101 protein-coding genes, 7 tRNA genes and 1 pseudogene are annotated in these 110,768 nt (G+C 51.6%); 34 read left to right on the forward strand and 75 right to left on the reverse strand.

Annotation, left to right across the window (positions count from 1 at the left end; all coding sequences use genetic code 11):
* The coding region (locus ACJHX7_RS18515) for an IS3 family transposase (RefSeq protein WP_088551278.1) at positions 1 to 85 on the forward strand (85 nt) is incomplete at its 5' end.
* Between the two features lie 97 nt (positions 86 to 182).
* Positions 183 to 335: a type I toxin-antitoxin system toxin HokE gene (hokE, locus tag ACJHX7_RS18520; RefSeq protein ID WP_000956465.1), complete on the forward strand. Its 153-nt coding sequence runs from the start codon at positions 183 to 185 to the stop codon at positions 333 to 335.
* A 121-nt stretch (positions 336 to 456) separates the two neighbouring features.
* Here hokE and entD read toward each other — a convergent pair whose 3' ends face one another.
* On the reverse strand, positions 457 to 1,077 hold the full coding sequence (gene entD, locus ACJHX7_RS18525; protein WP_000858745.1) for an enterobactin synthase subunit EntD: 621 nt from the start codon (positions 1,075 to 1,077) through the stop codon (positions 457 to 459).
* A gap of 49 nt (positions 1,078 to 1,126) precedes the next feature.
* Complete coding sequence (fepA, locus tag ACJHX7_RS18530) at positions 1,127 to 3,367, reverse strand: siderophore enterobactin receptor FepA (protein WP_060617969.1); 2,241 nt, start codon at positions 3,365 to 3,367, stop codon at positions 1,127 to 1,129.
* A 242-nt stretch (positions 3,368 to 3,609) separates the two neighbouring features.
* Here fepA and fes point away from each other — a divergent pair, with 242 nt between their 5' ends.
* The 4 genes from fes to wzz(fepE) all read left to right on the forward strand — a co-directional run bounded on the left by fes (position 3,610) and on the right by wzz(fepE) (position 10,259).
* Positions 3,610 to 4,812 carry an enterochelin esterase gene (gene fes, locus ACJHX7_RS18535; RefSeq protein ID WP_094030153.1) on the forward strand — a complete coding sequence of 401 codons (1,203 nt, stop codon included), beginning with the start codon at positions 3,610 to 3,612 and terminating at the stop codon, positions 4,810 to 4,812.
* Positions 4,813 to 4,814: 2 nt separating this feature from the next.
* A complete protein-coding gene (gene ybdZ, locus ACJHX7_RS18540) occupies positions 4,815 to 5,033 on the forward strand; it encodes an enterobactin biosynthesis protein YbdZ (protein ID WP_000885794.1) in 219 nt (72 codons plus the stop codon).
* A complete protein-coding gene (gene entF / locus ACJHX7_RS18545) occupies positions 5,030 to 8,911 on the forward strand; it encodes an enterobactin non-ribosomal peptide synthetase EntF (RefSeq protein ID WP_094030154.1) in 3,882 nt (1,293 codons plus the stop codon). Before ybdZ ends, entF begins: the two co-directional genes overlap by 4 nt.
* Positions 8,912 to 9,125: 214 nt before the next feature.
* Positions 9,126 to 10,259 (forward strand): LPS O-antigen length regulator Wzz(fepE), encoded by a 1,134-nt coding sequence (gene wzz(fepE), locus ACJHX7_RS18550; RefSeq protein ID WP_094030155.1) that lies wholly within the window; start codon positions 9,126 to 9,128, stop codon positions 10,257 to 10,259.
* Here the strand turns inward: wzz(fepE) and fepC are convergent.
* Genes fepC through fepD form a run of 3 tightly spaced genes read right to left on the reverse strand, consistent with a single transcriptional unit; the run spans position 10,256 to position 13,061 of the window.
* Positions 10,256 to 11,071: an iron-enterobactin ABC transporter ATP-binding protein gene (gene fepC / locus ACJHX7_RS18555; protein ID WP_000140634.1), complete on the reverse strand. Its 816-nt coding sequence runs from the start codon at positions 11,069 to 11,071 to the stop codon at positions 10,256 to 10,258. The two genes, wzz(fepE) and fepC, sit on opposite strands and share 4 nt — an antisense overlap.
* On the reverse strand, positions 11,068 to 12,060 hold the full coding sequence (gene fepG, locus ACJHX7_RS18560) for an iron-enterobactin ABC transporter permease (protein WP_094030156.1): 993 nt from the start codon (positions 12,058 to 12,060) through the stop codon (positions 11,068 to 11,070). The genes fepC and fepG overlap by 4 nt, the downstream gene beginning before the upstream one ends.
* The gene (gene fepD, locus ACJHX7_RS18565; protein WP_001346359.1) at positions 12,057 to 13,061 is read right to left on the reverse strand and encodes a Fe(3+)-siderophore ABC transporter permease; all 1,005 of its coding nucleotides are present in this window, start codon (positions 13,059 to 13,061) and stop codon (positions 12,057 to 12,059) included. Before fepD ends, fepG begins: the two co-directional genes overlap by 4 nt.
* Before the next feature lie 110 nt (positions 13,062 to 13,171).
* Between fepD and entS the strand changes: the two genes are divergently transcribed.
* Positions 13,172 to 14,422: an enterobactin transporter EntS gene (entS, locus tag ACJHX7_RS18570; protein WP_001041787.1), complete on the forward strand. Its 1,251-nt coding sequence runs from the start codon at positions 13,172 to 13,174 to the stop codon at positions 14,420 to 14,422.
* A gap of 3 nt (positions 14,423 to 14,425) precedes the next feature.
* On the opposite strand, the gene fepB is transcribed toward entS, so the two are convergent.
* The gene (gene fepB / locus ACJHX7_RS18575; protein ID WP_001234308.1) at positions 14,426 to 15,382 is read right to left on the reverse strand and encodes a Fe2+-enterobactin ABC transporter substrate-binding protein; all 957 of its coding nucleotides are present in this window, start codon (positions 15,380 to 15,382) and stop codon (positions 14,426 to 14,428) included.
* Between the two features lie 188 nt (positions 15,383 to 15,570).
* Here fepB and entC point away from each other — a divergent pair, with 188 nt between their 5' ends.
* The 7 genes from entC (at position 15,571) to ACJHX7_RS18610 (ending at position 22,996) form a co-directional block, all read left to right on the forward strand.
* Positions 15,571 to 16,746, forward strand: coding sequence for an isochorismate synthase EntC (gene entC / locus ACJHX7_RS18580; protein WP_001298341.1), 1,176 nt, complete (start codon positions 15,571 to 15,573; stop codon positions 16,744 to 16,746).
* A gap of 9 nt (positions 16,747 to 16,755) precedes the next feature.
* A complete protein-coding gene (entE, locus tag ACJHX7_RS18585) occupies positions 16,756 to 18,366 on the forward strand; it encodes a (2,3-dihydroxybenzoyl)adenylate synthase EntE (RefSeq protein WP_032170889.1) in 1,611 nt (536 codons plus the stop codon).
* 13 nt (positions 18,367 to 18,379) lie between these two features.
* The gene (gene entB / locus ACJHX7_RS18590) at positions 18,380 to 19,237 is read left to right on the forward strand and encodes an enterobactin biosynthesis bifunctional isochorismatase/aryl carrier protein EntB (RefSeq protein WP_001007121.1); all 858 of its coding nucleotides are present in this window, start codon (positions 18,380 to 18,382) and stop codon (positions 19,235 to 19,237) included.
* Positions 19,237 to 19,983, forward strand: coding sequence for a 2,3-dihydro-2,3-dihydroxybenzoate dehydrogenase EntA (gene entA / locus ACJHX7_RS18595; RefSeq protein WP_000347636.1), 747 nt, complete (start codon positions 19,237 to 19,239; stop codon positions 19,981 to 19,983). Before entB ends, entA begins: the two co-directional genes overlap by 1 nt.
* A 2-nt stretch (positions 19,984 to 19,985) precedes the next feature.
* Positions 19,986 to 20,399, forward strand: coding sequence for a proofreading thioesterase EntH (gene entH, locus ACJHX7_RS18600; RefSeq protein WP_000637953.1), 414 nt, complete (start codon positions 19,986 to 19,988; stop codon positions 20,397 to 20,399).
* Between the two features lie 180 nt (positions 20,400 to 20,579).
* Complete coding sequence (cstA, locus tag ACJHX7_RS18605; protein WP_001043146.1) at positions 20,580 to 22,685, forward strand: pyruvate/proton symporter CstA; 2,106 nt, start codon at positions 20,580 to 20,582, stop codon at positions 22,683 to 22,685.
* A 113-nt stretch (positions 22,686 to 22,798) separates the two neighbouring features.
* On the forward strand, positions 22,799 to 22,996 hold the full coding sequence (locus ACJHX7_RS18610; RefSeq protein WP_000460431.1) for a YbdD/YjiX family protein: 198 nt from the start codon (positions 22,799 to 22,801) through the stop codon (positions 22,994 to 22,996).
* Positions 22,997 to 23,005: 9 nt separating this feature from the next.
* Here the strand turns inward: ACJHX7_RS18610 and hcxA are convergent, their stop codons facing one another.
* Positions 23,006 to 24,094: a hydroxycarboxylate dehydrogenase HcxA gene (hcxA, locus tag ACJHX7_RS18615; protein WP_021521954.1), complete on the reverse strand. Its 1,089-nt coding sequence runs from the start codon at positions 24,092 to 24,094 to the stop codon at positions 23,006 to 23,008.
* Positions 24,095 to 24,202: 108 nt separating this feature from the next.
* Here hcxA and ybdL point away from each other — a divergent pair, with 108 nt between their 5' ends.
* Positions 24,203 to 25,363, forward strand: a complete 1,161-nt coding sequence (ybdL, locus tag ACJHX7_RS18620; protein ID WP_094030158.1) for a methionine-oxo-acid transaminase — start codon at positions 24,203 to 24,205, stop codon at positions 25,361 to 25,363.
* Here ybdL and ACJHX7_RS18625 read toward each other — a convergent pair whose 3' ends face one another.
* From ACJHX7_RS18625 to dsbG, 4 genes are all read right to left on the reverse strand, one after another.
* Entirely contained in the window at positions 25,364 to 25,993 is a 630-nt protein-coding gene (locus tag ACJHX7_RS18625) for an IbrB-like domain-containing protein (RefSeq protein WP_000502940.1), read from the reverse strand.
* Positions 25,966 to 27,186, reverse strand: coding sequence for a phosphoadenosine phosphosulfate reductase (locus tag ACJHX7_RS18630; protein ID WP_094030159.1), 1,221 nt, complete (start codon positions 27,184 to 27,186; stop codon positions 25,966 to 25,968). Before ACJHX7_RS18630 ends, ACJHX7_RS18625 begins: the two co-directional genes overlap by 28 nt.
* 146 nt (positions 27,187 to 27,332) lie before the next feature.
* On the reverse strand, positions 27,333 to 28,235 hold the full coding sequence (citR, locus tag ACJHX7_RS18635) for a DNA-binding transcriptional repressor CitR (protein ID WP_001361272.1): 903 nt from the start codon (positions 28,233 to 28,235) through the stop codon (positions 27,333 to 27,335).
* 204 nt (positions 28,236 to 28,439) lie between these two features.
* Positions 28,440 to 29,186 (reverse strand): thiol:disulfide interchange protein DsbG, encoded by a 747-nt coding sequence (gene dsbG, locus ACJHX7_RS18640; protein WP_001301891.1) that lies wholly within the window; start codon positions 29,184 to 29,186, stop codon positions 28,440 to 28,442.
* A gap of 371 nt (positions 29,187 to 29,557) precedes the next feature.
* Between dsbG and ahpC the strand changes: the two genes are divergently transcribed.
* Together ahpC and ahpF are read left to right on the forward strand one after the other, a co-directional pair.
* The gene (ahpC, locus tag ACJHX7_RS18645; protein ID WP_000052796.1) at positions 29,558 to 30,121 is read left to right on the forward strand and encodes an alkyl hydroperoxide reductase subunit C; all 564 of its coding nucleotides are present in this window, start codon (positions 29,558 to 29,560) and stop codon (positions 30,119 to 30,121) included.
* Positions 30,122 to 30,249: 128 nt separating this feature from the next.
* Positions 30,250 to 31,815: an alkyl hydroperoxide reductase subunit F gene (gene ahpF, locus ACJHX7_RS18650; protein WP_077902343.1), complete on the forward strand. Its 1,566-nt coding sequence runs from the start codon at positions 30,250 to 30,252 to the stop codon at positions 31,813 to 31,815.
* Positions 31,816 to 31,935: 120 nt separating this feature from the next.
* Here the strand turns inward: ahpF and uspG are convergent, their stop codons facing one another.
* From uspG to citC, 11 genes are all read right to left on the reverse strand, one after another.
* The gene (gene uspG, locus ACJHX7_RS18655) at positions 31,936 to 32,364 is read right to left on the reverse strand and encodes a universal stress protein UspG (RefSeq protein WP_001308472.1); all 429 of its coding nucleotides are present in this window, start codon (positions 32,362 to 32,364) and stop codon (positions 31,936 to 31,938) included.
* 123 nt (positions 32,365 to 32,487) lie between these two features.
* Positions 32,488 to 32,577 carry a small membrane protein YldA gene (gene yldA, locus ACJHX7_RS18660; RefSeq protein ID WP_001287361.1) on the reverse strand — a complete coding sequence of 30 codons (90 nt, stop codon included), beginning with the start codon at positions 32,575 to 32,577 and terminating at the stop codon, positions 32,488 to 32,490.
* A gap of 142 nt (positions 32,578 to 32,719) precedes the next feature.
* The gene (gene rnk, locus ACJHX7_RS18665) at positions 32,720 to 33,130 is read right to left on the reverse strand and encodes a nucleoside diphosphate kinase regulator (protein WP_000089731.1); all 411 of its coding nucleotides are present in this window, start codon (positions 33,128 to 33,130) and stop codon (positions 32,720 to 32,722) included.
* Positions 33,131 to 33,359: 229 nt separating this feature from the next.
* Positions 33,360 to 34,166, reverse strand: coding sequence for a ribonuclease I (rna, locus tag ACJHX7_RS18670; RefSeq protein WP_001295857.1), 807 nt, complete (start codon positions 34,164 to 34,166; stop codon positions 33,360 to 33,362).
* Positions 34,167 to 34,279: 113 nt separating this feature from the next.
* Positions 34,280 to 35,743 (reverse strand): citrate/succinate antiporter CitT, encoded by a 1,464-nt coding sequence (citT, locus tag ACJHX7_RS18675; RefSeq protein ID WP_094030160.1) that lies wholly within the window; start codon positions 35,741 to 35,743, stop codon positions 34,280 to 34,282.
* Positions 35,744 to 35,792: 49 nt separating this feature from the next.
* The gene (gene citG, locus ACJHX7_RS18680; protein WP_032170903.1) at positions 35,793 to 36,671 is read right to left on the reverse strand and encodes a triphosphoribosyl-dephospho-CoA synthase CitG; all 879 of its coding nucleotides are present in this window, start codon (positions 36,669 to 36,671) and stop codon (positions 35,793 to 35,795) included.
* Complete coding sequence (gene citX / locus ACJHX7_RS18685; protein WP_000550422.1) at positions 36,646 to 37,197, reverse strand: citrate lyase holo-[acyl-carrier protein] synthase; 552 nt, start codon at positions 37,195 to 37,197, stop codon at positions 36,646 to 36,648. Before citX ends, citG begins: the two co-directional genes overlap by 26 nt.
* Positions 37,198 to 37,200: 3 nt before the next feature.
* Positions 37,201 to 38,733 (reverse strand): citrate lyase subunit alpha, encoded by a 1,533-nt coding sequence (gene citF, locus ACJHX7_RS18690; protein ID WP_000192239.1) that lies wholly within the window; start codon positions 38,731 to 38,733, stop codon positions 37,201 to 37,203.
* Between the two features lie 10 nt (positions 38,734 to 38,743).
* A complete protein-coding gene (gene citE, locus ACJHX7_RS18695; RefSeq protein ID WP_032170904.1) occupies positions 38,744 to 39,652 on the reverse strand; it encodes a citrate (pro-3S)-lyase subunit beta in 909 nt (302 codons plus the stop codon).
* Entirely contained in the window at positions 39,649 to 39,945 is a 297-nt protein-coding gene (gene citD / locus ACJHX7_RS18700; RefSeq protein WP_000700703.1) for a citrate lyase acyl carrier protein, read from the reverse strand. The genes citE and citD overlap by 4 nt, the downstream gene beginning before the upstream one ends.
* A gap of 14 nt (positions 39,946 to 39,959) precedes the next feature.
* On the reverse strand, positions 39,960 to 41,018 hold the full coding sequence (gene citC / locus ACJHX7_RS18705; protein WP_000467705.1) for a [citrate (pro-3S)-lyase] ligase: 1,059 nt from the start codon (positions 41,016 to 41,018) through the stop codon (positions 39,960 to 39,962).
* 378 nt (positions 41,019 to 41,396) lie between these two features.
* On the opposite strand from citC, the gene dpiB reads away from it, so the two are divergent.
* Together dpiB and dpiA are read left to right on the forward strand one after the other, a co-directional pair.
* Positions 41,397 to 43,055: a sensor histidine kinase DpiB gene (gene dpiB / locus ACJHX7_RS18710; RefSeq protein WP_001305557.1), complete on the forward strand. Its 1,659-nt coding sequence runs from the start codon at positions 41,397 to 41,399 to the stop codon at positions 43,053 to 43,055.
* On the forward strand, positions 43,024 to 43,704 hold the full coding sequence (dpiA, locus tag ACJHX7_RS18715; protein WP_000126500.1) for a two-component response regulator DpiA: 681 nt from the start codon (positions 43,024 to 43,026) through the stop codon (positions 43,702 to 43,704). The genes dpiB and dpiA overlap by 32 nt, the downstream gene beginning before the upstream one ends.
* A gap of 40 nt (positions 43,705 to 43,744) precedes the next feature.
* Here dpiA and dcuC read toward each other — a convergent pair whose 3' ends face one another.
* Positions 43,745 to 45,130 (reverse strand): anaerobic C4-dicarboxylate transporter DcuC, encoded by a 1,386-nt coding sequence (gene dcuC / locus ACJHX7_RS18720; protein WP_000955057.1) that lies wholly within the window; start codon positions 45,128 to 45,130, stop codon positions 43,745 to 43,747.
* A 576-nt stretch (positions 45,131 to 45,706) separates the two neighbouring features.
* On the opposite strand from dcuC, the gene pagP reads away from it, so the two are divergent.
* Together pagP and cspE are read left to right on the forward strand one after the other, a co-directional pair.
* A complete protein-coding gene (gene pagP / locus ACJHX7_RS18725; protein WP_094030162.1) occupies positions 45,707 to 46,267 on the forward strand; it encodes a lipid IV(A) palmitoyltransferase PagP in 561 nt (186 codons plus the stop codon).
* Between the two features lie 174 nt (positions 46,268 to 46,441).
* A complete protein-coding gene (gene cspE, locus ACJHX7_RS18730) occupies positions 46,442 to 46,651 on the forward strand; it encodes a transcription antiterminator/RNA stability regulator CspE (protein ID WP_000034825.1) in 210 nt (69 codons plus the stop codon).
* A gap of 53 nt (positions 46,652 to 46,704) precedes the next feature.
* Here cspE and crcB read toward each other — a convergent pair whose 3' ends face one another.
* Positions 46,705 to 47,088, reverse strand: a complete 384-nt coding sequence (gene crcB, locus ACJHX7_RS18735) for a fluoride efflux transporter CrcB (protein WP_000939738.1) — start codon at positions 47,086 to 47,088, stop codon at positions 46,705 to 46,707.
* A 95-nt stretch (positions 47,089 to 47,183) separates the two neighbouring features.
* Between crcB and ACJHX7_RS18740 the strand changes: the two genes are divergently transcribed.
* Positions 47,184 to 47,972, forward strand: a complete 789-nt coding sequence (locus ACJHX7_RS18740; RefSeq protein WP_094030163.1) for a deaminated glutathione amidase — start codon at positions 47,184 to 47,186, stop codon at positions 47,970 to 47,972.
* A 128-nt stretch (positions 47,973 to 48,100) separates the two neighbouring features.
* Positions 48,101 to 48,304 (forward strand): twin-arginine translocase subunit TatE, encoded by a 204-nt coding sequence (gene tatE, locus ACJHX7_RS18745; RefSeq protein ID WP_000503931.1) that lies wholly within the window; start codon positions 48,101 to 48,103, stop codon positions 48,302 to 48,304.
* A gap of 100 nt (positions 48,305 to 48,404) precedes the next feature.
* Here the strand turns inward: tatE and lipA are convergent, their stop codons facing one another.
* The 15 genes from lipA to leuS all read right to left on the reverse strand — a co-directional run bounded on the left by lipA (position 48,405) and on the right by leuS (position 63,938).
* Complete coding sequence (gene lipA / locus ACJHX7_RS18750) at positions 48,405 to 49,370, reverse strand: lipoyl synthase (RefSeq protein ID WP_000042632.1); 966 nt, start codon at positions 49,368 to 49,370, stop codon at positions 48,405 to 48,407.
* Between the two features lie 208 nt (positions 49,371 to 49,578).
* A complete protein-coding gene (locus tag ACJHX7_RS18755) occupies positions 49,579 to 50,514 on the reverse strand; it encodes a YbeF family transcriptional regulator (protein WP_151328146.1) in 936 nt (311 codons plus the stop codon).
* 277 nt (positions 50,515 to 50,791) lie between these two features.
* On the reverse strand, positions 50,792 to 51,433 hold the full coding sequence (gene lipB, locus ACJHX7_RS18760) for a lipoyl(octanoyl) transferase LipB (protein ID WP_000284040.1): 642 nt from the start codon (positions 51,431 to 51,433) through the stop codon (positions 50,792 to 50,794).
* 100 nt (positions 51,434 to 51,533) lie between these two features.
* Entirely contained in the window at positions 51,534 to 51,797 is a 264-nt protein-coding gene (gene ybeD / locus ACJHX7_RS18765; protein WP_000850550.1) for a DUF493 family protein YbeD, read from the reverse strand.
* Positions 51,798 to 51,906: 109 nt separating this feature from the next.
* Entirely contained in the window at positions 51,907 to 53,118 is a 1,212-nt protein-coding gene (dacA, locus tag ACJHX7_RS18770; protein ID WP_001092082.1) for a D-alanyl-D-alanine carboxypeptidase DacA, read from the reverse strand.
* A 138-nt stretch (positions 53,119 to 53,256) separates the two neighbouring features.
* Complete coding sequence (gene rlpA, locus ACJHX7_RS18775; RefSeq protein ID WP_047669720.1) at positions 53,257 to 54,345, reverse strand: endolytic peptidoglycan transglycosylase RlpA; 1,089 nt, start codon at positions 54,343 to 54,345, stop codon at positions 53,257 to 53,259.
* 10 nt (positions 54,346 to 54,355) lie between these two features.
* Positions 54,356 to 55,468: a peptidoglycan glycosyltransferase MrdB gene (mrdB, locus tag ACJHX7_RS18780; RefSeq protein ID WP_000131717.1), complete on the reverse strand. Its 1,113-nt coding sequence runs from the start codon at positions 55,466 to 55,468 to the stop codon at positions 54,356 to 54,358.
* A gap of 2 nt (positions 55,469 to 55,470) precedes the next feature.
* On the reverse strand, positions 55,471 to 57,372 hold the full coding sequence (mrdA, locus tag ACJHX7_RS18785) for a peptidoglycan DD-transpeptidase MrdA (protein ID WP_000776191.1): 1,902 nt from the start codon (positions 57,370 to 57,372) through the stop codon (positions 55,471 to 55,473).
* A 30-nt stretch (positions 57,373 to 57,402) separates the two neighbouring features.
* Positions 57,403 to 57,870, reverse strand: a complete 468-nt coding sequence (gene rlmH, locus ACJHX7_RS18790; RefSeq protein ID WP_000776104.1) for a 23S rRNA (pseudouridine(1915)-N(3))-methyltransferase RlmH — start codon at positions 57,868 to 57,870, stop codon at positions 57,403 to 57,405.
* A gap of 3 nt (positions 57,871 to 57,873) precedes the next feature.
* Positions 57,874 to 58,191 (reverse strand): ribosome silencing factor, encoded by a 318-nt coding sequence (rsfS, locus tag ACJHX7_RS18795; RefSeq protein WP_001161664.1) that lies wholly within the window; start codon positions 58,189 to 58,191, stop codon positions 57,874 to 57,876.
* 259 nt (positions 58,192 to 58,450) lie between these two features.
* On the reverse strand, positions 58,451 to 59,062 hold the full coding sequence (locus ACJHX7_RS18800; protein ID WP_032170908.1) for an adenosylcobalamin/alpha-ribazole phosphatase: 612 nt from the start codon (positions 59,060 to 59,062) through the stop codon (positions 58,451 to 58,453).
* Positions 59,063 to 59,085: 23 nt separating this feature from the next.
* On the reverse strand, positions 59,086 to 59,727 hold the full coding sequence (gene nadD / locus ACJHX7_RS18805; protein WP_000838889.1) for a nicotinate-nucleotide adenylyltransferase: 642 nt from the start codon (positions 59,725 to 59,727) through the stop codon (positions 59,086 to 59,088).
* Position 59,728: 1 nt separating this feature from the next.
* Positions 59,729 to 60,760 (reverse strand): DNA polymerase III subunit delta, encoded by a 1,032-nt coding sequence (gene holA / locus ACJHX7_RS18810; protein WP_000620530.1) that lies wholly within the window; start codon positions 60,758 to 60,760, stop codon positions 59,729 to 59,731.
* Positions 60,760 to 61,341, reverse strand: a complete 582-nt coding sequence (gene lptE, locus ACJHX7_RS18815; protein WP_001269673.1) for an LPS assembly lipoprotein LptE — start codon at positions 61,339 to 61,341, stop codon at positions 60,760 to 60,762. The genes holA and lptE overlap by 1 nt, the downstream gene beginning before the upstream one ends.
* 14 nt (positions 61,342 to 61,355) lie before the next feature.
* Positions 61,356 to 63,938: a leucine--tRNA ligase gene (leuS, locus tag ACJHX7_RS18820; RefSeq protein WP_032170911.1), complete on the reverse strand. Its 2,583-nt coding sequence runs from the start codon at positions 63,936 to 63,938 to the stop codon at positions 61,356 to 61,358.
* Between the two features lie 234 nt (positions 63,939 to 64,172).
* Here leuS and ACJHX7_RS18825 point away from each other — a divergent pair, with 234 nt between their 5' ends.
* Positions 64,173 to 64,655, forward strand: coding sequence for a zinc ribbon-containing protein (locus ACJHX7_RS18825; RefSeq protein ID WP_001044880.1), 483 nt, complete (start codon positions 64,173 to 64,175; stop codon positions 64,653 to 64,655).
* Between the two features lie 44 nt (positions 64,656 to 64,699).
* Here the strand turns inward: ACJHX7_RS18825 and rihA are convergent, their stop codons facing one another.
* From rihA to gltI, 5 genes are all read right to left on the reverse strand, one after another.
* A complete protein-coding gene (rihA, locus tag ACJHX7_RS18830; protein WP_094030164.1) occupies positions 64,700 to 65,635 on the reverse strand; it encodes a pyrimidine-specific ribonucleoside hydrolase RihA in 936 nt (311 codons plus the stop codon).
* Positions 65,636 to 65,752: 117 nt separating this feature from the next.
* Entirely contained in the window at positions 65,753 to 66,478 is a 726-nt protein-coding gene (gene gltL, locus ACJHX7_RS18835; RefSeq protein WP_000631384.1) for a glutamate/aspartate ABC transporter ATP-binding protein GltL, read from the reverse strand.
* The gene (gene gltK / locus ACJHX7_RS18840; protein WP_000272824.1) at positions 66,478 to 67,152 is read right to left on the reverse strand and encodes a glutamate/aspartate ABC transporter permease GltK; all 675 of its coding nucleotides are present in this window, start codon (positions 67,150 to 67,152) and stop codon (positions 66,478 to 66,480) included. Before gltK ends, gltL begins: the two co-directional genes overlap by 1 nt.
* The gene (gltJ, locus tag ACJHX7_RS18845) at positions 67,152 to 67,892 is read right to left on the reverse strand and encodes a glutamate/aspartate ABC transporter permease GltJ (protein ID WP_000020944.1); all 741 of its coding nucleotides are present in this window, start codon (positions 67,890 to 67,892) and stop codon (positions 67,152 to 67,154) included. Before gltJ ends, gltK begins: the two co-directional genes overlap by 1 nt.
* Positions 67,893 to 68,061: 169 nt before the next feature.
* Positions 68,062 to 68,970 carry a glutamate/aspartate ABC transporter substrate-binding protein GltI gene (gltI, locus tag ACJHX7_RS18850; RefSeq protein WP_001298614.1) on the reverse strand — a complete coding sequence of 303 codons (909 nt, stop codon included), beginning with the start codon at positions 68,968 to 68,970 and terminating at the stop codon, positions 68,062 to 68,064.
* 453 nt (positions 68,971 to 69,423) lie between these two features.
* Here gltI and ACJHX7_RS18855 point away from each other — a divergent pair.
* Positions 69,424 to 71,300 (forward strand): annotated as a pseudogene (locus ACJHX7_RS18855) (rhomboid family intramembrane serine protease).
* A gap of 132 nt (positions 71,301 to 71,432) precedes the next feature.
* Here the strand turns inward: ACJHX7_RS18855 and lnt are convergent.
* The 5 genes from lnt to miaB form a co-directional block, all read right to left on the reverse strand.
* Entirely contained in the window at positions 71,433 to 72,974 is a 1,542-nt protein-coding gene (gene lnt, locus ACJHX7_RS18860; RefSeq protein WP_032170917.1) for an apolipoprotein N-acyltransferase, read from the reverse strand.
* A gap of 24 nt (positions 72,975 to 72,998) precedes the next feature.
* Positions 72,999 to 73,877: a CNNM family magnesium/cobalt transport protein CorC gene (gene corC / locus ACJHX7_RS18865; RefSeq protein ID WP_001278605.1), complete on the reverse strand. Its 879-nt coding sequence runs from the start codon at positions 73,875 to 73,877 to the stop codon at positions 72,999 to 73,001.
* Between the two features lie 89 nt (positions 73,878 to 73,966).
* A complete protein-coding gene (gene ybeY / locus ACJHX7_RS18870; protein ID WP_000084469.1) occupies positions 73,967 to 74,434 on the reverse strand; it encodes an rRNA maturation RNase YbeY in 468 nt (155 codons plus the stop codon).
* Positions 74,431 to 75,471 carry a PhoH family protein gene (locus ACJHX7_RS18875; protein ID WP_001018040.1) on the reverse strand — a complete coding sequence of 347 codons (1,041 nt, stop codon included), beginning with the start codon at positions 75,469 to 75,471 and terminating at the stop codon, positions 74,431 to 74,433. The genes ybeY and ACJHX7_RS18875 overlap by 4 nt, the downstream gene beginning before the upstream one ends.
* 152 nt (positions 75,472 to 75,623) lie before the next feature.
* Entirely contained in the window at positions 75,624 to 77,048 is a 1,425-nt protein-coding gene (gene miaB, locus ACJHX7_RS18880) for a tRNA (N6-isopentenyl adenosine(37)-C2)-methylthiotransferase MiaB (protein ID WP_000162740.1), read from the reverse strand.
* Positions 77,049 to 77,193: 145 nt separating this feature from the next.
* On the opposite strand from miaB, the gene ubiF reads away from it, so the two are divergent.
* Positions 77,194 to 78,369 (forward strand): 3-demethoxyubiquinol 3-hydroxylase, encoded by a 1,176-nt coding sequence (ubiF, locus tag ACJHX7_RS18885; RefSeq protein ID WP_000184553.1) that lies wholly within the window; start codon positions 77,194 to 77,196, stop codon positions 78,367 to 78,369.
* Between the two features lie 118 nt (positions 78,370 to 78,487).
* Here the strand turns inward: ubiF and ACJHX7_RS18890 are convergent.
* The 7 genes from ACJHX7_RS18890 to ACJHX7_RS18920 form a co-directional block, all read right to left on the reverse strand.
* Positions 78,488 to 78,562: transfer RNA gene (locus ACJHX7_RS18890), tRNA-Gln, on the reverse strand.
* A gap of 37 nt (positions 78,563 to 78,599) precedes the next feature.
* Positions 78,600 to 78,674, reverse strand: a tRNA-Gln gene (locus ACJHX7_RS18895).
* Between the two features lie 48 nt (positions 78,675 to 78,722).
* Positions 78,723 to 78,799 (reverse strand) — tRNA-Met (locus tag ACJHX7_RS18900).
* 15 nt (positions 78,800 to 78,814) lie between these two features.
* Positions 78,815 to 78,889 (reverse strand) — tRNA-Gln (locus tag ACJHX7_RS18905).
* 34 nt (positions 78,890 to 78,923) lie between these two features.
* Positions 78,924 to 78,998 (reverse strand) — tRNA-Gln (locus tag ACJHX7_RS18910).
* 23 nt (positions 78,999 to 79,021) lie between these two features.
* Positions 79,022 to 79,106, reverse strand: a tRNA-Leu gene (locus ACJHX7_RS18915).
* An 8-nt stretch (positions 79,107 to 79,114) separates the two neighbouring features.
* Positions 79,115 to 79,191, reverse strand: a tRNA-Met gene (locus ACJHX7_RS18920).
* 332 nt (positions 79,192 to 79,523) lie between these two features.
* On the opposite strand from ACJHX7_RS18920, the gene ACJHX7_RS18925 reads away from it, so the two are divergent.
* The gene (locus ACJHX7_RS18925) at positions 79,524 to 79,961 is read left to right on the forward strand and encodes a hypothetical protein (RefSeq protein ID WP_000943488.1); all 438 of its coding nucleotides are present in this window, start codon (positions 79,524 to 79,526) and stop codon (positions 79,959 to 79,961) included.
* A gap of 41 nt (positions 79,962 to 80,002) precedes the next feature.
* Here the strand turns inward: ACJHX7_RS18925 and asnB are convergent, their stop codons facing one another.
* The 5 genes from asnB to nagB form a co-directional block, all read right to left on the reverse strand.
* Positions 80,003 to 81,667 carry an asparagine synthase B gene (gene asnB / locus ACJHX7_RS18930; RefSeq protein WP_410231678.1) on the reverse strand — a complete coding sequence of 555 codons (1,665 nt, stop codon included), beginning with the start codon at positions 81,665 to 81,667 and terminating at the stop codon, positions 80,003 to 80,005.
* A gap of 256 nt (positions 81,668 to 81,923) precedes the next feature.
* On the reverse strand, positions 81,924 to 82,676 hold the full coding sequence (gene nagD, locus ACJHX7_RS18935) for a ribonucleotide monophosphatase NagD (RefSeq protein ID WP_000153129.1): 753 nt from the start codon (positions 82,674 to 82,676) through the stop codon (positions 81,924 to 81,926).
* A 47-nt stretch (positions 82,677 to 82,723) separates the two neighbouring features.
* The gene (gene nagC, locus ACJHX7_RS18940; RefSeq protein ID WP_000187594.1) at positions 82,724 to 83,944 is read right to left on the reverse strand and encodes a DNA-binding transcriptional regulator NagC; all 1,221 of its coding nucleotides are present in this window, start codon (positions 83,942 to 83,944) and stop codon (positions 82,724 to 82,726) included.
* Between the two features lie 8 nt (positions 83,945 to 83,952).
* Complete coding sequence (gene nagA / locus ACJHX7_RS18945; protein WP_000271154.1) at positions 83,953 to 85,101, reverse strand: N-acetylglucosamine-6-phosphate deacetylase; 1,149 nt, start codon at positions 85,099 to 85,101, stop codon at positions 83,953 to 83,955.
* A gap of 59 nt (positions 85,102 to 85,160) precedes the next feature.
* Positions 85,161 to 85,961 (reverse strand): glucosamine-6-phosphate deaminase, encoded by an 801-nt coding sequence (gene nagB / locus ACJHX7_RS18950; RefSeq protein WP_001237072.1) that lies wholly within the window; start codon positions 85,959 to 85,961, stop codon positions 85,161 to 85,163.
* Positions 85,962 to 86,293: 332 nt separating this feature from the next.
* Between nagB and nagE the strand changes: the two genes are divergently transcribed.
* The 4 genes from nagE to chiQ all read left to right on the forward strand — a co-directional run bounded on the left by nagE (position 86,294) and on the right by chiQ (position 92,337).
* On the forward strand, positions 86,294 to 88,240 hold the full coding sequence (gene nagE / locus ACJHX7_RS18955) for a PTS N-acetyl glucosamine transporter subunit IIABC (RefSeq protein WP_075861912.1): 1,947 nt from the start codon (positions 86,294 to 86,296) through the stop codon (positions 88,238 to 88,240).
* A 202-nt stretch (positions 88,241 to 88,442) separates the two neighbouring features.
* On the forward strand, positions 88,443 to 90,107 hold the full coding sequence (glnS, locus tag ACJHX7_RS18960; RefSeq protein ID WP_001287164.1) for a glutamine--tRNA ligase: 1,665 nt from the start codon (positions 88,443 to 88,445) through the stop codon (positions 90,105 to 90,107).
* Positions 90,108 to 90,554: 447 nt separating this feature from the next.
* Positions 90,555 to 91,961 carry a chitoporin ChiP gene (chiP, locus tag ACJHX7_RS18965; protein WP_022645358.1) on the forward strand — a complete coding sequence of 469 codons (1,407 nt, stop codon included), beginning with the start codon at positions 90,555 to 90,557 and terminating at the stop codon, positions 91,959 to 91,961.
* Between the two features lie 49 nt (positions 91,962 to 92,010).
* Complete coding sequence (gene chiQ, locus ACJHX7_RS18970) at positions 92,011 to 92,337, forward strand: ChiQ/YbfN family lipoprotein (RefSeq protein ID WP_075861910.1); 327 nt, start codon at positions 92,011 to 92,013, stop codon at positions 92,335 to 92,337.
* A gap of 83 nt (positions 92,338 to 92,420) precedes the next feature.
* On the opposite strand, the gene fur is transcribed toward chiQ, so the two are convergent.
* The 5 genes from fur to ybfF form a co-directional block, all read right to left on the reverse strand.
* Positions 92,421 to 92,867 (reverse strand): ferric iron uptake transcriptional regulator, encoded by a 447-nt coding sequence (gene fur / locus ACJHX7_RS18975; protein WP_000131706.1) that lies wholly within the window; start codon positions 92,865 to 92,867, stop codon positions 92,421 to 92,423.
* Positions 92,860 to 92,946 carry a fur leader peptide gene (gene uof, locus ACJHX7_RS18980; RefSeq protein WP_010380762.1) on the reverse strand — a complete coding sequence of 29 codons (87 nt, stop codon included), beginning with the start codon at positions 92,944 to 92,946 and terminating at the stop codon, positions 92,860 to 92,862. The genes fur and uof overlap by 8 nt, the downstream gene beginning before the upstream one ends.
* Before the next feature lie 209 nt (positions 92,947 to 93,155).
* Positions 93,156 to 93,686 carry a flavodoxin FldA gene (gene fldA / locus ACJHX7_RS18985; RefSeq protein WP_001018618.1) on the reverse strand — a complete coding sequence of 177 codons (531 nt, stop codon included), beginning with the start codon at positions 93,684 to 93,686 and terminating at the stop codon, positions 93,156 to 93,158.
* A gap of 139 nt (positions 93,687 to 93,825) precedes the next feature.
* Positions 93,826 to 94,119, reverse strand: a complete 294-nt coding sequence (gene ybfE, locus ACJHX7_RS18990) for a LexA regulated protein (protein ID WP_001300829.1) — start codon at positions 94,117 to 94,119, stop codon at positions 93,826 to 93,828.
* Positions 94,120 to 94,258: 139 nt separating this feature from the next.
* The gene (ybfF, locus tag ACJHX7_RS18995; protein WP_000773282.1) at positions 94,259 to 95,023 is read right to left on the reverse strand and encodes an esterase; all 765 of its coding nucleotides are present in this window, start codon (positions 95,021 to 95,023) and stop codon (positions 94,259 to 94,261) included.
* 184 nt (positions 95,024 to 95,207) lie between these two features.
* On the opposite strand from ybfF, the gene seqA reads away from it, so the two are divergent.
* Both seqA and pgm read left to right on the forward strand, forming a co-directional pair.
* A complete protein-coding gene (seqA, locus tag ACJHX7_RS19000) occupies positions 95,208 to 95,753 on the forward strand; it encodes a replication initiation negative regulator SeqA (protein WP_000848387.1) in 546 nt (181 codons plus the stop codon).
* A 25-nt stretch (positions 95,754 to 95,778) separates the two neighbouring features.
* Positions 95,779 to 97,419: a phosphoglucomutase (alpha-D-glucose-1,6-bisphosphate-dependent) gene (gene pgm / locus ACJHX7_RS19005; RefSeq protein WP_001361276.1), complete on the forward strand. Its 1,641-nt coding sequence runs from the start codon at positions 95,779 to 95,781 to the stop codon at positions 97,417 to 97,419.
* 56 nt (positions 97,420 to 97,475) lie between these two features.
* On the opposite strand, the gene potE is transcribed toward pgm, so the two are convergent.
* The 9 genes from potE to kdpF all read right to left on the reverse strand — a co-directional run bounded on the left by potE (position 97,476) and on the right by kdpF (position 109,351).
* Complete coding sequence (gene potE / locus ACJHX7_RS19010) at positions 97,476 to 98,795, reverse strand: putrescine-ornithine antiporter (protein WP_000075831.1); 1,320 nt, start codon at positions 98,793 to 98,795, stop codon at positions 97,476 to 97,478.
* The gene (gene speF, locus ACJHX7_RS19015; protein ID WP_094030165.1) at positions 98,792 to 100,990 is read right to left on the reverse strand and encodes an ornithine decarboxylase SpeF; all 2,199 of its coding nucleotides are present in this window, start codon (positions 100,988 to 100,990) and stop codon (positions 98,792 to 98,794) included. Before speF ends, potE begins: the two co-directional genes overlap by 4 nt.
* A 257-nt stretch (positions 100,991 to 101,247) precedes the next feature.
* Entirely contained in the window at positions 101,248 to 101,352 is a 105-nt protein-coding gene (locus ACJHX7_RS19020; protein ID WP_211180488.1) for a leader peptide SpeFL, read from the reverse strand.
* A 233-nt stretch (positions 101,353 to 101,585) separates the two neighbouring features.
* Positions 101,586 to 102,263, reverse strand: coding sequence for a two-component system response regulator KdpE (kdpE, locus tag ACJHX7_RS19025; protein WP_000186076.1), 678 nt, complete (start codon positions 102,261 to 102,263; stop codon positions 101,586 to 101,588).
* On the reverse strand, positions 102,260 to 104,944 hold the full coding sequence (gene kdpD, locus ACJHX7_RS19030; RefSeq protein WP_094030166.1) for a two-component system sensor histidine kinase KdpD: 2,685 nt from the start codon (positions 104,942 to 104,944) through the stop codon (positions 102,260 to 102,262). The genes kdpE and kdpD overlap by 4 nt, the downstream gene beginning before the upstream one ends.
* Positions 104,937 to 105,509: a K(+)-transporting ATPase subunit C gene (gene kdpC / locus ACJHX7_RS19035; RefSeq protein ID WP_094030167.1), complete on the reverse strand. Its 573-nt coding sequence runs from the start codon at positions 105,507 to 105,509 to the stop codon at positions 104,937 to 104,939. The genes kdpD and kdpC overlap by 8 nt, the downstream gene beginning before the upstream one ends.
* 8 nt (positions 105,510 to 105,517) lie before the next feature.
* Positions 105,518 to 107,566, reverse strand: a complete 2,049-nt coding sequence (gene kdpB, locus ACJHX7_RS19040) for a potassium-transporting ATPase subunit KdpB (protein ID WP_094030168.1) — start codon at positions 107,564 to 107,566, stop codon at positions 105,518 to 105,520.
* Positions 107,567 to 107,588: 22 nt separating this feature from the next.
* A complete protein-coding gene (kdpA, locus tag ACJHX7_RS19045) occupies positions 107,589 to 109,262 on the reverse strand; it encodes a potassium-transporting ATPase subunit KdpA (protein WP_094030169.1) in 1,674 nt (557 codons plus the stop codon).
* Positions 109,262 to 109,351, reverse strand: coding sequence for a K(+)-transporting ATPase subunit F (kdpF, locus tag ACJHX7_RS19050; protein ID WP_001365534.1), 90 nt, complete (start codon positions 109,349 to 109,351; stop codon positions 109,262 to 109,264). The genes kdpA and kdpF overlap by 1 nt, the downstream gene beginning before the upstream one ends.
* A gap of 312 nt (positions 109,352 to 109,663) precedes the next feature.
* On the opposite strand from kdpF, the gene ACJHX7_RS19055 reads away from it, so the two are divergent.
* Positions 109,664 to 109,870, forward strand: coding sequence for a YbfA family protein (locus ACJHX7_RS19055; RefSeq protein WP_000424924.1), 207 nt, complete (start codon positions 109,664 to 109,666; stop codon positions 109,868 to 109,870).
* The last annotated feature ends 898 nt before the right edge of the window (positions 109,871 to 110,768 follow it).

Below are 110,768 nucleotides of genomic sequence, written 5' to 3' on the forward strand. Positions count from 1 at the left end.
CTACAACAGCAGAAGAATTAGCCTGAAATTAAAAGGTCTGACTCCAATTGAATATCGGAATCAGACCTATATGCCTCGTGTTTAACTGTCCAACTTTCTGGGGTCAGTACACCCTGGGGCTGCCACTCCAAACCCGAACAATTTGGATGGTAGTCCCTTCTTCGCATGGAGGCAATATAAACATGCTGACGAAATATGCCCTTGTGGCAGTCATAGTGCTGTGTTTAACGGTGCTGGGATTTACGCTTCTGGTCGGCGACTCGCTGTGTGAGTTTACGGTGAAGGAACGTAATATTGAGTTTAAGGCTGTTCTCGCTTACGAACCGAAGAAGTAGCCGTTGTGCGGGGAGCAATCCCCGCATATCCGGTTGTCAGGTCAGGATGGTAAGGCACCTGCTTTACACTTTCGCCCGTGGTCAGTGATGGCTGCGGGCGAATCGTACCAGATGTTGTCAATTAATCGTGTTGGCACAGCGTTATGACTATTTTTTCTTTTATCTGCCAGTGCACAGCAAACTGCTCATCCTCTAGTCGAATGATGATCTGCTGTTTATTCCAGCTAATTATCTGATAATCCAGAAAACCTTGAGCGGCCTGTATCTTGCTTGCCTTAAATGCGCTCTCTTTGGCGGAAAATGCCAGTGTCAGCGCCAGAGAAAAGGTTAAACCGCATTCTGCGAGTCGCTCGTGTTCTGCTGGTGTAATAATGTTGTCTGTCAATTCTCTAGCGGTTTGTACAGAGAAAATCTCTTCGATATCAATGCCAATCGGTTGACGAGATACCACGGCTAATGCCGTAGTCCCACAGTGACTAATGCTGCCGTATACCCCCGCAGGCCACACAGGTTGGCGTAGCTCGCCGATTGCGGGCACACATTTATAGCCATATTCCCGCAGCGCATAAACTGCAGCGATCCGTCCGGCTAAATGCTCTGTTTTACGTTTACGTCCAGCGTGTTGCAGTTGCGCGTAGTGCGGCAGCCAGAGTAAATCCTGCTCGCGAAAACTCGCAGGATCGAACTCAACAAAATGCAGCGTATGTCCGGTAAAGGGGAGGGCGGTATGCGTAGTTTTCATGTCAACTATATTATTCCTCCCCCAAATATCGGGGGAGGAAGCGTTAGCATCAGAAGTGAGTGTTTACGCTCATATACCACGTACGTCCCGGCTCGTTATAGGTATACGCCCCGGCACCTGCGATATAGTTGGCTCCTGCCAGATCGCCCGTGGTCTGGGCATTACCCGCACGCCACAAACGTTTGTCGAACAGGTTGTCCACGCCGCCGGTCAGACTGACATTCTTCGTCACATCCCAGGTCGCGCTCAGGCCAACAATGCTGTACGGGCTGATTTCTTTGGTTTCCGGTCCAACCGCTGGCTGACCTTTATAGTTGTACTTCTTCGGCTGCTGCTTGCCGTACCAGGTGAAGGTTGTTTGCATCGACAAATCTTCCCGTGCCTGCCAGCTCAGCGTTGAGTTCAACGTATACTCCGGGATGATCGACAAACGGTCGCCCGTGGTTTTGTTTTCACTCTTCAGCATATAAGTGATGTTATTGGTCCACATCACCGTTTCGCTAACCGGTACGTTTAACGATCCTTCCAGACCTTCAACCACCGCTTTCGGCACGTTATCCCACTGATAGAGATCGGTGCCGACTGCGTTTTGCCCTACAGCCACATAGCCCGCTTCAATCTTATTGCGATAATCGTTACGGAACCAGGTGACGCCCGCCAGCCAGCCGTCGCGTTTGAACTCCAGACCAATCTCTTTGTTGATGCTGGTTTCCGCTTTCAGGTCATCATTACCTTGCAGATAGCAGCCGCCCGCGCTGGCATAGCAGCCCTGACCTTTACTGTAGAGAATGTAGTTTGGGTTAGTCTGGTACAGACTCGGCGCTTTATAAGCACGGGCAATGCCCATTTTCAGCGTGAAGTCATCGCCTAAACCTTGCGATATGTTTAGAGCCGGACTCCAGTTATTGCCAACAATGCTGTGATGATCGAAACGCAGCCCCGGCGTTACGATGGTGCTGTCAGTCAGCTCCATATTGTTTTCGGCAAATAGCGAGAAAATTTCTGCTTTTGAATACGGGCTACGGTCGGTGGCACTCACACCATCAATAGCACCGCCGGTATTCGTCCCGGTCAGCGCCTGGGTGTTGGAACTCAAGTCCTTCATCCGTTGCTGATTCCACTCCGTACCCAGCGTCAGCGTCTGGTTAACGAGGAAATCAATCGGCAGGTTAACTTCGCTGTGCAACATTACATCATCAAGATCGATATCGACGAAATCTTGTGTCGCTTTTTCGTTAAATTTCCCTTCTGTGCCGCCCGCCAAACCTTCCGGTATACGCGAGTTACGGGTGTGTTCGTACTGCCCCCAGTTGCTGGTGGTCACACCGTTATCCCAGCCGCCGTTCCAGGTCAGCGAGTAGTTCTGGCGATACAAGCGGTTGGTTTCATCGCCATATTTCGAGCGAGTGTAAGCGTCAGAGTTGGTGTTCTGAGTATCACCCGCATACAGGTTACCCTGGCGGCTGTAGCCCGCTTCCAGTTCGAGTGATTGCAGAGGCGCGAAGTCCCAGCGCACTACGCCATTAATATCTTTGTTAATTACCCCTTCGCGCCCGGCTGGTAACGTCGTGGCATACGTTCCGGCACGCGCGGACTGATGGCCCTGGTTGATATCCCACGCGTCAGCCTGGGTTTTGTCGAGGTTGCCATACAAGCGGAAGCTGAATTCGTCGCCCAGCGGACCGGTCAGGCTGAAGTTGGTGCGTTTGGTGGCACCTTCCTCTTTATGTTCTGGCGCATTGAAATAAGCATCCCAGGAGCCGTGCCACTCACCGCTGCCTTTTTTGGTAATGATGTTAACCACGCCGCCCGCCGCGCCGTTGCCATAACGCGCAGCTGCCGGACCACGCAGAACTTCAATACGTTCAATCATTTCAGGTGGCACCCAGGAGGTATCACCACGGGTATCGCGCTCACCACGCCAGCCCTGACGCACTGAGTTACGGCTGCTTACCGGCTTGCCGTCAATCAAAATCAGCGTGTTTTCCGGACCCATGCCGCGAATATCAATCTGGCGGTTATTCCCACGCTGACCACTGGTGGAGTTACCGGTCAGGTTAACGCCTGGCATGGTACGGATGATCTCCGACACATCGCGGGCAACGGGGTTTTTGCGGATTTCATCTGCGGTGATGGTCGAAACGCCAGGCGCCTGTAAGTTCTGCTCAGCGGCGGTAACGACAATGGTATCGTCATGTGAAACAGGAGTATCGGTTGGCTCTTGTGCCTGTGCTACCCCATAAATCCCCAGATTGACCAACAAGGCCAGGGAATGAATCTTCTTGTTCATTGTTTTATTCCTGCATTTTTGCCACGAATTGCAACTGTCGGGCATGGTCGTCATCAATACGACGCACCCCGCTACCGCGAAAACCTTTGATCCTGAAAGACACGCAGTGCAGTTGGTTAATTAATGTCCGCGCTTCCCACGGCGCGCCATTACGCTATTGCAAATGCAAATAGTTATCAATAATATTATCAATATATTTCTGCAATCAATAAAAAATTGCACAGTAAACATGGGGTTATGGTGTGACGGCGTTAAAAGTAGGAAGTGAGAGCTGGTGGCAGTCGAAACATGGCCCGGAATGGCAGCGTCTGAATGACGAAATGTTTGAGGTCACTTTCTGGTGGCGTGATCCCCAAGGTTCTGAAGAATACTCGACGATAAAGCGCGTATGGGTCTACATCACTGGTGTGACCGATCACCATCAGAACACCCAGCCCCGGTCGATGCAGCGAATTGCAGGCACCAACGTCTGGCAGTGGACGACACAGCTCAATGCCAACTGGCGCGGCAGCTACTGCTTTATTCCCACCGAACGCGATGACATTTTTTCTGCACCATCCCCCGATCGCCTCGAATTACGTGAAGGCTGGCGAAAACTATTACCCCAGGCGATAGCCGATCCGCTGAATCCACAAAGCTGGAAAGGCGGGCGAGGGCACGCTGTTTCTGCACTCGAAATGCCGCAAGCGCCTCTGCAACCGGGATGGGATTGTCCGCAAGCGCCAGAAACGCCTGCCAAAGAAATTATCTGGAAAAGTGAACGGTTGAAAAATTCACGCCGTGTATGGATTTTTACCACCGGCGATGCAACAGCAGAAGAACGCCCGCTGGCAGTTTTGCTTGATGGTGAATTTTGGGCGCAGAGTATGCCCGTCTGGCCTGCGCTAACTTCGCTGACCCATCGTCGGCAACTTCCTCCCGCCGTGTATGTGTTGATCGATGCTATCGACACCACGCACCGCGCCCACGAACTGCCGTGTAATGCGGATTTCTGGCTGGCAGTACAGCAAGAGTTATTACCCCTGGTGAAAGCTATTGCCTCTTTTAGCGATCGCGCCGATCGCACCGTGGTCGCCGGGCAGAGTTTTGGTGGGCTTTCCGCGCTGTATGCCGGACTGCACTGGCCTGAACGCTTTGGCTGTGTATTAAGCCAGTCAGGATCGTACTGGTGGCCGCATCGGGGCGGGCAGCAAGAAGGTGCTTTACTTGAGCAACTTAAAGCTGGTCAAGTTAGCGCCGAAGGTCTGCGCATTGTGCTGGAAGCGGGTATTCGCGAGCCGATGATCATGCAGGCCAATCAGGCGCTGTATGCGCAATTACACCCCATAAAAGAATCCATTTTCTGGCGTCAGGTTGACGGCGGACATGATGCGCTTTGTTGGCGCGGTGGCTTGATGCAGGGGCTAATCGACCTCTGGCAACCACTTTTCCATGACAGGAGTTGAATATGGCATTCAGTAATCCCTTCGATGATCCACAGGGAGCGTTTTACATTTTGCGCAATGCGCAGGGGCAATTCAGTCTGTGGCCGCAACAATGCCTCTTACCGGCAGGCTGGGACATTGTGTGTCAGCCGCAGTCACAAGAGTCCTGCCAGCAGTGGCTGGAAGTCCACTGGCGTACTCTGACACCGGCGAATTTCACCCAGTTGCAGGAGGCACAATGAGCCAGCATTTACCTTTGGTCGCCGCACAGCCCGGCATCTGGATGGCAGAAAAACTGTCGGATTTACCCTCCGCCTGGAGCGTGGCGCATTACGTTGAGTTAACCGGAGAGGTTGATGCGCCATTACTGGCCCGCGCGGTGGTTGCCGGATTAGCGCAAGCAGATACGCTGCGGATGCGTTTTACGGAAGATAACGGCGAAGTCTGGCAATGGGTCGATGATGCGCTGACGTTCGAACTGCCAGAAATTATCGACCTGCGAACCAACATTGATCCGCACGGTACTGCGCAGGCATTAATGCAGGCGGATTTGCAACAAGATCTGCGCGTCGATAGCGGTAAACCACTGGTCTTTCATCAGTTGATACAGGTGGCGGATAACCGCTGGTACTGGTATCAGCGTTATCACCATTTGCTGGTCGATGGGTTTAGTTTCCCGGCCATTACCCGCCAGATCGCCAACATTTACTGCGCATGGCTGCGTGGCGAACCTACGCCTGCTTCGCCGTTTACGCCTTTCGCTGATGTAGTGGAAGAGTACCAGCAATACCGCGAAAGCGAAGCCTGGCAGCGTGATGCGGCATTCTGGGCGGAACAGCGTCGTCAATTGCCGCCGCCCGCGTCACTTTCTCCGGCACCTTTACCGGGGCGCAGCGCCTCGGCAGATATTCTGCGCCTGAAACTGGAATTTACCGACGGGGAATTCCGCCAGTTGGCTACGCAACTTTCAGGTGTGCAGCGTACCGATTTAGCCCTTGCGTTGGCAGCCTTGTGGCTGGGGCGATTGTGCAACCGCATGGACTACGCTGCCGGATTTATCTTTATGCGTCGACTGGGCTCGGCGGCGCTGACGGCTACCGGACCCGTGCTCAACGTTTTGCCGTTGGGTATTCATATTGCGGCGCAAGAAACGCTGCCGGAACTGGCAACCCGACTGGCGGCTCAACTGAAAAAAATGCGTCGCCATCAACGTTACGATGCCGAACAAATTGTCCGTGACAGCGGGCGAGCGGCAGGTGATGAACCGCTGTTTGGTCCGGTACTCAATATCAAGGTATTTGATTACCAACTGGATATTCCTGATGTTCAGGCGCAAACCCATACCCTGGCTACCGGTCCGGTTAATGACCTTGAGCTGGCCCTGTTCCCGGATGAACACGGTGATTTGAGTATTGAGATCCTCGCCAATAAACAGCGTTACGATGAGCCAACGTTAATTCAACACGCTGAACGCCTGAAAATGCTGATTGCCCAGTTCGCCGCGGATCCGGCGCTGTTGTGCGGCGATGTCGATATTATGCTGCCAGGTGAGTATGCGCAGCTGGCGCAGATCAACGCCACTCAGGTTGAGATTCCAGAAACCACGCTGAGCGCGCTGGTGGCAGAACAAGCGGCAAAAACACCGGATGCTCCGGCGCTGGTTGATGCGCGTTACCAGTTTAGCTATCGGGAAATGCGCGAACAGGTGGTGGCGCTGGCGAATCTGCTGCGTGAGCGCGGCGTTAAACCGGGCGACAGCGTGGCGGTGGCATTACCGCGCTCGGTCTTTTTGACCCTGGCGCTACATGCGATAGTTGAAGCTGGTGCGGCCTGGTTACCGTTGGATACCGGCTATCCGGACGATCGCCTGAAAATGATGCTGGAAGATGCGCGTCCGTCGCTGTTAATCACCACTGACGATCAACTGCCGCGCTTTAGCGATATCCCCAATTTAACCCGCCTTTGCTATAACGCCCCGCTTATACCACAGGGCAGTGCGCCGCTGCAGCTTTCACAACCGCACCACACGGCTTATATCATCTTCACCTCCGGTTCCACCGGCAGACCAAAAGGGGTAATGGTCGGGCAGACGGCTATCGTTAATCGCCTGCTTTGGATGCAAAACCATTACCCGCTTACAGGCGAAGATGTCGTTGCCCAAAAAACGCCGTGCAGTTTTGATGTCTCGGTGTGGGAGTTTTTCTGGCCGTTTATTGCCGGGGCTAAACTGGTGATGGCTGAACCGGAAGCGCACCGCGACCCGCTCGCTATGCAGCAATTCTTTGCCGAATATGGTGTAACGACCACGCACTTTGTGCCGTCGATGCTGGCAGCATTTGTTGCATCGCTGACTCCGCAAACCGCTCGTCAGAATTGCGCGACGTTGAAACAGGTTTTCTGTAGTGGTGAAGCCTTACCGGCTGATTTATGCCGCGAATGGCAACAGTTAACCGGCGCGCCGTTGCATAATCTATATGGCCCGACGGAAGCGGCGGTAGATGTCAGTTGGTATCCGGCTTTTGGCGAGGAACTGGCAGAGGTGCGCGGCAGCAGTGTGCCGATTGGTTATCCGGTGTGGAATACGGGCCTGCGCATTCTCGATGCGATGATGCATCCGGTGCCGCCGGGTGTGGCGGGAGATCTCTATCTCACCGGTATTCAACTGGCGCAGGGGTATCTTGGACGACCCGATCTGACCGCCAGCCGCTTTATTGCCGATCCTTTTGCCCCTGGCGAACGGATGTACCGTACCGGCGATGTGGCCCGCTGGCTGGATAACGGCGCAGTGGAGTACCTCGGGCGCAGTGACGATCAGCTAAAAATTCGCGGGCAGCGTATCGAACTGGGCGAAATTGATCGCGTGATGCAGGCGCTGCCGGATGTCGAACAAGCCGTTACCCACGCCTGTGTGATTAACCAGGCGGCAGCCACTGGTGGTGATGCGCGTCAGTTGGTGGGCTATCTGGTGTCGCAATCAGGCCTGCCGTTGGATACCAGCGCATTACAGGCGCAGTTGCGCGAAACATTGCCACCGCATATGGTGCCCGTGGTTCTGCTGCAACTTCCGCAGTTGCCGCTTAGCGCCAACGGCAAGCTGGATCGCAAAGCCTTACCGTTGCCTGAACTGAAGGCACAAGCGCCGGGGCGTGCGCCGAAAGCGGGCAGTGAAACGATTATCGCCGCGGCATTCGCGTCGTTGCTGGGTTGTGACGTGCAGGATGCCGATGCTGATTTCTTTGCGCTTGGCGGTCATTCGCTACTGGCAATGAAACTGGCAGCGCAGTTAAGTCGGCAGTTTGCCCGTCAGGTGACGCCGGGTCAGGTGATGGTTGCGTCAACTGTCGCCAAACTGTCAACGATTATTGATGGTGAAGAAGACAGCACCCAGCGCATGGGATTCGAAACCATTCTGCCGTTGCGTGAAGGTAATGGCCCGACGCTGTTTTGTTTCCATCCGGCCTCCGGTTTTGCCTGGCAGTTTAGCGTGCTCTCGCGTTATCTCGATCCACAATGGTCGATTATCGGCATTCAGTCGCCGCGCCCTCATGGCCCCATGCAGACCGCGGCAAATCTGGATGAAGTCTGCGAAGCGCATCTGGCTACGTTACTTGAGCAACAACCGCACGGCCCTTATTACCTGCTGGGGTATTCGCTGGGCGGTACGCTGGCGCAGGGTATTGCGGCGCGACTGCGTGCCCGTGGCGAACAGGTGGCATTTCTTGGCTTGCTGGATACCTGGCCGCCAGAAACGCAAAACTGGCAGGAAAAAGAGGCTAATGGCCTGGACCCGGAAGTGCTGGCGGAGATTAACCGCGAGCGCGAGGCCTTCCTGGCGGCACAGCAGGGAAGTACTTCAACGGAGCTGTTTACCACCATTGAAGGCAACTACGCTGATGCAGTGCGCTTGTTGACCACTGCCCATAGTGTACCGTTTGAAGGTAAAGCGACGCTGTTTGTTGCTGAACGCACGCTTCAGGAGGGGATGACTCCCGAACGGGCCTGGGCACCATGGATTGCGGAGCTGGATATCTATCGTCAGGATTGTGCGCATGTGGATATTATCTCTCCAGGGGCGTTTGAAAAAATTGGGCCGATTATTCGCGCTACGCTAAACAGGTAAATTAATATTATCTATAAACCCATAATTACAGGAAATAATTATGGGTTTATCATTTATTTAATTTATAAGTTTGGTGGATATTTCTCTTAAATAGAGTGAATGTTGCATTCAGTGGAAGGAATTTACAAACTTCAGCTTCGGATAATTCTCACCAACTGGTAAAGTGAGCGCCGTGGAGATTTCCCCCTATTGGACTCATTTCAGGTTATACCCCATGTCATCACTGAATATTAAACAGGGAAGTGACGCTCATTTTCCCGAGTATCCTCTGGCGTCGCCCAGTAATAATGAAATTGATTTACTTAATCTAATCGAAGTTTTATGGCGGGCAAAAAAAACGGTCATGGCGGTCATTTTTGCGTTTGCCTGCGCAGGATTGCTGATCTCTTTCATCCTGCCGCAAAAATGGACCAGCGCGGCGGTTGTCACGCCTCCAGAACCTGTTCAGTGGCAGGCGCTTGAGAAAACATTCACTAAGCTTCGTGTGCTGGATCTGGATATCAAAATTGATCGTACAGAAGCATTTAACCTGTTTATCAAGAAGTTTCAGTCGGTTAGCTTGCTGGAAGAGTACCTGCGTTCATCACCTTATGTGATGGACCAATTAAAAGAGGCGAAAATCGATGAACTGGATTTGCATCGCGCAATTGTCGCATTGAGCGAAAAAATGAAAGCGGTTGATGACAATGCCAGTAAGAAAAAAGATGAACCGTCACTGTATACCTCCTGGACGCTAAGTTTTACCGCGCTAACCAGTGAAGAGGCGCAGACCGTTTTGAGCGGGTATATCGATTATATCTCTGCGTTGGTGGTGAAAGAGTCGATAGAAAACGTCCGTAATAAACTGGAGATCAAAACCCAGTTTGAAAAAGAAAAACTGGCTCAGGATCGCATTAAAACGAAAAATCAACTTGATGCAAACATTCAGCGCCTCAATTATTCACTCGACATTGCCAACGCGGCAGGAATTAAAAAGCCCGTATACAGTAATGGTCAGGCCGTTAAAGATGACCCCGATTTCTCTATTTCTCTCGGTGCAGACGGTATTGAACGCAAACTGGAAATTGAAAAAGCGGTTACTGACGTTGCGGAATTGAACGGTGAATTACGTAATCGTCAGTATCTTGTTGAGCAGCTAACAAAAGCAAATATCAACGATGTGAATTTTACGCCGTTTAAATATCAGTTAAGCCCGTCATTGCCAGTGAAAAAAGACGGTCCGGGTAAGGCGATTATTGTGATCCTTTCTGCGATGATCGGCGGGATGGTGGCTTGTGGTGGCGTGCTGTTGCGCTATGCGATGGCATCCAGAAAACAGGATGCCGTGATGGAAGAGCACTTAGTTTAAATCTTGGCAGTTGAAGGTGCCGTTCGTCCGAGCGGCACCACGAGCGGAGTTCCGGCTACCGGATCGTCAATAATCATGCAGCGCAGACCATAAATGCGCTCGATCAATTCAGCAGTGACAATCTCCTTCGGCGCTCCCTGAGCAACAATTTTCCCTTCCCGCAATGCAATCAAATGGCTGGCGTAACGACAGGCCTGATTAAGATCGTGCAGCACCGCCGCCAGGGTATAGCCTTTCTCGCGGTTCAGTTCGCTTAACAGTTCCAGCAAATCAATCTGATGACTGATATCCAGCCAGGTCGTGGGTTCATCGAGCAGCATAATTGCCGTTTCCTGGGCCAGCACCATTGCTATCCACGCTCGCTGGCGTTGTCCGCCAGAAAGGGTATCCACGCTTTGATCTGCCAGATGAGTGATTCCCGTGGCCTGCATCGCTTTCGTTACCGCGTCTTCATCCTCTTTGCGCCAGCGGGTAAACAGCGGTTGATGCGGGTAACGTCCACGCGCCACCAGCTCCTGCACGGTGATATCGCCCGGCGTGGTAGCATTTTGCGCCAACAGACCAATCCGCCGGGCAACTTCTTTACTGGCGTAATGTTGAATGTGCTCGCCATCCAGCCAGACATGCCCGTGAGCAGGCGTCATCAGGCGGCTTAAAGTACGCAGTAAAGTGGATTTACCGCAGCCATTTGGCCCGATAATTGCCGTGAAGTGACCATCAGGTATTTCTACAGTCAGATTCTCCGCAACGGTATATTTGCCATATCCGAGGGTTAACTGTTCGCCGCGCAAACGGGCTACTGATTCGGTCATTTTTTGCGAGACTCCTGAATTAACAAGACGATAAGGTAAATACCGCCGAGGCTGACGGTAACGACGCCAACCGGAAGTTGATACGGCATAAACAGTTGTTGGGCGCAGAGATCGGCCGCCAGTAATAACAACGCCCCGCACAGCGCCGCCTGGGTCAGCCCCCAGCGAGCGGTGCCGCTAATGCGGCGGGCAATGTGTGGCGCGACTAAAGCAATAAAGGAAATCGGCCCCGCCAGGGCAGTGGCAGCTGCGGTAAGCACTACGGCGACCAGCATCATTAACAGCCGCGAACGTTCGACGCTGACGCCTAACGCATACGCGGTGTCATCGCCCATCTCCAGCAAGCGCATCCGCCTTACCAGCAAGGCGGCGGCAATGAGCATCAATATGATGATGGGCGCGGAAGGCGAGGTTTTTGCCCACGTCAGGCCATTGAGCGATCCGGCATTCCACAAACCCGCTGTTAGCGCCGTTTCTAAAGACGCTTTCAGCAACAGCCAGGTATTAAAGGCCACCAGCATGGCGCGAACACCGATACCGATAATAATCAACCGAAAGGTGTCGATACCGTTACGCCAGGCGAGCAGCCAGACCAGCAGCGAGGTGACAATACCCCCCGCCATTGCTGCCAGCGCGATAGCCGTCAGATCCTGACCAAACAGCACCATCGCCACCAGTACGCCGCTCCACGCCCCGGTGTTAAAGCCCATTACGTCAGGGCTGCCGAGCGGGTTACGCATCAGCGACTGAAAAATCGCGCCGCTGACGCCCAGCGCCGCGCCAATCAACAGCGCCATCAGCACGCGTGGTAAACGCCATTCGGTGACTACCATCGTCATACTGCGCGGCGTGTCGCCCATCAACGCGGCGAGTACCTGCGAAGTTTCCAGCGTGACGGCACCGCTGCGTAATCCCCACACGCCTGCCATCACACAAGCTATTAGCAACAGTAGACAGGTGATGATTAATCGGCGAGAGACGTAAATCATGCGCCACCTCGCGTTTTACGTCGCACGAGGAAGATCAGCACCGGTGCGCCAATAAACGCACTGACGACAGAAACGCGTAACTCGCCGGGCACAATCACCCGCCCGATGATATCGGCAAACAGCAGCAGGGCAGGGGTGGCAAGTAGCGTGACGGGCAGCGACCAGCGATGATCGGCACCTACCAGCCAGCGCGCCATGTGCGGCATCATCAGGCCAATAAAGGCAATCGGGCCAACTACCGCCGTCGCACTACCACAAAGCACGGTAATCGCCAGCAGACCAATCAACTGTGTGCGCGCCACGCGGCTGCCCAGCGCCGTCGCGGTGTCACTGCCGAGGCTTAAACTGTTCAGCGCGCGGCTCAGTAATAGCGCGGTTGCTCCAGCGGTAAGCACCGGGATCAGCACCACTTTTAAGGTATGTAGATTGCGAATATCCAGCGAACCGGCTTGCCAGAAACGCAACTGATCGTAGACGTCAGGATTAAGCAGGGCGATGCCGCTGGTCAGCCCTTCCAGCACCGCCGCCAGCGCCACGCCCGCCAGGGTTAAACGCACCGGACTTAACTGCCCGCCGCCCTGGCTGCCGGTAAAGGCAACAATCAACGAGGCTACCAGCGCCCCGGCGAAGGCCATCGCCAGTTGTTCCTGCGCGGATGAGTAACCAAACAGCGCCGCACCCAGCACAATGGCAAAGCTGGCTCCGGCGTTCACACCAAGCAAGCCGGGGTCGGCAAGTGGGTTTCGGGTGAGGGTTTGCATTAACGCCCCGGCAAGCCCAAGTGCACCGCCTGCCAGTAAACCGGCAAGGGTACGCGGCAGCCGCGCGTCGAGCACGATGGTGCAGTCGGCGCTCTGGCAGGTGCCGGAGAGGGCCTCCAGCACTACGGAAGCGGGGAGTGATTTTGCCCCAATGAGCAGGCTTAATGCCGTCGCGATAATCAGTAATAACAGCAATCCGGGCACGGCAATGGCGCGTGTCACGGCAACAGAACCAGACATACGAACTTCCATGATAATGAAATTAATTATCGTTATCGATCTTATTTGGATATGTTAGCATGTGCAGCCTAAGAATAGGTATTTAAAATATTTGATGGCAAGGCATTGTAATGAATAAACAATCCTGGCTGCTTAACCTCAGCCTGTTGAAAACGCACCCGGCGTTTCGCGCAGTATTCCTCGCTCGTTTTATCTCAATTGTTTCTCTGGGTTTGCTCGGCGTCGCGGTGCCGGTGCAGATCCAGATGATGACGCATTCCACCTGGCAGGTGGGGCTTTCGGTGACGCTGACCGGCGGCGCGATGTTTGTTGGCCTGATGGTCGGCGGTGTGCTGGCGGATCGCTATGAGCGTAAAAAAGTGATTTTGCTGGCGCGTGGCACCTGTGGCATTGGCTTTATTGGACTGTGCCTGAATGCGCTGCTGCCGGAGCCGTCTTTGCTGGCAATCTATTTACTTGGTTTATGGGATGGTTTTTTCGCATCGCTTGGCGTTACGGCGCTACTGGCGGCGACACCTGCACTGGTAGGGCGTGAAAACTTAATGCAGGCCGGGGCGATCACCATGTTGACCGTGCGTCTGGGATCGGTGATTTCGCCCATGATTGGCGGTTTATTGCTGGCGACCGGAGGCGTAGCCTGGAACTACGGACTGGCGGCGGCGGGCACGTTTATTACCTTGCTACCGTTGTTAAGCCTTCCGGCGTTGCCACCACCGCCGCAGCCGCGTGAGCATCCGTTGAAATCATTACTGGCAGGATTTCGTTTTCTACTCGCCAGCCCGCTGGTGGGAGGGATTGCGTTGCTGGGTGGTTTATTGACGATGGCGAGCGCGGTGCGGGTCCTGTATCCGGCGCTGGCTGACAACTGGCAGATGTCGGCGGCACAGATTGGTTTTCTCTATGCGGCGATCCCGCTCGGCGCGGCTATTGGCGCGTTAACCAGCGGTAAGCTGGCACATAGCGCGCGACCAGGGTTATTGATGCTGCTTTCCACGCTGGGATCGTTCCTCGCCATTGGTTTGTTTGGCCTGATGCCGATGTGGATTTTAGGCGTGGTTTGTCTGGCGCTGTTCGGCTGGCTGAGCGCGGTTAGTTCGTTGCTGCAATATACAATGCTGCAAACGCAAACCCCGGAAGCGATGTTAGGGCGGATTAACGGTTTGTGGACGGCACAAAACGTGACGGGCGATGCCATAGGCGCGGCGCTGCTGGGCGGTTTGGGCGCGATGATGACACCGGTTGCTTCCGCAAGCGCGAGCGGTTTTGGTTTGTTGATTATCGGCGTGTTGTTATTGCTGGTGCTGGTGGAGTTGCGACGTTTTCGCCAGACGCCGCCGCAGATGACAGCGTCCGACAGTTAATGCTTAAAACAGCGCCTTAAGTCGTTCCAGCACTTGCATGGCGCTGTAGTAATCCAGGCGGAACGTCTCGGTTCCCAGCGCATAAACCTGCTTGTTTTGTACTGCGGGCAGGTGCGCGAGCAGTGGATTGGCATAAATCGCATCGGCATCTTTCTGATCACCAGCGAACAGGAATAGTGACTCGCCATTTAACCCTGCAGCCAGATTTTCCCCACCAAGCTGAATGATGTCATGGCGTTTGCCCTGGCTTTGGCTGGCGTTTAACCCTGCGGGCAATTTCGCCAACGTAAAGCCGAGTTGTTCCAGCATCTGCCCTTGTGCTGATTCCGGCGTCCAGAGATTGGCACTGTGTGCAGCGGCGGTATAGACAATGGCAGTGACCGGCTGCGGCGGTAATTTGATTTGCTCTTTCGCCGCCGCCAGTTGCTTATCAAACTGTGCAATCCGCTCTGCCGCTTGTTTCTCATGCCCGGTAATTTCGCCAAGTTGCGTTAACAGCGCCTGCCAGCTTTTGTCGTCGTAATTGATGATTAATGTTGGGGCGATGGTAGAAAGCTGATCGTACAGCGCCAGCGCCGAATCCCCGCCGGTTGCGCTAATTAAAATCAGATCCGGCATTTGCGCGGCAACGGCTTCGGCGCTCGGTTCGCCGATATAGAGCCGTTGCAGTTTGCGTTCTTTCGCCACCTTGCTCCACTGGCGTAAAAAGCCCTGGTCATCCGCGACGCGGTTATTCGGCGTGGTCGCGCCGCTGGCGATCACCGGAGCATCAATCGCCAGCAGTGAGCCAGTCAGGGTGACGCTGGTGGAAACAATACGCTGAGGCTGGCTTTCCAGGGTATGAGTGCCCCGGCTGTCAGTAATCTGACGCGGCCAGTCGGCGGCCTGAACTGCGGCTATTCCTGATAGCAAAAGTCCTGTTAATAGAAGGGCGTTGCGGTAGAGCGGGGCGAGTCTCACAAGTCAGCTTCCTGTTATTAATGAAGTTAATGCTTCTCATTTTCATTGTAACCACAACCAGATGCAACCCCGAGTTGCAGATTGCGTTACCTCAAGAGTTGACATAGTGCGCGTTTGCTTTTAGGTTAGCGACCGAAAATATAAATGATAATCATTATTAAAGCCTTTATCATTTTGTGGAGGATGATATGGATACGTCACTGGCTGAGGAAGTACAGCAGACCATGGCAACACTTGCGCCCAATCGCTTTTTCTTTATGTCGCCGTACCGCAGTTTTACGACGTCAGGATGTTTCGCCCGCTTCGATGAACCGGCTGTGAACGGGGATTCGCCCGACAGTCCCTTCCAGCAAAAACTCGCCGCGTTGTTTGCCGATGCCAAAGCGCAGGGCATCAAAAATCCGGTGATGGTCGGGGCGATTCCCTTCGATCCACGTCAGCCTTCGTCGCTGTATATTCCCGAATCCTGGCAGTCGTTCTCCCGTCAGGAAAAACAAGCTTCCGCACGCCGTTTCACTCGCAGCCAGTCGCTGAACGTGGTGGAACGTCAGGCCATTCCGGAACAAACCACGTTTGAACAGATGGTTGCCCGTGCTGCCGCACTTACCGCCACGCCGCAGGTCGACAAAGTGGTGTTGTCACGGTTGATTGATATCACCACTGACGCCGCCATTGATAGTGGCGTATTGCTGGAACGGTTGATTGCGCAAAACCCGGTTAGTTACAACTTCCATGTTCCGTTGGCTGATGGTGGCGTTCTGCTGGGGGCCAGCCCGGAACTGCTGCTACGTAAAGACGGCGAGCGTTTTAGCTCCATTCCGTTAGCCGGTTCCGCGCGTCGTCAGCCGGATGAAGTGCTCGATCGCGAAGCGGGTAATCGTCTGCTGGCGTCAGAAAAAGATCGCCATGAACATGAACTGGTGACTCAGGCGATGAAAGAGGTACTGCGCAAACGCAGTAGTGAGTTACACGTTCCCTCCTCTCCACAATTGATTACCACGCCGACGCTGTGGCATCTCGCAACTCCCTTTGAAGGTAAAGCGAATTCGCAAGAAAACGCACTGACTTTGGCCTGTCTACTGCATCCGACCCCCGCGCTGAGCGGTTTCCCGCATCAGGCCGCGACCCAGGTTATTGCTGAACTGGAGCCGTTCGACCGCGAACTGTTTGGCGGCATTGTGGGTTGGTGTGACAGCGAAGGTAACGGCGAGTGGGTGGTGACCATCCGCTGCGCGAAGCTGCGGGAAAACCAGGTGCGTCTGTTTGCCGGAGCGGGGATTGTGCCTGCGTCCTCACCGTTGGGTGAGTGGCGCGAAACAGGCGTCAAACTTTCTACCATGTTGAACGTTTTTGGATTGCATTAAGGAGCGAGGATGAGCATTCCATTCACCCGCTGGCCGGAAGAGTTTGCCCGTCGCTATCGGGAAAAAGGCTACTGGCAGGATTTGCCACTGACCGACATTCTGACTCGCCACGCTGCGAGTGACAGCATCGCGGTTATCGACGGCGAGCGGCAGTTGAGTTACCGGGAGCTGAATCAGGCGGCGGATAACCTCGCCTGTAGTTTGCGCCGTCAGGGCATTAAACCTGGTGAAACCGCGCTGGTACAACTGGGTAACGTTGCTGAACTTTACATTACCTTTTTCGCGCTGCTGAAACTGGGCGTTGCGCCGGTGCTGGCACTGTTCAGCCATCAGCGTAGTGAACTGAACGCCTACGCCAGCCAGATTGAACCGGCGTTACTGATTGCCGATCGCCAGCATGCGCTGTTTAGCGGAGATGATTTCCTCAACACATTTGTTGCAGAGCATTCTTCCATTCGCGTGGTGCAGCTGCTCAACGACAGCGGTGAGCATAACTTGCAGGATGCGATTAACCATCCGGCAGAGGGTTTTACTGCCACGCCATCACCTGCTGATGAAGTGGCCTATTTCCAGCTTTCCGGCGGCACCACCGGCACACCGAAACTGATCCCGCGCACTCATAACGACTACTACTACAGCGTGCGTCGTAGCGTCGAGATTTGTCAGTTCACACAACAGACACGCTACCTGTGCGCGATCCCGGCGGCTCATAACTACGCCATGAGTTCACCGGGATCGTTGGGGGTATTTCTCGCTGGCGGCACTGTCGTTCTGGCGGCCGACCCCAGCGCCACGCTTTGCTTCCCATTGATTGAAAAACATCAGGTGAACGTCACCGCGCTGGTGCCGCCAGCAGTCAGCCTGTGGTTGCAGGCACTGGCTGAAGGCGAAAGCCGGGCGCAGCTTGCCTCGCTGAAACTGTTACAGGTTGGCGGCGCCCGTCTTTCTGCCACCCTTGCGGCGCGTATTCCCGCTGAGATTGGCTGTCAGTTGCAGCAGGTGTTTGGCATGGCGGAAGGGCTGGTGAACTACACCCGTCTTGATGATAGTGCGGAGAAAATTATCCATACCCAGGGTTACCCAATGTGCCCGGACGATGAAGTATGGGTTGCCGATGCCGAAGGAAATCCACTGCCGCAAGGGGAAGTTGGACGCCTGATGACGCGCGGGCCGTACACCTTCCGTGGCTATTACAAAAGCCCGCAGCACAATGCCAGCGCCTTTGATGCCAACGGTTTTTACTGTTCCGGCGATCTGATCTCTATTGATCCAGAGGGTTACATCACCGTGCAGGGGCGCGAGAAAGATCAGATCAACCGTGGCGGCGAGAAGATCGCTGCCGAAGAGATCGAAAACCTGCTGCTGCGCCATCCGGCGGTGATCTACGCCGCACTGGTGAGCATGGAAGATGAGCTGATGGGCGAAAAAAGCTGTGCTTATCTGGTGGTAAAAGAGCCGCTGCGCGCGGTGCAGGTGCGTCGTTTCCTGCGTGAACAGGGTATTGCCGAATTTAAATTACCGGATCGCGTGGAGTGTGTGGATTCACTTCCGCTGACGGCGGTCGGGAAAGTCGATAAAAAACAATTACGTCAGTGGCTGGCGTCACGCGCATCAGCCTGAAGGAGAGAACACGATGGCTATTCCAAAATTACAGGCTTACGCACTGCCGGAGTCTCACGATATTCCTAAGAATAAAGTCGACTGGGCCTTTGAACCGCAACGTGCCGCGTTGTTAATCCATGATATGCAGGACTATTTTGTCAGCTTCTGGGGCGAGAACTGCCCGATGATGGAGCAGGTGATCGCGAATATTGCGGCACTACGCGACTACTGCAAACAGCACAATATCCCGGTTTATTACACCGCCCAGCCGAAAGAGCAGAGCGATGAAGATCGGGCGCTGTTGAATGATATGTGGGGGCCAGGCCTGACCCGTTCGCCGGAACAGCAAAAGGTGGTGGATCGCCTGACGCCAGATGCCGACGACACGGTGCTGGTGAAGTGGCGCTACAGCGCGTTTCATCGTTCCCCGCTGGAGCAAATGCTGAAAGAGAGTGGACGTAACCAGCTGATTATTACCGGGGTATATGCCCACATTGGCTGTATGACCACCGCAACGGACGCATTTATGCGCGATATTAAACCGTTTATGGTGGCGGATGCGCTGGCCGATTTCAGCCGTGACGAGCATTTGATGTCGCTGAAATATGTGGCCGGACGTTCTGGCAGGGTGGTGATGACCGAAGAATTGCTGCCAGCACCTATCCCCGCCAGCAAAGCGGCGCTGCGTGAGGTGATCCTGCCGTTGCTGGACGAGTCCGATGAACCGTTCGATGACGACAACCTGATCGACTACGGTCTGGATTCGGTGCGGATGATGGCGCTGGCGGCGCGCTGGCGCAAAGTGCATGGCGATATCGACTTTGTCATGCTGGCGAAAAACCCGACCATCGACGCCTGGTGGAAGCTACTTTCCCGCGAGGTGAAATAATGGATTTCAGCGGTAAAAATGTCTGGGTAACTGGCGCAGGGAAAGGTATCGGCTACGCCACGGCGCTGGCGTTTGTTGAGGCGGGAGCGAAAGTCACCGGTTTTGATCAAGCGTTCGCTCAGGAGCAATATCCCTTTGCGACCGAAGTGATGGATGTTGCCGATGCTGCGCAGGTGGCGCAGGTATGTCAGCGACTGTTAGCGCAAACGGAGCGACTGGACGTGCTGGTCAATGCGGCGGGAATTTTGCGCATGGGCGCGACCGATCAGCTCAGTAAAGAGGACTGGCAGCAGACTTTTGCGGTCAATGTCGGCGGTGCGTTTAACCTGTTTCAGCAGACCATGAACCAGTTTCGCCGTCAGCGGGGCGGGGCGATTGTTACTGTTGCGTCCGACGCCGCACACACGCCGCGCATTGGTATGAGTGCTTATGGCGCGTCGAAAGCGGCGCTGAAAAGCCTGGCGTTGAGCGTTGGGCTGGAACTGGCGGGTAGCGGCGTGCGCTGTAATGTGGTTTCGCCAGGCTCCACCGACACCGATATGCAACGCACGCTGTGGGTGAGCGATGACGCCGAAGAGCAGCGTATTCGCGGCTTTGGCGAGCAGTTTAAACTCGGCATTCCGCTGGGGAAAATCGCCCGTCCACAAGAGATCGCCAACACGATTTTGTTCCTCGCCTCTGACCTCGCCAGCCATATCACCCTACAGGATATTGTGGTCGATGGCGGCTCTACGCTGGGGGCATAAGCATGATCTGGAAACGCCATTTAACGCTCGACGAGCTGAACGCCACCAGCGATAACACAATGGTGGCGCATCTGGGAATTGTGTATACCCGTCTGGGCGATGATGTACTCGAAGCCGAAATGCCGGTTGATACCCGTACTCATCAGCCGTTTGGCCTGCTGCATGGCGGCGCGTCGGCGGCGCTGGCGGAAACCCTGGGATCGATGGCCGGATTTATGATGACCCGCGATGGACAGTGTGTGGTGGGCACGGAACTTAACGCCACACATCATCGCCCGGTGTCTGAGGGAAAGGTGCGCGGTGTCTGCCAGCCGCTGCATCTTGGACGACAAAATCAGAGCTGGGAAATCGTCGTTTTCGATGAACAGGGGCGGCGTTGCTGCACCTGTCGGCTGGGCACAGCGGTTTTGGGATGAACCCGACAGAATAAAATGAGATTGCAGGAAAATTCGGTTAACGGAGTGATCGAGTTAACGTTGTTAAGTTAAATATTGGTTTTAACTCTGATTTACATGGTTGCTGTGTTGTTAAATTGCACAAAGATGTTATAGAAACAAAATGTAACATCTCTATGGACACGCACACGGATAACAACTATGAACAAATCAGGGAAATACCTCGTCTGGACAGTGCTCTCTGTAATGGGAGCATTTGCTCTGGGATATATTGCTTTAAATCGTGGGGAACAGATCAACGCGCTGTGGATTGTGGTGGCGTCGGTCTGTATCTATCTGATCGCTTACCGTTTTTATGGGCTGTATATCGCCAAAAATGTGCTGGCGGTTGACCCGACGCGTATGACGCCCGCGGTGCGCCATAACGACGGGCTGGACTATGTGCCGACGGACAAAAAAGTGCTGTTCGGTCACCATTTTGCGGCCATTGCCGGAGCAGGTCCGTTGGTTGGGCCGGTACTGGCGGCGCAAATGGGTTACCTGCCAGGGATGATCTGGCTGCTCGCCGGGGTGGTTCTCGCCGGTGCGGTGCAGGATTTCATGGTGCTGTTTGTTTCTACGCGCCGTGACGGTCGTTCGCTGGGTGAGTTGGTCAAAGAAGAGATGGGGCCAACCGCCGGGGTGATAGCGCTGGTGGCCTGCTTTATGATCATGGTCATTATCCTTGCCGTGCTGGCGATGATCGTGGTGAAAGCCCTGACTCATAGCCCGTGGGGAACGTATACCGTTGCGTTCACCATTCCGCTGGCGCTGTTTATGGGGATCTACCTGCGCTATTTGCGTCCGGGGCGTATTGGCGAAGTGTCGGTGATTGGCCTGGTATTCCTGATTTTCGCCATTATCTCTGGCGGCTGGGTGGCAGAAAGCCCGACCTGGGCACCGTACTTTGATTTTACGGGTGTGCAGCTGACCTGGATGCTGGTGGGTTACGGTTTTGTGGCGGCGGTGCTGCCGGTGTGGTTGCTGCTGGCCCCGCGTGACTACCTCTCAACCTTCCTGAAAATCGGGACTATCGTCGGTCTGGCGGTAGGCATTCTGATTATGCGCCCGACGCTGACCATGCCCGCGCTAACTAAATTTGTCGATGGCACTGGCCCGGTATGGACCGGTAACCTGTTCCCGTTCCTGTTTATCACCATCGCCTGTGGCGCGGTGTCTGGCTTCCATGCGCTGATCTCTTCCGGCACTACACCGAAGATGCTGGCGAACGAAGGGCAGGCGTGTTTTATCGGCTACGGCGGGATGTTAATGGAATCCTTCGTGGCGATTATGGCGCTGGTTTCCGCCTGTATCATCGATCCAGGTGTGTACTTCGCTATGAACAGCCCGATGGCAGTGCTGGCTCCGGCAGGGACGGCGGATGTAGTCGCTTCTGCGGCGCAGGTGGTGAGTAGCTGGGGCTTTGCGATTACCCCGGATACGCTAAATCAGATTGCCAGCGAAGTGGGGGAACAGTCGATCATTTCCCGTGCGGGCGGTGCGCCGACCCTGGCGGTGGGGATGGCCTACATTCTGCACGGTGCTCTGGGCGGCATGATGGATGTGGCGTTCTGGTATCACTTCGCCATTCTGTTTGAAGCACTGTTTATTCTGACGGCGGTGGATGCAGGTACGCGTGCTGCGCGCTTTATGTTGCAGGATCTGCTGGGCGTGGTGTCTCCGGGCCTGAAACGGACCGATTCACTGCCTGCTAACCTGCTGGCAACGGCGCTGTGCGTGCTGGCTTGGGGTTACTTTCTGCATCAGGGCGTGGTCGATCCGCTGGGCGGTATTAACACTCTGTGGCCACTGTTTGGTATTGCCAACCAGATGCTGGCAGGGATGGCGCTGATGCTTTGTGCTGTGGTGCTGTTCAAAATGAAACGTCAACGTTACGCCTGGGTGGCGCTGGTACCAACGGCCTGGCTGCTGATTTGTACCCTGACCGCAGGCTGGCAGAAAGCGTTTAGCCCGGATGCAAAAGTCGGCTTCCTGGCCATTGCTAATAAGTTCCAGGCAATGATCGACAGTGGCAATATTCCGTCGCAGTATACTGAGTCACAGCTGGCGCAACTGGTGTTCAACAACCGTCTGGATGCCGGGTTAACCATCTTCTTTATGGTGGTCGTGGTGGTTCTGGCACTGTTCTCGATTAAGACGGCACTTGCGGCATTGAAAGAGCCGAAGCCAACGGCGAAAGAAACGCCGTATGAGCCAATGCCGGAAAATGTCGAGGAGATCGTGGCGCAGGCAAAAGGCGCGCACTAAAGTCAGAGTGAGGGGGGAATGTGCTGAGCGTTCCCCTTACTCTCAGCCCGAGCATGTTGATAGCAATTAAGCCCTCTTAATTCAGGAGGGCATTTGTATTACCGGAGGTTTAGATGTTTGATTCACTGGCAAAAGCCGGAAAATATTTAGGTCAGGCGGCGAAACTGATGATTGGTATGCCTGATTACGACAACTATGTCGAACATATGCGGGTTAACCATCCCGATCAAACGCCGATGACCTACGAGGAGTTTTTCCGTGAGCGGCAGGACGCGCGCTACGGTGGAAAAGGCGGCGCGCGCTGCTGCTAAATTTGTACGTCAGGCTTTAAACGATTCCACTTTTTCGAACGCTGCACGCAACGTATCCGGTGTCAGCGTGACCGGCAGGTAATGAATGGATTCCACCGGACGCAAGGTGTGGGCAATCACTTTGTCGATCTCCGCCTGATTATTGATATCCACTTCCAGCTCCGCCAGCGTAGTCGGCAGATGAAAACGCTGATACGCTCCAGTTAATTGCGCCAGCACATCATCCTGACCCAGCAAGGCGCTTTGCACCAGAATTCCGTAGGCGACTTTGGTGCCGTGGAGAAACTTCTCGGTTTGCGGCAGCACGGTCAGACCGTTATGCACGGCATGAGCTGCCGCCACACGCGTAAAACGATCGCCCAGACCACCAACCATCCCACCACCAGCAATAATGGCATCCACCACATCGCAAAATGATTGCGTTAACTGGTGATTTTGCTGATCGCTCAGCGCCTGTTCGCTACTGTTTAACAAGACGTCGCGAATAGCCTGCGCATTATTGATCCCTAGCCGCACGGTTAGCGGCAACGTTTCTGGTTGCGGGGCCAGCACCACCGCTTCATACCATTTCGCCAGCGTGTCACCGATCCCCGCCAGCAGATATTGTTGCGGCGCGTTGAGGATAATCTCCGGTTCCACCAGCACCATAAAATTGGCGTCGTCGAAAATCTCATAATGCAGCGCCTGTCCGGCATCGTTATACCAGACAGAGAGCGGTGTCCAGGCGGCGCAGGTAGCGGCGATCGTCGGAACGGCAACAAACGGCAGACCGAGACGGCGGGCGAGGGCTTTCGCGGTGTCGAGCAGTGCGCCGCCGCCGACGCCAATCACCACGCTGCGATCGTCACCGGACTCAGCCGCCAGTTGTTGTACATCGCTTTCGCTGCAATGACCACGAAACAAAATATGCTTTGCCCCTGGCAGTTCAAACGCTGGCGGAAGTTTTGTTTGCGCCGCAGCAATGGCGCGTTCGCCGTAGATCCACACCGCGCGAGAAAGTTGTTCATCAGTGAAAAAATCGTGCAGGTGATTGAAACTTCCGGGATGTGAAAAGTAGTTAGCCGGGCCGACGACCACGCGGATAGGATTGTGAGGCATGTTGTGTTGTCCTTATTGTTTTATTTAGACATCTAAACGTCTTGATTGCCAAATACTAGCATCGTGTTATAGTGCCTTCAACACGCAACTTCATCAGGCACAATAAAAATGACAAATAACCCTCTGATTCCACAAAGCAAACTTCCACAACTTGGCACCACTATTTTCACCCAGATGAGTGCACTGGCGCAGCAACACCAGGCGATTAACCTGTCGCAAGGCTTTCCTGATTTTGATGGTCCGCGCTATTTGCAGGAACGGCTGGCGTACCACGTTGCCCAGGGGGCAAACCAATACGCACCCATGACCGGCGTGCAGGCATTACGCGAGGCGATTGCTCAGAAAACGGAACGGCTGTATGGCTATCAACCAGATGCCGACAGCGATATCACCGTAACAGCAGGGGCGACGGAAGCGCTATACGCAGCGATTACCGCATTGGTGCGCAATGGCGATGAAGTGATTTGCTTTGATCCCAGCTATGACAGTTACGCGCCCGCCATCGCGCTTTCGGGGGGAATAGTGAAACGTATTGCACTGCAACCACCGCATTTTCGCGTGGACTGGCAGGAATTTGCCGCATTGTTAAGCGAGCGCACCCGACTGGTGATCCTCAACACCCCGCATAACCCCAGTGCAACTGTCTGGCAGCAGGCTGATTTCGCCGCTTTGTGGCAGGCGATCGGCGGGCACGAGATTTTTGTCATTAGCGATGAAGTCTACGAGCACATCAATTTTTCACAACAGGGCCATGCCAGCGTGCTGGCGCATCTGCAATTGCGTGAGCGAGCGGTAGCGGTGTCATCGTTTGGCAAGACCTATCATATGACCGGCTGGAAAGTGGGTTATTGCGTTGCGCCTGCGCCCATCAGCGCCGAGATCCGCAAAGTGCATCAGTATCTGACCTTTTCGGTGAATACCCCGGCACAGTTGGCGCTTGCCGATATGCTACGTGCAGAACCTGAGCATTATCTTGCGTTACCGGACTTTTATCGCCAGAAGCGCGATATTCTGGTGAATGCCTTAAATGAAAGTCGGCTGGAGATTTTACCGTGCGAAGGCACTTACTTTTTGCTGGTGGATTACAGCGCGGTTTCTTCGCTGGATGACGTTGAGTTTTGCCAGTGGCTGACGCGGGAGCACGGCGTAGCGGCGATTCCGCTGTCGGTGTTTTGCGCCGATCCCTTCCCACATAAACTGATTCGTCTCTGTTTTGCCAAGAAGGAATCGACGTTGCTGGCAGCAGCAGAACGCCTGCGCCAGCTGTAGTTATTTAACCGTCCAGGCGCGGGAAAATTGACGGTCGGCAAACAACTCTTGCAGGCCGTTAATTTGCTTCAGGCGCAACACTTCGTCGCTGTCCATTCCCAGCTCTTTGCCAATTTTATTATCGTCCCATCCCAACTGGCTGAGTTCTCGGACGATTTCTGACATGGCAGTGATTTGGTGACGTCCACGAGCGCGATTATGACGAATAGTCGCGGCGATGCGTTGATTACGCGTACCTTCCAGACAGGTCACCGGCAAATAACCTTTTAAGCGTAATTTTAACGATGATGAGCCTTTACCAATTTCATGACGGTGAAAACCATCCACGATTTCCAGGGCATTTTTATCCGTATGCGTGACCACAATGGGTTGGGTAAAACCATCTATTTCAATGGATTTTTTCAGCAGTTTTTTTTCGGGTGGTGCCACGTTGTTTGGGTTGTAATCATTAGGCATAAGTTGGCTGTTTTTAACCCACAGAACGCAATCCACTGGCTCTTCACGAAAGGGGCTAACCTGATGGATCGCCATGCGGATTTCATTAATCGCTTTGATGCGATCATCTTCCGGCAAGCTGGCGAGAAATTGGGTTAAATCCTGCGTTAATCGTTGTTGCATAGTATCCCCCATTCCTGACGTTTTCCTTTTATTCGTTCGTTATAACGCTGATAGTTCTTCGCTTTGGTCGGGCTAAATGATAATGCCCGACACCAGTAATCGTTATTGAGTAAAACTTTGCATATTCGCCGCCAGGAGGGGATATCTTTCGCGCCAATGTCCCCTTGCTGGGTTTGTGGAACCTCGATGCATTTTTTCTGATACCAGTGCAAATAAATGGCGATTTTATTGCGGTAATGCTCAGCTGTTTTCTCCGGCATGCTGTTGAGTAGCAATAATGCATACTCCTGCCAGTCTAAATGTTCGGGCTTGAGGATTTTCCGATGACCATAAAAATGGTTGTCATGTCCGGCGTAAATGCCGCCACTTTTTACCCCGCTGACTCGTGCGCACATAGCAGCCCAGCGATCCGGTTCGATAACGTGATAGAGCCATAATCCTTGCCGTTGCTCCGGGCCAAAAGGTTCGCAAATTCGCATATGACGCAGAGGAACGCCTGCCTGATACATTATATTATACAGTGGGTTACAGAGCTGTTGATGGTTAGCATACCAGGTCCAGATATCAGCCACTTTCCAGTCGTAGATGGGGTAAATGTACCAACTATGACCGCCTGGTGCGGCGGTGGTCCAGGGCTTATCATCGGCAAAACGTTGTTTATTTAAACTGGCAATGGCGACAAAACGGTTGTAGGACTCATCTGCACGGATGCCGATCATCATCGCCGCCGGACGTTTTTGTGAAAACCATTCAGCAAACTCACGCACAAATTGTTCGAAGGTCATGCCAGGCTGGTAAAAGGAGAAAAAGTCAGGATCGGTTATCGCATCTTGCGGGGGCTGACGCACCCATTCGACATCAGGTTCCCAGCACTGCCATTCGGGTTGGTATTGAGAAAGGGAATTTTGCGTCGTAAGCGGGAGCGCAACCCAGTAAAACTCTTCGATGACATCGGCGTAAAACTCACGTAATGACTGAACATAGTTAATAGTGCATGAGAACTGCGCTTCCCAGTCGATAAACAAAACGCAGATTTTTTTGCCCATTTGTCGGGCAATTTCGGCGGTCAGATGCAGCATTAATCCGGAATCTTTACCACCCGAAAAAGAAACGCAGACACGGGGTAGGGTATTAAGTGTCCAGGTAATACGTTCTTTTGCAGCTTCCAGAATATTCAGTGGAAGCGGGATTTTATAAATAGACATCTAAAAACGCTCTCTGAACGTTACGGGGTGACTCGTGAGATGAATCCGCTAATTATAGGATAAACGAAGCAAGATAGAGCACATTATTTTATATTCACATAATGAATTAATTGATGCGTAATATATTATTTGTCAGTGGTAATGAATCAGAAGCTATCATTTAAACGATCTATGAATCGGGAGAAGACAAGGTTGTTCAACGAAGCCTTGTTATAGGAAATATAAAGTTTAACCGCAGGAAGAGGTTGTTCCAGTTTTATTTCTTTTAACTTCAAAAAGTCACGATGTAAATTGTACAGTTCGGTGGGCACAATGCCTAATAAGTCAGTAACAGAAATACTATTAATTATAGTCATCAAAGAAGAACTGCGAAATGAAACTTTACGGTTCATAAAACGTTCATCTATGTCCATTTGAATTTCGTCAATCCCTGCTGATTTAGATATCAACAGGGTGAATTCTTCGGCGATAATTTGTTCATAGTTACTGGTATCGGTAATACGAGGATGTTTGTTGCTACATATAAGAGAATTGCGAATAGTGTGTAACGGCATGCAGATGACAGAGCGACTAATTACTGGTTGCAGCGTAATTGCCAGGTCAGTTTTGCGTTGAACCAACAGTTCTTCGGCATTTTCAGCTGAAAGCAGTATGTCATGGCATTCTATATCGATTGAAGTATCTTGTCTAAGACAGCGGATTAGCATGTTGTTATTAGTACAAGAAATAAGCTGAGGACCGTAGATAATAAAATTTTTCTTTAGCTCAGACTTATTAACAATATTGATCGTTTGTTCAAGGCCTCTGAGATTTTTCTCAAGATGGTGATGCAGGTTTAACCCTGTTGTAGTCGGCGCGATACCTTTCCCTGAGCGAATGAATAACGGGTCATTAAATTGCGCACGTAAACGTTGTAACGACTGACTAACAGCAGAGGGCGTTATATATAATGATTCTGCCGCTTTACTAATGCTGAGATGTTGATAAATACATTCAAATATAACCAGTAAATTGAGGTCAAATTTTTTTAGATCATAAAGATTAGCCATAACATACTCCGTTGTATTGTCTCTTCCATAAATCATTCACTTGATCAATAATGTTGTTGTATTTATATGTGTTATGTTTTTCTGCTTAACTTTGGATTAAGATTTTCTAAAATAGCATAGCTGTCAGGTGGGTTACGAGCAATTCATGCTTTTTTAGGATGGTTGAAAAGCAGGAATATATTTCAACCATCCATGAATTATCTTTTATTTATTCCCCATAATGATATTAAGCGTTTTCTGATCGGGCAACCCCACGGCCTGTTGCAGTGTATTTTCCTTACTCATGTAATAGATAGCTGGCGTGACATTTGCCCCCAGATCGTCCATCAGTTTCTCGTTATCGCTTAACACTTTCATTTGCTCTGTACTTACGTTTGCAGGCACGTTTAGCTTAAGCTTGCCACCAGAGGCTTCATATTCTTGCCAGGTTTTTGCGGGATCTTTGGAGGCAAGAATTGCCGCTGCTGTCGCCGGGCTTTCTGGCTTGATAACGCCAACCAACAATGTTCTTAATTGCACTTTGCCAGAATCTACCCACGGGCGAGCCTGCTGCCAGAACTGTTTACAATATGGGCAGAACGGATCGGCGAAGACGTAGACAATGACCGGCGCGTCTTTTTTACCGTCGAGGAGCCAGTGGGATTGTTCCATCCGTTGCCACATTTCGCGTCCGGCGGGTGCGTAAATTTCTTTTTCGATAAGTGTGTTACTCAGGTTTTCACCTTTCTCGTTGTACATGTAACCGGAGATAGCGTGCTTACCATCTGGAGTCAGGTAGATGGTGACGCCCATATCCTGATACTTGCCGAGATAACCTTTCATTCCTCCGGGAGCATCGAACGTTTTGATGATTGTAATGCCCTGTTTTTCAATCGCTTTTACTGGGGCAGGAAGTTCCTCTGCGAAGGCGATTGCAGGAAGCAGAGCCAGTAAAAGTATCTTTTTTAACATTAATTTGTCCTTTTCAGTCAGTGCAAAAGTCGGGTAAAAGGCATAACCTATCACTGTCATAGGTAAGAGCTTAGATCAGGTGATTGCCCTTTGTTTATGAGGGTGTTGTAATCCACGTCGTTGTTGCATTTGTAAGGGCAACACCTCAGCCTGCAGGCAGGCGCTGAAGATACCAAAGGGTAGTTCAGATTACACGGTCACCTGGAAAGGGGGCCATTTTACTTTTTATCGCCGCTGGCGGTGCAAAGTTCACAAAGTTGTCTTACGAAGGTTGTAAGGTAAAACTTATCGATTTGATAATGGAAACGCATTAGCCGAATCGGCAAAAATTGGTTACCTTACATCTCATCGAAAACACGGAGGAAGTATAGATGTCCTTGATTAACACCAAAATTAAACCTTTTAAAAACCAGGCATTCAAAAACGGCGAATTCATCGAAATCACCGAAAAAGATACCGAAGGCCGCTGGAGCGTCTTCTTCTTCTACCCGGCTGACTTTACTTTCGTATGCCCGACCGAACTGGGTGACGTTGCTGACCACTACGAAGAACTGCAGAAACTGGGCGTAGACGTATATGCAGTATCTACCGATACTCATTTCACCCACAAAGCATGGCACAGCAGCTCTGAAACCATCGCTAAAATCAAATATGCGATGATCGGCGACCCGACTGGCGCCCTGACCCGTAACTTCGACAACATGCGTGAAGATGAAGGTCTGGCTGACCGTGCGACCTTCGTTGTTGACCCGCAGGGTATCATCCAGGCAATCGAAGTTACCGCTGAAGGCATTGGCCGTGACGCGTCTGACCTGCTGCGTAAAATCAAAGCAGCACAGTACGTAGCTTCTCACCCAGGTGAAGTTTGCCCGGCTAAATGGAAAGAAGGTGAAGCAACTCTGGCTCCGTCTCTGGACCTGGTTGGTAAAATCTAAGTTCCGCAATCGCGTAATTAATCGGGTGCTGCGGCACCCGATTTTCTTCCCCGCACCATGATGCAAGCTGCATCCAGGTAGCCGCAGAGGCCGCTTGCATGATGATGTTTAAAGCCCAGGAGATAAACATGCTCGACACAAATATGAAAACTCAACTCAAGGCTTACCTTGAGAAATTGACCAAGCCTGTTGAGTTAATTGCCACGCTGGATGACAGCGCTAAATCGGCAGAAATCAAGGAACTGTTGGCTGAAATCGCAGAACTGTCAGACAAAGTCACCTTTAAAGAAGATAACAGCTTGCCGGTGCGTAAGCCGTCTTTCCTGATCACTAACCCAGGTTCCAACCAGGGGCCACGTTTTGCAGGATCCCCGCTGGGCCACGAGTTCACCTCGCTGGTACTGGCGTTGCTGTGGACCGGTGGTCATCCGTCGAAAGAAGCGCAGTCTCTGCTGGAGCAGATTCGCCATATTGACGGTGATTTTGAATTCGAAACCTATTACTCGCTCTCTTGCCACAACTGCCCGGACGTGGTGCAGGCGCTGAACCTGATGAGCGTACTGAACCCGCGCATCAAGCACACTGCAATTGACGGCGGCACCTTCCAGAACGAAATCACCGATCGCAACGTGATGGGCGTTCCGGCAGTGTTCGTAAACGGGAAAGAGTTTGGTCAGGGCCGCATGACGTTGACTGAAATCGTTGCCAAAATTGATACGGGTGCGGAAAAACGTGCGGCAGAAGAGCTGAACAAGCGTGATGCTTATGACGTATTAATCGTTGGTTCCGGCCCGGCGGGTGCAGCGGCAGCAATTTACTCCGCACGTAAAGGCATCCGTACCGGTCTGATGGGCGAACGTTTTGGTGGTCAGATCCTCGATACCGTTGATATCGAAAACTACATTTCTGTACCGAAGACCGAAGGCCAGAAACTGGCAGGTGCGCTGAAAGTTCATGTTGATGAATACGACGTTGATGTGATCGACAGCCAGAGCGCGAGCAAACTGATCCCGGCAGCGGTTGAAGGCGGCCTGCATCAGATTGAAACAGCTTCTGGCGCGGTACTGAAAGCACGCAGCATTATCGTGGCGACTGGTGCAAAATGGCGCAACATGAACGTTCCTGGCGAAGATCAGTATCGCACCAAAGGCGTGACCTACTGCCCGCACTGCGACGGCCCGCTGTTTAAAGGCAAACGCGTAGCGGTTATCGGCGGCGGTAACTCCGGCGTGGAAGCGGCAATTGACCTGGCGGGTATCGTTGAGCACGTAACGCTGCTGGAATTTGCGCCAGAAATGAAAGCCGACCACGTTCTGCAGGACAAACTGCGCAGCCTGAAAAACGTCGACATTATTCTGAATGCGCAAACCACGGAAGTGAAAGGCGACGGTAGCAAAGTCGTAGGTCTGGAATATCGCGATCGTGTCAGCGGCGATATTCACAACATCGAACTGGCCGGTATTTTCGTCCAGATTGGTCTGCTGCCGAACACCAACTGGCTCGAAGGCGCAGTCGAACGTAACCGCATGGGCGAGATTATCATTGATGCGAAATGCGAAACCAACGTCAAAGGCGTGTTCGCAGCGGGTGACTGTACGACGGTTCCGTACAAGCAGATCATCATCGCTACTGGCGAAGGTGCCAAAGCCTCTCTGAGTGCTTTTGACTACCTGATTCGCACCAAAACTGCATAAGAAGAAGTAAGATTCACCTGCAATTGCTTAGCCGCCGGGGTCAAACCTGGCGGCTTTTTTATTGCATTAAAAAGCCCTGCAGGGATGGCTCCGGGCAGGGCGGGATACTTATTCTGGCAATTAACGCACAACCAGCACCGGCAAATTGGCGTGGCGGATCACGCTCGAGGCGTTAGAACCCAACAGATGAGTTGAAATCGATGGGTTACGCGAACCAATCACTACTACATCTGCATCAAGTTCTTTCGCTAACTCGTTAACTTCATCCCGCACACTACCAAAACGGACATGTTGCTTAATGCGGGAAGGATCGATGGTGAAGTGGCTGACCATCGTTTGCAAACGTTCTTCTGCTTCATGTTGCAGATGCTCTTCAAAACGACGTACATCAGCGGCAAAACGGTGCAGGCTCAGGCTGGCTGACCCCGGTAGTACGTGAAGTAGATGAATAACTCCGTCATCCTGGGCGAGGAATTCAGCGTGACGAACCGCTTTGTCGCTCAATTCCATTTCGAAAACATCCACTGGCATGATGATTGTTTTGTACATAAGCATTCTCTCCTTGTTTTTGCATGTATACATAACAGCACATTATTGGTTATGAATCTATGATTTGCGAGGCTGATTTGATCTGAATTTGCTATTGAGCTGGAAAATAAATAAAACCAGGCGCTACCAGCGTTGTTCAAGGTATAGCACTGCAGCAACAATAATTGCGGCTATGAATATATAAAATGCAGTGATACCGAGAGCTTCGCTCATATGAGGTTCCGCAGATGAATAACCAGTTCAGATTAGAATGCTGCGCTTAAGAGCAAAATGATAAATCTGGTTGATATTTGAGCGGAAAGAGGATGCGAGTGCATCCTCTGGGCAAAGCGAGTTATCGCTTGTGCAGATGGGATTAAAGCAGGTAATCGCCAGCAGCTTCTGGCTGGTATTCGAGTTCCAGCACTTCAAGGTGGGTTGCAACGCCGCCCGGCAGTTCCCAGTGAATGGAATCGCCAACGCGCAGCCCCAGCAGTGCGGCACCTACCGGAGCCATAACGGAAAGCTGAGTATTGCTGTCGGTCATTTTTGCCGGATACACCAGCGTGCGCACACGCACTTCGCCATCGCTAAGATTGCGGAATTTAACCCGGCTGTTCATTGTCACCACGTCGTGTGGCATCTCTTCTGGCGAACACATTTGGGCGCGATCCAACTCTGCGTTTAACGCGTCGGCGATTGGCAAACCAGCATAGGCGGGTTGCTCCAGCAGAATATCGATGCGTTCGGCATCCAGGTCGTTAATGATGATAGTTGGTCTGGACATTTTTACTCCATGTCGTCGGTACTGCGAGTGTCGCAGATAAACATACCCAAAAGAAAACCCTCACCGTCAGGCGGCGAGGGTTTAACTCACATGATGATACTGACTGTTGCTCACTCTTTGAAGTGATTTGCGTCACATTCAGGGAATTCCTCAATGTAGCGCATTATGTATAAATCTTAATCGTCATGGTTTATGGAAGACGAATTAGCGTGTTTTGTAAATCAGAGGATTAATAACCTGCTTTATCAATCACAAAGGTTTTGCCACAGTTGCCTGGGTGTGGTTGTGGCAAGAATGAGTTGGCAGAAAGCGGAGCGTTGATGGCGTCAGCTTTGATCGAGATCTGAATTTCAGTCAAATACGCAGGGTTACCCTGGCACGTTAGCTTAACTGCTTTCACGTTCTCTTTTCCCCAGCTTTTGGCAAAGGCGGCATCAAAGTCACGGCGGCTCACTGTTTTACCGTAGTTATCCGCAAGGAATTTTCCGGCTTCGCTCTCTTTAATTTCTTGATTCAGGCGTACCATCGTGCCGAAGTATGCGTCTGGATCAAAACCAAAGCAGGCACCGTGTTTGGCATATTCGTAGCGTTCCAGGCAGGAACGTCCGCCAGCTCCTGGCATGACTTCACTTAGTTTAGCGGCCGTTTCCAGCGATAACCCGGTTTCCGGAGATGAACACATTCGGCTGGCGCGCGCTTCTGGTAGATTCGGGATTGGGCGAGTAGCGCAACCGAAGCGCATCCAGCGGCGTTCATCAACACCACGGGCAGCAACCGATTTAGGCAATCCTGGCCACAGACCATGTACGGTCAGAAAATCAGCTTTGTTGGTCGTTTCGGTTTGCAGGCGACATTCATCTCGTTCGTTACGATTTCGATCGTGTTGACTCTGGCAAAATCCGGTTTGCCAGGAGAGGGCCAGGACATAGCGATCAAAATCGCCATACTGTTTTGCCTGCAACGCCACGGCGTTGGCAGAAGAGAAGGGAAGCAGAGAAACCGCGAGCAACGCGGCGTTACGCCAGAATGCTTTCATAATGGGTGTGGAACTCATACATATACTGAATACTATCTATTAAATCATAAAAAAGCCCGCCAGGTGGGCTTACCTGGCGGGCGTGATGATTTATTCAGCGTTTGGCGAACGTATTAGTTCCACATGGCGAGAATCGGCCAGCCAACCAACAGCAGCATAGAGATGTAAATCACCCCGAAGATTGCACCAAGTCGCCAGTAATCTTTTGATTTCACATAGCCACAGCCGTAAATAATCACCCCAGGACCGGTTGCATACGGCGTCAGACAGCCCATGATACCGATAGACAGCACCAGCAGAATACACAGTTGTTCCATTGGTACGCCCGGAATACCTTTACCGACGGCCAGAATAACCGGCAGCATGGTTGCGGTGTGCGCAGACAGGCTGGCAAACAGGTAGTGTGCAAAGTAGAACACCAGAACCAGTACAATCACCGTTGCGTTTGGTGAGAAGCCTTCCAGGTGTGTACTCATCGTGTTGGCGAACCAGTCGATAAAGCCAGAACGGGTCAGGCCATTCGCCATAACAACCAGCGTTGCCAGGTTGACCAGTGTGTTCCAGGCGCTGTTGTAGCGGGTAATGTCTTTCCACGGTACAACGTGCAGGGCCAGCATCAGCGAAACCGCCAGCAGACCTACCGCCGTGGCGTCGATCATTTCGCCGCCGAATACCCATAAGCCTAAGCTCAGCAGCACCAGACCTATCAGGGTCCACTCTTTACGGCTCAATGCACCCATCGTTTTCAGTTCATCACCGGCCCATGCTGCCACTTCGGCACTGTGAGTCACTTCCGGCTTGTACAGCACATAGGAGAGCCACGGAGCAACGATCAGCAAAATAATACCGACCGGCAGGAAGCTCAGGAACCATTGCAGCCAGCTAATCTGGATCCCTGCGATTTTGCTGACGAACTCCAGACCCAGCACGTTTGGCGCAGCGCCAGTCACAAACATGGAGGAGCTAAGGCTGGTACTGATGACCATCATCCACATTAAATAACCGCCAATACGACGAGAGGACGGATCGTTGGGGAATGATTTAAACAGCGGCGGCAGGTTTTTAATAACCGGGAACACGGTGCCCCCGGTACGCGCGGTGTTGGACGGTGTAAACGGTGCCAGCAGAATGTCGATAATGACAATCGCATAACCCAACGTCAGCGTGCGTTTGCCCATGAATTTCACCAGGAAAAGGGCAATGCGACGACCTAACCCGGAAACTTCATACCCTAATGCAAAAATAAATGCGCCAAATACCAGCCATACCGTGGTGCTGGAAAAACCAGCCAGACCCCATTTCAGCGCCTGTTTTTGCGCATTAAACGCTGGGTCAGCTAATTCTTTGGCATCAAAGAGCAGGTAATTACTGCCAATAACGCAAATAGTAACCGCAATAAAACTGATCGCCGTTGCCGGAATTGGCTCGAGGATCATGCCGACAATCATTGCCACAAACACTGCAAAGTAATGCCACGCCTGCGGCGGCATACCGTCAGGTACAGGGATAAGAAACATGACACCCATCACCACCAGGGGCGCCAATAATTTCCATATATTATCTTTTGCTAAAGACATACGGGTTCTCCGACAATTAATATTCCAATTTTATCAAGTGCTTAAATTATTAAATCTGTGCTAAAAACCAGGTAAGAATCAGCAGGTCGGCACTGCCGCCTGGACTGAGATTTCGTTCGATACACTCCCTGTCGAACTGCCGGAGATAATCGAGATCGGCGGGGGTTCGGATGCCCCCATTGTTTAATAGTGTTTGCGCCTCGCGCTGTAGCCAGCGCAGGCCCCCCTCGCCACCGCGCGATGCAACGTTGGTATCGCCGTTAGTAGCCATCAGTAGGAGCAAGGTATCGAGCAATGCCAGTTCAGGATCTAACCCCTGATCCAGCAGAGTGAGGTAATGCGGCAAGGCGTGGTTGATCACCAGTGGATAACCCGCCTCGGCTTCACCGCGTGCGCCGGTAAGGCCAAGCTGCTGGTACAACCGTTGACCTGCCGTCAGTTGTGAATTATTGGTACGCAGTTCGCGATCGGTCAGGCCACGACAGAAACTTGCCGCCGTCGAACAAACGGTTGTTGGCGTTACCGGCTGGTTGAGCTGAAGCAAACGGCCAATTGCCGCACACAGTAGCCCTAAAGAAAAAATGCTGCCTTTATGCGTGTTTACGCCCGCAGTGGCGCGGAACATATCACCTTCGCAAGCCATACCAATTGGGCGTAATCCGTTGAGTACCTCTTTTGGTGCCATTTCTGCACTACAGGCACCAAATTCAATGAAACGGGGTAACCAGCCCTGAATCGCCAGCGCGCTGCGGTGGAAATCTTCCAGCGCCATATCTTTGTGCGCACCGCAGTTAATGCGATCTACGAGGCCTGGTTTCGGTGACAGATTGACTTCAGTCAGCATGGCGCGCCAGCCCAGCAGGGCGTACTCATCGATTAATGACGTCGCAAGCTTTGTGGTTTTAGTTGACGTTGCAGGCATCGACATCGTTCAGCAGCGCCTCCATGCGGTTGAGTAAATCGGTCAGTTGATGGGTTTTTCCACGCGCGCAAACAGCTGCGCTTTGCTCGCACAACAGGCAGCGGCGAGGCGGCAGTGAATAGTCGCGGCGGGAGAGAATTTCGCCTTCGGGTGTCAGGACATCGATATCCCATAACCGCCCGAGAGGATGACTATGTTCAAGCTCAATGGTGGCGAGCTTGAGGTCGCGAGCCGGGGCGGCAATGCTCAACATGCCCTCCGGCCCGCTGGCGGAAACCAGTGCAGCCTGCTCCTGAATTTGCCAGCCCTGTTTTGCGGCTAAGGCACGCAAGGCTGTCACGCCATGATTAAAAATTCGGCGTGTGACCTCGCTGTCTTTAATCGGCCCAGGCGCAACCACGGTAAAGGAGACCAGTGGAACAGGATGGCGCTTGAGCCAGACGTGTTGCCGTGCTTGCCTTTCATCCCGGCTGACGAGCAGCTCGGGAATTGACACCGCATGGTGGCTGGCGAGTTCAGGAAGCAGGTGCATGGCTTATTCCTTCACCTGATGCACAACATCGATCACCGAGCCATCGCGGTAACGCACAACGGCAACGACGCGGTCGGTGAATTCAATCGGCTGTGGTTCACCGGTCAGCAGACGCGCACGTTCACGCAGCCACTCAATAGAAACCACTTTGATCCCCGCTTCCTGCAGACGTTCTGCCAGTTCCGGACGTGCCGGGTTAACAGCGATGCCGTGGTCTGTGACCAGAATATCGACACTGGAGCCCGGGGTGATGCAGGTCAGCACGTTATCCACCAGCGTCGGAATACGACCGCGTACCAGCGGCGCGACGATGATGGAAAGCGCAGAGGCAATCGCGGTATCGCAGTGACCACCGGAAGCACCACGCAGTACGCCGTCAGAGCCGGTCAGCACGTTAACGTTGAACTGGGTGTCAATTTCCAGCGCACTCAGTACCACCACGTCGAGACGATCAACCGATGCGCCTTTCGACCCCCAGTTAGCGTACTGGTTGGCGCTGATTTCGATGTGATTGGGGTTACGGGCCAGCGATTGCGCAGCATGGCTGTCAAAGCTCTGCACATCCAGCAGTTTGCGGATCAAACCTTTTTCGTGCAGATCAACCATCGTTGCGGTAATACCGCCGAGGGCGAAGTCGGCGCGAATATCGCGGCTACGCATTTTGTCTTCCAGGAAACGGGTTACCGCCAGCGAAGCGCCGCCGGTGCCGGTCTGCATGGAGAAACCTTCTTTGAAGTAGCCAGAGTTAACAATCACATCCGCAGCGCTACGGGCAATAAGCAGTTCGCGCGGGTTAGTGGTCATACGGGTAGCACCAGCGCCGATTTTTGCAGCATCGCCAACGCGATCAACTTTGACGATCAGATCAACCTGATCTTGCTCAATGCTTGCCGGATTATGCGGATAAGGCAGCAGTTCTTCGGTAAGCATCACGACCTGTTTTGCGTTGTCGGCATCAACCATTGCATAGCCGAGGGAGCCGCAGCAGGCTTTACCGGAGTAGCCGTTGGCATTACCGAATTCATCACAGGACGGGACGCCGAGGAAAGCCACATCGATATTCAGTTCGCCGCTCTGTACCAGATGCACACGTCCGCCGTGAGAGTGGATTTGCACCGGTTCCGCCAGCAGACCACGGGAGATTTCTTCCGCCAGTGGACCGCGCAGGCCAGAGGTATAAATGCGGGTAACCACGCCCTGGCGAATGTGTTCTACCAGCGGCGCATGGCAATCACTCAGGGAGCTGGAGGCCAGAGTCAGGTTTTTAAAGCCCATCTTCGCGATGACGTCCATCACCATATTGACGGTCAGGTCACCGCCACGGAAAGCGTGATGGAAGGAAACCGTCATGCCGTCCTGTAAACCAGAGCGACGAATCGCTTCTTCCAGATTGGCGCACAGTTTGCGATCGCGCGCTTTTTCAGCCTGGTAGGTTTGCTTTGGCGAGTTCTGGAAAGCGGCAAGATCGCATTCAGCGCGACGATTCCAGGCCGCTACCCGTTCTTGTCGTTGAGATTGTTCAATTTTCTGCGTCATTTTGATTGCCTTATTCTTCGCGGATGCCGGAAAGTTCTGCGCGGGAGAGCACCAGACGGGCGCGATCGATAACCGGACCGTCTACCATCTTGCCGTTCAGGGAAACCACGCCGAGGCCTTCGCGAGCGGCGGCTTCAGCGGCTTCTACGACGCGGCGGGCGTGATCCACTTCTTTCTGGGTCGGTGCGTAGAGGTTGTGCAGCAGATCAATCTGACGCGGGTTGATCAGCGATTTGCCGTCAAAGCCCAGCTGTTTGATGTGGGTGGCTTCTTGCAGGAATCCGGCTTCGTTATTAGCGTCGGAATAGACGGTATCGAACGCCTGAATACCCGCAGAGCGCGCGGCCTGCAAAATGGAACAGCGTGCGAACAGCAGTTCAGTTCCTTCCGGGGAGCGTTCTGTACGCAGGTTGCGCACATAGTCTTCTGCACCGAGGGCGATACCGATCAAACGCTCGGAAGCGTGAGCGATTTCCACTGCGCGGGTAATGCCCAGCGGAGATTCAATCGCTGCCAGCAGGCCGGTGCTGCCGGGTTCACGACCACAGGCTTTTTCGATGCGCAGGATCTCTTTTTCGATATCCAGAACATCCTGAGCGGTATCGGTTTTCGGCAGACGCACAACGTCCGCACCACCGCGAACGACGGCTTCCAGGTCGTTAACACCCCATTCGGAATCCAGCGCGTTTACACGCACAATGGTTTCAATATCGCGATACAGCGGATGTTGCAGCGCGTGGTAAACCATGCGGCGGGCTGTGTCTTTTTCACGCAATGCCACGGAGTCTTCGAGGTCAAACATCAGGGCATCAGCCGGGTAGATGAATGAGTTGCTGACCATCGCGGCATTGGCACCTGGCACAAACAGCATGCTGCGGCGGGTGCGAGTTTTACGTTGTTGCAGCGAAGCGGAAATCATTGGCAATCCTCCCATGGCAGAGCCGGGATACCGCTGGCGCGTGCCAGCAGGGCTTCCAGTCGTGCACGTAAAATGCAGTCCAGTGCGCCTTTGTCATCGACATTCAGCTGTACGCCGCGCACGTTGTAGCGGGCGAGAACGTCCAGAATGGTGGTGCGAATTGCATCGCCAAACTGTTTCTCAACGCTGCTGTTGATTTGCAGGTCGATATCCTGCGTATCGAGTGGGGCGATGCGTATCATCACATCCCCAGACTCAAGGGTGCCTGCAACGGCGGGCTGGTTTATTTTCATTTTTCACCTGTTTCTCATGCGGGGGTCTTTTGACGAGCTGCCGCGTCCTGGCGGGAGTGCTCAAGCAGGTTCTGCAAATAATGCAGCGTGACTGCAGGGACCAGCGGCGCGATAGCCGTGAGATCGTTTTTCGCCAGCAGTTGACGTACCCGGGAAGCGGATATCGGCATCTCCTGGTAACGCAGCCGCTCAATTTCAACCAGTTCGATGGGCGGTGCGGAGATAGTCGGCGTTTCCAGCCAGTAGCGCATATCCTGGTTGTACTGGGCGGTAACACGACAAAAGGGTTCAGTACCGACAAAGCGGTGAGTTACACCCAGCGCGGGAGCGAGGTACTGACGGAAAATCTTCAGATCAATTTCGGTGTAACAATGGTTAATGACGCTCTGTTCTTTAATGAAGTAGCAAGGGAACGTAGCGCGGGAGATGATGTATTCGGAGCCGCGATGCACAGTCAGGCGTGGAATATCGGCGGTGCCTTTTAACACCAGATCCAGTCGGTCTTCATAGGGGAAGCGTGAAGAATCTTCTTTGACTAAAAACAGATGCAACCAGTCGCACTGTGCCGCAGCCTGTTGAATCAGATAACGGTGACCATTCGTAAAGGGATTGGCGTTCATCACAATGCAGCCAATCTTGTTCCCTGGATGACGAAATTTTTTCAGCGATTCGGCATAGCGTTTCAGTCGCGTGGCGCTGTTTTCCATCAGCACCATCACGCCGGGTACGCTGGTCAGCGTGGAAAAACCGCACTGGCGGAACAGCGCCTCGTATTCGGTTTTGGTATAAATAAACAGATGCGTGCTGTGCCGCTCATAGGCGAGGTTTATCAATTCAGTGGCTAATGTAAGCGCCAGTCCTTCACCGCGAACGGATTCACTGATAGCAACGCATTTAATAATATTTCCGGCAATTCCACCGCACGCGATAAGCTTTTCATCGCGGGTTACGGTAATAAATACTTCGACTGTGGTGTCAACGCTCAAATCATTTTCATGCAGGAATTGGGCGATTTCCGCCATTTTTTTATTTTCTGAACGTTTTACACGGGTGAAAATATCATTGCCGAACATAATAAATAGTATCCTGAAGGTGCATGTTGTTATCGATTTGCAACGAATGTTGTTCGATGTTGCAAACTGATAACCTTTTATTTTCACTTGGGAGAAAGGGGGTGATCGAGGTATATCTTTTTCTCCTTTCGCTATACATCCTAAGGAGTATTTCGGCGTGAAATTTTGATTTATTTCACATAGAGTTAGTGGTTTTTTATTTATTTAATGGTTTTAAGTTTTTTAACTAATGTAATTACGAAATGACCCGCAGGTTTAAGTGATTTAATTGATTTAATGAATAAAATTTGCCACGATCATATTTAATATCTATGTATTTTGATTCAACATTTTAATTACATCCGTCAAAGAGGCTCGGGACAACCCGCAAGGAAAACAATGTTGCAGCTTAACGAGAATAAACAGTTTGCATTTTTCCAAAGACTGGCATTTCCGCTGCGTATCTTTTTGCTGATTCTGGTGTTCTCAATATTTGTCATTGCAGCCCTGGCGCAATATTTTACAGCCAGTTTTGAGGACTATTTAACGCTTCATGTGCGCGACATGGCAATGAATCAGGCAAAAATTATTGCTTCTAATGACAGTATCATCAGCGCAGTGAAAACGCGTGACTACAAGAGGCTGGCGACCATCGCTGACAAATTACAAAGAGATACTGATTTCGATTATGTGGTGATTGGCGATCGGCACTCGATTCGTCTTTACCATCCTAATCCGGAGAAAATTGGTTATCCTATGCAGTTCACCAAACCGGGCGCGCTGGAGAAAGGGGAGAGCTACTTCATCACCGGGAAAGGGTCAATTGGCATGGCGATGCGTGCCAAAACGCCAATCTTTGATGACGATGGAAAAGTCATCGGCGTGGTGTCGATTGGCTACCTGGTGAGTAAAATCGATAGCTGGCGGGCTGAGTTTTTATTACCGATGGCAGGCGTGTTTGTCGTGCTGTTAGGGATTTTGATGTTGCTGTCGTGGTTCCTGGCCGCGCATATCCGTCGGCAGATGATGGGCATGGAGCCAAAGCAAATCGCTCGCGTGGTCCGTCAGCAAGAGGCGCTGTTTAGTTCGGTTTATGAAGGGCTGATTGCGGTGGATCCGCACGGGTACATTACCGCCATCAATCGTAACGCAAGAAAGATGCTGGGTCTGAGTTCCCCCGGACGGCAATGGTTGGGTAAACCCATTGCTGAAGTGGTCAGGCCCGCCGATTTCTTTACCGAACAGATTGATGAAAAACGTCAGGATGTGGTGGCGAACTTTAACGGTCTGAGCGTTATTGCCAACCGGGAAGCTATTCGTTCTGGTGATGATTTGCTGGGGGCCATTATCAGCTTTCGTAGTAAAGACGAAATATCCACCCTCAATGCGCAACTGACGCAAATTAAACAATACGTCGAGAGCCTGCGCACATTGCGACACGAGCATCTCAATTGGATGTCGACGCTCAATGGTCTGTTGCAGATGAAAGAGTATGATCGCGTGTTGGCGATGGTGCAGGGGGAGTCTCAGGCCCAGCAACAGCTTATTGATAGCCTGCGCGAGGCGTTTGCCGATCGCCAGGTGGCGGGGCTGCTTTTTGGTAAAGTGCAGCGCGCCCGCGAACTGGGGCTAAAAATGGTCATCGTCCCCGGAAGTCAGCTTTCGCAACTGCCGCCAGGACTGGACAGCACCGAGTTTGCAGCCATTGTTGGCAATTTACTTGATAACGCCTTCGAAGCCAGCCTGCGTAGCGATGAAGGAAACAAGATCGTTGAATTATTCCTCAGCGATGAAGGCGATGATGTGGTGATTGAAGTCGCCGATCAGGGCTGCGGCGTTCCAGAGTCTCTACGAGACAAAATATTTGAGCAGGGTGTCAGTACGCGTGCTGACGAGCCCGGCGAACATGGCATTGGGTTGTACTTGATTGCCAGTTACGTAACGCGCTGCGGTGGTGTTATCACTCTCGAAGATAATGATCCCTGCGGTACCTTATTTTCAATCTATATTCCGAAAGTGAAACCTAATGACAGCTCCATTAACCCTATTGATCGTTGAGGACGAAACGCCGCTGGCAGAGATGCATGCGGAATATATTCGTCACATTCCCGGATTCAGTCAGATATTACTGGCGGGAAACCTGGCGCAGGCCCGAATGATGATCGAGCGTTTTAAGCCGGGGCTAATCTTGCTCGATAACTATCTTCCTGACGGTAGAGGGATTAATTTACTGCATGAACTGGTGCAGGCGCATTATCCCGGCGACGTGGTGTTTACCACTGCAGCCAGCGATATGGAAACGGTGTCTGAAGCCGTACGTTGTGGTGTATTTGATTATCTCATTAAGCCCATTGCCTATGAACGGCTGGGGCAAACGCTAACCCGTTTCCGCCAGCGTAAACATATGCTGGAAAGTATTGATAGCGCCAGCCAGAAGCAAATCGATGAGATGTTTAATGCCTATGCTCGCGGTGAACCCAAAGACGAACTGCCGACCGGCATTGACCCCTTGACGCTAAACGCGGTGCGAAAACTGTTTAAAGAGCCTGGTGTCCAACATACGGCAGAAACGGTGGCGCAGGCACTGACTATCAGCCGCACCACTGCCAGACGTTATCTTGAATATTGCGCCAGCCGCCATCTGATTATTGCCGAAATTGTTCACGGCAAAGTTGGCAGACCGCAACGCATATACCACAGTGGGTGACATGATAAAGCCGGAGGAAACTTGCCTCCGGCATGACTATTTACTTGCCTGTGACCGCTGCTGCCGTTCCTGGCACCATCAGCTCTGTAGCAACGATAACAATCACCAGCCCAACAAGCACCGGCACCGAGGTGCGTTTTACGACTTCAAATGGTGAGATTTTCGCCATCCCGGCAACCGCAACGACTACGCCAGAAACGGGTGACAGGGTACGGCCGAGGTTTGACGCCTGCAGCATTGGGATAGTCAAATACGCCGGGTTAATGCCGGAAGAGTGCGCCAGTTTCGGGATCATCTCAACAAACGCATAAAACGGCGCATTGCCTGAACCGGTCGTGACTGCCGCCAGCATTGTCAGGATCACTAATACCAGCATCAGGATGATACTCGCCGAACCAAACGAGGTGGCGATAGAAATCAGACTTTGAATAAAGCCGATGGTGCTAAGCCCCTGAGCGAATACCCCAGCGGCAACCAGCAGCATCACCACGTTAGCAAACGCATCGGCCATCCCGCGATAAGCCACTTCCAGACCAGAGAAAACTTTCTGGGTATTAAAGCTGCGGATGAACTCCAGAATGGAGGCAATCAGCATACAAATCACCAGAATAGTGATGATGTGTAATTGCGGACCCCATTTGCCGTCAAAAATCAGCACTCCGATGATCGGCGTGAACGGCAAAATGGCATAAAACGCAGGAGCAGTAGTGGTGATTTCACTGACATCTAACATTTCATGAGAGATGTGCTCTTTTTTATCCAGATAACGTTGCCAGAAGAAGTGGGCGATCGCCATGCCGATAATTGCAGCAATTGAGATAGGCAGCGTCGTTTTGAAGGCGAAGTCAATCAGCGACATTTCGGAAGCCTGCGCCGCCAGCACCACATCCCCTGAAGTCGGTGCGAGAATAATCGCCGCCGGGGAGGCACAAATAGCAGCAGCTGCACCACGGCTGATACCAACGTTTACCATCACCGGAAACAGGGTTGCCATCAGCAAAACACCCAGACCGGTTGCGGAAGAGACGGCCAGTGACATCAGACAGGCAACAAAATAGGCGGCAATCATCAGAAGGTAAGGGGAGTTAATATACTGCAATGGTTTTGACGCCAGCTTGACCACCATATCATTCGCGCCGATATGGGTCATGTAAGCGGCAAAGCCACACAGCATCATAATCATCATGCCGAGGTCGCCGCCGCGGCTCATTAGCAATATTTTAACGTATTCAACGATATCCGTGGCGCTGTAGCCTGTTGAAGCCTGGCTGGACGGTAACACTTTGTGCCCCATAATGGCACTGATAATCAGCAATAACAGGCCACCGACAAATAACACGCCAGTGGCGGAATACCCTTTAATGATGTAGCGAGCTACACCCACAATAACCACAACCCCAATAAGGAGTTCAATGAATGTCAGCATAATTTTTCCTGTCTCCAGGCCCCAAAGTAAATAATAAAAAATCCCTAAAAATTAAAGAAAAAATATGCCGAATAAATCACCAGCGAATGCTGATTGAAATCAATAAGAATAACTATTAACACATTGATATTGCTGTTTTTTATACCTGGATAACAAAATTCATTTTTGTAGTTAATCATTACAAAGCAATGATGTATGCAAAATTGATAAAATATTGAATTGATTTTGTTGGAAAATTGATAAATTTTTTGTTTAAAAAACGGACATTCATTAACATGGCCCGGCAATACTGGGAATGTTTATTGATTGATTTTTTATATTTGTTTAAAAAAATAAGCGCATTTGTGCTTTTATCTATTGTTGTTTGTATTGGAGGAGTGTTCTTTGATTGAGATCGTTTGCGGGCAAAAAAATCGTTTAAGTTTCCAGAAAAATCCGATAATATTCCCTCAAAATTGCACCGCATAAATATATAAAACACTCGGATTATTCCTTATATTGGTGCTGTTAAGGTTATGTTTATTTTAGACTGGTTATGCTAGTCGTGGTTTTTTGATAAATATCTCATGGTTACTAATGAGCACTAATAAATATATTTACGCACTTCTCTTTGTTTTTACTCAATTAGTCGGCATTGAAGACGCTTCTGCTGACACACCTCAATGGCTGTCGACATTTAAAGAGAATGTTGCAGAAACTTGGCAGCAGCCACAACATTATGACTTGTACATACCCGCGATCACCTGGCATGCGCGTTTTGCCTATGACAAAGAAAAAACCGATCGCTATAACGAGCGACCGTGGGGCGGCGGTTTTGGTCAGTCGCGTTGGGATGAAAAAGGAAACTGGCATGGCCTGTATGCCATGGCATTTAAGGACTCGTGGAACAAATGGGAACCGATTGCCGGATACGGATGGGAAAGTACCTGGCGACCGCTGGCGGATGAAAATTTTCATTTAGGCCTGGGATTTACCGCTGGCGTAACGGCGCGCGATAACTGGAATTACATCCCTCTTCCGGTTCTACTGCCATTGGCCTCTGTGGGGTATGGCCCCGCGACGTTTCAGATGACCTACATTCCGGGTACCTACAACAATGGCAATGTGTACTTTGCCTGGATGCGCTTTCAGTTTTGAGACAAATGAAGTTTTAGTAAATTCTTTAAAATCAACCACTAAAATAATTAACATCAAAAATAACGCGACTTTTATCACTTTTTAGTAAAGTTGCACTGGACAAAGCGTACCACAATTGGTGTACTGGTAACCGACACAGCATTTGTGTCTATTTTTCATGTAAAGGTAATTTTGATGTCTAAGATTAAAGGTAACGTTAAGTGGTTTAATGAGTCCAAAGGATTCGGTTTCATTACTCCGGAAGACGGCAGCAAAGACGTGTTCGTACACTTCTCTGCAATCCAGACTAATGGTTTTAAAACTCTTGCTGAAGGTCAGCGCGTAGAGTTCGAAATCACTAACGGTGCCAAAGGCCCTTCTGCTGCAAACGTAATCGCTCTGTAAGATACGTCAGCAAGAATTCAAAACCCGCTTAATCAGCGGGTTTTTTTTGGTCTTTAGTGTGCGGTTGAGGCCGAAAACAGCCAGAAAGCCAGTGCGGTCATGGCAAAAGACCCCAGAAGGTTGACGAAAACGTTCAGTAACGCCCAGCCAAAGCGGCCCTCTTGTAACAAAAACACCACTTCTGCCGAAAATGTTGAGAAGGTTGTTAGACCGCCACAAAATCCGGTGGTGATTAATACTTTCCACACTGGATCAATGTTCGTCATCCTGCTAAACCAGGCGAATCCCATTCCTATGATGAATGCCCCAATCAGGTTTGCAGCCAGCGTCCCCAACGGAATCGCTTGATGTAGCGGGTTAAATCGCATACTTAACAGCCATCTCGCCACGCTTCCCGTACCACCGCCAATAAAAACTGCTAAAAGAAGTTGTAACACTGCAAAATCCTGCTATTTGATTTGTATGAGTGATAAGTGTAACGCCGAATAATCGCCGTTGGCGAATTTTACGACTCTGACAGGAGGAGGTGGCAATGCTGGTTGCCGCAGGACAGTTTGCTGTTACATCTGTGTGGGAAAAGAACGCTGAGATTTGTGCCTCGTTGATGGCGCAGGCGGCGGAAAACGACGTTTCGCTGTTTGTCCTGCCGGAAGCATTGTTGGCGCGTGATGATCATGATGCAGATCTATCGGTTAAATCAGCACAGCTGCTGGAAGGCGAATTCCTCGGACGTTTACGTCGAGAAAGTAAACGTAACATGATGACGACAATTCTGACGATTCATGTTCCTTCAACGCCGGGGCGCGCATGGAATATGCTGGTGGCGCTACAGGCAGGAAACATCGTCGCCCGTTATGCCAAACTGCATCTCTATGATGCATTTGCCATTCAGGAATCACGCCATGTTGATGCTGGTAATGAAATAGCTCCGTTACTGGAGGTGGAAGGGATGAAGGTCGGTCTGATGACCTGTTATGACTTACGCTTTCCAGAGCTGGCGCTGGCACAGGCATTACAGGGAGCTGAAATCCTGGTACTTCCTGCCGCCTGGGTTCGTGGGCTGCTCAAAGAGCATCACTGGTCAACGTTGCTTGCCGCTCGTGCGCTGGATACCACCTGTTATATGGTGGCGGCGGGGGAGTGCGGGAACAAAAATATCGGGCAAAGCCGGATTATAGATCCCTTTGGCGTCACCATTGCGGCAGCGTCAGAAATGCCTGCACTCATTATGGCGGAAGTGACGCCCGAACGTGTGCGTCAGGTGCGCGCGCAACTGCCCGTCTTAAACAACCGTCGCTTTGCGCCGCCGCAATTATTATGATGTTTTTTTACTCGGCGCTTGATTCACCTTGTTACAGATTGCTATTGTGTGCGCGCGTCGAATGACCGTTAATATTCTCTGGTTTTTAAGGCGCGTTCTGTTGCCGGTTATATGTCAAGAAGGTATCTATGGGTGAGATTAGTATTACCAAACTGCTGGTAGTTGCGGCGCTGGTCGTTCTGCTGTTTGGGACTAAGAAGTTACGTACGCTGGGCGGAGACCTTGGAGCGGCCATTAAAGGGTTCAAGAAGGCGATGAATGATGACGATGCTGCGGCGAAAAAAGGCGCAGACGTTGATCTTCAGGCTGAAAAGCTCTCTCATAAAGAGTGACGTGGCGAGCAGGACGCTCCCTCAATATCTTGTTCGATACAAAAAACCCGCTTCAAAAAGCGGGTTTTTTATCAGACAGATGTAAGTAATTATTACAGGATTACTTAACTTCCATCCCTTTCGCCTGCAAATCGGCGTGGTAAGACGAGCGGACAAACGGACCGCATGCAGCATGGGTAAAGCCCATCGCCAGCGCTTCGGCTTTCATTTCGTCGAACTCATCCGGGCTAACGTAACGTTGAACCGGCAGGTGATGGCGGCTTGGCTGCAAATATTGCCCCAGCGTTAGCATCGTCACACCATGACGGCGCAGGTCGCGCATTACCTCAATAATTTCTTCATTGGTTTCACCCAGACCCACCATCAGACCAGACTTGGTCGGGATTTCCGGATGCGCTTCTTTAAAGCGTTCCAGCAGCTTCAGCGACCAGTTGTAATCTGCACCAGGCCGTACCTGACGGTAAATACGCGGTACGTTTTCCAGGTTATGGTTGAACACATCTGGTGGTGTGGCGGTCAGAATATCCAGAGCACGATCCATACGACCGCGGAAATCCGGCACCAGAGTTTCAATTTTGATTTGCGGGCTTTTTTCCCGAATGGCAGTAATGCAATCCGCAAAGTGTTGGGCACCGCCATCGCGCAGGTCATCACGGTCAACGGAGGTGATAACCACATAACGCAGCGCCATATCGGCAATGGTCTGCGCCAGTTTCACTGGTTCATTGGCATCCGGAGCTACCGGGCGACCGTGGGCAACGTCACAGAACGGACAACGGCGGGTACAAATAGCGCCGAGGATCATAAACGTTGCTGTGCCGTGGTTGAAGCATTCCGCCAGGTTAGGGCAGGAGGCTTCCTCGCAGACAGAATGCAGGCCATTTTTGCGCATTGCGGCTTTGATGCCCTGGATACGTGTAGAGTCCGCTGGAAGCTTGATTTTCATCCATTCCGGCTTGCGCAGCAGGGCTTCGCGCTCTGTTGCCACGTTTTTAACCGGGATAAGGGCCATCTTATCGGCATCGCGGTATTTAACACCGCGTTCCATCACAATGGGTTTACTCATAGCGTGCGTGTTCCAGTTGCGAATTACGAAGGAAAGCGTTTCAATTCAATAGATTGTTGTAATTATCAACTATTTTTGAATTAACGACTGGCAGTATATCATTGAAACGGACCTGAAAGCAGCCAAAGCGGTCGCGAAAATGTAAAATTGTTGTTGGATTGTGCCATTTTTTCGTTCTGCGCTGTGATCTGGTTGTAACAATACTTTTTCAAAATGCATTACGGATAACATCTATTACCCCGTGCAGGATGGGATCACGCAGGCTGAATTTGTTGTAGTGGATAGAGAAATCTATTTGCTCCTCATTTAAGGACGGAAAAGGCAGTTTTTCCAGCGGCCAACAACGGCTAAACAGGTTATAAAAACGGCTGGGAATAATCGCTAACATGTCACTGTTGGCAACCAGTGCAGCGATTGTCAAAATGTTGTAGCTGGTGAAACTGATTTGCCGGTCCGGAAACATCTCTTGAACTCTCTGCCGCAGACCGCTGAAATTTTGCCCTTCCGGTAACAGGAGTATATGCGCAGCGTTGTCGATAGTCTCTCTGTCATCTTCTAAAGAGAGTAGTGGATTTCCCTCACGGCAAATTAACACCATATTGTCGGTGAACAGAACATGATGTTGCACCGTACGATTGGTGCAAAACATGTTATCGATGATGAGATCGGTTTGAAACTGACTGAGTTGGTTTTCCGCGTCGCTGATGGGGGGGTTGCGCAGTAAAAGCTGCGGATAGTGAGATTTAATCGCCCGATAGATGACAGGAAGGACCAGGGCTCCGACCGAGGGGGTGGTCGCAATAGTTATCGTTCGTTGCTTATCATAGCTTCCTTCGATATCCAGCGCGCCAAGAATGGACTCAAGGCCCTGACTGATATACTCATGTAGATGCATCGCAAATGCGGTAGGAGTGACACCCTGGCCTTTGCGAATAAACAATGGGTCAGGGAATATAACGCGCAGTTTCTGAATAGACTGACTGATTGCCGAGGGTGTCAGATTAAGCACTTTCGCTGCATTAACGATCCCTTTATGTACATATACAGCTTCAAAAATAGTCAGAAGGTTAAGATCAATATTTCGTAAGGTTGTAAATATTTGTGGTTTACCTTCTGACGACTTTCTGCTTAAACAGGTTTCAATTTGATTATTACTATCTACGCACTTACTCCAATTTTATTCATGGAAAAATAATATTAAAAAAAATTACAATAATCTTATGTCTAATTGGAACGGAACGCTTTTGCTCACCATAATCAACTATTTCAATAAGTTAATCAATGGGGTGAGTTACGGAGCAAGGCGTAGCATCGCATTTCTGCAAGTGATAAAGAAAATATACAAACGCGAAGGAGATGTAAAGCATTAGCAGGTATTATGAGTAATGACCCAGTGTAAATTGGGCCATTGATGTATGCAATTAAGCGGTAATATATTCGAAGTCAGGATTGTTTAGTAGCGCTAAAATATTTTCCAGTAAACGCGGTGCAATATTATTAGTCGTCGCTTCGGGTTTCCATTGTGATATTTTAGCCATTTCCATTCCGGCATACCCACAAGGATTAATACGTAAAAATGGTGAAAGATCCATATTGACGTTTAATGCCAGACCGTGGAATGAACAACCGCGTCGAATACGTAAACCCAGTGAGCAAATTTTCTTTTCCCCGACATAGACACCAGGCGCGTCAGCCCGAGGATGCGCTTCTATACCCAGTTCAGCCAGGGTATTCACCACTGTTTGCTCAAGCAAGGTCACCAGTTCACGCACACCGAGTTTACGGCGTTTCAGGTTAAGCAACACATACATCACCTGTTGCCCCGGCCCGTGATAAGTCACCTGCCCACCGCGATCGCTCTGAATCACCGGAATATCACCCGGCATTAAAATGTGCTCCGCTTTTCCTGCCTGCCCTTGGGTAAATACCGGATAGTGCTCGACCAGCCAGATTTCATCAAGGGTACTTTCATCGCGGGTATCGGTGAATTCATGCATAGCCTGGGAGATTGGCTCGTAAGGCTGAAGACCGAGCTGGCGGACAAGAATTTTATCCTGATACAAAACGGCATCTCCGTGGAGAATGAGTAAAAGTGGGGGAAAAGTATATCACAGCGAGGAGAGGGGAGTTACCCGACCAGGAGCCGGGTAACGGAGAAGCGAGTTACAGAACCATGCGGACAATATCGATTTTGCCCAGTTCTTCATACAGTGTTTCAACCTGCTCGATATGAGTCGCGTTGATAGTGATAGATACCGAGTGGTAGTTGCCTTTGCTGCTTGGTTTTACCGTTGGGGTGTAGTCACCTGGCGCATGGCGCTGTACCACTTCAACCACCTGATCAACCAGCTCAGGTAACGCCTGCCCCATAACTTTGTAAGTAAAAGGAGTAGGGAATTCAAGCAGTTCGTTAAGTTTGGTTTTCATGTCAGCTCCGGCGTAACGTAATTAAATAGCAACTCCCGCCAGAAGGCGGGAGTTTTTTACTGATGCTTAGTATATGGGGACGGAAATTACACTTTCAAGTGTTCGATTTTTAACCAAACCAGTGATGGAACATTAATTTAATGTAATCAATGATTTTGCCGAAGAAGTTGCCTTCCGGGATTTCTTGCAGCACAACCAGCGGGCGTTGTTCGATCGTTTTGCCATCAAGCTGGAAGTTGATAGTACCGACGACCTGATTCTTTTGCAGCGGCGCATGCAATTCACTGCTGTTCAGCACATAGCTGGCTTTCAGATCTTTCATGCGGCCACGCGGAATGGTCAGATACACGTCTTTATCAACACCTAACGAAGCGCGATCAGAATCACCAAACCAAACCGGTTCAGAGGCGAACTCTTTACCTACTTTCAGTGGGTTAACGGTTTCGAAGAAACGGAAGCCCCAGGTCAGCAGTTTTTTACTTTCGGCTTCACGGCCTTTAAAAGTACGTCCGCCCATCACCGCAGAGATCAAGCGCATCTGGCCTTCAGTCGCAGAAGCAACAAGGTTGTAACCTGCTTTGTCAGTGTGTCCGGTTTTGATGCCGTCGACATTCAGGCTGTTATCCCATAACAGACCGTTACGGTTCAGTTGGCGAATACCGTTAAACGTAAATTCTTTTTCTTTATAGATCGAGTATTCATTCGGTACGTCACGGATCAACGCCTGGCCGATCAGCGCCATATCTCGCGCGGAGCTGTACTGACCATCAGCATCCAGACCATGTACCGTCTGGAAGTGGGTATTTTTCAGGCCCAGGGCGTTAACGTAGCTGTTCATCAAGCCAACAAAAGCGTCCTGGCTACCAGCGGCAAAATCGGCCATGGCGACACAAGCATCGTTACCCGATTGCAGGTTAATACCGCGGATCAGCTGAGAAACCGGAACCTGCATGCCCGGTTTGAGGAACATCAGTGAAGAACCTTTAAACACCGGGTTACCGGTGGCCCATGCGTCGTTGCCGATAGTGACTAAATCAGTTTCTTTAAATTTACCGGCTTTCATTGCCTGGCCGATAACGTAACTGGTCATCATTTTGGTCAGGCTGGCAGGATCGCGGCGGACATCTGCGTTCTGTTCGGCGAGCACTTTGCCGGAGTTATAGTCAATCAGGATGTAGGACTCCGCATCGATCTGCGGTACACCCGGGATCATAGTTTTGATATTCAGGTCATCGGCATGTGCAGCAGAGATAAAGGCTGTGCAAAGAGCCGTGGTGAGCGCCAGGCGCTTCATGATACGAGCGGAAAAAATGGTATTCATGGTCTGAACTACGACATCCGTGATGGAATTAAAAAAGTGCCCTACTATAGCAAATGCACTACCGGCAGGCATCTGACTTTCCGCGTGACTTTGTTAACGTCATTTACAGAAATTGACACATCAGATGCCTGCTTTACGCTACTGCGCGGTGGTAATAAATGACTGTAATTGGGCTTCGGTTTGCAAACGTTGCTGCAAGGTACTGGCTTCGGCTTTGCTGGCGAATGGGCCAAGCTGGATCCGCCAGACCGCGCCATTTTGAGTTACGCGACCGGGGACGCCGAACTTCTGTCCCAGTTGCTGTTGGTACTGTTGCGCACGAGCCTGATCGCTAACGGCCCCGACTTGCACCATAAAGTTGCCGCTGGCGCTTTGTGAGGCGGCTTGCGGTGTCACCATTGCAGGCGAGGTTGCAGGCGTTGTCGAGGGGGCTGTAACAACGGGCTGTGGCGCAGGTGTTGGTTCGCTGCTTTCCAGCACACCAGGCGCTAACGTCGTTGGTGCACCGAGGAAACCGCTGCTGGTTACCGGCGCGCCGGTCGGATCTTCGCTTTTTAGCGTCGAATTACTGACCGGAAGAATGTCACCCTGCGGGCCAGACACTGAACTTGTTCCCGCGCCACCGCTTAAATCGGGAGGTGCAGGCAGGGCGTAAGTCTGTTTGGCAACTGTGGTACAAGCCATACCAGGACCAGAAAGCGAACCATCCTGGGCGACAATAATCGGATCGATACGAACTTTGGTGTTGTTTGACGTGTTAAGACGGTCAGCTGCCGCGCGAGAAAGTGAAATAACGCGGTCGTTGCCGTAAGGACCGCGATCATTAATGCGCACCACGATCATTCGCCCGTTAGCCAGGTTAGTGATTCTGGCGTAGCTGGGGATCGGAAGCGTTGGATGGGCCGCCGTCAACTGTGTCGGATCGAAAGCTTCGCCAGAGGCCGTCAGGTTACTGCCGGGTTCGGCATCATAGATTGCCGCCAGTCCCGCCTGGCTAAATCGAGACGGATCCTGCACGATTTTGTAGCTTTTACCGTCGCGCTGGTAATCCTGATTTGCCGTCGCGTTCAGTGGTTCGAAACGCGGGTCCGCCCCGCTAATTTCAACTATGGGGCCGTTACATACCGCAGGCTGCGGTACACTTACCGTCTGTTGCTGACCATCATCGCTTGTACATGCCGCGAGCATTCCTGCCGCGATGCAGATCCCGAGCCACTGCTTACGCATTGCGCACCTCTTACACGCTTTTCGACAACATTTTCCTGTGGGTGTGGATTGACATTACAATCCCGAACCCAGCCATCAGCACAATTAGCGCCGATCCTCCATAACTGACCAGTGGGAGCGGAACCCCTACAACCGGCAGAATACCGCTTACCATACCAATATTTACGAAGACATAAACGAATAATATCAGCATTAAGCCGCCAGCCATGACGCGACCAAAGGTGGTTTGCGCTCTGGCGGCTATCCACAGCCCGCGCATGATCAGCAGTATGTAAAGAGCGAGCAGAATCAAAATGCCCACTAATCCCAGCTCTTCCGCCAGTACCGCGAAGATAAAGTCGGTATGGCGTTCGGGGAGAAATTCAAGCTGTGACTGAGTACCGTGCAGCCAGCCTTTGCCGCGTAATCCGCCGGAGCCAATAGCAATTTTAGATTGAATAATATGATAGCCCGCGCCGAGTGGGTCTGATTCCGGGTCCAGGAGCATCATTACGCGCTGGCGCTGGTAATCATGCATCAGGAAGAACCACAGAATCGGAATGAACGCCGCTACCAGCACTACTGCGACGCCAATCAGACGCCAGCTAAGGCCAGAGAGGAACAGTACAAACAGGCCGGAAAGCGCAACGAGGATTGATGTTCCCAGGTCAGGCTGTGCAGCCACCAGCAGCGTGGGCATAAATATCAGCACCAGCGCGATAGCTGTATTCTTCAATGAAGGTGGGCAAACGTCGCGGTTGATAAAGCGTGCAACCATCAACGGTACGGCTATCTTGGCAATTTCCGACGGTTGAAAACGAACAATACCGAGGTCCAGCCAGCGTTGAGCGCCTTTAGAGATGGCACCGAAAGCATCTACCGCCACCAGCAAAATAATACAGATGATATAGAGATAGGGGGCCCAGCCTTCATAAACGCGTGGAGGAATTTGCGCCATCACCACCATGATGACCAGACCCATCGCAATCTGGCCGATTTTACGCTCCATCATGCCAATATCCTGACCGCTGGCGCTCCAGATAACCAGGGCGCTGTAAACCAGCAATGCCAGTAAGATCAGCAGCATTGTGGGATCGAGATGGACTTTATCCCAGAATGTTTTTTTATTCGGATTATCCGTCATGATTAATGGTCCTCCGCTGCGGCAACCGCTGGATTTTCCGCAGGCAGATCGGTGTTGTTATCACCCAGCATAATGTGGTCGAGGATCTGGCGCATCAGCGTACCAACCGCCGGACCCGCGCCACCGTTCTCCAGAATCATGGCGACAGCCACTTGCGGATTGTTGTATGGCGCAAAGGCGGTCATCAGTTTGTGGTCACGTAAACGCTCGGCAATTTTGTGCGCATTATAGGTTTCGTTCGCTTTCAGACCGAAGACCTGAGCTGTACCAGATTTCGCCGCAATTTTGTACGGTGCGCTGGCAAAGTATTTATGCGCCGTACCGTTAGGGCGGTTAGCAACACCGTACATACCGTCTTTTGCCAGCTCCCAGTAACCGGAATGAATATCGCCGACGGGCGGTTCATGCGGTTGTACCCATGGCACCTGTTTGCCGTCTTCGGCGGTGCTCATCAGCAAATGCGGAACCTTCACGATACCGTCATTAATCAGGATCATCAGTGCCTTACTCATCTGGATTGGGGTCGCTGTCCAGTAACCCTGACCGATACCAACCGGAATGGTGTCACCCTGATACCACGGTTTTTTAAAGCGTTTCTGTTTCCATTCGCGGGTAGGCATGTTGCCGGAACGTTCTTCCGCCAGGTCGATACCGGTGTAATGACCATAACCGAATTTACCCATCCATTCGGAGAGGCGATCGATTCCCATATCGTAGGCCACCTGATAGAAGAAGGTATCCGCAGATTCTTCCAGCGATCTTGTGACATTCAGACGCCCGTGGCCCCATTTTTTCCAGTCACGATAACGTTTTTCCGAACCTGGCAGTTGCCACCAGCCTGGGTCAAACAGCGTCGTATTGCGCGTGATCACTCCGGCGCTCAATGCCGAAACCGCCACATAGGGTTTAACTGTAGACGCGGGAGGATAAACCCCCTGTGTGGCGCGGTTCACCAGCGGTGTATTCGGGTCGTTCAGCAAGGCGGAATAATCTTTGCTGGAGATACCGTCAACAAACAGGTTTGGGTCATAACTAGGCGTGGAAACCAGCGCCAGCACCCCACCTGTACGCGGATCGGTGACTACCACCGCTGCGCGGCTACCCGCCAGCAGCGTTTCAATATATTGCTGGAGTTTGAGATCCAGCGTCAGGTAAATATCGTGTCCGGCTTGCGGTGGTACTTCTTTTAACTGGCGGATAACACGCCCACGGTTGTTAACTTCAACCTCTTCATAACCGGTCTGACCGTGCAGCACGTCTTCATAGTAGCGCTCAATGCCCAGCTTACCGATATCATGCGTTGCCGCATAGTTGGCCAGTTTGCCGTCATTATTCAGGCGTTCGACGTCTTTATCGTTGATTTTCGATACATAGCCGATGACGTGGGTCAACGCTGAACCGTAAGGATAGTAACGACGTTTATAGCCTTTAACTTCGACGCCAGGAAAACGGTACTGATTGACGGCAAAGCGAGCTACTTGTACTTCGGTCAGGTTAGTTTTCACCGGAATAGAGGTGAAACGGTGTGAACGTGCGCGCTCTTTTCGGAATGCAGCAATATCATCATCGGTCAGATCAACCACGCTGCGCAAAGCGTCCAGCGTTTGCTGCACGTTATCGACTTTCTCCGGCATCATTTCTATCTGGTAGATAGTGCGGTTGAGAGCCAGAGGGATACCGTTACGGTCGTAGATAATGCCGCGGCTGGGTGCGATAGGCACCAGCTTAATGCGGTTTTCATTAGAGCGGGTCTGGTAGTCGGTAAAGCGAACAATTTGCAGATTATACAGGTTGGCGATAAGCACGCCGGTCAGCAGCAAAATCCCCAAAAAGGCGACCAGCGCCCGGCGCACAAACAGCGCGGACTCTGCCGTATAGTCGCGAAAAGAGTTCTGTAGTTTCATCCGCTGCGTTTTCTACTCAAAGCTCACTTATCACTCACGGTGATAAGGATGGTTGGTGGTGATGCTCCACGCCCGGTACAGACTCTCTGCGACCAGCACGCGAACCAGCGGATGGGGGAGGGTAAGCGCCGACAGCGACCAGCTCTGCTCCGCCGCCGCTTTACAGGCAGGCGACAACCCTTCAGGCCCGCCAATCAGTAGACTGACGTCGCGACCATCCAGCTTCCAGCGTTCCAGCTCAGCGGCTAACTGCGGCGTATCCCAGGGCTTGCCTGGAATATCGAGGGTGACAATGCGGTTTTTGCCTGCGGCCGCCAACATCTGCTCACCCTCTTTGTCGAGTATGCGCTTGATGTCCGCATTCTTGCCGCGTTTTCCGGCCGGAATTTCAATCAGCTCGAAGGGCATATCTTTCGGAAAACGACGCAGGTACTCGGTAAAACCGGTTTGTACCCAGTCCGGCATTTTCGTTCCCACGGCGACAAGTTGCAGCTTCACGCATTAACTCCAGAGTTTTTCCAGTTCATACAGGCGACGGCTCTCTTCCTGCATGACATGGACAATCACATCGCCCAAATCCACGACAATCCAGTCGGCGCTGTTTTCACCTTCTACGCCGAGCGGTAACAGGCCCGCTGCGCGAGACTCCTGCACAACGTGGTCAGCAATGGACATAACATGACGGCTGGACGTACCCGTACAGATGATCATGCAGTCGGTGATGCTGGATTTGCCCTGAACGTCTAAGGCGATGATGTCCTGACCTTTAAGGTCATCAATTTTGTCGATAACAAAATCCTGGAGTGCTTTACCCTGCAAGTTTTCCCCCTGGGTGAATCAAATAGATAAAAATGGTCTGTCAGTATACCTGAACCAGAGGCGATTTCGGGACAATTGTCGCCGAATCGGCTTTCGAAAGTGGGCTATCATCCCACCCCGCGCCGCAGATTGCATCGCCATTTTTGTAAAACAATTTCTACAAAGTCGTGTCTGGCGGAAAAAGTCTGGCTGCGGAGAATATCAGCCTGCCCGGGGCTGTCAATGGTCGTTGCGGCTTACCCGTAAAAAAACAGAAAAGTCATGTATTCTCGATCCCGATGGCACGGCTATTGAGGACGCGTAGCGTCGCGAATTTTTGGTTGATATCAATGGCGCTCCAACACCCTTGATCAACGCGAAAATGCCACATAGCCTCGGCAGGCATGCCAATTAAACGAGCGATTAACAGACTCAGTACACCCTGATGGCTGACGACTAAAATATTCTGATAGTGCTGAAATTCACTAAGCCTTGCGATAAACCGTTCCACACGTTGTGAAAATGCCTGAAATCCTTCACCGTTCGTGGGGATAGCATGCTGCCAGTCATTGCACCACGCGCTATAGTTTTCGGCATCTTCTTGCATGAGGTCGCGATGATGTCGCATCTCCCAGTCGCCAAAAAACATTTCGTTGAGTTCAGGGATGATTTGCACGGGGAGCTGGCGATCACTGAGAACCCGTCGCGCGGTATGCTGTGCCCGTTCCAGTTCACTGCATAAAACCAGGTCAAAGGAAACATCATGTAGCAGCGTATGCAGATTTTGCGCTTGCTCAATACCGCGTGCGGTCAGGGGGGTGGGCGCATGACCGCTGTACAGACCATCGACATTCGCTTGCGTTTCACCATGACGAATTAACCACAGTCGCATCATGCCCTCCGTAACGACAGGTATCAGCGATACAAGCCTTGTTGGTTAATGTAAGTCAGTACCGGTTCCGGCAATAAATCCTCACACGATTCACCGTTTTGCAAACGTTCGCGGATGATGGTCGCCGAGATGTTAAACCACGGCGTTTCAGCCAGATAAATTTTACCGGCAGGCTGAAGGTGAAGATCTTCCGGGTTATGTGTCAAATGATCTTCCAGCCATTGCTGGTATTGCGGTTGTGCCATTTCAAGTGGGTAACCTGGACGCCGACAGACGATCAAATGTGCATTGTCGAGTATCGTTTCGTATTCGTACCAGGTCGGAAAGGTTAGCAATGAATCCTGACCAATAATAAACGCTAGCGGCACGTCTGGCCCTTGTTCCTGTCGCCACTCTTTCAGTGTTTGCGCAGTGTAAGAGGGGGCATTGCGCTTTAGCTCGCGTTCATCAAGAGTAAATAATGGCTTGTCGGCAATCGCCAGTTCAAGCATGTGTTTACGTTGTACGCTGTTCGCTTCCGGCTGGGGACGATGCGGAGGAACATTATTAGGGATTATTGTGACCCGCGTCAGACCAATCAAATTCGCCAGCGTTTCCACGGGTTTAAGATGACCATAGTGCACCGGATCAAAGGTGCCACCAAACAGAGCCTGTAAAGATTTCATATCAACCGTCGATAAATACGTCCGCCAGGGGTTTATGGCACAACAGAAGAGATAACCCTTCCAGCTCTGCCCACACTGACTGACCGTAATCTTGTTTGAGGGTGAGTTCCGTTCGTGTCAGGAGTTGCACGGCCTGACGTAACTGCGGCTGGCTTAAGCGATTTAACGCCTCGCCCATCATGCCCCGGCGGTTCTGCCATACCCGATGTTTATCAAACAATGCACGCAGTGGCATATGGGCAGACTGGCGTTTCAGGTTAACCAGTAACAACAGTTCACGTTGTAATGTGCGCAACAAAATAACCGGTTCGCTGCCTTCCAGACGAAGTTGCTGAAGAATATGCAACGCGCGCTTACTTTTTCCCATCAACAAAGCATCAACCCAATGAAAAGGGGTGAAATGCGCGGCATCATTCACCGCCTGTTCAACGCGCGGTAATGTCAGTTTGCCGTCTGGCCAGAGCAGCGATAAACGCTCCAGTGCCTGGGCCAGCGCCAGCAGGTTACCTTCATAACAGTAGCAGAGCACTTGGTTTGCAGCGTCATCCAGTTCTAAGTTGAGCTGTTTTGCACGCGCAGCAACCCAGCGGGGAAGCTGAGCCTGCTCCGGTGTCTGACAGGTCACCTGCACGCTGCGATTCGCAAGAGCAGTAAACCAGGCGGCATTTTCTTGCGCTTTGCTTAATTTATTACCGCGGACGATCAACAGCAGGTCGTCATGCAGAAGTCCGGTGAGTGTGAGAAGTTGTTCATTGATCGCCGCATTCGGTCCGTTTTCTGGTAACAACAGCAATAGCGTTTGTCGACTGGCAAACAGACTCATAGCCTGGCATAACGAAAAGATCGCATTCCAGTCAGTGTTGGGATCAATGGAAAAAGTGTGGTGTTCTTCGAATCCTTGTGCCGCAGCTACCTGACGAACAGCGTCCTGGCTTTCCTGCAATAACAGAGGATCGTTACCAAGTAAAAGATACGCCGCGCGCAGCCCTTCATTGAGCTGCGCGCGGAGTTGTTCCGGGTACAACCGAATCATCAGTTACCCAGCGTGGTAGAGACGCGTGCAGGCGTTGCCGGAGTATCCGTTGTGGTCGACGTCTGTTCTTCGTCGGAACGAATATCCGCAGCACGGATGCTTGGCAGCTTACGAATCAGCTGTTCGGCAGCACGGTCGTACATCTCTTTTACGATCATGTCTTGTTCGTTATCTTTCGCTAATGCCATTTGCGGGTTATCGAAGAACGAACGGAAGACTTTAGCGCTAATCGGGTAGATGTCACGGCCGGGGATCAACACGGTCGCATTCACCGTCATGATCATCTGATACTCTGCTGTTTGACCGTTACGGAATACCGATGCGGTATCTTTCGCGATGCTCACTTTACCCAAACGCAGGGATGGAACGTCCTTACGCGTGGTTTCTTTATCAAGCAACTCGACACCATTCAGACGTAACTGATTACGCACCGCACGGCTTAATGGCCCGTTCGGATCGCCTGAGTCCAGGATCATGACCTTCATAGTGGAAGGAACCTGCGTGGTATCACGCAGATGCCAGCCACACCCGGCGGTGATTAACACCGCCAGAGATAACAACAATGTTGCCAGATATCGCACGCTTCCTCCCGCGCTTAGCCAACGACCAGATTGAGGAGTTTACCTGGTACGTAAATCACTTTACGTACAGTAACGCCATCAAGATATTTTGCTACCAGATGTTCCTGGCCAGCACGTTCGCGAACCTGTTCTTCCGTTGCGTCCACCGGAACGGTGATTTTTGCACGGACTTTACCGTTAACCTGCACCACGACCAGCGTGGAGTCTTCCACCATCGCTTTTTCGTCAGCAACCGGCCACGGCGCGTTGTCGATATCGCCTTCGCCTTTCAGTTCCTGCCACAGCGTGAAGCAGATGTGCGGGGTGAACGGGTTAAGCATACGGACAACGGCCAGCAGTGCTTCCTGCATCAGAGCGCGATCCTGCTCGCCATCGGTCGGTGCTTTCGCCAGTTTGTTCATCAGCTCCATAATCGCCGCAATTGCGGTGTTGAAGGTCTGACGACGGCCGATATCATCGGTCACTTTAGCGATTGTTTTATGCACATCGCGACGCAGCGCTTTCTGATCTTCAGTCAGCGCATCAACGTTCAGTGCCGCAACATCACCTTTTGCTGTGTGCTCGTACACCAGTTTCCAGACACGTTTCAGGAAGCGGTTAGCCCCTTCCACGCCGGATTCCTGCCATTCGAGAGTCATATCAGCCGGAGAAGCAAACATCATAAACAGACGAACGGTGTCCGCGCCGTAACGTTCAACCATCACCTGAGGGTCGATACCGTTGTTCTTCGACTTGGACATTTTGCTCATGCCGGTATAAACCAGTTCATGACCTACCGCGTCTTTCGCTTTCACGATACGGCCTTTCTCGTCACGTTCAACGATAGCATCAACCGGGGAAACCCAGTTACGTTCGCCGTTTTCACCAACATAGTAGAAGGCATCTGCCAGCACCATACCCTGACACAGCAACTGTTTCGCTGGTTCGTCAGAGTTCACCATGCCTGCATCACGCATCAGTTTGTGGAAGAAGCGGAAGTAGAGCAGGTGCATAATGGCGTGTTCGATACCACCAATGTAAATATCCACCGGCAGCCAGTAGTTAGCCGCTTTGGAATCCAGCATACCTTCTTTGTACTCCGGGCAAGTGTAGCGCGCATAGTACCAGGAGGACTCCATAAAGGTGTCGAAAGTGTCGGTTTCACGCAGTGCTGGCATACCGTTAACGGTAGTTTTTGCCCACTCCGGATCTGCTTTAATCGGGCTGGTAATGCCGTCCATCACCACATCTTCCGGCAGGATCACCGGCAGTTGGTCGTCCGGGGTCGGCATTACAGTACCGTCTTCCAGCGTCACCATCGGAATCGGCGCGCCCCAGTAACGTTGACGGGAAACACCCCAGTCGCGCAGACGGTAGTTCACTTTACGCTCGCCAACGCCCATCGCAGTCAGTTTATCGGCGATAGCGTTGAAGGCCGCTTCATGGTCAAGACCGTTGAACTCGCCAGAGTTGAACAGCACGCCTTTTTCAGTCAGGGCTTGCTGAGAAAGATCTGGCTCAGAGCCGTCAGCTGCAAGGATAACCGGTTTGATATTCAGGCCGTATTTAGAGGCAAACTCGTAGTCGCGCTGGTCGTGACCCGGAACCGCCATAACTGCGCCTGTGCCGTATTCCATCAATACGAAGTTTGCTGCCCAAACGGGAATTTCTTCGCCCGTTAATGGGTGAACCGCTTTAAAGCCAGTATCGACGCCTTTTTTCTCCATCGTCGCCATTTCAGCTTCGGCAACTTTGGTGTTACGGCATTCGTCAATAAAGGCGGCCAGTTCAGGATTATTTTCCGCCGCTTTCTGTGCCAGCGGATGACCCGCCGCTACCGCCAGGTAGGTACAACCCATAAAGGTGTCCGGGCGGGTAGTGTAAACGGTCAGCGTGTTGTCATAGTCGTTAACGTTGAAGGTGATTTCCACGCCTTCGGAACGACCGATCCAGTTACGCTGCATTGTTTTAACGGTGTCTGGCCAGTGATCCAGTTTATCCAGATCGTTGAGCAGCTCGTCAGCGTAAGCAGTGATTTTGATAAACCACTGCGGGATCTCTTTACGTTCAACTTTGGTATCGCAGCGCCAGCAGCAGCCGTCGATAACTTGTTCGTTCGCCAGTACGGTCTGGTCGTTCGGGCACCAGTTGACCGCAGAAGTCTTTTTATATACCAGGCCTTTTTTATACAGCTCGGTGAAGAATTTCTGTTCCCAACGGTAGTATTCCGGCGTACAGGTTGCCAGCTCGCGGCTCCAGTCATAACCAAAGCCCAGCATTTTGAGCTGGTTTTTCATGTACGCGATGTTGTCGTACGTCCACGGTGCCGGAGCGGTGTTGTTTTTCACCGCCGCGCCTTCCGCAGGCAGACCAAACGCGTCCCAGCCGATCGGCTGCAGGACGTTTTTGCCCAGCATACGCTGGTAGCGGGCGATCACGTCACCGATGGTGTAGTTACGTACGTGGCCCATGTGTAGTCGACCAGAAGGATAGGGAAGCATAGACAGGCAGTAATACTTCTCTTTGCTCTCGTCTTCGGTTACTTCAAATGTGCGCTTCTCATCCCAATGAAGCTGTACTTTGGATTCTATCTCTTCCGGGCGGTATTGCTCTTGCATGGCAGCCAGTGGTCCTGTTTTCAATACGGCTACAAATGTAGCGTTGAGGTGGTTTTTCAGATCCGCATAGCATAGCCCAAACGTCCGCGTCAAAACAGCCTTTCGCGCACTCGACGTTGAAATGATGCCCGGATTATTCATACATTAATTTACAGAGTTTGTGGGCGTATTAGCAAAGCAAGGAACAAAGAACGTCTATTATTATAGTCAGTTAACGACCCGGGAGATGAAACGATGAACAAGGTTGCTCAATATTACCGTGAACTGGTCGCGTCATTGAGCGAACGCCTGCGCAATGGCGAACGTGATATCGACGCACTGGTGGAACAGGCGCGCGAGCGCGTAATAAAAACAGGGGAGTTAACGCGAACCGAGGTCGATGAGCTGACGCGAGCTGTCAGACGTGACCTGGAAGAGTTCGCCATGAGCTATGAAGAGAGCCTGAAAGAAGAGTCTGACAGCGTCTTTATGCGGGTGATTAAAGAAAGCTTGTGGCAGGAGCTGGCAGACATCACCGATAAAACGCAGCTTGAATGGCGCGAAGTTTTCCAGGACCTCAATCATCATGGGGTTTATCACAGCGGAGAAGTGGTAGGGCTGGGAAATCTGGTCTGCGAGAAATGTCACTTCCATCTCCCGATCTATACACCGGAAGTGCTGACGCTATGCCCGAAATGTGGTCATGATCAGTTCCAGAGACGTCCGTTCGAGCCGTAATGAAATGAGTGGTGCCGGATGGCGTGATGTCATCCGGCGAGTGATTAAGCGTAAAATTTCAGCCGCTCTGCCAGTAAATCAACAAAGCCCTGACGATCAACATCGACCATTACAGTGGCATTCGGTTTATTGTCAGTCAGATAATAATAATCAACAACCGTCATCCCCTGGGTATATTTCCCCTGTGTTTCCACGCCAACCCAGCGCTCAACAGTGGTAAACAACTCGGGTTTCAACAGCCAGGCGATGGTGCATGGGTCATGCAGCGGTGCGCCGACAAAGCCCCATTTTTCGTCTTTATGATATTCGAGGAAGAAATCCAGCAGTTCGGCAACAATGGTTGAAACAGGGTTGCCAATCGCGCGGAAACGCTCAGTGTCTTCAACGTGGATTTGTGCTTTGTGAGTAACATCCAGACCGGCCATCACCACCGGAATTCCTGACTGGAAGACAATTTCTGCCGCTTCCGGGTCAACGTAAATATTAAATTCAGCCGCAGGCGTCCAGTTACCAAGCCCCATTGCGCCGCCCATAATCACGATACGGGCAATTTTGCTATGCAGTTCCGGATGGCTATTGAGCAGCAAGGCAACGTTCGTTTGCGGCCCGGTAGAAACAATGGTGACAGGTTCCGCACTTTCACGCAGCGTTTTCGCCATCAGCTCCACCGCCGTACAGTTTTGCGGTGCGAACGTCGGTTCCGGTAATGCCGGGCCGTCGAGACCGCTTTCGCCGTGCACATTGTCCGCGATAATCAAATCACGCATTAATGGTTTTACCGCGCCGCCTGCTACCGGAATATCGGTGCGATTAAGCAAGGTCAGCATACGCAGAACATTGCGTAAGGTTTTTTCTGGAGTCTGGTTTCCGGCGGAAGACGTAATTGCTTTGACATCAAGCTCTGGTGAGGCGAGGGCGAGAACTATTGCGATAGCGTCATCATGACCTGGGTCGCAATCTAACAGAATTGGCAGTGCCATTGTTGCTCCTTGTTGTGTGCTTCTTTGCGACAAGGGTACCGCCAGGATGTAACAGATACGAGGAGCGAAACGATAAAGCGTGAGATGGCGCGCACTTGGGTATGCGCGCCAGAGTGATTAATGCAGGATTTTCGCGAGGAAGTCTTTTGCGCGGTCCGATTTCGGATCATCGAAGAAAGCGTCTTTCGGCGAGTCTTCGACAATTTTACCCTCGTCCATAAAGATCACCCGATTCGCCACTTTACGGGCAAAGCCCATTTCGTGGGTCACCACCATCATGGTCATTCCTTCGTTCGCCAGTTCGACCATCACGTCCAGCACTTCGTTGATCATCTCCGGATCCAGCGCTGATGTCGGTTCGTCGAACAGCATCGCAATAGGGTCCATGCACAATGCGCGAGCGATTGCCACACGCTGCTGTTGACCGCCGGAAAGCTGCGCTGGAAATTTATTGGCATGTGCGGAAAGTCCTACGCGCTCCAGCAATTTCAATGCTTTTTCACGAGCGGGTGCTTTATCGCGTTTAAGCACTTTCACCTGCGCCAGGGTCAGGTTTTCAATAATCGACAAATGGGGGAACAACTCGAAATGCTGGAACACCATCCCGACGCGGGAACGCAGCTTTGCCAGATCGGTTTTCTTGTCGTTAACCACGATACCATCGACGGTGATTTCACCTTGCTGCACCGGTTCGAGGCCGTTGACGGTTTTAATCAGCGTTGATTTGCCGGAACCAGACGGGCCGCAAACCACCACCACTTCGCCTTTTTTCACTTCGGTTGAGCAGTCGGTCAGCACCTGAAAGTGACCATACCATTTTGAAACATTTTTCAGGGTAATCATTATGCTGTCCTTCTTTTCAAGTAGCTGACCAACAACGACGCGCTAAGGCTAATAACGAAATAAACAAACCCGGCAAACAGGATCATCTCAACCTGCGTACCATCACGCTCACCGATGGTTGAGGCGGTACGGAAGAAATCGGCCAGCGATAACACATACACCAGTGAGGTATCCTGGAACAGTACGATGCCCTGAGTGAGCAGCAGCGGCACCATCGCGCGGAACGCCTGCGGCAGAATAATCAGTTTCATCGACTGCCAGTGGGTCATCCCCAACGCCAGCGCGGCGCTCGACTGACCACGGGAAATACTTTGAATACCGGCACGGATAATCTCTGAATAGTAGGCCGCTTCAAACATCGAAAACGCCACCATTGCCGAAATTAAACGGATATCATTTTTTGGCGATAATCCCAGCACGTTTTGCAGAAATCCCGGCACAATCAGGTAAAACCACAGCAAAACCATAACTAAAGGAATCGAGCGGAATACGTTAACGTAGGCTTTGGCAAACCACGCTACGGGCGCAAAGCTGGACAAGCGCATCACCGCCAGCATGGTGCCCCATAAAATACCAATCACCACTGCCGTGACGGTGATTTTCAGGGTGATCACCAGCCCATCCAGCAGATATGGCAGGGAAGGGACAATGGAACTCCAGTCAAACTCGTACATTATTTGCCCCCCATGTTGCCGGGCAGGCGAACTTTACGTTCAACCAGCGTCATTACCAGCATGATAACCGCGTTAATCAACACATACGCAAGCGTAATGGCGGTAAACGACTCCCAGGCGTGAGCGGAGTAATCGAGTAATTTACCCGCCTGCGCCGCCATATCTACCAGACCGATAGTCGAGGCGATGGCGGAGTTTTTCACCAGGTTCATCATCTCGGAGGTCATCGGCGGGACGATAACGCGATACGCGTTAGGCAACAGTACGTAGCGGTAAGCCTGCGGTAGCGTCAGACCCATCGCCAGCGCGGCATTTTTTTGCCCACGCGGCAGCGACTGAATAGCGGCGCGTACCTGTTCGCAAACACGGGCGGCGGTAAACAACCCCAGGCAGAGCATGGATGAAAGGAAAAATTGAATATTAGGGTCCAGTTCCGCCTTAAACCACATGCCGATTTTCTCTGGCAGCAACTCCGGGATCACCAGATACCAGGTAAAGAATTGCACAATCAACGGCACGTTGCGGAACAGTTCGACATACAACGTACCCAGACCGGAGAGAAAACGGTTTGGAACGGTACGTAAAATGCCGAAAAATGAACCGACGAGGAAAGCGATAATCCAGGCGCAGATCGACAAAGCGATCGTCACCTGAAAACCACTCCAGATCCAACCAAGATAGGTGGTGTTGCCGAACGGGGCTTGTTGTAAAAAAATACCCCAGTTCCAGTCTATAGACATAAATCTACTCCAGAAAAAAGAGGGTAGCAGCGTTAACTGCTACCCTCGAAGATTGTTACCCAGCGTATTGCGGTTTTCAGGCCCGATGGGGAACGACCACCAGGCGTATAGTCTGTCCGTGCTACGTAACAATCGAGAGGGCTGGAATTTCCGCCCCTGGTTCTTGTAATTAGTTCAGTGCCTTGTCATTCGGTTCTTTGAACAGTGCTTTCATTTCGTCCGACAGTTCGAAATTCATGTTCAGGTTTTTCGGCGGAATTGGATTTTTGAACCACTTATCAAACCATTTTTCCGCTTCACCGGAGGTCTGCACCTGAGCGATAGTGTCATCCATCAGCTTTTTGAACTGCGGATCGTCTTTACGCAACATGCAACCGTAGGCTTCCTGAGACTGCGGCTTGCCGACGATTTCCCAGTTGTCTGGTTTCTTCGCTTTCGCACGTTCACCAGCCAGCAGAGCATCATCCATCATAAAGGCAACGGCACGACCGCTTTCCAGGGTACGGAAAGAGTCACCGTGATCTTTGGCGCTGATAATTCGCATATTCATTTTTTGCTCTTCATTCAGTTTGTTGAGCAAAACTTCAGAGGTAGTGCCGGAAGTGACGACTACGGCTTTGCCTTTCAGATCGGCGAAATCTTTGATATCGCCACCCTTTTTGGTCAACAGGCGCGTACCGACCACGAAAATAGTGTCAGAGAAAGCCGCCTGTTTTTGGCGTTCGGCATTGTTGGTGGTAGAACCGCATTCAAAATCGAAAGTGCCGTTTTGCAGCAGTGGAATACGGTTTTGTGAGGTGATCGGAATCAATTTCACCTGTAAGTCCGGTTTGTTGAGTTTCTTTTTCACTGCTTCAACAATGGCGTTGGAGTAATCCTGCGAGTAGCCCACCACTTTTTGCTGATTGTCGTAATAAGAGAAAGGTACTGAAGATTCACGGTGACCGACGACAATCACGCCGTTTTTGGCGATTTTGTCCAGCGTGCTGCCTGCTGCCGGGGCGGCGTCATCTGCCTGTGCCAGTCCTGCGGAAAGCGCCAGGGCCAGGATTGCTGTGGCAGGTTTACGTAATTGCATATCCAACTCCTTTATCTTCTGCGTTAAAAACGCATGGATACCCGTTGTGAGTGTTTGTGTTGTTATCATCTGCGACTTTATTGTGCAGTGTTGTGTTTGTTAGGTAACATTTAGTTTGGATAAATGTAAAGGTATTGCTGTTTTATTGTTTATTTTTGCGAGATGCGCCGCACCATTCCGAAGCAAAATTCTTAAACTGCACCTTTTTGGTGCTACCGCTGATTTGTGGTGGTGCAACCCGGTTGCGTCGCGGCTGATTTCATTGCTTACACAGTAAATAAAGCAACTTACATGCCAAAAAATACTTAGGGGTGAATTAATTACGATTGTAATTTTAGGCTGAAAAAGTCATATTTCGGACAGTGTTAACTTTTCGGTGTGGGACGTTTGCCGGGATGATAACTACACACGGGAAAATGCTTTTTACTAGTCTTTTCAAGGAAGAATCACCTTATGTCTGCATCTTCGGTTAAGCCGTTAAATGTTCAATTACCCGCAATAACCCTGATCCTTTTTGCGCTCTGTGTTGGGATATTTTGTTACCTCGCACAATGGATGAGTTACGAAGAAGTCGATCAATCCGCACTCATCCATCTCGGCGCTAACGTTGCTTCTCTCACGTTGTCGGATGAATCCTGGCGCTTATTGAGCAGTGTTTTTCTGCACAGTAGTTTTTCCCATTTGCTGATGAATATGTTTGCACTCCTGGTGGTGGGGACAGTGGCGGAACGGATACTGGGGAAATGGCGGCTCCTGATTATCTGGTTATTCTCCGGCATCTTTGGTGGGCTCACCAGCGCCTGTTATGCGTTACGCGAAAGTGAGCAGATAGTCATCAGCGTTGGGGCATCCGGGGCAATTATGGGAATAGCTGGCGCTGCGATAGCAACACAGCTTGCTTCAGGTGCGGGCACACACCATAAAAACCAGCGGCGAGTATTTCCTCTGTTGGGTATGGTGGCGCTGACACTGTTGTACGGTGCCCGGCAAACAGGAATAGATAACGCTTGCCACATTGGCGGCCTGATTGCGGGTGGCGCGTTGGGTTGGCTGAGCGCGCGTTTAGTTGGGCAAAACCGATTCGTTACGGAAGGCGGGATTATTGTTGCGGTCACTCTTCTTCTGACCGGGGCTATCTGGCTTGTGCAGCAGCAGATTGATGAATCAGTTTTACAGGTCAGGCAAAGCCTGCGTGAAGCGTTTTATCCGCAGGAGATTGAACAAGAGCGACGACAAAAAAAGCAGCAGTTAATGGAGGAGCGCAACGCCCTCACGGAAACATTATCCGCTCCGGTAAGTCGTGAGCAGGCCAGTGGTGATTTACTCGCTGAGATTGCCGATATCCATGATATGGCGATCAGTCGGGATGGTAATACGTTGTATGCCGCAATTGAAAACACCAACAGCATTGTTGTTTTCGACCTCGGACAAAAGAAAATCCTGCATACCTTTACAGCGCCCATAGCGAAAGAAAAGTCACTCAAACATTGTGGTGGCTGTAAAGATCAGGCCGTCAGATCGCTGGCGTTAAGCCCGGATGAAACGTTGCTTTATGCAACTTCATTTGAAGCGAATGCGTTATCGGTCATTAACGTGGCGACGGGGGAGATTATTCAGTCGATTACCACCGGTGCACATCCTGACAGTCTTATCCTCTCGCGTGATGGCACAAAAGCCTGGGTGATGAATCGCACCAGTAATAGTGTGTCAGCCATTGATCTGGTGACTTATCAGCATGTGGCGGATATCCCGCTGGAGAAATACGACGGGACGGGGACGAGCGGTAAACCAGGCGCCTGGGTTATGGCACTTTCCCCGGATGAAAAAACATTGTTGATACCCGGTATGGTCAGAGGCGACATTGTACGCATCAATACCATCACGCATCAGAAAGAAGACTTTCCCACAGGTGATGCGCGTGGTGTCGTTTCTGCGATGGGATTCCGACCAAAAATGGTGAGATTATTTTTGCCGATAGTCAGGGGATTTCACGTATAAGCGTAGGGGATCAACAAGCCAGCATTATGACGCAATGGTGTAGCAGGAGCGTTTATTCCGTTGAGGGTATTAGCCCGGACGGTCAGTATTTAGCGTTGGTGTCATATGGCCTGCAAGGTTATGTCATCCTGCTCAATATTAATGCCGGGCAGATTATTGGCGTTTATCCTGCCAGCTACGTTAATCATCTTCGTTTTTCAGCGGATGGTAGAAAGATATTTGTTATGGCGAAGAACGGGTTAATCCAAATGGACAGGACGCGCTCGCTTGATCCGCAGGCAATTATTCGGCATCCCCAATATGGTGATGTGGCTTGTATCCCTGAACCGTAAGAAAAAAGGGGCATGATAATCACGCCCCACAGCTCAATGAGAAAGTACGTTTTGTTGATACCGGATGCGGTGTTAACGGTTTATCTAGCCTGCAAAAATGATGCAATTTTGCAGGCCAGCGCATCATTCACATCAACGTTTACGTCGCTGACGCAGACTCATCAACACAGCGGCAAAACCAAACAGCGCCGTAAGCACCCACAGCGGCCAGTTGCCGGTACGTGCGTACGGTGTGAGTCCGGTAGTCGGCGTCACGTTAGTGGTCAACACTTCGCGGGTGAACTGCGGGATCATTGCCTGAATCTCACCCTGCGGGCCAATCACCGCCGTAATACCGTTGTTGGTGCTACGCAGCAATGGGCGCGCCAGCTCCAACGCACGCATTCGCGCCATCTGGAAGTGCTGCCATGGACCAATAGACTTACCAAACCACGCATCGTTGGAGATAGTCAGCAGATAGTCGGTATCCGGGCGGAAGTTATCGCGCACTTGCTCGCCGAGAATGATTTCGTAGCAAATAGCCGCAGTAAGCTCAATACCATTTACCGACAGCGGCGGCTGGATATATGGCCCACGGCTGAACGACGACATCGGCAGATCAAAGAACGGTGCTAACGGACGCAGAATCGACTCCAGCGGGACAAACTCGCCAAACGGCACCAGATGGTTTTTGTTATAGCGATCGGCTGATTCGTAGCTGTACGGCGCACCTTTACCCAGCGTGATGATGGTGTTGTAGGTATCGTAGCGGTTCTGCTTATTGAGACGTGCGTCAACAATCCCGGTTACCAGCGAGCTACCTTTATCGCGCAACTCACCGTCCAGTGCTTTGAGGAACGGTTGCTGATTAATTTCCAGATCGGTTATCGCCGACTCCGGCCAGATAATCAACGATGATTTGCCCATCAGCGGTGCCGTTGCGTTGTAGTAAATCTTCAGCGTATTAAGAAGCTGGCCTTCGTCCCATTTCAGCGATTGCGGAATATCGCCCTGAACCATCGAAACCTGAATGGTTTTCTCCGGTTGCGGGGTAAACCACTGGATGTAACGCAGCGGGAAGGGAAGGGCAAACAGCACGACGGCCACCACCAGCGGACGCCAGTTGCGTTTGACTAACGCCAGTGCCAGCAGGCCGCTAACCATCATTAGCAGGAAGTTAATGGCTTCCACGCCCATTATCGGTGCCAGCCCTTTTAACGGGCCGTCAATCTGGCTATAGCCGAACTGTAACCACGGGAATCCGGTCAGTACCCAACCGCGCAGAAACTCGGTCACTTGCCAGAGAGCAGGAGCGGCAATCGCCACGCGTAGCCAGGTGATTTTCGGCCACAGACGCGACAGCACGCCAGCAAACAGCCCGGTATAAAGCGACAGATACGCCGCCAGCAGCACCACCAGGAAGATGTTAACCGGGCCAGGCATCCCACCAAAGGTCGCAATGCTGACATAGACCCAGTTAATACCGCTGCCAAAGAGGCCAAATCCCCAGCAGAAGCCAATAGCGGCAGACTGGAGTGGACGACGGTTAAAGGTCAACGCCTGAAGCCCCATCAGCGAAATAATCGCCGCAGGCCAGACGTCGTAAGGAGAGAAGGCCAGCGTTCCGCAGGCACCGAATAATAACGCCAGCAGCAGGCGAATGCGCTGGCGTTCAATTAATGAGGCAAAAGCCATGTAGTTATCTATCCAGTTTCGGTTTTATTCATCCAGCTTTGGCTGGGGTGAGTCATCCGGAATTTTGACATGAACCTGAATAATACGCCGACTGTCGGCCATCGCCACTTTGAACTGGTAACCGTCGATGTCGATGGTTTCACCACGCGCCGGAAGATGCCCAAATGCCTGCATCACCAGACCACCAATAGTGTCGACTTCTTCATCGCTAAAGTGGGTGCCGAACGCTTCGTTGAAGTCTTCAATGGAAGCCAGTGCGCGCACGGTCCAGGTATGACGACTCAACTGACGGAAGTCGATATCATCTTCTTCGTCATACTCGTCTTCAATCTCACCAACAATCAGTTCCAGGATGTCTTCAATGGTCACCAGACCGGAAACCCCACCGAATTCGTCAATGACGATCGCCATGTGGTAACGCTGAGAGCGAAACTCTTTCAGCATCCGGTCTACGCGCTTACTTTCAGGAACGACAACCGCCTGACGTAACACTTTGTCCATGCTGAAGGCTTCAGCATCGCTGCGCATAAACGGCAGCAAGTCTTTCGCCATCAGAATCCCTTCAATGTGATCTTTGTCTTCGCTAATCACCGGGAAACGTGAGTGGGCGGACTCGATGATGACATCAAGGCATTCGTCCAGTGTCTGGTTGCGTTTCAGGGTAATCATCTGGGAGCGGGGGATCATGATGTCGCGGACGCGTTGGTCTGCGATGTCCATCACCCCTTCGAGCATATCGCGCGTATCTTCGTCGATAAGGTCGTTCTGCCCGGAATCACGGATCAGCGCCAGCAGTTCGTCACGGTTTTTCGGTTCACCGTGGAAAAGTTGGCTGAGTAACAGGGAGAAAAATCCCTTCTTGTTGCTTATCGTGTCACTACTGTGTGAATTGTCGTCGCTCATGGCGTCGTATGGGTTCTCATGTTAGTTAATCAAAACGCCGTCGTTAATCACCAACGGCGGGGACGTCTGCCAGTCAAATGCCTGGCAAATTATTCTTTCTCGGCAATGTACGGATCCTCATAGCCCAGAGCAAGCATAATCTCTGTTTCGAGGGCTTCCATTTCTTCTGCTTCGTCATCTTCGATGTGATCGTAACCTAACAAATGCAGACTGCCGTGCACCACCATATGCGCCCAGTGCGCCTCCAGTGGTTTGCCTTGCTCCTGAGCTTCCTTCTCAACCACCTGACGGCAGATAACCAGATCGCCCAGTAGCGACATTTCCATGCCAGGCGGCACTTCAAACGGGAAGGAGAGCACGTTGGTCGGCTTATCCTTACCGCGATAGGTCAGATTCAGACTGTGGCTTTCGGCGGTATCGACCACGCGAATAGTCACTTCCGACTCTTCCTGAAACTGCGGGATCACCGCATTCAGCCATGTTTGAAACTGGCTCTCTTCCGGTAACCCGGAATTATCTTCACATGCCAGTTGTAAATCGAGGATCACCTGACTCATTTTTGTTCCTGTTCTTCGCGCTTGCGTTCTGCTGCCAGCGCCGCTTTACGTTTTTGTTCGGCTTCTTCCCAGGCTTCATAAGCGTTAACGATACGCGCCACCACCGGGTGACGAACCACGTCTTCGCTGTGGAAGAAGTTAAAGCTGATCTCTTCGACATCGGCTAACACTTCGATAGCGTGACGTAAGCCTGATTTAGTATTACGCGGCAAGTCGATCTGCGTGACGTCGCCGGTGATAACCGCTTTTGAGTTAAAACCGATACGGGTCAGGAACATCTTCATCTGTTCGATGGTAGTGTTCTGGCTCTCATCGAGAATGATAAACGCGTCGTTCAGCGTACGACCACGCATATAGGCCAGCGGCGCGACTTCAATAACGTTGCGCTCAATCAGTTTCTCGACTTTCTCAAAGCCCAGCATTTCAAACAGCGCGTCGTACAGTGGGCGCAGATAGGGGTCTACTTTCTGGCTTAAATCGCCAGGCAGGAAGCCCAGCTTCTCACCGGCTTCTACTGCCGGACGAGTCAGCAAAATACGGCGAATTTCCTGACGCTCCAGGGCATCAACTGCCGCAGCCACTGCCAGGTAGGTTTTACCCGTACCCGCCGGGCCAACGCCGAAGGTGATGTCATGGTCGAGAATATTGGCGATGTACTGCGCCTGGTTTGGCGTGCGCGGCTTAATTACGCCGCGTTTGGTTTTGATATTGACCGCTTTGCCGTACTCCGGCACGCTCTCCGCGCTTTGCTCCAGTACCCGCGCTTCTTTAATTGCAAGGTGGATCTGTTCCGGTTCGATATCCTGAATCTGACCGCGCATCGGGGCGGTATCGACATACAGGCTACGCAGAATGTCTGCCGCAGCGGTGACGCAAATCGGACGGCCGGTCAGTTTAAAGTGGTTATCGCGGCGATTGATTTCGATGCCGAGACGGCGTTCGAGTTGTTTGATGTTGTCATCAAACGGGCCGCACAGGCTCAACAGACGCGCGTTGTCTGCTGGCTCCAGGGTGATTTCGCGAGTGTCTATGTTCAAACCGTTCCTCTTATCTGTATGCCGCCGGAAGCTGAACATTCACCGGCCTATAAGGAAATTATTCACGCCACAGGAAAAAGGCGCAAGCATTGCGATAAAGATGGGGATAAAGAGAGAAAAAACAAGGCCCACCGGAACGGCAGGCCTGAGAATTACGGCTGATAATAACCCACGCCAAGGTCGTTTTCTTTGCGGGTACGGGCAATGACCGATTCCGGTGTTTCTGCCACGCGCAGACCCATTTCATCTTCAGTACGCACCACTTTACCGCGCAGAGAGTTCGGGTAGACGTCGGTAATTTCTACATCGACGAATTTACCGATCATATCTGGCGTGCCTTCAAAGTTGACCACGCGGTTATTTTCAGTGCGACCGGAAAGCTCCATGATGCTCTTACGCGATGTACCTTCTACCAGAATACGCTGGGTGGTGCCGAGCATCCGGCGGCTCCATGCCATCGCTTGCTGATTAATACGTTCTTGCAGAATATACAGACGCTGCTTCTTCTCTTCTTCCGGAACATCATCAACCATATCGGCGGCTGGCGTACCCGGACGTGCAGAGAAGATAAAGCTGTAGCTCATGTCGAAATTGACGTCGGCAATCAGCTTCATCGTTTTCTCGAAGTCTTCGGTGGTTTCGCCAGGGAAGCCAACGATGAAGTCAGAACTGATCTGAATATCCGGACGCGCCGCACGCAGTTTACGGATGATCGCTTTGTACTCCAGCGCTGTATGGGTACGTCCCATCAGGTTCAGAATGCGATCGGAACCGCTCTGTACCGGCAGATGCAGGAAACTCACCAGCTCCGGCGTGTCGCGGTACACTTCGATGATATCGTCGGTGAATTCGATCGGATGGCTGGTGGTAAAGCGAATACGATCGATCCCGTCGATCGCCGCAACCAGACGCAGCAGGTCGGCAAACGATCCGGTGGTGCCGTCGTAGTTCTCACCACGCCAGGCGTTCACGTTCTGACCGAGCAGGTTGACTTCACGCACGCCCTGAGCCGCAAGCTGGGCAATTTCAAACAGAATATCGTCGGACGGACGGCTTACCTCTTCACCACGGGTGTAAGGCACTACGCAGTAGGTGCAATATTTATTGCAGCCTTCCATGATGGAGACAAACGCGGTCGGCCCTTCGGCGCGCGGTTCCGGCAGACGGTCAAACTTCTCGATTTCCGGGAAGCTGATATCTACAACCGGGCTGCGGTCGCCGCGCACGGAGTTGATCATCTCCGGCAGACGGTGCAGCGTTTGCGGCCCAAAAATAATATCGACATAGTGGGCGCGCTGGCGAATGTGCTCGCCTTCTTGCGATGCCACGCAGCCGCCGACGCCGATAATCAGGTCTGGATTCTTCTCTTTTAACAGTTTCCAGCGACCCAACTGATGGAAGACTTTTTCCTGAGCCTTCTCGCGGATTGAGCAGGTGTTCAGCAGCAGCACATCCGCTTCTTCCGCCACATCGGTCAGTTGATAGCCGTGGGTGGCATCCAGCAGATCGGCCATCTTCGATGAATCGTACTCGTTCATCTGACAGCCCCAGGTTTTAATATGGAGTTTTTTGGTCATCGACTTGCTCTTGCGAAATAGTAGCCAGGAATGCAGGGCGCATAGTGTAATGCTTTGCTGCCGTTGTGACCAGTATGAGCGTTATCAGCCCTTGGGGGTAAAAATCCTGTAAACTTAAAGCATATTGCTAACAGGATGATTGACCATGACAAATCAACCAACGGAAATTGCCATTGTCGGCGGAGGAATGGTCGGCGGCGCACTGGCGCTGGGACTGGCTCAGCACGGATTTTCGGTAATGGTTATCGAACATGCCCAACCTGCACCGTTTGTCGCTGACAGCCAGCCGGACGTGCGGATCTCGGCGATTAGTGCGGCTTCGGTATCATTGCTTAAAGGGTTAGGGGTCTGGGATGCAGTACAGGCTATGCGTTGCCATCCTTACCGCAGACTGGAAACGTGGGAGTGGGAAACGGCGCATGTGGTGTTTGACGCCGCTGAACTTAAGCTACCGTTGCTTGGCTACATGGTGGAAAACACTGTCCTGCAACAGGCGCTGTGGCAGGCGCTGGAAGCGCATCCGAAAGTAACGTTACGTGTGCCAGGCTCGCTGATTGCGCTGCATCGCCATAATGATCTTCAGGAGCTGGAACTGAAGGGCGGTGAAACGATCCGCGCGAAGCTGGTGATTGGTGCCGATGGCGCAAATTCGCAGGTGCGGCAGATAGCGGGAATTGGCGTTCATGCCTGGCAGTATGCGCAGTCGTGTATGTTGATTAGCGTACAGTGCGAGAATGATCCCGGCGACAGCACCTGGCAGCAGTTTACTCCGGACGGGCCGCGTGCGTTTTTGCCGCTGTTTGATAACTGGGCGTCGCTGGTGTGGTATGACTCTCCGGCGCGTATTCGCCAGTTGCAGAATATGAATATGGCGCAGCTCCAGGCGGAAATCGCGAAGCATTTCCCGTCGCGTCTGGGTTACGTGACACCGCTTGCCGCTGGTGCGTTTCCGCTGACACGTCGCCATGCGTTGCAGTATGTGCAACCAGGGCTTGCGCTGGTGGGCGATGCCGCGCACACCATTCATCCGTTGGCGGGGCAGGGGGTTAACCTCGGTTATCGCGATGTTGATGCGCTGATTGACGTTCTGGTGAATGCCCGCAGCTACGGTGAAGCGTGGGCCAGTTATCCTGTCCTCAAGCGTTACCAGATGCGGCGTATGGCGGATAACTTCATTATGCAAAGCGGTATGGATCTGTTTTATGCCGGATTCAGTAATAATCTGCCGCCGCTGCGTTTTGTGCGTAATCTTGGTTTGATGGCGGCGGAGCGTGCTGGCGTGTTGAAACGTCAGGCGCTGAAATATGCGTTAGGGTTGTAGCCTTACAACATTGCCGGATGCATGCCAACCGTAGGTCGGATAAGACGCGTCAGCGTCGCATCCGACATTGAATATACGCAGAAAAGCAAAAAGCTCGCCGAAGCGAGCTTTTTTAATGTGGCTGGGGTACGAGGATTCGAACCTCGGAATGCCGGAATCAGAATCCGGTGCCTTACCGCTTGGCGATACCCCAACTGGGTGCACTTACAAGGTAAGCGTCTTGAATAAATTGGCTGGGGTACGAGGATTCGAACCTCGGAATGCCGGAATCAGAATCCGGTGCCTTACCGCTTGGCGATACCCCAACAAATTGGTTTGTGAATTTGCCGAACACATTCGACACATTCAGAATTTGGTGGCTACGACGGGATTCGAACCTGTGACCCCATCATTATGAGTGATGTGCTCTAACCAACTGAGCTACGTAGCCAGATTGTTTCTTCGATGGCTGGGGTACCTGGATTCGAACCAGGGAATGCCGGTATCAAAAACCGGTGCCTTACCGCTTGGCGATACCCCAATAACCGGGCGGTGAACCGCTTACTCGAAGAATATGGCTGGGGTACCTGGATTCGAACCAGGGAATGCCGGTATCAAAAACCGGTGCCTTACCGCTTGGCGATACCCCATCCGTACAACGCTTTCTGGTGAATGGTGCGGGAGGCGAGACTTGAACTCGCACACCTTGCGGCGCCAGAACCTAAATCTGGTGCGTCTACCAATTTCGCCACTCCCGCAAAAAAGATGGTGGCTACGACGGGATTCGAACCTGTGACCCCATCATTATGAGTGATGTGCTCTAACCAACTGAGCTACGTAGCCATCTTTTTTTTCGCGATACCTTATCGGCGTTGCGGGGCGCATTATGCGTATAGAGCCTTGCAGCGTCAACCTCTTTTTCAAGGAAAATTGCTCGAAAGTGACTGTTTGGTTAGGTTGCGAACAGCATGGCGCTATATTCGTCAATTATTGTTTACTTTGTGTTTTTTCCCCACCCTACAGCCATTCTTTTGTCATACAGGATGAAATTCGGAATTCAACAATAGTGGTGGGAAATTAATCTATGAAATACTGGCCCGTTGCAACAGGACAGGGCAGGGATCGCTACGCCTGCATCTCTGCTACCACTTCAGGCGATTTATTGAGGGAATACTATGCTGCGTTTTATGACGGCGCTGATGGGTGCGTTATTACTTATGCAATCTGCGTTTGCCGATACGGTCAAACCGGAAATCGGTAAATATGTTTTTGGCTATCGTGGGCAGGAAGGCGCTGTGGTGTGGATGATGCGGATAGGGCCGAAAGCCTCTAATGAAGCCCTCATTCAGGTATCGCATGTTGATAATGACATCGATGGCCAGATTTTTCGCTGTAAAGTGAAAGCATTACAGGAAGGTGAAAAATCCTATACCGCCGTAATTAAGGGCAAATCTTTTGAGTTATTACGCCTGAAAGAGGGGAATGGCAGCCTGCATATTCCGGATGAGCAGGCGACCTGGTCGGTGGCCTACAGTAATGAGTTGTCAAACAGCGATGTGGCAAACCCGGAACATTTCCTTACTGCATATCAGAATCAACAAGCACCTCAATAACTGAAACAGCCCCGGATTTTACCGGGGCTGTTTCGCATTTCTTACTTATATGCCGACTGGTGAACGCCAACCGCGCGACCAGACGGATCGTCCATTTTCTTGAACGCTTCATCCCACTCAATCGCTTTAGCGGAAGAACACGCGACGGAAGGACCGCCCGGCACGCACTCAGCGGCGCTCGGAAGCGGGAACAGTTCTTCAAAGATCTCGCGGTACAGATACGCTTCTTTGGACGTCGGCGTGTTGTACGGGAAGCGGAAGCGGGCAGTTTCCAGCTGTTGATCAGAAACCTGCTGCGCCGCCACTTCTTTCAGGGTGTCGATCCAACTGTAACCGACGCCATCGGAGAACTGCTCTTTCTGCCGCCAGGCCACGCTTGCGGGCAGATACGCTTCAAAACATTCACGCAGGATGTGTTTTTCCATTCTGCCGTTACCGCACATTTTATCCTGTGGGTTAATGCGCATCGCCACGTCGAGGAATTTTTTGTCGAGGAACGGAACGCGTGCTTCCACGCCCCAGGCTGACATCGCTTTGTTGGCACGCGCGCAGTCATACATATGCAGGGCCAGCAGTTTACGCACCGTCTCTTCATGCAGTTCTTTGGCATTCGGCGCTTTGTGGAAGTATAGATAACCGCCAAACACTTCATCAGATCCTTCACCGGACAGCACCATTTTAATGCCCATCGCCTTGATCTTACGCGACATTAAATACATCGGTGTTGAAGCGCGAATAGTGGTCACATCATAGGTTTCGATGTGGTAAATCACGTCGCGGATGGCGTCCAGACCTTCCTGTACAGTGAAGTGAATTTCATGATGCACAGTGCCCAGATGGTTTGCCACTTCCTGGGCTGCCTTCAGATCCGGTGAACCCGGCAGACCTACAGCAAAGGAGTGCAGCTGCGGCCACCAGGCTTCAGAGCGTTCCTGATCTTCCACGCGACGGGCGGCGTATTTCTTGGTGATAGCGGAAATGATTGAGGAATCCAGGCCACCAGATAGCAGCACACCGTAAGGCACATCAGACATCAGATGGCTTTTAACGGAATCTTCCAGTGCCTGACGCAGCTCGTTTTTGTCGGTCACGTTATCTTTCACCGCATCGTAGTCGAACCAGTCGCGATGATAATAAGAACGGATTTCGCCGTCCTGACTCCACAAATAGCTCCCCGCCGGGAACTCTTTAATCGTGCGGCATACCGGCACCAGGGCTTTCATTTCTGAGGCCACATACAGCTGACCATGTTCGTCATAGCCCATATACAGTGGGATGATCCCCAGATGGTCGCGACCAATCAGGTAGGCATCTTTTTCGCTGTCGTACAGGGCAAAGGCAAACATGCCCTGCAAGTCGTCAAGAAATTCCGGCCCTTTTTCCTGATACAGCGCGAGGATCACTTCGCAGTCAGATCCGGTCTGGAACTGATAACGATCGCCATATTCGGCGCGCAGTGCCTGGTGGTTGTAGATTTCACCGTTTACCGCCAGTACGTGGGTTTTTTGTTGGTTGTAGAGAGGTTGCGCCCCTGCGTTAACGTCAACAATTGACAGACGTTCGTGGGCGAGAATGGCGTTATCGCTGGCATAAATACCGGACCAGTCCGGGCCACGATGACGCATCAGGCGTGACAGCTCGAGTGCTTTCTTACGCAGCTCAACTGCGTCTGTTTTGATATCGAATACGCCAAAAATTGAACACATAACCTTCTCCGTTAACCTGGTATTTGTTGCTTGTTGTGTTTGCTTGTTTAAAAAAATGCCGCAAAGCAGCACGGTGCGCAAGCGATTTGGCGGTGGAAAAATAAAAAACGTAATGGCGATTGCTGATTTGTGAAAAAGGATAGGGTGTGGTGGCGTATTTATTGATGGATCGATAATTTTTGACGGGTTTTATTGAATAGGATGATTTTAATGATGGCTAAAAATAAGAAACCACGCCCTGAGGCGTGGTTGCTATTCAGATAACGTCGATTTCAGCGACCGACGGGTAAATCCAGCTTGGGCGGAACGGCATACTGTCGATATCGTCGAGCGATGAAACACCAGAAAGCACCAGAATCGTCTCCAGACCCGCCTGGAAGCCCGCCAGAATATCGGTACGCAGGTTATCGCCGACAATCACCGTTTCTTCCGAATGCGCCTGCATTTTGTTTAATGCCGCGCGGATGATCCACGGACTCGGTTTACCAACATAGAACGGTTTACGCCCGGAGATTTTTTCGATCCCTGCACACAACGCGCCACAGGCCGGATAAAAACCGCGCCCGTGGGTGTCCGGGTTGGTGGCGATAAAGCGTGCACCGTTAGCGACGAAATAGGCTGCTTTATGCATCATGTCCCAGTTGTAGGAACGCGTTTCGCCAACAATCACAAAATCAGGGTTCACATCGGTAATAGTGAAACCGGCTTTGTACAGTTCATGAATCAGTGCGCCTTCGCCCACCACATACGCTTTCTTGCCTTCCTGGCGACGCAGGAAATCGGCGGTCGCCATCGCGGAGGTATAAAACACGCTGTCCGGCACATCGACACCCGCAGTGGCAAAGCGGTTCGCCAGATCTTGCCCGGTCTGCGAAGGATAGTTGGTCAGCAACACCAGCGGCAGGCCTTTATCCATAATCCCGTGCAAAAATTCCGCTGCACCCGGTACGGCGACGTTATCGTGCATCAGCACGCCGTCGATATCGCAAATTACATTTTTAATGGTCATGGACTACCCAGAATATTGACAACAATAAGCGCCACTATAAAAGCACATTAATTTTCCAGCAAATGCTGGAGCAAAATACCGTTGAGCATGGCGCGTTTTACCAGCGCAAAAGCGCCGATTGCCGAGCGGTGATCCAGCTCAGAACGTACCACCGGCAGATTAGTACGAAACGCCTTCAGCGCCTGGGTATTAATGCAGCTTTCAATAGCAGGGAGCAGCACTTTATCGGCTTCGGTGATTTCTCCGGCAATAACAATTTTTTGCGGGTTAAACAGGTTGATGGCAATGGCGATGGTTTTGCCCAGATGACGACCGACATACTCAATCACTTCCGACGCCAGGCTATCGCCTTTGTTCGCGGCTTTGCAGATAGTTTTGATGGTGCAGTCGTCCAGCGGCACGCGGCTCTGGTAGCCCTGCTTTAACAGATTCAACACCCGTTGTTCAATGGCAGCGTTGGCGGCGATAGTTTCCAGGCAGCCAAAGTTGCCACAGTGGCAGCGTTCACCCAGCGGTTCGACCTGAATATGGCCAATTTCACCGACGTTGCCGTTGCGCCCGATAAAAATTCGCCCGTTAGAGATAATCCCGGCCCCGGTTCCGCGATGGACACGCACCAGAATGGAGTCTTCGCAATCCTGACTTGCACCGAAGTAGTGCTCTGCCAGCGCCAGACTGCGGATATCGTGGCCGACAAAACAGGTCACTTTAAAACGTTCTTCCAGTGCTTCTACCAGCCCCCAGTTTTCTACCTGAATATGCGGCATGTAATGAATTTTGCCGCTGTCCGGGTCAACAAGTCCTGGCAGGATCACGGAAATGGCGATCAGCTCGCGCAGTTTGCGCTGGTAGCTATCAATAAACTGAGCAATGGCGTTAAGCAGGGCATGTTCCAGCGTCTGCTGGGTACGTTCCGGCAGCGGGTAATGTTCTTCTGCCAGCACTTTGCTACTAAGATCAAACAGAGTGATGGTGGCGTCGTGACGACCAAGCCGTACGCCGATTGCGTGGAAATTGCGGGTTTCGGTGACGATAGAGATAGCGCGGCGGCCCCCGGTGGAGGCCTGCTGATCAACTTCTTTGATCAGCCCGCGTTCGATAAGCTGACGCGTAATTTTGGTTACGCTGGCGGGGGCAAGCTGACTTTGCTCGGCAATCTGAATCCGCGAGATTGGCCCGTACTGGTCAATCAGGCGATAAACCGCCGCGCTGTTAAGCTGTTTTACGAGATCAACATTACCTATCTGAGCTTGTCCGCCTGGTGTCATACTTTCTCTTATTGAGTTACGACCTCGTTACCGTTAACGATGGTCCTGGTGATTTTAAAATCAGGTGTGAATGCAGTCAGGTTGGCTACTTTACCTGCGGCGAGCGTGCCGAGACGTTTCTCAACGCCAATCGCACGTGCCGGATAGAGCGTCGCCATACGCAGCACTTCATCCAGTGCGATACCACAATGTTCGACCAGATTACGCACGCCTTCAATCATGGTTAAGGATGAACCGCTTAACGTACCGTTCTCATCCACACAAAGTCCATTACGGTAGTATATTGTTTTACCCGCAAAAATGAACTGTTCAATGTTGGCACCTGCTGGCGCGGTGGCATCGGTAACCAGACACAATTTGTCGCCTTTCAGACGTTTAGCGTTACGAATGTTGGCGTAATCAACATGCAGGCCATCAGCAATAATACCGCAATAAATGTCAGCTTCGTCGAGGATCGCGCCCGCCAGGCCCGGTTCACGACCGGTAATATACGGCATCGCGTTGTACAGATGGGTGGCAAAGGTAATCCCCGCGCGGAAACCGGCTTTCGCTTCTTTCAACGTCGCGTTGGAGTGACCAGCAGAAACCACAATCCCGGCATTTGCCAGTTTGCTGATGACTTCCGCTGGAACCATTTCCGGTGCCAGAGTCACTTTGGTAATCACGTCGGCGTTCTCACACAGGAAATCGACCAGCGCGGCATCAGGCTTACGCACAAAATTCGGATTATGGGTGCCTTTTTTTACCAGATTCAGCCACGGACCTTCCAGATGCAGACCTAACGCCTGGTTCGGATGTTTTGCCAGGTACTCGCGCATAACGCGCACGCCCTGTTTCATCAGCTCATCGCTGGTGGTGATAAGCGTCGGCAGATAGTTAGTACAGCCTGATTTCTCATTGGCTTTCTGCATGATTTCCAGCGTTTCCACGCTGACTGCTTCAGCGGTGTCGTTAAACTGTACGCCGCCGCAGCCGTTTAGCTGCACATCGATAAAACCGGGGGAGAGAATGGCCCCGTTCAGTGAACGTTGTTCGATCTCTGGCGGCAGTTCCGCTACCGGACAGACGCTTTTAATCAGGCCATCAGCGATAACAACCGCGTGGTCATCAAGAAATTCGTGGCCGGTAAAGATCCGGCCCTGGGTTAATGCATACATTCTGACCCCCGATTTTAAAAAATATTGCCCTGAGCAAGGAGCCAGGGCAGGGATAACAATTACAGACCTTTGATATTTTCTGCTTCTAATTCATTGAAATATCTTAAAGTCTTAACTTTCAGCTCCATGGTGGAAGGTTCATCACACACCATGATCGCTTTTGGATGCAGTTGCAGACAGCTGATGGTCCACATGTGGTTCACGCAACCTTCAACGGCGGCCTGCAGTGCCAGTGCTTTCTGACTACCCAGCACCAGAATCATCACTTCTTCGGCATCCAACAATGTACCAACACCGACAGTCAGGGCATATTTTGGCACCTGATTAACATCGTTATCAAAGAAACGAGAGTTCGCGACGCGAGTGTCATGAGTCAGGGTTTTGATACGAGTACGAGAAGCCAGAGAAGACGCCGGTTCGTTAAATGCAATATGACCGTCGTTACCTACACCGCCCATAAACAGATGGATTTTTCCGTAAGAACGGATTTTTTCTTCATACTGGCGGCACTCGGCGTCGATATCCGGGGCGTTGCCGTTGAGAAGATTGATGTTTTCTGCTGGAATATCAACGTGATCGAAGAAATTACGGTGCATAAAGCTGTAGTAGCTTTCCGGATGCTCTTTCGGCAGACCGACATATTCGTCCATGTTGAAGGTGACAACGTGCTTAAAGCTGACCTGGCCTGCTTTATGCATTTCGACTAACGCTTTATAGGTGGTCATCGGCGTGCCGCCAGTCGGCAGGCCCAGAACAAACGGACGATCGGCAGTCGGTTTGAACGCATTGATACGATTGACGATATGGCGAGCAGCCCATTTGCCGACCTGTTCAGCGGTAGTCAGGGGGATCAGTCTCATTATTCACCTCAATAAGTAAAATGTAAGCCGTTGGCGGATTAGGCATCTTTAAGCGTAACCTGGATTTGCGCAGACAGGCGTCAATCCGACCTGATTTTTTGAATGATAAAATAAGTTTTCTGGTTTAGCCAGTAAAAGGGAGTGATGATAACGATATTTGGTGACAAAACTCACAAAAGACACGCGTTTAATTTGCGATACGAATTAAATTTTCACACACTCTGTAGCAGATGATCTAACAATCTGATTACAGAACATCGGCAGTACAATTTGCAGCAAAATAAAAATACGGCTTTAAACGAGCCAAATAGGGTTCTCGTAGGGGGAATAAGATGAATATTTTAGGTTTTTTCCAGCGACTCGGTAGGGCGTTACAGCTCCCTATCGCGGTGCTGCCGGTGGCGGCGCTGTTGCTGCGATTCGGTCAGCCAGATTTACTTAACGTTGCGTTTATTGCCCAGGCGGGCGGTGCGATTTTTGATAACCTCGCATTAATCTTCGCCATCGGTGTGGCATCCAGCTGGTCGAAAGACAGCGCAGGTGCGGCGGCACTGGCGGGTGCGGTAGGTTACTTTGTGTTAACCAAAGCGATGGTGACCATCAACCCAGAAATTAACATGGGTGTACTGGCGGGTATCATTACCGGTCTGGTTGGTGGCGCAGCCTATAACCGTTGGTCCGATATTAAACTGCCGGACTTCCTGAGTTTCTTCGGCGGCAAACGCTTTGTGCCGATTGCCACCGGCTTCTTCTGCCTGGTGCTGGCGGCCATTTTTGGTTACGTCTGGCCGCCGGTACAGCACGCTATCCATGCAGGCGGCGAGTGGATCGTTTCTGCGGGCGCGCTGGGTTCCGGTATCTTTGGTTTCATCAACCGTCTGCTGATCCCAACCGGTCTGCATCAGGTGCTGAACACCATCGCCTGGTTCCAGATTGGTGAATTCACCAACGCGGCGGGTACGGTTTTCCACGGTGATATCAACCGCTTCTATGCCGGTGACGGCACCGCGGGGATGTTCATGTCCGGCTTCTTCCCGATCATGATGTTCGGTCTGCCGGGTGCGGCGCTGGCGATGTACTTCGCAGCACCGAAAGAGCGCCGTCCGATGGTTGGCGGGATGTTGCTTTCTGTTGCTGTTACTGCGTTCCTGACCGGTGTGACTGAGCCGCTGGAATTCCTGTTCATGTTCCTTGCACCGCTGCTGTACCTCCTGCACGCACTGCTGACCGGTATCAGCCTGTTTGTGGCAACGTTGCTGGGTATCCATGCCGGCTTCTCTTTCTCTGCGGGGGCTATCGACTACGCGTTGATGTATAACCTGCCGGCCGCCAGCCAGAACGTCTGGATGCTGCTGGTGATGGGGGTTGTCTTCTTCGCTATCTACTTCGTGGTGTTCAGTTTGGTTATCCGCATGTTCAACCTGAAAACGCCGGGTCGTGAAGATAAAGAAGACGAGATCGTTACTGAAGAGGCTAACAGCAACACGGAAGAAGGTCTCAATCAACTGGCAACCAACTATATTGCTGCGGTTGGCGGCACTGACAACCTGAAAGCAATTGACGCCTGTATCACCCGTCTGCGCCTTACAGTGGCTGACTCTGCCCGCGTTAACGATGCGATGTGTAAACGTCTGGGTGCTTCTGGGGTAGTGAAACTGAACAAACAGACTATTCAGGTGATTGTTGGCGCGAAAGCAGAATCCATCGGCGATGCGATGAAGAAAGTCGTTGCCCGCGGTCCGGTAGCCGCTGCCTCTGCTGAAACTGCTCCGGCAACTGCCGCGTCTGTAGCAAAACCGCAGGCTGTACCAAACGCAGTATCTATCGCGGAGCTGGTATCGCCGATTACCGGTGATGTTGTGGCACTGGATCAGGTTCCTGACGAAGCATTCGCCAGCAAAGCGGTGGGTGACGGTGTGGCGGTGAAACCGACAGATAAAATCGTCGTATCACCAGCCGCAGGGACTATCGTGAAAATCTTCAACACCAACCACGCATTCTGCCTGGAAACTGAAAAAGGCGCGGAGATTGTCGTCCATATGGGTATCGACACCGTAGCGCTGGAAGGTAAAGGCTTTAAACGTCTGGTGGAAGAGGGCGCGCAAGTAAGCGCAGGGCAACCGATTCTGGAAATGGATCTGGATTATCTGAACGAAAACGCCCGCTCGATGATTAGCCCGGTGGTTTGCAGCAATATCGACGATTTCAGCGGCTTGATCATTAAAGCTCAGGGCCATGTCGTGGCGGGTCAAACGCCGCTGTATGAAATCAAAAAGTAATCTGCTTTATGCCTGATGCGACGCTTGAGCGTCGCATCCAACAATGACAAGCGGTGGAGATCTTCTCTGTCGCTTTTTTTTTCATCAATCATCCCCATAATCTCAGTGAGATTTTCGATTTTCACTAACTAACAGTTGTCAGCCTGTCCCGCTTATAAGATCATACGCCGTTATACGTTGTTTACGCTTTGAGGAATCCACGATGAGTGAGGCAGAAGCCCGCCCGACTAACTTTATTCGTCAGATCATCGATGAAGATCTGGCCAGTGGTAAGCACACCACAGTACACACCCGTTTCCCGCCGGAGCCGAATGGCTATCTGCATATTGGCCATGCGAAATCTATCTGCCTGAACTTCGGGATCGCCCAGGACTATAAAGGCCAGTGCAACCTGCGTTTCGACGACACTAACCCGGTAAAAGAAGATATCGAGTATGTTGAGTCGATCAAAAACGACGTTGAGTGGTTAGGTTTTCACTGGTCTGGTAACGTCCGTTACTCCTCCGATTATTTTGATCAGCTCCACGCCTATGCGATCGAACTGATCAATAAAGGCCTGGCGTACGTTGATGAACTGACACCGGAACAGATCCGCGAATACCGCGGCACCCTGACGCAGCCGGGTAAAAACAGCCCGTACCGCGACCGCAGCGTTGAAGAGAACCTGGCGCTGTTCGAGAAAATGCGTACCGGCGGTTTTGAAGAAGGTAAAGCCTGCCTGCGTGCGAAGATCGACATGGCGTCGCCATTTATCGTGATGCGCGATCCGGTGCTGTACCGCATTAAGTTTGCTGAACACCACCAGACTGGCAACAAGTGGTGCATCTACCCGATGTACGACTTTACCCACTGCATCAGCGATGCGCTGGAAGGTATTACGCACTCTCTGTGTACGCTTGAGTTCCAGGACAACCGTCGCCTGTACGACTGGGTGCTGGACAACATCACCATTCCTGTTCACCCGCGCCAGTACGAATTCTCGCGCCTGAATCTGGAATACACTGTGATGTCCAAGCGTAAGCTGAACCTGCTGGTGACCGACAAGCACGTTGAAGGCTGGGATGACCCGCGTATGCCGACCATTTCCGGTCTGCGTCGTCGTGGTTACACTGCAGCTTCTATTCGTGAGTTCTGCAAACGCATCGGCGTGACCAAGCAGGACAACACCATTGAGATGGCGTCGCTGGAATCCTGCATCCGTGAAGATCTCAACGAAAATGCGCCGCGCGCAATGGCGGTTATCGATCCGGTGAAACTGGTTATCGAAAACTACCAAGGCGAAGGCGAAATGGTTACCATGCCGAACCATCCGAATAAACCGGAAATGGGCAGCCGCCAGGTGCCATTTAGCGGTGAGATTTGGATCGATCGCGCCGATTTCCGCGAAGAAGCTAACAAGCAGTACAAACGTCTGGTGCTGGGTAAAGAAGTGCGTCTGCGTAATGCTTACGTCATTAAGGCAGAACGCGTGGAGAAAGATGCCGAAGGCAATATCACCACCATCTTCTGTACTTATGACGCCGACACCTTAAGCAAAGATCCGGCAGATGGTCGTAAAGTGAAAGGTGTTATCCACTGGGTGAGCGCGGCACATGCGCTGCCGGTTGAAATCCGTTTGTATGACCGTCTGTTCAGCGTGCCGAACCCTGGTGCTGCGGATGATTTCCTGTCGGTGATTAACCCGGAATCGCTGGTGATCAAACAGGGCTTTGCTGAACCGTCTCTGAAAGACGCGGTAGCGGGTAAAGCATTCCAGTTTGAGCGTGAAGGTTATTTCTGCCTCGACAGCCGCCATTCTACGGCGGAAAAACCGGTATTTAACCGCACCGTTGGGCTGCGTGATACCTGGGCGAAAGTTGGCGAGTAATTTTAAGTTCTACCAGGCCGGGTGAAGCGTTTACGCCGCATCCGGCAAGAAATATGCAAACAATCCCAAACGCCGCGCTCTGCGGCGTTTTTTTCTGCTTTTCTTCGCGAATTAATTCCGCTTCGCAATTTATCCAGAAAACAAATTTAAAATCACAAACCATAATTAAGTAAAATGTAACCGTTTTCATCTTGCTGGAAATTCACGCTTTTATTCTTCTGCAAGCCTTTCAACTACAACTTAAGCCTTGTAACAAAAATCATCAAAATATGTGCGGTTGCTCATGTTCTTACATTCTGGTTACAGAAAGAGATTGATAATTCGCGTCGCGAAAAATAGTCTGTTCCTGTAGTCAGCGAGACTTTTCTCAACGCTACTTTTTTAATTTTTATTTTTTTCGCTGTTCACCTTTGGTGCAGCAATTTATACGTCAAAGAGGATTAACCCATGCGTGCGTTTAGTGGCAAACGTAGTACGCTGGCGCTGGCTATCGCCGGTGTTACAGCTATGTCGGGCTTTGTGGCAATGCCAGAGGCTCGCGCCGAAGGATTCTTCGAAGATTCAACCTTAACCGGCGGTATCTATTACTGGCAGCGTGAACGTGACCGTAAAGATGTTACCGACGGCGACAAATATAAAACCAACCTTTCTCACTCCACCTGGAACGCTAATCTCGATTTTCAGTCTGGCTATGCCGCTGATATGTTCGGCCTTGATATTGCCGCGTTTACGGCGATTGAAATGGCGGAAAACGGCGACAGCTCTCACCCGAACGAAATCGCGTTTTCAAAAAGTAATAAAGCCTATGACGAAGACTGGTCCGGCGATAAAAGCGGTATAAGCCTGTATAAAGCAGCGGCCAAATTTAAATACGGTCCGGTTTGGGCGAGGGCAGGTTATATTCAGCCAACCGGTCAGACGCTGTTAGCGCCACACTGGAGCTTTATGCCGGGTACTTATCAGGGGGCGGAGGCCGGGGCGAATTTTGATTACGGCGATGCTGGTGCGTTGAGTTTCTCCTACATGTGGACCAACGAATACAAAGCACCGTGGCATCTGGAAATGGATGAGTTTTATCAGAACGATAAAACTACCAAAGTTGATTATCTGCACTCCATCGGTGCGAAATACGACTTCAAAAATAACTTCGTACTGGAAGCGGCATTTGGTCAGGCGGAAGGGTATATCGATCAATACTTTGCCAAAGCCAGCTACAAATTTGATATCGCCGGTAGCCCGTTAACCACCAGCTACCAGTTCTACGGTACGCGCGATAAAGTTGACGATCGCAGCGTCAACGATCTTTATGACGGCACCGCCTGGCTGCAAGCGTTGACCTTTGGTTACCGGGCGGCTGACGTAGTGGATTTGCGCCTCGAAGGCACCTGGGTTAAAGCTGATGGTCAGCAGGGATACTTCCTGCAACGTATGACTCCAACCTACGCATCCTCAAACGGTCGCCTGGATATCTGGTGGGATAACCGTTCTGACTTCAACGCCAACGGCGAAAAAGCGGTCTTCTTCGGTGCGATGTATGACCTGAAAAACTGGAATCTTCCAGGCTTTGCCATCGGCGCTTCCTACGTTTACGCATGGGACGCTAAACCCGCTACCTGGCAGAGCAATCCGGATGCGTACTACGACAAGAACCGGACTATTGAAGAATCTGCATACAGCCTGGATGCGGTGTACACCATTCAGGACGGCCGCGCCAAAGGCACGATGTTCAAACTGCACTTCACCGAATACGACAACCACTCCGACATCCCAAGCTGGGGCGGTGGTTACGGCAACATCTTCCAGGATGAGCGTGACGTGAAGTTTATGGTAATCGCACCATTCACCATCTTCTGATGCCCGACGCGGCAGGTTTTGTGCCTGCCGCACGTTTGAGGAATTTACTATGAAAAAACTGATTCTCATCGCCATGATGGCATTGGGGCTGGTGGCTTGTGCGCAATCAACCGCGCCACAGGAAGACAGTCGTCTGAAAGAAGCTTACAGCGCCTGTATCAACACCGCGCAAGGTTCGCCGGAAAAAATTGAAGCCTGCCAGAGCGTGTTAAACGTGCTGAAGAAAGAGAAACAACATCAGCAGTTTGCCGACCAGGAAAGTGTCCGCGTACTGGATTATCAGCAGTGTCTGCGCGCAACGCAAACCGGAAATGATCAGGCGGTGAAAGCCGATTGTGATAAGGTCTGGCAGGAAATTCGCAGTAATAACAAATAAGTGAGAGCTGTAACTCTCGCTTTTCTTATTTCCCTCGCATAAAAAAGCCAACCCGCAGGTTGGCTTTTCTCGTTCAGGCTGGCTTATTTGCCTTCGTGTGCATGCTCATCTTCGCGGCAATCGCCTTCAGCGCAGTGACCGTAAAGATAGAGACTATGGTTAGTCAGGCGAATGCCATGTTTTGCGGCGATTTCACGCTGACGCGCTTCGATAGATTCATCACTAAATTCGATAACCTTGCCGCAGTCGAGGCAGATCAGGTGATCGTGGTGATGTTGCTGTGTCAGTTCAAATACGGATTTACCGCCTTCAAAATTGTGGCGGGTGACGATACCAGCGTCGTCAAACTGGTTCAGTACGCGATAAACCGTAGCCAGACCAATTTCTTCACCCATATCGATCAGACGTTTGTATAAATCTTCCGCACTGACGTGATGGTTGTCCGGCTCCTGAAGAACTTCCAGGATTTTTAAACGTGGAAGCGTTACTTTCAGGCCAGCTTTCTTTAGGGCGGTATTGTTATCAGTCATGCGGAATCTGTCCTGTTACTAAGCGGTTCACTTCATTAAAAGAAGTGACAGAATTTGCTCTTGAGATAATGCGTATCATTATAGATTTGCCACGCCTAAATGAAAACCACAAGTCCCTGGCAAATATTGTTAATAAAAACGTGGCATAGCTTACATTTACAACGGCAAGGCCACTTGAACACCGGGATATTGTACAGGTACAACGGCAAAAGTTACAAATTTGTAGCAATTATTTTGATTGGCATCATCTATTAATACGGCGTAGACATGAGTCTACGCCGTATCACATCAGGCATTGAGAATTTCGTCGAGATGCAGCTCTTCAGAAATTTGTTTAACCCATTTTTCTACACGTTCAGCGGTCAGTTCCGGCTGACGATCTTCGTCGATAGCCAGACCGACAAAGTGGTCATCATCAGCCAGACCTTTTGACGCTTCGAAGTGGTAGCCCGCAGTTGGCCAGTGACCAACGATAGTTGCGCCGCGCGGTTCAATGATGTCGCGGATGGTGCCCAATGCATCGCAGAAGTATTCTGCGTAATCTTCCTGGTCGCCACAACCAAACAGCGCAACCAGTTTACCATTAAAATCAATCTCTTCGAGAGTCGGGAAGAAGTCATCCCAGTCACACTGCGCTTCGCCGTAATACCAGGTTGGGATGCCCAGCAGCAGAATGTCATAAGCTTCCAGATCTTCTTTGCTGCTTTTTGCAATGTCATGGACATCGGCAACGTCTTTACCAAGCTGTTTTTGAATCATTTTTGCGATATTTTCGGTATTACCGGTGTCGCTGCCGAAAAAGATGCCAGTGATAGCCATGAGTGAAATAACCTCTTGAAACTTATTGAAATGGGGGTGGAAAATTGCCCACGGATAAAGGCAATCATAGCAGAACAGGCAGTCTTGCGGAATCAGCAAACGAGCAGGACTGCACACTGTGCTACATGAAAGTGGAAATTTAAACGATGCCCTGACTACGCAGCGCCGCCAGTTGCTGCATTAACATCTCTTCGATTAGTTCGCTACGGCTCATATTGCGCGACTCCGCCAGCTCGTTCAGCGCCTCGACAGCTTCCGCGTTCAGCTTCAGTTCGACACGCTTAAGGCCACGTACTTTGTCGCGTTTTAGCTGGTTGCGTTTATTAATACGCAGCTGTTCATCGCGCGAAAGCGGATTAGTTTTCGGTCGTCCCGGTCGACGCTCGTGCGCGAACAGATCTAATGTCGTACGGTCCGTTTGTTCTTTGGCCATGATCTTGGTGACTTCGGGGGAAACAATCAGCCAGGCCTCTGCCCGGATGGATAGCGCGCCATAATACATCAGCGTGAGGAGTCACGCCAACGTCCACGCGCGGAAAGCGACGCGGACGCTGGGTTTTTAATCAGTTGCGTTAATCATTGAGATAGCGACGGATAGCGCGTAATACCGCATCCGGTTTTTCAGCATGGACCCAGTGACCCGCGCCTGCAATCACATGCGCCCGAGCCTGTGGAAATTGTGCCAGTAAATCATCACGGTACTGCTCGCTAACATACGGAGAATTGCCGCCAGGGATAAACAGGGTAGGATGATCCCATGCCGGGATTTTCTCCCAACCCACAATATGCGGATACTGATCCCACAATACTGGCACGTTAAAGCGCCACTCCCCGTCAACAAAAGATTTCAACAGAAACTGAATCACCCCTTCTTCATTAAGATGCTGGCGCATTATTGCCGCTGCTTGCTGGCGTGTTTGTGCGTCTGATTCACTGACTGCGTTGATGGCCGCGAAAATCTCATCATGACGGCGTACGTGATAGTCGACCGGCGCAATATCAATCGCCACCAGCTTGTCAATGCGATCGGGGGCTAGTGCAGTAAGAGCCATTACCGCTTTACCGCCCATGGAGTGACCGATAAATGTTGCTTTGTCGATCTGCTGTGCATCCAGGGTATCAACAAGATCCTGCGCCATCGCCGGGTAATTCATTACCGGATCTCTCGGTGAAAGACCGTGGTTACGCATATCAACCTGGATGATATTGTGATCGTTTACCAGATCGCGAGCCAGTACGCCAAGGTTGTCGAGGCTACCAAACAGACCATGGACAAGAACGATGGGAGAATTATTGTGCTGGTTTTGTGCAGTTTGCGCGCGGATATTCAATTTCATGGCAAAGTTCTTTTTTTCGCGTTGTCGGGTTAGGGTATTATGTTGACCATTGTGCCACAGGGCTGCAACAAATAAGGTTTATTCCGAGTTTTTCTGCAAGCCAGGCTTGACGCTATCCGCTGCCGGGATTTATTCATATACTCCTGGCGACTTGTATTCAGCTAAGACACTGCACTGGATTAAGATGAAAACGATTGAAGTTGATGATGAACTCTACAGCTATATTGCCAGCCACACTAAGCATATCGGCGAGAGCGCATCCGACATTTTACGGCGTATGTTGAAATTTTCCGCCGCATCACAGCCTGCTGCTCCGGTGACGAAAGAGGTTCGCGTTGCGTCACCTGCTATCGTCGAAGCGAAGCCGGTCAAAACGATTAAAGACAAGGTTCGCGCAATGCGTGAACTTTTGCTTTCGGATGAATACGCAGAGCAAAAGCGAGCGGTCAATCGCTTCATGCTGCTGTTGTCTACACTATATTCTCTTGACGCCCAGGCGTTTGCCGAGGCCACGGAATCGTTGCACGGTCGTACACGCGTTTACTTTGCGGCAGATGAACAAACGCTGCTGAAAAATGGTAATCAGACCAAGCCGAAACATGTGCCTGGTACGCCGTATTGGGTGATCACCAACACCAACACCGGCCGTAAATGCAGCATGATCGAACACATCATGCAGTCGATGCAATTCCCGGCGGAATTGATTGAGAAGGTTTGCGGAACTATCTAAAACGTTGCAGACAAAGGACAAAGCAATGGCTATCCACAACCGTGCAGGCCAACCTGCACAACAGAGTGATTTGATTAACGTCGCCCAACTGACGGCGCAATATTATGTACTGAAACCAGAAGCAGGGAATGCGGAGCACGCGGTGAAATTCGGTACTTCCGGTCACCGTGGCAGTGCAGCGCGCCACAGCTTTAACGAGCCGCATATTCTGGCGATCGCTCAGGCAATTGCTGAAGAACGTGCGAAAAACGGCATCACTGGCCCTTGCTATGTGGGTAAAGATACTCACGCCCTGTCCGAACCTGCGTTCATTTCCGTTCTGGAAGTGCTGGCAGCGAACGGCGTTGATGTTATTGTGCAGGAAAACAATGGCTTCACTCCGACGCCTGCCGTTTCCAATGCCATCCTGGTTCACAATAAAAAAGGTGGCCCACTGGCAGACGGTATCGTGATTACACCGTCCCATAACCCGCCGGAAGATGGTGGTATCAAGTACAATCCGCCAAATGGTGGCCCGGCTGATACCAACGTCACTAAAGTGGTGGAAGATCGTGCCAACGCACTGCTGGCCGATGGCCTGAAAGGCGTGAAGCGTATCTCCCTCGACGAAGCGATGGCATCCGGTCATGTGAAAGAGCAGGATCTGGTGCAGCCGTTTGTGGAAGGTCTGGCCGATATCGTTGATATGGCGGCGATTCAGAAAGCGGGCCTGACGCTGGGCGTTGATCCGCTGGGCGGTTCCGGTATCGAATACTGGAAGCGTATTGGCGAGTATTACAACCTTAACCTGACCATCGTTAACGATCAGGTCGATCAAACCTTCCGCTTTATGCACCTCGATAAAGACGGCGCGATCCGTATGGACTGCTCCTCCGAGTGTGCGATGGCGGGTCTGCTGGCACTGCGTGATAAGTTCGATCTGGCGTTTGCTAACGACCCGGATTATGACCGTCACGGTATCGTCACTCCGGCAGGTTTGATGAATCCGAACCACTACCTGGCGGTGGCGATCAATTACCTGTTCCAGCATCGTCCGCAGTGGGGCAAAGATGTTGCCGTTGGTAAAACGCTGGTTTCTTCTGCGATGATCGACCGTGTGGTCAATGATTTGGGCCGCAGGCTGGTGGAAGTGCCGGTAGGCTTCAAATGGTTTGTTGATGGCCTGTTCGACGGCAGCTTCGGCTTTGGCGGCGAAGAGAGCGCAGGGGCTTCCTTCCTGCGTTTCGACGGCACGCCGTGGTCCACCGATAAAGACGGCATCATTATGTGTCTGCTGGCGGCGGAAATCACCGCTGTCACCGGTAAGAATCCGCAGGAACACTACAACGAACTGGCAAAACGCTTTGGTGCGCCGAGCTACAACCGTTTGCAGGCAGCTGCGACTTCCGCACAAAAAGCGGCGCTGTCTAAGCTGTCTCCGGAAATGGTGAGCGCCAGCACCCTGGCTGGTGACCCGATCACCGCGCGCCTGACGGCAGCACCGGGCAACGGTGCTTCTATTGGCGGTCTGAAAGTGATGACTGACAACGGCTGGTTCGCCGCGCGTCCGTCAGGCACGGAAGACGCATATAAGATCTACTGCGAAAGCTTCCTCGGTGAAGAACATCGCAAGCAGATCGAGAAAGAAGCGGTTGAGATTGTTAGCGAAGTTCTGAAAAACGCGTAAACACATTTAATAAGAAAAAGGGCGGTCAGAAGATCGCCCTTTTTTACTTTGCTTTATTAACCGTGTTTATTTTTCAGTTCAAAGCGTGGTGATACCAGACCATACAGTGTCCAACCAAGGAAGGTCACGATGGAACCGTACAGCATGGCTTCTTCCCCGGATGAGTACAGCGCATAGAAACTGTACATCGCACCAACAAAGGCAACAAAGTTTGCTACTTTCGCTTTTGACGGTGGCACATTGGCGACCTGCTGAATAATAACTAATGCTGCCATCGACAGAATATACGGGATGATATTGGTCACCACGGCCAGGTTAACCAGCACGTTGAACTGGCTGTTCAGTGACGGGCTAATGGTCATCAGTGCCAATCCACTCTGAATAATCACAATGGTCAACATTCCCTGAACCGGTGCATCCACTTTGGTTACACGGGAGAAAATTTTAGGGAAGTAGCCTTCATCAGATGAAGATTTAAACACCTGGGCAATGGTGAACTGCCAGCCAAGCAGTGAACCGCAGCAGGACATCACCATCAGCGCCATAATGACTTTACCCACTTCTGGCGTGAACATCTGTGCGAAAGCCAGGCCAAATGGTGCCGTTGAATTTGCCAGCTCCATATTGGGCACTATCCCTGCAATCACGTTGGTGGAGACGATATAAATCACTGCCGCACCTAACGTACCGCCAAGGACTGCTATTGGCACGTTACGTTCCGGGTTTTCCACTACTTCGGCGTTGGCACAGGCAGACTCCAGACCGAGGAAAGCCCACAACGTCATGGCGATGGAGGAACCTACAGCGCTAAAGAACGGTACATGATGAGGGTTCCATGAGTTAGCGTACAGCGTCGGGCTAAACCAGAACCAGCCGATAATGCACAGACCGACGACCGGAATAATGACCCCCCACACAGTAATGCTACTGATTTGCCCGGTAATGCGCGCACCACCAAAGTTAGCCACGGTACAAATCCACAGCACTCCGATGGTTGCAAGACCAATCTGCACTGGCGACAAACTCGCGCCGAGCAGTTCGGTGCCGTAACCAACCGCCGAAATAGCAATCGCGACGTTAGCAATCAGCAGCGAGACACCGTAGGTGTAGTTCGCCATAAAGTTACCGGATTTACCGAAAGCATACTCGGCATAACCGCCCATACCACCTGATTTACGGCTGAACATGCCGCATTTTGCGAATGCCCATGCCAGCGCCATTGAGCCTACGGCAGTCACCAACCAGGAGATTATTGAGATTGTCCCAACTTCGGCAAGCTTTGTCGGCAGCATGATGATACCGGAGCCCATCATGTTGACCATCGTCAGTATGGTTAACTGAACGACGCCCATTTTGTTCGATTTAGCCTGACTCATAATTTTTCCCCTTTCAACAGGATGCTTTGCGCATCACGAGGCTTGATGACATAGCACCAAACTTGCTTACGACCATCATGTTCTTCGATATAGACACCCTGAAGCTCCGGTGCAAAACCTGGCAGCAGGTTGATCCCTTCTTCCAGAGCGCTGAAGTAACGCAGAACAGCACCACCCCAGATTTCACCCGGAACAACACACAGCACACCCGGAGGATAAGGAAGCGCACCTTCTGCAGCGATACGGCCTTCTGCATCCGGCAGACGAACCAGCTCCACTTCACCGCGTAAATAGGCGTAGTTGGCTTCTTGTGGATTCATGCTGACACGTGGGAAGTGTTCCTTACGAAACATCTCTTTTTGCAGTTGTTTCACGTTGTGACGGGCATACAAATCATGCATTTCCTGACACAACTGACGCAGGGTATAACCGGTGTAGCGCTCTTCATGCTGTTTGTAGATGGAAGGCAGTACTTCTGATAATGGCGCGTCGGACTCAAGCAGTTTTTCGAAGCGTACCAGCAGAGCAGCAAGTTGCTGAAGTTTGGCCATATCTTCTGCCGGAGTCAGCAGAAAGAGGATGGAGTTAAGATCGCATTTTTCCGGCACTACGCCATTTTCGCGCAGGAAGTTAGCAAGAATCGTCGCGGGTACACCGAACGCTTCATATTCGCCGTTACGTGCATCAATACCTGGGGTTGTCAGCAACAGTTTGCACGGATCGACAAAGTATTGATTCTCTGCATAGCCTTCAAAAGAATGCCAGTGCTCACCTGGTACAAACTGGAAGAAGCGCAGATCAACCGCAATTTGCGCTGTTTCATACGACTGCCAGGGTTTACCATCCACCAGTTCAGGTACGAATGGACGAATATGCTGACAGTTATCGAGGATCAGTTTGCGGGCATTAATGCCATTTACCACACAATCCATCCACATATTACGACCGCTGACACCTTCATGCATTTTGGCGTTGATATCCAGTGCGGCAAACAGCGGATAGAACGGGCTGGTGGAGGCATGCATCATAAAGGCGTTGTTCATGCGTTTGTGCGGTACATAACGCTGTTGCCCTTTGATATGGCTGTCTTTTTTATGGATTTGTGAAGTCTGGGAAAAACCAGCCTGCTGTTTATGCACAGATTGCGTAACCAGAATACCCGGATCGTTCTCATTAAGATCCAGCAACAGTGGTGAACAGTCCGCCATCATCGGGATAAACTGCTCATAGCCGACCCATGCGGAGTCAAAGAGGATGTAGTCACACAGATGACCCATTTTATCCACCACCTGACGGGCGTTATAAATCGTACCGTCGTATGTGCCTAGCTGAATAACCGCAAGACGGAACGGACGCGCCTCTTTTGCCCGCTGCGGTGCGACTTCTGTAATCAGTTCGCGCAGGTAATTTTCTTCGAAGCAGTGGGCATCAATACCACCGATAAAGCCATACGGGTTGCGTGCGGTTTCCAGATAAACTGGTGTTGCGCCAGCCTGTAGCAACGCTCCGTGGTGATTAGATTTATGGTTATTACGGTCAAACAGCACCAGATCCCCCGGTGTTAACAGGGCGTTTAAAACCACTTTGTTAGACGATGAAGTGCCATTTAGAACGAAGTATGTTTTATCGGCATTAAACACTTTTGCCGCATGTTGCTGTGCAATGCATGGCGCGCCTTCGTGAATCAGCAGATCGCCCATTGCCACATCCGCGTTGCACAAGTCAGCACGGAACAGCGCCTCACCAAAGTATTCCACAAACTGATTCCCCGCCGGATGGCGACGGAAAAATTCGCCGCCCTGATGACCGGGGCAATCAAACGCGCTGTTACCCTGATTGACATAATCGACCAGTGCGCGGAAGAAGGGCGGGTGCAGTTGAGTTTCATAATGGCTGGCTGCGGTTTCTAACTGACGACCATAAAATTCTCGTCGCGATTCGCAATTCTCAAAGACACCCGAAATACGGGGCAAATACTCTGCGGGTACACGTTCTTGATTTTCAGTAGCAATAAATACCGGGATGCCATAACCCGTGGCATCGATTTCATCGAGTTTTCCGCGTATAACATCGTTGAGCGATAAAACTATTGCCGCCACATCGATATTACTGTTTTCATTAATATAGATACATTCTCGCTGCGTGGTAAAACAGTCCGGGCAAGAATCACTAACCGCAATTTTTAATTTTGACATTTTCCAACTCTTTATTTTTGGTAATAGCAGGTCCTCAATTTCTCGAATGAGAAATCGATCGTGCCGGAAAAAAAGCAAAGTTACCCCGCTGATAAATTAATCAGAAGTTTGCTTTTTTCAGAATGCAGAAACCCTTATCAGTCCGGTGGCTGATAATACAAGGGTTAACAGAGAATGAGCACTGCGGAATACAGGCATATGCCTGTAATACAGAGAGTCAGGAAGACCTGTACGCTGAAGTGCCCTTAGTCGGTAGACTAACGGGCATTGAAGAAGTGAAAGTCGAAGCTATTGCGATGAGCAAACTTCATAATATGAGTTGTCCGCCTTATATGGGGCATAGTGCGGCTGTTATTTTCCATTTAATTTACCTTTCCTGATGTGAATGAAGGTGAAGGTATTCTATCCAGGAAATACGGTTGAACTGTGAAGGTGATCAATAAAAAATGATCAATCTTAATTTATTTAATGATGAGCTTTTTACTCAGTAATATAAAATATTGAATTGTTATTTTTGTGTGTTGTTTAAGATAAAAAGCCGTATTTATTATTACGGCTTTAATTAATAAAAGGCAGGATGTATTAAAATTAATATTCAAAGCATAAACCGATACCCAATACCGGTTTCAGTAATGAAATGGCGGGGGCGGGCGGGATCCTGTTCCAGTTTTTGTCGCAGATGCCCCATATAAATACGCAAATAATGACTGTGTTCGACCGCGTTTGGTCCCCACACCTGATTGAGTAACTGGCGCTGGGTGAGCACTTTTCCGGCGTTGTTGAGCAGCACGGCCAGCAGGCGGAATTCAATCGGCGTGAGATGCACCTCTTCCTCACCCCGGTGAATCACGCGGGCGGCTAAATCGACGGTCACATCGGAAAATTTCACCAGCGGATCGGGCGCGGTGGTGGCGGAGTGGCGGCGTAAAGCGACGCGCAGACGGGCCTGCAATTCGCCAATGCCAAACGGCTTACTCAGGTAATCATCCGCTCCGGCATCCAGCGCGGCGATTTTGTCGCTCTCTTCGCTGCGTGCGGAAAGCACAATCACCGGCACCGCGCTCCACTGGCGCAGGTCGCGGATAAACTCAATCCCATCACCATCGGGCAGGCCGAGATCGAGAATAATCAAATCTGGCTTACGGGTTGCCGCTTCCAGCAAGCCGCGTTGCAGCGTTTCGGCCTCAAAGACGCGCATCCCGTCGCCCTCCAGCGCCGTGCGCAGAAAGCGACGAATAGCCTGTTCATCTTCAACAATCAGAACGTTTGTCACATATCCTCATGAAATTCTTCAAGTTCAGGGGCAGTTTGCTGGGGAAGTGTAACACGAAAACAGGCACCACCTTCCGGTCGGTTGAACGCGGTAATGGTGCCGCCGTGTACATCCACAATCGCCCGACAAATTGCCAGCCCAAGCCCTACCCCCGGCACCGCCGACTCTTTATTTCCACGAGCAAACTTATCGAAAATCGTCTGCTCCTGGCCTGGTGGAAGACCGGGGCCATTATCCCAGACATCCAGTTGTAGATTTTCGCCCTCAACGTGGGCATCGATACCAATTTCGGCCTGCGCACCCGCGTATTTCACCGCGTTCTCCAGCAGATTAATCAGCACCCGTTCAAACAGTGGCCCGTCAACGTGGATTAAGGTCAGCGGTTCTGGCAGAGAAAGATTGATGGGCGACGATAAACCCGGTTCCAGCATTTGCAGCGCGCTGCCGACCACTTCTTCCAGCGTTAACCACTCTTTCTTCAAATTAAAGCCGCCGGACTGAATTCGCGCCATATCCAGTAGATTATTCACCAGTCGGGTCGTGTTCAGCACATGCTGGCGAATCTCGCTGGCCTGGCGGGCGTGGGGCGATCCTTCGCTTGCCAGATCGAGCGTTAAGATTTCTGCCTGACCGAACAGCACCGTAAGCGGCGTGCGTAAATCATGCGAAAGTGCCGCCAGCAGGGCGTTGCGGATCTGTTCTCGTTCGCTTGCCATCCGCGCCTGTTCTTCGCTGGCGGTCAGTGTCAGCCGCTCAAGGGCATTGGCGACTAACAGCGTAAACGTCTCCAGCAGGCGTTGCTGTTCCGGGATCATCAACTGGCGCAGATTCCCCGGTTCCACCACCACCAGCCCGTAGGTTTTCTCGCCGCTTTTTAGCGGCAAAATCTGGTACGGTACACCGGGTAACGTGTCGGTGCCCGCGCCCGCAGGCAGGCCTTTATCAAAACTCCACTGCGCGATGGCATCGTCCCACGGCGTCATTCCTTGCGGATGTGTTAACGGCTGCAATTTACCGTTGTCATCGGGTAACAGCACCTGACTGCGGGCATGAAACGTGGAGGCAATAAATTGTTCGCTGGTGGCGGCGATGTCCTGCGGACTGCGGCCCACAGCCAGAGCTTTCGACATTTCATATAAGTGCCGTGTGCGTTGCTCGCGGTAACGGGCTACCCGCGCCTGATAACGCACGCCAGCAGTAAGGTTCCCGATCACCAGCCCGACGGTTAACATCACCGCGAAGGTAAGCAGATATTGCACATCAGAGACGGCGAGCGTGCCGCGTGGGGCGATAAAAAAGAGATCGAAACTCACCACATTAATGACGGTAGCAACCACCGAAGGCCAGCGTCCATAAAATAGCGCCACCACAACCACGCCAAGCAGATACAGCATCACCAGGTTGGCGGCATCAAACGCCATCAGCCACTGCATGGCAATTAAGGTGATAACGGCGCATAACGCGGCGGCAACCACGCATCCCTGAATCTGTACCCGCCACTTGTCTTTAAAAGAGCGGCTATCCGGCGCGTTGTTAATCGTGCGGGCGGGTGGTTCATCAAGCGCGACCAGCACCTGATCGAGATCGGGGGCGATTCGCGCCAGTCGGTCAGCAAACGTTTCCCGACGCCACCAGCGGCGCGAGGCCGGGCGACCGAGAATAATCTTGCCGAGATTATGTTCACGGGCATAACGCACTACCGCTTTCTCTTCCGCTGGATCAGAAAGTGTTGCCGTCTCCGCGCCCAGCTCCTGCGCCAGACGTAAGGCGCTGAGAATTGCCCGACGTTTTTTCTCCGGTAAGCGATGCAGGGCAGGGGTTTCAACATACACCGCGTGCCAGACACTACCCAGGCGCGAGGCCAACCGCGCCGCCGCGCGGACCAGTTTCTCACTGCCGGTGTTATGCCCGATGCATAAAAGGATCGCGTCGCGTGTGTGCCAGACTTTCTCTTCGCCAGGATGCCCCCGCCAGGCGCGCATTTGCTCATCAACGCGATCGGCAGTACGGCGCAGTGCCAGTTCGCGCAGGGCGATCAGATTGCCTTTGCGGAAAAAATGTTCAATGGCGCGCTCCGCCTGCCCGGCAATATAGACTTTGCCTTCTTTCAGCCGCTGGCGCAGATCGTCCGGGGGCAAGTCCACCAGCACCACGTCGTCGGCGGCATCGAAAAAAGGATCGGGCACGGTTTCCCGTACCTGAATTCCGGTGACGCCGCTGACCACATCATTCAGACTTTCCAGATGCTGAACGTTGACGGTTGTGAAAACATCAATGCCAGCTTCCAGCAGCTCTTCAATGTCCTGCCAGCGTTTAGGATGACGTGAACCTGGCGCATTACTGTGCGCCAGTTCGTCCATTAAGATCAGTGCCGGACGGCGGGCGAGGGCGGCATCGAGATCAAACTCGCTGATGTGCCGCCCACGGTACGCCTGGCGTTTTAACGGCAGAACAGCCAGACCTTTCAGCATTGCGGCGGTATCTTTCCGACCGTGGGTTTCTACCACGCCAACCACAATATCCAGCCCTTGCGCCCGCAGTCGCTGGGCTTCCGCCAGCATCGCCCAGGTCTTCCCGACGCCTGCGCAGGCACCTAAGAAAACTTTCAGCTTCCCCCGATGCGGCGCGGCAGTTTGTTCCAGCAGACGATCGGGGTCGGGACGTAAGGGTTCGTTATTCATCAAGCTTATCCAGCGCCAGATTGAGTTCGACAATGTTGACGACCGGCTGGCCGATATAGTTCACCAGCGGTTGTTGGCTGTATTTTGCGATCAGTTGCGTGAGCTGTTCAACGCTGAGATTACGCGCTTTCGCCACGCGTGGGATCTGCCAGGCCGCCGCTTGCGGGGTGATGTTATTGTCCAGCCCGCTTGCCGATGCCGTCACCAGTTCAACCGGAACGCTCGTGCTGGCGTCCGGGTTAGCGGCCCGTAATGCGGCAACGCGTGCGGCTATCTGTTTATCCAGCTCCGGGTTACTGACTGCCAGATTGCTCCCGCCAGAAGCCTGTGGATTATAGGGCATTTCTGCCGTTGCCGACGGGCGACCATGAAAATAGCCGTTGCCGGTAAAATTCTGCCCGATTAATGCTGAACCCCGCACCGTATCACCTTCACGAATCAACGAACCGTTGGCCTGCCAGGGAAACCACCATTGCCCCAGCACGGTGGTCAGCAGCGGGTAAACGCCGCCAGTGATCAATAACAGAAAGATAAATGTTGATAATGCCGGACGTAATCCACTCATGGTAAACCTCACACCAGACCGCAAACGGTCAGCAGTAAATCAATGACTTTGATACCAATAAACGGCACCAGCAGCCCACCCAGACCGTAAATCCATAAGTTACGGCGCAACATGGCAGAAGCGGTAAGCGGTTTATAACTCACGCCTTTTAACGCCAGGGGAATCAAAAAGACGATAATCAAGGCGTTGAAAATCACCGCACTGAGAATGGCAGAGTCGGGCGAATGCAGGCGCATGATGTTCAGCGCATTTAACTGCGGATACGTTGCCGCGAACGCCGCCGGAATAATGGCGAAGTATTTCGCCACATCGTTGGCAATGCTGAAGGTGGTCAGCGAGCCACGGGTCATCAGCATCTGTTTGCCAATATGTACCACCTCGATCAACTTGGTCGGGTTAGAGTCGAGATCCACCATATTGCCCGCTTCTTTCGCCGCCTGAGTACCAGAGTTCATCGCCACCGCGACATCTGCCTGCGCCAGCGCCGGAGCATCGTTGGTGCCGTCGCCGGTCATCGCCACCAAACGGCCTTCCGCCTGATACTGACGAATCAATGCCAGCTTGGCCTCCGGTGTTGCTTCGGCGAGAAAATCATCGACACCCGCTTCCGCAGCTATCGCGGCGGCAGTCAGACGGTTATCACCGGTAATCATCACCGTTTTAATGCCCATTTTGCGCAGTTGGGCGAAGCGCTCTTTAATACCGCCTTTGACGATATCTTTCAGCGCAATAACGCCCAGCACACGAGAACCTTCCACCACCACCAGCGGCGTGGCTCCCTGACGCGCAACCTGATCGACTTTTTGATCAACATCGGCAGGGAAGTGACCACCGTTAGCCTCAACATGGCGGCGAATGGCATCGACAGAACCTTTACGGATCATGCGGTTGTCGATGTTGATCCCGCTCATCCGGCTTTGCGCAGTAAACGGTACAAAGGTGGCGTGAAGCGACTGCACATCGCGCTCACGCAGGTTAAAACGCTGCTTGGCGAGGATCACAATACTGCGGCCTTCCGGCGTTTCATCAGCCAGCGAAGCCAGTTGTGCGGCGTCAGCCAGCGTTTTTTCATCCACGCCCTGCGCGGGGATAAACTCCGACGCCTGACGGTTACCGAGTGTGATGGTGCCGGTTTTATCCAGTAGCAGAACGTCAACGTCACCTGCCGCTTCAACTGCACGTCCGCTGGTGGCAATCACATTCGCGCCCAGCATCCGACTCATCCCGGCGACGCCGATCGCTGACAACAGGCCGCCAATAGTGGTTGGGATCAGACAGACCAGTAGCGCCACCAGTACCGTTACGCTGACCGCGTTGCCGCCCCACGCGGAAAACGGCCACAGCGTGGCGGTTGCCAGTAAAAAGACGATAGTCAGGGCAATCAGGAGAATGGTCAGGGCAATCTCGTTTGGCGTTTTGCGTCGCTGTGCGCCTTCCACCATCGCGATCATTCGATCCAGAAATGTCTCACCGGGGTTAACGCTGCACTCAATCACCAGCCAGTCAGAAAGAATACGCGTGCCGCCAGTGACGGAGGCAAAATCGCCGCCGGATTCACGGATCACCGGTGCCGATTCTCCGGTGATGGCGCTTTCATCGACCGATGCGCCCCCTTCAATGACTTCACCATCGCAGGGGATAATATCGCCAGCTTCTACCAGTACGATATCGCCTTTACGCAGTTGATCGGCGGGAACTTTGTCCGCCGCAGCGCCATATTTCGGCTCACGCAGCTTGCGGGCAAAGGCAGTTTTTTTCACCCCTTTCAGACTGTTGGCCTGCGCTTTACTGCGGCCTTCTGCCAGCGCCTCGGCGAAATTAGCGAACAGTACGGTGACCCACAGCCAGCCGCTAATGGCCGCGCTAAACAGCACATTGCCAGGCATCGCCCCGCTTGCCATCGCGATGCTAATACAGGTGGTCAGCAGACTGCCGATCCAGACGATAAACATCACCGGATTGCGCCATTGCGCCTGCGGGTTTAATTTTTTCACCGCTTCTTTCAGCGCCTGAACGACAAGTGTTGGTTCGAATAGCGCCAGTTGTTTACGACTCATATTCAGTGCTCACTCAATATCATCAGGAGAGATATTCCGCCACCGGACCAAGCGCCAGGGCAGGGATAAAGGTCAGTGCGCCAACCAGCAACACGGTGCCGATTAACAGGCCAACAAACAGCGGGCCGTGCGTTGGCAGCGTGCCGGAGCTGGCGGGTTGGCTCTTTTTACTCACCAACGAACCGGCAATTGCCATCACCGGGATAATTACCCCGAAGCGACCGACAAACATGCACAACGCCAGCAAACAGTTCCAGAATGGAGAGTTGGCGCTTAATCCGGCAAAGGCGCTGCCGTTGTTGTTAGCGGCGGACGACACGGCGTACAGCACTTCGCTAAAACCATGCGGGCCAGGGTTGAGCATGGCGCTACGTCCGGCGTCGGTCATCATTGCCAGCGCCGCGCCCATCAGCACCAGCGTCGGGGTGACCAGAATCGCCAGTGCAGTCAGTTTCATCTCACGTACGTCGATTTTTTTACCCAGATATTCCGGTGTACGACCAATCATCAGCCCGGCAATAAACACCGCCAGCAGAACAAACAGCATCATGCCGTAAAGGCCGGAACCGACGCCGCCGAATACCACTTCACCAATTTGCATCAACCACATCGGCACCATGCCACCAAGAGCGGTAAACGAATCATGCATCGCAATCACCGCGCCGCAGGAAGCCGCCGTAGTCACGACCGCAAACAGGCTACTGACCAGCACGCCGAAACGGCTCTCTTTACCTTCCATATTGATGCTGCTGTCCGCGCCGAGCGCCAGCAGATGAGGATTACCCTGAACTTCTGCCCACATCACTACGCCTACGCAGATGACAAAAATCACTGACATCGCCCACAGCAACATGCGCCCCTGGCGACGATCGCCCGCCACTTCACCAAAGGCAAAGCACAGCGCTGTTGGGATCAAGAAAATCGCCAGCATTTGCACGAAGTTGGTCAGTGCGGTTGGGTTTTCAAACGGATGCGACGAGTTGGCATTAAAGAAGCCACCGCCGTTAGTACCGAGCATCTTGATCGCTTCCTGAGAAGCTACAGGCCCCATGGGTAACAGCTGTTGCGCTCCTTCAACGGTATTCACCGCCTGATAGGGCAGAAAGTTTTGCAGCGCACCTTGTTGAATAAAAAACAATGCGATCAACAATGCCACAGGGACTAGCACCCATAACGTGATGCGTAGCAGATCGACCCAGGCATTCCCGAGCGTGCTCATGCTCTGGCGGGTAAACGCACGGATGAGGGCAAAAATCACCGCAATCCCGCTGGCGGCAGAAAGAAAGTTTTGCACCGTTAAGCCCGCCATCTGGCTGAAATAGCTCAACGTGGTTTCACCGCTATAAGATTGCCAGTTGGTATTCGTGACAAAGCTGACGGCGGTATTGAGCGCCAGATCCCACGACAGCCCCGGCAACTGCTGTGGATTAAGCGGCAGATAGTGCTGACCGAGCAACATAAAAAACAGCACCGCCAGCCCCAGCATATTCAGGCCAAGAATGGCTGAGAGATACTGCTTCCAGTTCATCTCGCGGTCAGAGACGCCAAGCGCGCTAAAGAGTACGCGTTCAACGCCCGTCGTACCAGGAAGAGGAATATCATTAATCAGCCGCGCCAGCCCGCTGCCTAAAGGACGTGCCAGCACCATTAACACCAGTAAAAACGTGGCGATCAGTAAGAACCCTTGCGCAGCCATCAGAACGCCTCCGCATTGATCAGGGCATAAACCAGATAACCCAGTAATAAAAACACCAGCAACACGCCGGCTATCACGCCTGCACTCACAGTGCACCTCCAGTGGCCTAAAAGTGATACCGGAAGGGTAGAGTTCTGGCTGCAAAGATTTCGCAAAAATCTGCGGGCGTGGTGTAAAAAAAGTATAAAAATGGCAAAAGCCATGATTTAACTAATGTTTAGTATTAATTTAACTTTTGTGTAACTTAATTACACAGTGAATGTAAATAAACCATCAATAAACAAAAATAAGTGGTCGGATGAGTAGTAAAATTACACAAAAGGCGGTACTATTTTCATCAGATAAACAAATTCATTTTTCCGGTGCCATTCACCGGGTAGATACAACAGGGGGAGAAAAGTATGGAACTCTACAGAGAATATCCTGCATGGCTTATCTTTTTACGCCGTACTTATGCGGTTGCAGCGGGCGTTCTGGCGCTGCCTTTCATGCTTTTCTGGAAAGACCGCGCCCGCTTTTACAGCTACCTGCACCGCGTCTGGTCGAAAACCAGCGATAAACCGGTGTGGATGGATCAGGCCGAAAAGGCAACGGGTGATTTTTACTGATTGCCTGCGCGTTTAAGCCAGCCTCGTATCAGGGGGCTGGTTTAGGCGTTTTGAATCAACGGGTTCCATGGTGTTGTTCATTTAATCACTGTTTTAGCATCAATTTTCAATAGTATCCTTTCATAGGACTACTCTGGATGCGTTCACCTTCATTGTCGCTCTAAGCAACTAGATCCTCAGAAATCTCCAGTTAGGTTGCATCCTTCCTTACACACTTTCCTGAAACTTCAGGGTAAGGTGAGAAAGCCGCCATCACTTTTTCTTATTCCAGCATCTAAATAAATTCCGAATTTTGCTATTAATATCGCTACCGCAATAAAAACAGATAGTAAAGAGAGTAATATATACTTTAGTGATATGTTAAGAATAATTGATTGTTAACATATCTAATGGGATAAGATGTATTTCTGTTAATGAAAATATTCAACATTTATAGTTGATAATTAAAATACACTCGATATCTCAGCCCTTTCTATGCAAGATGCAATTTTATAAGCTGTCCATTTTTTATATGGAGGCGGTAGTGTGTTTGTTACTCGTGATTTTATTGGTATGGTGAATATGTTGGGATTGTTAAATACATAACGGCATATCAGTTCCGGTCATTGTAAATATGGGTAATTGCTTAATGTTATTAGTGATTACGGCTTGAAAGATAAAGAGTGCTGTAAAGCGGTGATAGACATTACATTCATGATTAAAAAACAGAACCTGTCAATAAATAATTCATTTATTAAAAAGGACGACTTCTATTATGACGGAATATTATCTCAATGAGGCGGTTTGCAAATACAGAGCCAGTTTCTCCGGGGTAACGAGCAGGTGTACCAGTGTCAGGTGGCATTTGTATTGCCGGGTGAGCGGGTCATGATGGCCTTCACCTACGCCCGAACCACAC

The sequence above is a fragment of the Escherichia sp. WS1451 genome (assembly GCF_046487365.1).
In the GTDB taxonomy this organism is placed as follows: Bacteria; Pseudomonadota; Gammaproteobacteria; order Enterobacterales; family Enterobacteriaceae; genus Escherichia; species Escherichia coli.

What these genes read in the sequence shown, in the direction of transcription:
- nadD (WP_000838889.1), bottom strand. Translation starts at nt 59,727, where the DNA reads ATGAAATCTTTACAGGCTCTGTTTGGTGGCACCTTTGATCCGGTGCAC.
- fepC (WP_000140634.1), bottom strand. Translation starts at nt 11,071, where the DNA reads ATGACCGAATCAGTAGCCCGTTTGCGCGGCGAACAGTTAACCCTCGGA.
- ACJHX7_RS18610 (WP_000460431.1), top strand. Translation starts at nt 22,799, where the DNA reads ATGTTTGATTCACTGGCAAAAGCCGGAAAATATTTAGGTCAGGCGGCG.
- fur (WP_000131706.1), bottom strand. Translation starts at nt 92,867, where the DNA reads ATGACTGATAACAATACCGCCCTAAAGAAAGCTGGCCTGAAAGTAACG.
- ACJHX7_RS18740 (WP_094030163.1), top strand. Translation starts at nt 47,184, where the DNA reads ATGCTGGTTGCCGCAGGACAGTTTGCTGTTACATCTGTGTGGGAAAAG.
- potE (WP_000075831.1), bottom strand. Translation starts at nt 98,795, where the DNA reads ATGAGTCAGGCTAAATCGAACAAAATGGGCGTCGTTCAGTTAACCATA.
- citX (WP_000550422.1), bottom strand. Translation starts at nt 37,197, where the DNA reads ATGCACCTGCTTCCTGAACTCGCCAGCCACCATGCGGTGTCAATTCCC.
- nagE (WP_075861912.1), top strand. Translation starts at nt 86,294, where the DNA reads ATGAATATTTTAGGTTTTTTCCAGCGACTCGGTAGGGCGTTACAGCTC.
- ybfF (WP_000773282.1), bottom strand. Translation starts at nt 95,023, where the DNA reads ATGAAATTGAATATCCGCGCGCAAACTGCACAAAACCAGCACAATAAT.
- asnB (WP_410231678.1), bottom strand. Translation starts at nt 81,667, where the DNA reads ATGTGTTCAATTTTTGGCGTATTCGATATCAAAACAGACGCAGTTGAG.
- speF (WP_094030165.1), bottom strand. Translation starts at nt 100,990, where the DNA reads ATGTCAAAATTAAAAATTGCGGTTAGTGATTCTTGCCCGGACTGTTTT.
- dpiA (WP_000126500.1), top strand. Translation starts at nt 43,024, where the DNA reads ATGACAGCTCCATTAACCCTATTGATCGTTGAGGACGAAACGCCGCTG.
- fldA (WP_001018618.1), bottom strand. Translation starts at nt 93,686, where the DNA reads ATGGCTATCACTGGCATCTTTTTCGGCAGCGACACCGGTAATACCGAA.
- ACJHX7_RS19020 (WP_211180488.1), bottom strand. Translation starts at nt 101,352, where the DNA reads ATGGAAAATAACAGCCGCACTATGCCCCATATAAGGCGGACAACTCAT.
- ybeY (WP_000084469.1), bottom strand. Translation starts at nt 74,434, where the DNA reads ATGAGTCAGGTGATCCTCGATTTACAACTGGCATGTGAAGATAATTCC.
- dcuC (WP_000955057.1), bottom strand. Translation starts at nt 45,130, where the DNA reads ATGCTGACATTCATTGAACTCCTTATTGGGGTTGTGGTTATTGTGGGT.
- leuS (WP_032170911.1), bottom strand. Translation starts at nt 63,938, where the DNA reads ATGCAAGAGCAATACCGCCCGGAAGAGATAGAATCCAAAGTACAGCTT.
- cstA (WP_001043146.1), top strand. Translation starts at nt 20,580, where the DNA reads ATGAACAAATCAGGGAAATACCTCGTCTGGACAGTGCTCTCTGTAATG.
- citE (WP_032170904.1), bottom strand. Translation starts at nt 39,652, where the DNA reads ATGATTTCCGCTTCGCTGCAACAACGTAAAACTCGCACCCGCCGCAGC.
- ahpC (WP_000052796.1), top strand. Translation starts at nt 29,558, where the DNA reads ATGTCCTTGATTAACACCAAAATTAAACCTTTTAAAAACCAGGCATTC.
- kdpD (WP_094030166.1), bottom strand. Translation starts at nt 104,944, where the DNA reads ATGAATAACGAACCCTTACGTCCCGACCCCGATCGTCTGCTGGAACAA.
- entC (WP_001298341.1), top strand. Translation starts at nt 15,571, where the DNA reads ATGGATACGTCACTGGCTGAGGAAGTACAGCAGACCATGGCAACACTT.
- pgm (WP_001361276.1), top strand. Translation starts at nt 95,779, where the DNA reads ATGGCTATCCACAACCGTGCAGGCCAACCTGCACAACAGAGTGATTTG.
- ACJHX7_RS18630 (WP_094030159.1), bottom strand. Translation starts at nt 27,186, where the DNA reads ATGTCTATTTATAAAATCCCGCTTCCACTGAATATTCTGGAAGCTGCA.
- glnS (WP_001287164.1), top strand. Translation starts at nt 88,443, where the DNA reads ATGAGTGAGGCAGAAGCCCGCCCGACTAACTTTATTCGTCAGATCATC.
- tatE (WP_000503931.1), top strand. Translation starts at nt 48,101, where the DNA reads ATGGGTGAGATTAGTATTACCAAACTGCTGGTAGTTGCGGCGCTGGTC.
- gltK (WP_000272824.1), bottom strand. Translation starts at nt 67,152, where the DNA reads ATGTACGAGTTTGACTGGAGTTCCATTGTCCCTTCCCTGCCATATCTG.
- chiP (WP_022645358.1), top strand. Translation starts at nt 90,555, where the DNA reads ATGCGTGCGTTTAGTGGCAAACGTAGTACGCTGGCGCTGGCTATCGCC.
- entA (WP_000347636.1), top strand. Translation starts at nt 19,237, where the DNA reads ATGGATTTCAGCGGTAAAAATGTCTGGGTAACTGGCGCAGGGAAAGGT.
- kdpC (WP_094030167.1), bottom strand. Translation starts at nt 105,509, where the DNA reads ATGAGTGGATTACGTCCGGCATTATCAACATTTATCTTTCTGTTATTG.
- ybdZ (WP_000885794.1), top strand. Translation starts at nt 4,815, where the DNA reads ATGGCATTCAGTAATCCCTTCGATGATCCACAGGGAGCGTTTTACATT.
- ybeD (WP_000850550.1), bottom strand. Translation starts at nt 51,797, where the DNA reads ATGAAAACCAAACTTAACGAACTGCTTGAATTCCCTACTCCTTTTACT.
- lipA (WP_000042632.1), bottom strand. Translation starts at nt 49,370, where the DNA reads ATGAGTAAACCCATTGTGATGGAACGCGGTGTTAAATACCGCGATGCC.
- mrdB (WP_000131717.1), bottom strand. Translation starts at nt 55,468, where the DNA reads ATGACGGATAATCCGAATAAAAAAACATTCTGGGATAAAGTCCATCTC.
- citR (WP_001361272.1), bottom strand. Translation starts at nt 28,235, where the DNA reads ATGGCTAATCTTTATGATCTAAAAAAATTTGACCTCAATTTACTGGTT.
- entF (WP_094030154.1), top strand. Translation starts at nt 5,030, where the DNA reads ATGAGCCAGCATTTACCTTTGGTCGCCGCACAGCCCGGCATCTGGATG.
- nagD (WP_000153129.1), bottom strand. Translation starts at nt 82,676, where the DNA reads ATGACCATTAAAAATGTAATTTGCGATATCGACGGCGTGCTGATGCAC.
- entH (WP_000637953.1), top strand. Translation starts at nt 19,986, where the DNA reads ATGATCTGGAAACGCCATTTAACGCTCGACGAGCTGAACGCCACCAGC.
- entS (WP_001041787.1), top strand. Translation starts at nt 13,172, where the DNA reads ATGAATAAACAATCCTGGCTGCTTAACCTCAGCCTGTTGAAAACGCAC.
- fepD (WP_001346359.1), bottom strand. Translation starts at nt 13,061, where the DNA reads ATGTCTGGTTCTGTTGCCGTGACACGCGCCATTGCCGTGCCCGGATTG.
- hokE (WP_000956465.1), top strand. Translation starts at nt 183, where the DNA reads ATGCTGACGAAATATGCCCTTGTGGCAGTCATAGTGCTGTGTTTAACG.
- rlpA (WP_047669720.1), bottom strand. Translation starts at nt 54,345, where the DNA reads ATGCGTAAGCAGTGGCTCGGGATCTGCATCGCGGCAGGAATGCTCGCG.
- entB (WP_001007121.1), top strand. Translation starts at nt 18,380, where the DNA reads ATGGCTATTCCAAAATTACAGGCTTACGCACTGCCGGAGTCTCACGAT.
- ahpF (WP_077902343.1), top strand. Translation starts at nt 30,250, where the DNA reads ATGCTCGACACAAATATGAAAACTCAACTCAAGGCTTACCTTGAGAAA.
- corC (WP_001278605.1), bottom strand. Translation starts at nt 73,877, where the DNA reads ATGAGCGACGACAATTCACACAGTAGTGACACGATAAGCAACAAGAAG.
- citC (WP_000467705.1), bottom strand. Translation starts at nt 41,018, where the DNA reads ATGTTCGGCAATGATATTTTCACCCGTGTAAAACGTTCAGAAAATAAA.
- ACJHX7_RS19055 (WP_000424924.1), top strand. Translation starts at nt 109,664, where the DNA reads ATGGAACTCTACAGAGAATATCCTGCATGGCTTATCTTTTTACGCCGT.
- kdpA (WP_094030169.1), bottom strand. Translation starts at nt 109,262, where the DNA reads ATGGCTGCGCAAGGGTTCTTACTGATCGCCACGTTTTTACTGGTGTTA.
- gltI (WP_001298614.1), bottom strand. Translation starts at nt 68,970, where the DNA reads ATGCAATTACGTAAACCTGCCACAGCAATCCTGGCCCTGGCGCTTTCC.
- chiQ (WP_075861910.1), top strand. Translation starts at nt 92,011, where the DNA reads ATGAAAAAACTGATTCTCATCGCCATGATGGCATTGGGGCTGGTGGCT.
- ACJHX7_RS18625 (WP_000502940.1), bottom strand. Translation starts at nt 25,993, where the DNA reads ATGGGGGATACTATGCAACAACGATTAACGCAGGATTTAACCCAATTT.
- cspE (WP_000034825.1), top strand. Translation starts at nt 46,442, where the DNA reads ATGTCTAAGATTAAAGGTAACGTTAAGTGGTTTAATGAGTCCAAAGGA.
- nagC (WP_000187594.1), bottom strand. Translation starts at nt 83,944, where the DNA reads ATGACACCAGGCGGACAAGCTCAGATAGGTAATGTTGATCTCGTAAAA.
- citT (WP_094030160.1), bottom strand. Translation starts at nt 35,743, where the DNA reads ATGTCTTTAGCAAAAGATAATATATGGAAATTATTGGCGCCCCTGGTG.
- miaB (WP_000162740.1), bottom strand. Translation starts at nt 77,048, where the DNA reads ATGACCAAAAAACTCCATATTAAAACCTGGGGCTGTCAGATGAACGAG.
- ybdL (WP_094030158.1), top strand. Translation starts at nt 24,203, where the DNA reads ATGACAAATAACCCTCTGATTCCACAAAGCAAACTTCCACAACTTGGC.
- rnk (WP_000089731.1), bottom strand. Translation starts at nt 33,130, where the DNA reads ATGTCCAGACCAACTATCATCATTAACGACCTGGATGCCGAACGCATC.
- nagB (WP_001237072.1), bottom strand. Translation starts at nt 85,961, where the DNA reads ATGAGACTGATCCCCCTGACTACCGCTGAACAGGTCGGCAAATGGGCT.
- dacA (WP_001092082.1), bottom strand. Translation starts at nt 53,118, where the DNA reads ATGAATACCATTTTTTCCGCTCGTATCATGAAGCGCCTGGCGCTCACC.
- entE (WP_032170889.1), top strand. Translation starts at nt 16,756, where the DNA reads ATGAGCATTCCATTCACCCGCTGGCCGGAAGAGTTTGCCCGTCGCTAT.
- ybfE (WP_001300829.1), bottom strand. Translation starts at nt 94,119, where the DNA reads ATGGCCAAAGAACAAACGGACCGTACGACATTAGATCTGTTCGCGCAC.
- lnt (WP_032170917.1), bottom strand. Translation starts at nt 72,974, where the DNA reads ATGGCTTTTGCCTCATTAATTGAACGCCAGCGCATTCGCCTGCTGCTG.
- mrdA (WP_000776191.1), bottom strand. Translation starts at nt 57,372, where the DNA reads ATGAAACTACAGAACTCTTTTCGCGACTATACGGCAGAGTCCGCGCTG.
- yldA (WP_001287361.1), bottom strand. Translation starts at nt 32,577, where the DNA reads ATGAGCGAAGCTCTCGGTATCACTGCATTTTATATATTCATAGCCGCA.
- uspG (WP_001308472.1), bottom strand. Translation starts at nt 32,364, where the DNA reads ATGTACAAAACAATCATCATGCCAGTGGATGTTTTCGAAATGGAATTG.
- kdpB (WP_094030168.1), bottom strand. Translation starts at nt 107,566, where the DNA reads ATGAGTCGTAAACAACTGGCGCTATTCGAACCAACACTTGTCGTTCAG.
- ubiF (WP_000184553.1), top strand. Translation starts at nt 77,194, where the DNA reads ATGACAAATCAACCAACGGAAATTGCCATTGTCGGCGGAGGAATGGTC.
- ACJHX7_RS18825 (WP_001044880.1), top strand. Translation starts at nt 64,173, where the DNA reads ATGAACAAGGTTGCTCAATATTACCGTGAACTGGTCGCGTCATTGAGC.
- hcxA (WP_021521954.1), bottom strand. Translation starts at nt 24,094, where the DNA reads ATGCCTCACAATCCTATCCGCGTGGTCGTCGGCCCGGCTAACTACTTT.
- rihA (WP_094030164.1), bottom strand. Translation starts at nt 65,635, where the DNA reads ATGGCACTGCCAATTCTGTTAGATTGCGACCCAGGTCATGATGACGCT.
- dpiB (WP_001305557.1), top strand. Translation starts at nt 41,397, where the DNA reads ATGTTGCAGCTTAACGAGAATAAACAGTTTGCATTTTTCCAAAGACTG.
- seqA (WP_000848387.1), top strand. Translation starts at nt 95,208, where the DNA reads ATGAAAACGATTGAAGTTGATGATGAACTCTACAGCTATATTGCCAGC.
- citD (WP_000700703.1), bottom strand. Translation starts at nt 39,945, where the DNA reads ATGAAAATAAACCAGCCCGCCGTTGCAGGCACCCTTGAGTCTGGGGAT.
- nagA (WP_000271154.1), bottom strand. Translation starts at nt 85,101, where the DNA reads ATGTATGCATTAACCCAGGGCCGGATCTTTACCGGCCACGAATTTCTT.
- pagP (WP_094030162.1), top strand. Translation starts at nt 45,707, where the DNA reads ATGAGCACTAATAAATATATTTACGCACTTCTCTTTGTTTTTACTCAA.
- rna (WP_001295857.1), bottom strand. Translation starts at nt 34,166, where the DNA reads ATGAAAGCATTCTGGCGTAACGCCGCGTTGCTCGCGGTTTCTCTGCTT.
- holA (WP_000620530.1), bottom strand. Translation starts at nt 60,760, where the DNA reads ATGATTCGGTTGTACCCGGAACAACTCCGCGCGCAGCTCAATGAAGGG.
- citF (WP_000192239.1), bottom strand. Translation starts at nt 38,733, where the DNA reads ATGACGCAGAAAATTGAACAATCTCAACGACAAGAACGGGTAGCGGCC.
- entD (WP_000858745.1), bottom strand. Translation starts at nt 1,077, where the DNA reads ATGAAAACTACGCATACCGCCCTCCCCTTTACCGGACATACGCTGCAT.
- dsbG (WP_001301891.1), bottom strand. Translation starts at nt 29,186, where the DNA reads ATGTTAAAAAAGATACTTTTACTGGCTCTGCTTCCTGCAATCGCCTTC.
- uof (WP_010380762.1), bottom strand. Translation starts at nt 92,946, where the DNA reads ATGATACGCATTATCTCAAGAGCAAATTCTGTCACTTCTTTTAATGAA.
- gltJ (WP_000020944.1), bottom strand. Translation starts at nt 67,892, where the DNA reads ATGTCTATAGACTGGAACTGGGGTATTTTTTTACAACAAGCCCCGTTC.
- fepA (WP_060617969.1), bottom strand. Translation starts at nt 3,367, where the DNA reads ATGAACAAGAAGATTCATTCCCTGGCCTTGTTGGTCAATCTGGGGATT.
- gltL (WP_000631384.1), bottom strand. Translation starts at nt 66,478, where the DNA reads ATGATTACCCTGAAAAATGTTTCAAAATGGTATGGTCACTTTCAGGTG.
- ACJHX7_RS18925 (WP_000943488.1), top strand. Translation starts at nt 79,524, where the DNA reads ATGCTGCGTTTTATGACGGCGCTGATGGGTGCGTTATTACTTATGCAA.
- ACJHX7_RS18800 (WP_032170908.1), bottom strand. Translation starts at nt 59,062, where the DNA reads ATGCGACTGTGGTTAATTCGTCATGGTGAAACGCAAGCGAATGTCGAT.
- fepG (WP_094030156.1), bottom strand. Translation starts at nt 12,060, where the DNA reads ATGATTTACGTCTCTCGCCGATTAATCATCACCTGTCTACTGTTGCTA.
- citG (WP_032170903.1), bottom strand. Translation starts at nt 36,671, where the DNA reads ATGTCGATGCCTGCAACGTCAACTAAAACCACAAAGCTTGCGACGTCA.